This is a genomic window from Dyadobacter sp. SRI_021 (genome assembly GCF_057586235.1).
In genome coordinates, this window is the sequence record NZ_JBYCZM010000004.1 from 461,372 (window position 1) to 576,714 (window position 115,343).

The following is a 115,343-nucleotide window of genomic DNA, read 5'->3' on the forward strand; positions in this document are numbered from 1 at the left end:
TGTAGCGCTTTCGCTCACGCCGGCACTCTGCTCGATCATGCTGCGGCCTTCCAAAGGCGCCGATGAGAGCAAGAACGCGCTCGAAAAATTCTTCGACCGTTTCAACCGCTGGTTTGACAAAGTATCGCACTCTTACACAAGAGGCGTTTCCAAATGGATCAAAGCCACGCCGCTGGTGCTGGTGATGATGGTCTGTTTGTTTGTAGGCTTGTTCTTTCTTTTCAAAAACAAACCTTCGGGCTTTATTCCGGTAGAAGATGAAGGCCGCCTTTTTGTAACCTATGAAATGCAGGAAGCGACTTCGACAACCCGCAACGTGGCGATGATCAAAGACATTATGTCGCGCGTCTCCTCGATTCCGGAAGTGAAAGTAGTGGGTGGTCTTGCCGGATTGAACGTGATCAGCTTCTCGAACAAATCCAACGTGGGTACCATGTTCGTGAGCCTGCACCCGTGGGCCGACCGTAAAGGCGCAGAGCACCACGTACAGGCGGTGATCAAGGAAATCCAGAAGCGCACGGCCGATATCAAGGAAGCGCGCGTGCTTGCCATCGCCCCGCCTGCGATCCCGGGTCTGGGTGCGACTTCCGGTTTCACTTTCCAGCTGCAACAGTCTACCAGTACCGACAATATCCAGCAATTTGAAGCAGTAGCCCGCGAGTTTTTGGGAAGAGTTAATAAACGTCCTGAAATAGCGATGGCTTATACCTTCTTCAATGCAAGGACGCCAAGCTATCAGATCGATGTTGACCGGGATAAAACCAAGAAACTAGGTGTGCAGGTGAATGATGTGTTCAACTCGTTGTCGACACTTTTGGGTAGTTCCTACGTCAACGACTTCAACCTCTACGGCCGTAACTTCCGTGTAATGGTACAGGCCGACAGCAGTTTCCGTTCCTCGCTGGACAAAATCCAGAAGTTCTACGTGCGCAACAGGGCCGGCAATATGGTACCGCTCAGCGCGCTGGTCACTTCCCGCGTCGTAGAAAACCCTGCATTGATTTCGCACTACAATATCTACCGTTCTGTGGAGATCAATGGTACGCCTAAACCTGGTTTCAGTAGCGGTCAGGCGATCACCGCATTGCGTGAAGAGGCCGCCAAACTTCCTGCCGGTTACAGTTACGAATTTTCAGGTATGAGTAGTGAAGAGATTAAAGCCGGAGACAGCACAGTGACCATCTTCGCGATCTCGATTGTCTTTGTGTTTCTGTTCCTTGCTGCGCTTTACGAAAGCTGGTCGATTCCGTTCTCGGTACTTTTCGCCGTACCGATCGGCGCATTCGGCTCGATTTTAACGCTGACCTTCCTGCCGAATTTGTCCAACAACATTTACGCGCAGATCGGTCTGATCACCTTGATTGGTTTGGCGGCCAAGAACGCGATCCTGATCGTTGAATTCGCCAAAGAGCGGGTTGATAACGGAATGGAGCTCGTAAAAGCAACACTCGAAGCGGTGCAGCTGCGTTTGCGGCCGATCATTATGACCTCGCTCGCGTTTATTCTAGGGGTACTTCCGCTCGCGTTTGCAAGCGGGGCCGCTGCCGAATCACGGAAAACCATCGGCTGGACGGTATTCGGTGGTATGCTTGCCGCCACCTCCCTGGCGATTTTCGTGGTCCCTGTATTGTTTGTAGCCATCGAAAAGCTCGCAACTGGCAAAAAAGGCAATCAGCCAGTTAAGCCGGGCAATATCGCCGACGCTCCAGCACATTAACAGTATATTGTTTTTATTTCGAAAAGCGGATCATAGGTCTTACTATGGTCCGCTTTTTATATTTTGGCAAAGAACTTATTATGATCATATATGTACGTCAAAGAGGTCTTTTCGATCTGGCGCCTGCTCAAAGGCATTTGGGTGGGCGTCGTTGCGGTTACAGCTTACGCAACGCTGGTATTTTATCTTTTCAGTTATCAAAACTGGCATTTTCTCTCCTTCCCCATTTCGATCACTACCATTCTCGGTACGGCGCTCTCTCTGCTACTTGGTTTCAGGACTAACTCTGCCTACGACCGTTGGTGGGAAGCGCGCAAATCCTGGGGAGAGATCGTCAACGATAGTCGGACGCTCGTGCGACAGGCCGTAACATTCACCGAAGCGCCAGCGAACGAAAAGCGCGAACTGGTCGCCAATATCGCCCACTTGCAGATTGCCTGGTGCTATGCGCTGGCCAACTCGCTGCGCCGCACGCAGGTCCTCGTGTATGCCGACCTTCACCTGACCGCCGAAGAGCGCGAGTATGTAAGCACACAAGACAATATTCCCAACGCCATTCTGAATCTTATCCAGTTCAAAATTGCTGCATTACATGATTCCGGGCAGATCAAGACATTGCTCTACCAGAATATCGATGATACCCTTCGCAGACTTTGCGACGCGATGGGCAAATGCGAACGGATCAAGAATACGGTCTTCCCTACGCAATATGCCTTTTTTGTACATCTGGTGATATTTATTTTCACGCTGGTGTTGCCCATGGGCCTTGTCGAAAGCATCGGCCGAATTGCCATCCCGATCACTTTCACGATTTCTTTCCTGTTCTTTTATGTGGAATGGATTGCCTATATCATGCAAAACCCGTTCGAAAACGGACCTAACGATATTCCAATGACTTCGATGTCGCGCAATATCGAGATTAACCTGCTGCAACTGATCGGCGCTGAGAAGGTGCCTGAGAAGATCCTGCCCAAGAATGGGATAGTGATGTAAAAGCAAAAGGGGTAAGCGTTTTGCTTCCCCCTTTTGCCTATGCGTATTGAAAGTTACTATTTCGGCTTAACCTTCGTGTAATACAATTCGAGCTCAACGCCCTTCTCGGTCGTATTGCGCTGATCTCCTACCACCAGCCGGTCGACGCTCTGCGAGTACTCGCTGCCGGTTTCCCGGAAAAGCCCGCTTGCCTTGAATGGGCTGCTGCGGATGATAATCCCACCTACATCGCCGGTTTCGGAAACCATAAGTTCGGTTGCATATGAGCTGATATCAAAACGGTAATATTGTTCATTTTTGATCAGGTCATTCACCAGCGGGCTATATGCACCTCCCTGGCCACCCAGGATCGATACGGCCAATGGCGCGCCGTTCGCATCCGTATAAAACTGGTTATTTTTGTCAACGCGGTACAAATACAGCACAGGGGGAAGCGTGTATGCATTCGTAACTGTACCTCTCAACGGTTTGATCTTCAAAAATGCCTTGTTGATGGCAGTGTATTGCGCAAATCTGAAATTCCGGAGGTAGGGCAAATCTACGCGAAGCATAATCCCAGTTCCGGCCTGCATGAATGCCATATTGCCTGATTCCGTCGAAGGCAGCGCAATTCTTTTATTCGCAGGCAATTTGGCAAGCTGCGTTCCCGCAGGATCAGCTGTGACGTGATTGTAGCTCGCAGTAACCTGAAATACGGCTGAATCTTTTTTGTACTCGCTCACCGACGGCGTATGGTAATGCAGCTGCACAGAGGTGCTGAGGCTATCCCTGCGAAAAGCTATGATTGCGCTGTTATCCGTTGAACCAGGCACCAACACAAGTCCTTTCACCAGGTCGATCCAGTCGGCAGAGCTCAATTGATTGGCGCGGGCTTTTTCAAAAACCTGCTTTCCAAGAACGTCTGAAAGCCTGATCCGCAATACAGAAGAAGTTCTCGGACGTGGTGTGATTGTCACCTTTCCGATCGCCACCGGATCATAAGGAGTGAGATTGTGGTTCCAGTAAGCGGCATCAGCAGGAATATCGGTAATGTCTTTCAATAGCTTATGAACCGTCAGATTCATTGGCTTGGTGCTGTCGCCGTAGCTGTATTTGTTATCGTATCTGAGCGAAAGGATCAGCGAATCGTATTGCGCTTCCTGTGCAACGCTTTCCGAACCATTAATAGTGGGCTGAAAAAAGCCCATGGTCTTTACCCGGCCGAAGTAAGGGTCTTTATATGTGCCGTAAAGCAGGCGCAGCGTAGCTCCGGTTTGAAGTGAATCAGTACCAATCGTGGACAGATTAACAGTCACTGTATCGGCATTTAACACAGCGAAATCGTCCGGATCGGGTTGCGCCAGGGATTCGATCTCATCCCCCCACTCGCACGCAGCAAGCGAAAACGCAAATCCAATTATGATCAGAAGCTTAGAGACTATGGACGACTTCCCGAAGGAATAAGACTGAAATTTCATTTAGAGTAAGAACAGTAAAAAGTGCAAAAATATCAGTTGCATTCTTAATTACAACATGATTCAACGATTTCGGATAAATAAGAAAGTAAAATCCGGTTTGCAACAAAAAACAGGATGCATACGTAAGAGTTAAGCAAAGGCTTTTCAACCGTTACGCCGTAAGCACCGCAATAGTGGCAAACCCGGTAAGAAACGTAAAAGTGCAAGGACTATTTTAAACCTTTTGCGGTTGGAATGCATCCCACGACTTGCCGGCTGCCGTGCCACGGAGCAACATTGTAACCCGATACACGTTGAAAGTAACTGACAGATTAAAGTTTTGGACAAAAAATTTCTGATTATTTTACTTAGCAGTATCAAGATGTTATGTTTGCAAAAATTTAGATTACGGCTGAGCTGGTTGTATCGCGTACAGGCCGCCAGTCCATAAAAATTATCATTAAGTCTCATTACTCATTTGTAACAATTCGTCAAACAATAATTTCATGTTTAATACCTTAAAAAAGACTTCGTTAGCCCTTCTAGTCGCTTCAACCGCGTTGGTGCAGATAAGCTGCGGCGACAAGGATGAAGAAGAAAAACGCGGAAACTGGTTCAGAAAGGATCTGCCCAACTTCGGAGGATCGATCCGGACCAACGCAGTGAGTTTTGTAATTGGCAGCGTAGGTTACATTGGTACTGGTTATACAAATGAAACAGTTGCCCGGGTAAAGGACTTTTGGGCTTACAATGCCGAAAGACAGACCTGGACCCAAATAACTCCATTCCCCGGCACAGGCCGTAACAACGCCACTGCGTTCGTGCTGAAAGGCAAGGCTTATGTGGGTGGCGGATTCGACGACGTACGCACCGTCGACAACGGCTACAAAAAAGATTTCTACGAATACGATCCTGCTACTAACAAATGGGATGCTATTGCCGACTTCGGCGGCGGCCCTCGCCAGTTTGCAACTTCATTCGTTGTAAACGACAGAGCATATGTAGGTCTGGGCTTCAACGCCACCAACTACTATCAGGATTTTTACGAATACAACCCTGCTACCGACAAATGGACCGAAATGGCTACATTTAAAGGTGGTAAAAGAACCGGTGCTATTTCATTCACCATTGGTTCAAAGGCTTATGTTGGGTTCGGCAAAAGCAACTCTAACACGTCTTTCAAAGATATTTACAGCTTCGACCCTGCGGGTAACGGCGGCGCAGGTAACTGGACCCGCATCGACTTCGCTACCGGATTCGACCAGGATAAATTTCCTGCACGCGCATACGGCTCATCTTTTGTGATCGACGGCAAAGCTTATATTGTTGGCGGTGAAGGCAGATCTGATGTATGGGAATATGATCCGGGTGCCAACAGCTGGCTCGAAAGAGCTCCTTTCCCAACTCAAAGAGGATTTGCTGGCGCATTCACAATCGGTAAAATCGGTTACCTGGGAACAGGTAGTGCAGCCGGCTCAGGGGGAACAGACGACTTCTGGGGCTTCGATCCGAGCCAGCCAATTAACGACGACGACGATCTGTGATTCGCAAAAACCGCAGAGTCCTGATCATTGGAATACTGGCCACAGTGGCAACGGCCTTCGCAGCAGCGATTTACTTTCTGTTCTTTAAGGAACGGGGTGTAAATCAGGGCAGCGAAGGCCTTTCCCGTTTCAAGGTTGAAACGATAAAGGGCGAGCATGGCTGGGGTTACAATATCCGTCAGGATACCACACTGGTAATCGAGCAGAAGGTTATTCCGGGAGTGCCTGGCATGAATGGTTTTGCAACGGAGCAGGAGGCCGCTAAAACGGGGAAGCTGGTCAAGCATAAGCTCGACCAGGGTGTCTTCCCGCCGACTATCTCCACACACGAGCTAGACAGTCTCGGCATTAAATATCAGTAAAACAGGCTCTTCGGAGCCTGTTTTTTATTTGAAACGGTAAGTGCCCATGATCGGATAATGGTCCGAGTATGTTATTTTAGAATAAGTAGTGAAGTCAAGCAACGATAGTTTACGCTCATCAAAAAACTGATGATCTATCCTGATAAAATAAGGCAGGTGATTGTAAGAAAAGCCAAATCCTTGCCCCTTTTCTTCAAAGCTGTTTTTAAGTGATTTTCGCAGCTTTCCATAAATATAGCTGTAAGGCACTTCATTAAAATCCCCGCACACGAGCACCGGATAAGGCGATGCTTCGATCCAGTCCTGCAAAACGGTAAACTCTTCGGCTCTTTGCGTGAAGCCGTTTTTCATTTTCCGGAGTGTAATGCGCCCCTCAGCCTTCACACCATCCATTTCCTTTTGATGCACCAGCTTACTCAGGCCCAGCGTCATCGAATACAAATGCAGACCAATCACCCGCACGGTATCGCGACCAACCTTGATGTCGGCCTGGATCATACCGTTTTGTGCTGCAAAAACCGTGTCACGGGATGCTATGATAGGATATTTCGAAAGTATTACCAGCCCCCAATACGTTTTTCCGTATTTCCGCCGATAGAAATGGGCCGCATGTTTGTATCCCTTTTTTCGCAGGTAGTTTCCCGAATCGAAAATGCTGTCATCCTCATCGTAATACTCCGGCATACACAACACGTCTGCACCACTGTCCCCTATCCAGGCTTTCATTTCGCTGATTTCCTTACGCGCGCTTTCGGTCCGCCACTCTGAAAACTTTTGAAATACGTGCACATTGTAACTCATTACAGAGAACTTGCGTTTGTCGTTCTTTTCCGCAGGCGTATCCCGGGAACCACCGAACTGATACGTCCTGGAAAGAAATAAACCTGCGGCGACAAACATAATCAGTGGCAAAATGGCCTTTTTCTTCTCAACGATGAACCAAACGGGCACTGAAATCAAGTGAACAAGCACCACTACCGGAAAGGACATCATCATAAAACCGGCCACCCAGCCATCCAGCGGCACCCACAGTATCAGCATGTAAATCAGCAAGGTATAGCAAGCAAAGCATTGATATAAAAACCACAGTAACCTCTTGATCCCCTTCATTGATTCAGAATAGCATTTTTTTGCAAAAATAGGCGACGGAAATGGATTTGGAAGACATCCCCGAATGTTTGTAGAAATGATAAAATAATTTTATATTTGCATCCAATTCTATTTTGATCGATTGATTGAGGGGGTCTAAATCCCCTTTTTTATTTGTATAGCTTATACATGACCGTAAAGGAACATTTAGAAGTTTTGCTGGCCCCACTTCTGGTAGATGGCGATTGTTTTCTGGTAGACATCGTTATGAAACCTTCGAAGGCGAGCCAGAAAGTTACCATCCTTGTCGACAGCGACGAGGGCATTACAATTCAGCAATGCACCTCCATCAGCCGCAGGCTCGCCAAGCAGCTTGAAGAGCTGGAAATATTCACAGACGCGTACACGCTGGAAGTTTCTTCCCCCGGCCTGGACCAGCCGTTGGTGCTGCCGCGCCAGTACAAGAAAAATGTGGGCAGGAACCTCAAGATTACCTTGAAAACCGGTGAAGCCCTCCTTGGAAACCTGACCGACGCAGGTGATGAGAGCATTACCATCCAACTGCCCGCTCCGAAGAAAAAGCCGAAGACACCGGTCGACGAGGCGTCGCTGGTGCGGACGATCCGCCTGGATGAAATATCCAAGGCGTTGATCGAAATCTCGTTTAAATAGACTCACAAGGCCGGAATAGCATTTCCCGGTTGTGATCAATTATATAATATGTATAACTTAGTATCAGCAAATATTCATTAACATACCCATGGATAGCGGAATATTAATTGAGTCATTCGCGGAGTTCGCAAGCTCTAAGAACATCGATCGTCCTACGATGATCAGTGTTTTGGAAGAGGTATTTCGTACTATGATTCGTAAGAAATATGGCACCGACGATAACTTTGATGTAATCATCAACCCGGAAAGCGGTGACCTCGAAATGTGGCGTACCCGCGAAATCGTGGACGACAACTCCGAGGATATCTGGGAATATAACAAGATACCTCTTTCAGAAGCCCGCAAGATCCAGAGTGACTTTGAAGTGGGTGAAGAAGTAGCCGAAGAAGTGAAGCTGGTGGAATTCGGCCGTCGCCTTGTGCAAACCGCCCGTCAAACCCTGATCCAGAAGATCAAGGACATGGAGAAGGAGATCATGTATGAAAAATACAAGGATCAGGTGGGTGAAATGATCACCGGCGAGGTATACCAGACTTTGAGACACGAGGTAATCATCGTGGATTCGGAAGGTAATGAACTTTCGCTGCCGCGCACCGAGCAGATTTCGAAAGACCGTTTCCGCAAGGGGGAATCCGTAAAATCGGTGATCCATAAAGTGGAAATGAACAACGGATCGCCCAAGATCACATTATCAAGAACGTCACCGGTATTTCTGGAAAGATTGTTCGAAGTGGAAATTCCCGAGATCTACGATGGAATCATTTCGGTACGGAAAGTTGTTCGTGAACCAGGGGAACGTGCCAAAGTTGCCGTCGAATCATACGATGACCGGATCGATCCGGTGGGCGCATGCGTAGGTATGAAAGGCTCACGTATCCATTCCATTGTCCGTGAATTGGGTAACGAAAACATCGACGTTATCAACTACACTGACAACCTCGAACTACTCATCAGCCGCGCATTGAGCCCCGCGAAAGTAAGCTCGATGCAAATTGACCGCGACGCCAAACGCGTATCGGTTTTCCTCAAACCAGACCAGGTATCACTGGCAATCGGTAAAGGCGGACAGAATATCAAGCTGGCCGGCAAACTGGTGGGAATGGAAATCGACGTATTCCGCGATATCGAAGAACAAAATGATGAAGACGTTGATTTGACCGAATTCTCGGATGAAATCGACGAATGGATCATCGACGAATTGCACAAGATCGGTCTGGATACAGCCAAAAGCGTGCTGGCCCTGAGCAAGGAAGAGCTTGTAAGAAGAACCGACCTGGAAGAAGCGACCGTCGAAGACGTGCTCGATATTCTGCGGAAAGAATTTGAATAATATTAACCCGTGGGGCTGTGCAAAGCAGCCCTGCAATCAATGCAAAACCTTATTCTACTAAATTGCTAATATGGCAGAAGATAAAATGATGCGCCTTAGCCAAGTGGCACGGATCCTGAACGTGGGTATTACTACGATCGTGGATCATCTGTCTGCCAAGGGGTATAAGGTGGAAACTAATCCGAATACCAAAATTAATGCCGATCAAATTGAGTTTCTTGCGAAGGATTTCAAATCGAATGAACTGAGAACTTCTCTGAGCCAGAAACCGGCTGCTCCTGCTGTGGAAGCGCCGATTGAGGTGAAGGAAGACAAAGTAAAAAGCGATGTTGAGGGAATTCTTTATTTCCGAAATACACCGAAAGCAGAGGAAAAGCCAGTTGTCGAGGAAAAACCTGCTGCAACAGAGCCACAGCCTGCTTTTGAAAATAAACTTCCTGGTATAAAGGTAGTTGGCAAGATCGACCTGGATGCGAAACGACCGGTTGTACAACAACCTGTACCTGAGGAACAACCGAAGCCGGAAGCACCGAAAGAGGTAATTGCGGAAACGTCGAAACCTGCGCCGATTGAGAAAGAAGAAACCAAGCCTGTAGCCTCCCAGCCCGAGCCTGTGAAGGAAGCTCCGGCAGAAGCTCCTGTGAAAGAAACTCCCGCTGCACCAACAGCGCCGGCCGCGGAAACGCCAGTGAAGGAGGAGCCGCGCCCAACCCCACCTGCCGAAGCAAAGCCGGCACCTGCGCCAGTTGAGCCGAAAGAGTCAGCGCCAGTTGCTGAAAAACCAGCACCGGCTGCTCCGGAACCAGCCAATACAAGCGAAGAACAACCAGCGGGTGAATCTGAGCTGATCGAGGCGCGTGGCGAACAACTCAGAGGATTAAGGGTAGTTGGAAAAATCGAGCTCCCTACGAATAAAAAGAAAGATCCGGTTGCTTCCAGCGATAATGCCGCTGACAAGAAACGCCGTAGAAAAAGAAAAAGAATCCGCGACGGCGCAGCAGCGCCCGGCGAAAACCGGCCAGCCGATGCCAATCCAACCGCAGGCGCCAATACCAACACTGGTGGCACCGATGCTAACCGCAACCGTCCCAATACACCCGGCAACAATGCGCAGGGTGGTAACCAGCAAGGCGGCGGACAACGTCCGGCGCAAGGTGGCCAGGGCAACCGCGGAGGTAATAACGGCAACAACCGCAGAGGTGGTCGTCGCGAGGAGGTTTCCGACAAGGAAGTGGCTGACAATATTAAGGCTACAATGGCCCGTATGGGTGGTAGCACCACCAAAGGTACGGCCAGAGGAGGAAAAGGCCGTCGCCGCGACCGTGGAGATCAGAACGATCCGAATGGCTTCGGAGATGAAGAAACAAAGGTATTGCGCGTAACCGAGTTTGTTTCCGCAAACGATTTGGCGTCGCTGATGGACGTGACGGTGCAGGAAGTAATCTCAGTATGTATGAGCATGGGTATGTTCGTTTCGATCAACCAGCGCCTCGACGCAGAAGCCATTACTTTCATTGCCGATGAATTCGGGTTTGAAGTAGCCTTCATTTCAGCCGAAGAAGAAGTGCAAAATGATGTGCAGGAAGAAGTCGACGACGAGGACAGCCTGAAAGAAAGAGCACCGATTGTAACGATCATGGGTCACGTTGACCACGGTAAAACATCGCTCCTTGACTACATCCGTCAGGAAAACGTAGCAAGCGGCGAGGCCGGAGGTATTACCCAGCACATTGGTGCATACAGCGTAAAAACCAAAACCGGAAAACAGGTAACATTCCTCGACACACCTGGTCACGAGGCATTTACCGCGATGCGTGCCCGTGGAGCCAAGGTAACCGACGTGGTTATCATCGTTATCGCAGCGGACGACAGCGTCATGCCGCAAACCCGCGAGGCGATCAACCATGCCCAGGTAGCCGGCGTACCGATTGTATTTGCATTCAGCAAAGTGGATAAGCCAGGTGCCAACACCGAGAAGATCCGGGAGGAGCTGGCCAATATGAACCTTTTGGTCGAAGAATGGGGTGGTAAATACCAAACCCAGGAAATCTCTTCCAAATCAGGGTTGGGTATCGACGAACTGCTTGAAAAAGTATTGCTCGAAGCGGAATTGCTCGAACTGAAAGCCAATCCGGACCGCCGCGCGGCAGGAACCGTTGTAGAAGCATCGCTCGATAAGGGTCGCGGCTACGTGACGACGATCCTGGTGCAAACCGGTACTTTGAAAGTGGGAGACGTGGTATTGGCTGGTGCGCACTTCGGTAAAGTGAAAGCAATGACGGATTACCTTGGAAAAAGGCTCAAAACAGCGGGCCCATCCATGCCGGTACAGCTGCTCGGTCTGAACGGCGCACCGCAGGCAGGTGACCGTTTCAACGTCTTCGAAAACGAGCGTGATGCGCGTGACATTGCGACCAAACGTGAGCAAATCCAGCGCGAGCAGTCGATTCGGACGCGTAAGCATATTACACTGGAAGAAATCGGCCGCCGGAAAGCGATCGGAACATTCCGCGAGCTGAACCTGATTGTAAAAGGTGACGTGGACGGTTCCGTAGAGGCGCTTTCCGACTCATTGCTGCAACTTTCGACTTCCGAAGTTCAGGTAAATATCATTCACAAGGCGGTAGGTCAGATTTCCGAATCCGATGTCAACCTTGCGATTGCTTCCGATGCGATCATCGTCGGATTCCAGGTTCGTCCTTCTTCGAATGCGAAGAAAATGGCCGAGCAGGATCAGATCGAAATCCGCCACTACTCGGTAATTTACCAGGCGATCGAAGAGATCAAGGATGCGATGACTGGTATGTTGGCTCCAACGATCGAAGAAATCATCACCGGAAACATCGAAATCCGCGAAGTATTCAAGATCAGCCGTATCGGTACGATTGCAGGTTGCTACGTAACCGATGGCTATGTGAAACGCAACAACAAGATCCGCGTAATCCGCGACGGTATCGTACTTTATACAGGTGAGATCGACTCACTGAAACGCTACAAAGACGATGTTCAGGAGGTAAGAAACGGTTACGAATGTGGTTTGAGCATCAAAAACTACAACGACATCGAAATCGGCGATATCATTGAAAGCTTTGAGCTACGCGAAGTAAAACGGACGCTTTAATCAGCTACCGATCTAATGAAAGCCTGCTTCACGCAAAGAAGCAGGCTTTTTTAATGCCCGGTTGCAGCACATTAACTTGGGTTGATTCCCAGTTTTCTCTTAACCTCAGTCAGAAGCTGACAGCACGCCGCATAGAGACCGGGGTTTCCCATGTTGATCTTCCATAGATAACTATCCACCTCCCGCGCATAGACCCTCGCAAAACCCGGATCGTGCTCGGCCAATGAAAGCATATTATCGATAATATCGGCATACTTGACCGTCTGGGCGATGGGCCGCGATGTTACTATCCTCGCACTTTCCAGTTCCTTTCGTTGCGCCCTATTGAGGAAAGGGTACTTTTCGCTCGTGTATCTATCCGTAAGATCATCCACGCCGGCCAGGATCACTTCATCTTCTTCAATATTATAGCCAATACTCATCAGTTTATATGACAAATCGGCCAATGAGCACTCAGTATCTTCAATCAGATCATGGCAAAGCGCTATTTCGGTTTCATAACCATTCTGCACATATTCTTCGACACGATTGGCAACGCTGAGCAAATGCGTGTAATAAGGCGCACCCGTATATTTACGTTTCTGCCCGCCGTGCATTTCCTTCACATAGTCAAACAGCGCCCATTGGCGCTCAGTCAATTCCAGCATATTTTAATACATTCGAGAATTACAGGCACTTTCCAGCTTTGTCTTTTTAAAGTAATAATAAAACTCTGGTTATTGAAATTATTACTTGCACGGCGCAACTCATTTGTTCTGGATTTTTGTTTATGTACCCCTAAGCAATTCCTCTCTTCAAAATATCTGCCGACTTCCTCGATATGTTCGTGATCGGGCAACAATTATAGACAGCCAACAAGTATCCGGGATAATGCAACAAAGGCCTGGACATCAAAATGATATCCAGGCCTTTAAACTCGTAGGACGTAGCGGGTTCGAACCGCTGACCTCCGCCCTGTCAAGGCGGCGCTCTGAACCAGCTGAGCTAACATCCTGCTTTTTGGTGCCGCGATATTAAATCAATTTTTGTTACGATCCAATTCGAAGCCGTAAACTTTCCTGGAAGGAATGCGGTAGAGCAGCATCAGTCCGATCACGAAAATAATCAGCAGCGCCAGTATGCTGTTGCGCATGCTGCCGGTAATGTGCTCGACTGTGCCGTATATAAATGTGCCGATTACGATGGCCAGCTTTTCGGTCACATCGTAAAAGCTGAAATAAGAAGCCGTGTCGGTAATGTTCTCCGGGATCAGTTTGGAATATGTAGAACGGGAAAGTGACTGAATGCCTCCCATTACCATACCTACCGTGCAGGCGATCATGTAAAACTCCATGGCTTCGGTGGTGTAGTAGGCCCCGGTGCAGATACCGATCCAGATGGTCACGCCAATCATCAAAGCATAAATGTTGCCGATCTTGCCCGATAGCCAGGCAAATGTATAAGAGCCGGCAATCCCGACAAGCTGAATCAGCAGCACGGTAATGATCAGACTTTGTGAAGGTAATTTCAATTCGTTTGCTCCAAAGATCGTCGCCACATACATGACCGTACGCAAACCCATCGTATAGATGAAAAACGCGCTCAGGAACTTGGCCAGGTAAGGCTGCTCGCGCAGGCGGCCGTACACCTTTCTTAATTCCTTAAACCCGTGAAATATCCAGTTGCCGTTCTTTTCCTTATCCGCATTGCCCGACGGCAGGTAGTAAAAAGGAATCTGGGCAAATAATATCCACCACAATCCAACCGTGAAAAAAGATATACGTGCAGGAAGCGATTTCTGGGTAATGCCATAGAACTGCGGCGCAAGGATCATGCTCAAATTGAATAGCAACAACAACACACTACCCAGGTAACCCAGCGAAAAACCTCGTGCACTGTATTGGTCGAAACGGTCTTCGGTCGCGATTTCGGGCAGGTAGGAATCGTAAAAAACGATGCTTCCGCTCCATCCGATCAGGCTTAGACCGAAAAGAAACACCCCGGAAAGCATGGTTTCTTTGGTAAAAAAGTACAGTAGCATGCAGCTTACCGCTCCGGTGTAGCAAAAGAACTGCATAAAACGCTTTTTCTTGCCGGTAAAATCAGCGATGGCCGTGCAAATCGGGATCAGTAGTGCCGTGATCAGGAATGAAACAGAGACGGTGTAGGAAAAAAGTACAGAGCTTTTGATCTGCGCACCAAAAAAATTAACCTCGGGCGTTCCCGACGCACTTAATGCGGTAGCACTGAAATAGACGGGAAAAATGCTGGAAACGATCACCAATGCGTGTACCGAATTGGCCCAATCGTACATGCACCAGGCGTTGATGATGGAGGGTACGTTCTTTTTCATTCAAAAAAATTTGTACAAAATAAGAAAAGCGGCAGATTTTATCCGCCGCTTTCCACTATAAATTGTATATCGCATCACCAGTTATTTGATCACAGGCTGGAAGACCATGATCGCTTCCTGCTCTACCCCATTGATCGGCATTTTACTTTTTAATCTCATTTTGCTGTTGGTCAGTTCTTCCAGTCCGAATTCACCGGAGAATCCAACAATCTTAATATCCAGCGCTTTTTCTTCGTTGATCAGATACCAGGTGCCGCCATTAAGTACCTGACTTGATTTTTGGTCCAAAGCCCTGACCGTCGCGTTTTGCTGGAACTGAATGTCCATTTCCAGAATGAACTTTGTGTCACCGCTCAATTGAGTCTTAGGAATGTCTTTTCCTGACAAATCCGTCACGGCAGACATTCTCCATGGATAATTGACCAGTATTTTACTCTTTGCTGTCGGCTCAGGCGTTTCGTCCTTATCTTTGTCACCGCAGCTGATCACCAAAAGCGAGAAAAACAGGACTGGAACAAAAAGGAGTAATCGTTTCATGTTGATTGTATTTTACGTTTCAAGGCAATTTCTATTCTGATGAACTATCCCGCGTCTGGAGTACGTGTCCCGGACTGCGCGTCCTGAACTGCGCGTCCCGGAAAAATGAAATTGGCGACATTGCAAAAGTAACGAATTTGTCTGGTCAAATCTTATGACATACTATACAAACATCTATTCAAAGGCATTTTTCAGTGCATTTCTCAGTGTATTGCTCATTGTATCGAAAACGCATGCTCAGAATTGCCAGCCCGGTTATGTGCTAAACCCCGTCGCAACCAAGAATAACATCGAATGGAGCAAATTCCCCGAGTTTTCGCTTCCATTTAAAATCATTTACAGCGGGCCGCGCTTCGGAGACACGCAATCACAGCCATTGAAACACGGTTTCAGCCACATTTCCGCATTCAGCGGCCCGGAACCCGGGTCGCTGGCGCCGGACCAGCGCGCCGTGCTGTGGTATGGTGTGGCCACATCGAGTGGTAGTCAGCCGTGGGCCGATAATGCGCTGAAAAGCCCGTGGGGTAATGATACCGCCGCGTACCGGAGTTATTGGGATAATTATGCCAGCACCGTCACCAGTACCGACGTTGTGTGCCTGGACATCGAGCGCATGCAGCGTGAAGACCGCGATATCCTCGCATTGAAAACCAACGCCCAGATTCCCCAAAATTACCGTAACCTGTCCGACACCGATTTCCTGGCTACCTACAAGCGCGATATGCGCTGGTGGTACACCGAGGCCACCAACCGCCTGCGCGCGAAAGGTGTTAAGGCTTCACTGACCAGTTACAGTGATGTACCCATCCGCAATACCTGGCTGAATATCACCGCAAACAGCTGGCAGGACTGGACGACCAACCTCGCGCGCACGCATTACCTCATGCAAGACAACGCCGGCAAGGTCGGCGGCAGCTTTTACAATGCCATCGATTTCCTCGCGCCCTCACCTTATTACTATTACGGCTATGATCACCCCATTGGCAAGGATTACCTCTCCTATCTGCTATTCAGCATTGAAGCGAATGCAGCATGGAGCACCAAGCCGATTATCCCGTTCGTTTGGCTGCGCGTGCACGACAGTTACGACCCGAACATCCCGCTGATCACCGATTTTATGGCAGAAGCCACTGCGATTTTCCCATTCTTTTCCGGCGCAAAAGGCATCTGGCTTTGGGAAAACCCATTTTTATCTGCTGACAGGCAGGAAAATTATGCACCCTATGAGCATTTCATTTACGGACTGTACCGGCTCTCACAATTCAAGGATATGCTCGAAGGAAATTACCAACTGGTGATCCCGATGTCCGCACGGGACAATATGGAACAGCAAAACCCGGTTTGGCGGGGCATTGTAAAAGGACAAAATATTTTGATCGCCGCTCAAAATCCCTATGCAGCAGACAATGCCACAACTTCGATCACAGTTTCCTATCAGAACTGGGCGCGCAACATTACATTAAAAGGAAAGGAAGTTTTCCTCTGCAAATTCGATTTGAACGATTCTGTCAATGGTATTGAACCGTCGCTCGACCTGGTAAATGTTTATCCAAATCCCGCGGCGCAGGAGCTCAATGTTTCACTGGCGGGGATCAACGGTGTTACTGATGTCGAATTCGCGTTAACCAATACCAAAGGACAGATATTCCTGCAACAAAAACTGAAAGCATTCGCCGGCGAGACCAAGACGAAGATCACCTTGCCCAAACTATCGTCTGGCATGTATTTTGCCCGTTTCACTGCCAATAACCGAACAGTCATCAAAAAGGTAGTGATCCTGCAATAACCGCTGCCTGCACTCATATGAACCGACTCAGCCAAGAAACTAGCCCATATTTGCTTCAACACGCTCAGAACCCGGTGGATTGGTATCCCTGGGGCGAGGAAGCATTGTCCAAAGCGAAAAATGAAAACAAGCCTATCCTGGTCAGTATCGGCTATTCGGCTTGTCACTGGTGCCATGTGATGGAGCGCGAATGCTTTGAGAAAGAATCCATTGCCCAGGTAATGAACGAGTATTTCATATGCATTAAAGTCGACCGGGAAGAGCGCCCGGATGTGGACGCAGTATACATGGACGCTGTACAGGCGATGGGCGTGCGCGGGGGCTGGCCACTGAATGTATTCCTGCTGCCGGATACCAAACCATTTTATGGGGTTACCTATTTGCCTCCCCAAAACTGGGTGCAACTTTTAAAGAGCATTAACCAGGCATTCACTAATCATTACGACGAGCTGGCCAGTTCTGCAGAAGGGTTTGTCGAGAACATGGTAGCTTCCGAGAGCCAGAAATATGGCCTGGTGAATGGTCCCGTTCAGTTCAACACCAGCGATGCAGACCTGATGTTCGAGCAGATCCAGCGGCATTTCGACACGCAAAAAGGCGGCATGGACCGCGCGCCGAAGTTCATGATGCCCTCGATTTATAAATTTTTGCTGCGCTATTTCGATATTAGCCAGAATCCCGAAGCGCTCGCGCAGGTAGAGCTTTCATTGAACCGCATCGCTCTGGGTGGAATTTATGACCACGTCGGTGGCGGCTGGGCGCGTTATTCGGTAGATGAGGATTGGTTTATCCCGCATTTCGAGAAAATGCTTTATGATAACGCGCAATTACTGAGCATCTATGCAGAAGCCTATTCACTGACCCAAAATCCACTTTACGCAAACCGTATCCAACAAACCATCCATTGGCTTTCCAGTGAAATGCGCAGCCCGGACGGCGGTTTTTTCTCTGCATTGGATGCAGATAGCGAAGGCATCGAGGGCAAATTCTACATCTGGACCGAAGACGAGCTTAAAGCGGCACTGGGTGAGGATTTTAATTGGTTTTCAAAACTTTATAAAATATCCCGGCAGGGAAACTGGGAACACGGTTACAATCACCTGCATTTGACCGAACCTATTGAATTCGCGGCAAAAACCGCTGGCATTCAAGTAGATGACTTCCCTGCATTGTATGAAAATGCATTAGTCAAACTGGCCGAAAAACGCCGGTTGAAAGTCAGGCCGGGGCTCGACGACAAAATACTGGCTTCCTGGAACGGTTTGCTGATCAAAGGCTTAACAGATTCCTACCGCGCATTGGGGGATGAACAAATCCGCGATTTGGCTATCGCCACCGGGCATTTCATTGCCTCGAAAATGATGGCGGAAAACCGTCTGAAACACAGCTACAAGAACGGGATAGCCACTGTGACGGGCTTTCTGGAAGACTATGCCGCGGTGATTGAAGGGTATCTGGGGCTTTACCAGATCACATTTGAAGAAAACTGGCTGCAAAAAGCCCAAGCGCTGGCCGATTACGCAATAAGTAATTTCTTCGACCAGGCCGAGGGTTTCTTCCATTTCACAGACGCGTACGGTGAAACGCTCATTGCGCGCAAAAAAGAGCTCTTCGATAATGTAATACCAGCCTCCAACTCGATGATGGCCCATAACCTTTACACATTGGGTAAAATGCTGGATCGTGACGATTACCTGGAAATAGCCGATAACATGCTTTCCAAAATGACCAAGTTGCTGTTGGCGGATGTGCAATGGGTTACCAACTGGGCCGCATTATATTGCCAGCGTGCCGTGCCTACCGCCGAAATCGCGATCGTAGGCGGGGACGCGGACGCGATGCGCAAGGATTTTGACCGCTTTTTTATTCCCAACAAAATCGTGATGGGAACAAGCACCTCTTCCACGCTGCCGCTGCTGCAAAACCGGACCGAGATAAATGCCAAAACGGCCATTTACGTCTGTTACGATAAAGCCTGCCAATTACCGGTAAACAAAGTGGAAGAAGCGCTCGAACAGCTCGCAGGCGTTTAAAGCAATGGGAAATAGCGGTCACGGATCACATTCATGTGATGCACCGGATGCCCCAGGATCACAAAGCCCAAAGCAAGGGCAGTAATCTCAGTCTGATTGGCATTGCCTACGCGCGTCAGCATGGTCCTATCCATGTTTTTGAACAAGGTGATCGTGCTTCGGCGCAGCTCGTTCCATTCCTCCATCAGATCGGCGACGGTCCGGTGCCCGGCGATCGTGTTCGCTGCAAGAACCGCTTCGTCATAGCCCGGAAGCTGCGTCTTGTCATTTCTTGAAAAGCGTAGCGCCCGGTAGGACATGATCCTTTCGTTATCGATCACGTGCTGCAAAATGTCTTTGACGGTCCATTTGCCTTCCGCGTAAACGCGGTCCCCAAGCGCGGCCAGCTTTTCGGTTTGGCCAAAAACATGCTCCGGTGTCAGCTTTGAGAAACCATCGAAAAGGTCGATATCCTCTACTAGGTTAATGTATCTGTCAAAAAACTGGGGCATTGGCTGGATCTCTGAGCTTTTCATGGTGTTATGGATAGTTTAATGAATTCTGCGGTAAGGATAGTCGACTCTGCGCTGTTTGGACTGGACTTCGCCTTCGATATGCGCATAAAGCGAATCGTTTGACCTGAAATCGTACACAATCCGCCTGGGAAAATCGTGTTGCAGGTTCTCAAATACGAAACGGCTGCCTTCGATGCTTTTTAGTTTAAATAAAACCTCTTTATCATCATTTTGTCCAGCGGCCACCGGCGCGTACACAATCTGGTTTCCGTCAATATAGAGACGTACCTTTTCAAGAGGCGTGGTATCGCCAGCTGCGGCATCAGCGCCCTGGAGCGTATAACTCATCCCGGCAAACTCGGTTTCGCTCTTTCTTGTCCAGGTTTCGTAAATATCGCCCCGCGGACGTTTATTCAACCAGGTTCCCACGATCGGTTTCAGCTTTTCGAAATCCTTCCGGGTGAATATAGTTTCCGCGGTAAATGCGCATAACGCCAGAAACAGCATGAATATCGCGCTATCACAAAGCTCGGACAAAGACGGATAAGTTCTCATGGCGTTCAGGAAATATGATGGTCGCATCAAGATAGCAAATTTTGGCAGTCGTTGATCCAGGCCTTTCACGCATAGCTTTGAAATCCAAATAAATAACCTATTCATCCTACAATAAATAACCAGTAGTTACTACATTTAGCACTAAATGAGCCTGTTAATGATTTTGAGGGTCCTTTTTATATGTAGCTAAAATGATTACATTTGGGTATAAATCCTCTTTAAGAATTGAGAAGACTGGCGTCGATAGGGTTACTGGTATTGCTGCTCTACAATATGTTTGGGCTCAGTTTTGCTATTCTTTTCTTTGAAAAGGATTACCAAATCGCTGCTTCCGCTGAAACGGGACAGTCGCTGGTACGGAAAATGTACCTTCCCTCGCTACCCTATTCCAGTGATCTCGAAATCCCCGAAAATATCAACGGTCTGGTTCGTCAGGAGGGGCAGTTTTACAATCCAACCCAGGTGCTTCACCAAAATGACACGCTGTATGTGACGCTGCAATCCAATGAAGCGGCTCGCGACCATTTCTTTGAACTGGCCAACGCGATCCAGGTCCTCAATGACCCGCAGGCCGACATTCCGCAGAATCCATACGGCAAAGCCATTAAGCTGTTAGGCAACCTTCTGAAGATCTACATTCCCAATACACAGCAGTTTCCGGCCCATTCCGAAGCCATTGCCCGGGAAGCCCGTTTATCTGCCAATACGCATTATTTAGCGGCACGCTACCCGTCACGTCCAGCGTCGCTGGTATCCCCCCCGCCCGAACATTTCTAACATTTCTTCCTGATTCATAACACATTACCGCCACAAACCCTGGCTGGTAGTGTTATGTCATATTATTTGCACCCTTTCGGCGTGTACCATCATATTAATTCCTGATCTATGATAAGTTCTTTACATCAAAAGGGGCTGCGTCTGCTCGGCATATTGCTGACGATCGCCGGCCCGATATCCTCCGCCTATGCGCAGATGCCCAACGATGCAATTTACATGGGCAAAAAAACGGCCTGTCTGGCAGTATCCTATACGCACAGCTCGTGGGACCAATATTGGGAAAACACCTTGAAACGTGAAAACCTCAATATCGGCACTCATACTACACAAAGCGTCATGCCCATGCTCGCTGTCGGGATTACCAAAGATCTCAATGCCATCGTGGCATTGCCTTACGTGTGGACGCAGACCAGCGCTGGCAACCTCAAATGGCAGAAGGGCTTTCAGGATGCTTCCCTCTGGTTAAAATACCGTTTCCTGAATAAATCGGGATTTTCGCTGCATGCCATCGGGGGCGCATCGATTCCGACCTCCAACTATATTCCCGATTTTTTACCAATGTCCATCGGTTTGCAATGCAAAACAGCCACTGCGCGGTTGTTAGCCAGTTACCGGCATCAAAGCGGCATCTATCTGACCGCTTCCGGCTCCTATATTTTCAGAAGCAAGATCACCATCGACCGCGATTCTTACCAGGCCGACGACAGATTGTATAATACCAACAAGGTGTCCGTCCCCAATGCGTACGACGCTTCGGCAAGGCTGGGTTACCTCAAAAAAGCCATCCAGGCAGAAGGTTTTATCGAGTACGGAGCCTGTGATGGCGGCGACAACATCCGTCGTAACGACATGCCCTTCCCAAGCAATAATATGAAATCGACCGTGGTAGGAGTGTATGCCAAATTCCAGCCTAAAAATATCGGTGTGAATGCACGTGCATCGCACGTGATCTCAGGGCAGAACATGGGCCAAAGCACCGCCTTTTCCGTAGGCGTACTTTACCAGTTCCGCTACCTCAAAGAAGCTAAAAACTAATATTCAGACAGAAAACGATGAAAAACAAATATATCTCTTTTCGGCAGTCTATCACGCGCCTCGCCATACCTGCGATGGCAGCCGTGATGCTATGGTCATGTTCCAAGACCGTCGATGAACCCACAGCCGGCATCAACACCCCTTCCAGTCTGGACGAAAAAGCCGGCACCTGGAAGCCCTACGTACTGGCCTCATCGGGCGAAATCGCCGTTACCGAACCCAAAGAAGCAACTTCGGCTGACTACAAAGCTGAACTTCAAAAGCTGAAAACGGCAACTGAGGCTGTTACTCCGCAGCAACGTGAGCAAATCAACTACTGGGGAGCAGGTGCCGTCTACCGCTGGAACGAAATAGCACGGGAACTGGCCGCACGCTACAACAGCCCGCCGGCCTCGAACGCCGAAGGCAAATACCCCGTACCCGACGCGAGCAAACCCTTGCAAGACCCGAAATTTCCCTTCGCCAACCCGCCTTACACAGCACGCGCGCTTGCATACCTGAGCGTAGCGCAGTACGATGCGCTGGTCGCGGCCTGGAACTACAAATTCAAATACAACCGCAAAGCCCCTTCGAAAAACGACACTTCCATCAAGACTCTGCTACCAGTGAGCGACCTTCCCTCTTACCCTTCGGAAGATGCGGTGGTTGCCGAGGTTTCATGTGTTATTCTCAAAGCGATGTTCCCCGGGGAAGTACCATTCCTGGATGCTAAACTGGCCGAGCACAAACAAAGCAGAATATTAGCGGGAATGAACGTTGAAAGCGATATCCTGGTTGGCTCCGAATTGGGCAAAGCGGTGGGTGCCAAAATTATGGCACGCGCTAAAACCGACAAGATGAGCGGTGCTAATAACCAGGCCCAAACCGCCGCTATGATCGCGAATGCACGTAAAATTGGCGTTACCGAACCTTGGGTGAGCCAGGAATTTCCTCCCCGCCCGCCCATGCTTCCGACTTATGGCTTCGTCAAACCATGGAATTTCGATTCTGCGACGGTAGTAGCACTCCGCCCTGAAGCACCGCCAACTATCGGCAGCCCTGCATTTCAAAAAGATCTGAACGAATTGCTCGACATCGCCAAAAACCAGACCCGCGAGCAGGCACGTATTGCCAGCTTCTGGTCCGACGGCGTGGGCAGCTACACCCCTCCGGGCCACTGGCACAGAAAAGGTGCTGAATTGTGCCACGAGAACAAATACAGCGAAGTGCGTACCGCCCGTACGCTTGCCTTGCTGGGTACCACTATGCAGGACGCAGGAATCTGCTGCTGGGACGTCAAGTATTGGTACTACTATCCGCGGCCAAACCAAATGAGCAGCAAGATCAAAACGTCTGTGGGACTGCCTAACTTCCCATCCTACACGTCTGGTCACTCTACATTCTCGGGGGCTGCAGCCGAAGTATTGGCGCACATATTCCCTGATAAAAAGAAAGAAGTCGACGATATGGCCTCCGAAGCATCCGTGTCCCGCATTTACGGCTTGATCCACTACCGCTTCGACTGCGAAGTAGGCCTGGCAACCGGCCACAAGATCGGCGGCTATGCCGTTCAACGGGCTAAAACGGATGGCGCCGAATAAAGACTAAATACTATTTCAATAAACAAATCCCTATTCATTACGGTAGGGATTTGTTGTTTAATGCATTGCTTTAAATCGGCTGATCGCCCGTCAGCCGCTTGCCTTGCAATAGCATATCGATCATTTTGGCGATGCGGGCTACTTTCGTTTCGTCCTTCTTGGCAGAGTAGACCCAGTCGCGGTACTCTTTTTGGCCGCTTTCGGCAAGTTTCATAAAGTTGGCGTAGGCCTTGGGCTCATCTTTCAGGCAATCGATAAGCTCTTCCGGGATCGCTAATGCGGAACTATCAGCATAGAGCTCGACATTCACCCAGTCCCCCTCCTTTTTGCCGATCTTCTTGCGGATTTCCGCTTTCACCGGAAGGAACAATTGCCCGGTGCCCATTGGCATCAGGTTATAGCCCATCAGTTCATAATCGTCGATCCGTCCTTTGACTTTCACCATCCCGAACTTCCGTTTGACATGCTGCGGGATTTCGGGTAGGACCACATAAGTCCAGCCCCCTTTTCCGGGAAACTTTTCCAGCTGGTACCTTTGGTTAATCAACAATTCCTCCATTACTTCTTCTTTTTAGATGACTTGGCCACCTTATTGAACCCAAGGCATTTGGTCACCCATGATTCAAAGGCTTCCCGGGAGGCGTATCCTTCTGGATTTACGAATACATACCCCTTCATCGAGCGTCCATTGTGGATCATAGGTTCTACCCCATTGATTTCCAATGCGGCTTCGTATTCATCCGGGCCGATGCGGCATAAGAGCACGTCGTTACGGACGCAGATGCACATCTTGTCGTCGACCATAAAAGCCAGCCCCTGGAAAAGGGTCTTCTCCTCCACCAGGGGCTGGTCAGCCAATGCCTCACGAATGCGGTTGGCTACCCGTTCATCATAGGCCATCTTTTCAGGCAATATTGTTGATATCAAAAGGCAATTTTCTCAGGCGCTTGCCGGTTGCTGCGAATATCGCATTCCCCAGCGCCGGGGCGACCGGCGGAAGGCCCGGTTCTCCCACTCCACCGGGAACCGCGCCGCTATCAACAATATGGATTTCCATCGCAGGCGCCTCATTCATGCGCATTACATTGAACTGGTGATAGTTGGTCTGGTCGCAAATGCCGTTGGTGAATGTAATCCCGTCCTTGATCGCCGCCGTGATACCCATTACGATATTTCCCTCTGTCTGCGCCTTTACATTGTCGGGATTTACGTAGTAGCCACAGTCGATCACCGAGACAACCTTATCAATTTTCACCCCGCTATCCTTTTTGGAAACCGTAATGCAACAGGCCGAAATGCTACCAAATGATTTAAACACCGCAATTCCCTTACCGCTGCCCTGGGGTAGCTTCTCATTCCAATTCGCTTTTTTAGCCAGCGTTTCGAGTACTTTTTTAAAACGTTCGTCAGGCAGGATTTCAAGGCGCGCTTTCAAGGGGTCTTTTTGAGCCAGATGTGCCAGCTCATCAATGAAGCATTCCTGCCCCCAGCCAAAGTTGGAAGCATATACAGATCGCCACCAAACTACGGGAATGTCGGTTTTCACGTTCGTCCAGCTCACTTTCGAGGCCGTTCCGAAGTGATATTTGTTGTTGCCTGTGCTGATTTCCTCGCTCAGCCACGGGTCTGCCTCGTCGTCTTTCAGCCCTTTGAAAACCTGGCCCACAATGGATTCTCCGATTGCATGGTGGTGAAAACCGGTAATCTTGCCGTCTTCCACAAATCCCTGCATGTGGCTCAGCATACCCGGGCGGTACGGTCCCTGGGTAATGTCGTCTTCCCGCGTCCAGATCACTTTTACCGGCTTTTTCAGCTCCTTCGAGATATGACAGGCTTCGAGCAGAAAATCGTGGTATGCCTTGCGTCCGAATGCGCCGCCGAGCAATGTCACATTGATTTTTATCTGCTCGGGTTTTACTTTCAAGTAGCCACAAACGTCCCTTAATGCCCAGTCAGGTCCCTGGATCGGCGCCCATATCTCCACATTTCCGTCATCCTTCACATGTACGACCGCGTTCTCAGGCTCGATAGGCGCATGCGCCAGGAAGGGCGTTTCATAATGCGATTCCAGTTTATCCTTTGCGTTCGCATATTTCACGGCGAAATCGCCCTTTTCCTCAAAATTCACGCCCTCTTTTTTCGCGGCTTCATAAGTGGCCGCGAAATAGGTGGCAGTATCCACCGTTTTGGCATAATTACCATTATCCCAGCTCACCTTCAAAGCCCGCTTGCCCTTCAATGCGGCCCACCAGTTGGTGGCAACGACCGCAACGGCCTCCGAAGTGCGGTGCGGCATGGTGCGTTCGGTTTTCATCACCTGCAAAACGCCCTTCACCTTTTTGGTATCCGAGTCGTCGATAGAGGCCACTTTGCCATGGATCATCGGTGAGTGCACAATGGCAGCATACACCATGCCCGGCACGTCCACATCAAGGCCGTAAACAGCCTTTCCCGTCACACGCTCGGGCACATCCAGGCGCTTGTTATACTTCCCGATGATCTTGAAATCCTTCGGCTCTTTCAGCTTTGGCTCTTTGGGGATTTCCAGTTTGGAGGCATCGTCCGCCAGCTCGCCGTAGGTAAGACTCTTTCCGCTGGCCTTATGCCAGATTTTACCGTCCTCGGCCACGCATTCAGAGACGGGCAGGTTCCATCTCTTGGCGGCGGTAGTGGTCAGCATTTCCCGCGCTGCTGCGCCGGCTTTGCGGATCGGCATCCATAGCTCTCGCACAGAGCTGCTGCCTCCGGATGTCTGGCTGCCGTATTTGCCTTTGCCGTCACTTTGCACGATAAGCACTTTATCAAGGCTCACTTCCAGCTCTTCGGCGAGCAGCGAAGGCACTGCCTGAGTGGAACCCTGGCCCATGTCCGGGCGCGGGTTCACCAGGGTGATATTGCCGGTCGTGTCGATGATAATGAATGGGTTGATTTCCAGCTTCAATACCGCGGGCACGATCTTTTTCAGCGATGCGTCCCTGGTAAAGCCCGAAATACCGACAGCCAGTCCAAGTGATGTAAGTCCGGCGGCCTTCAAAAAGTCGCGCCGTGATGTTTGTATGTTTTCCAATGTTTTCTGTGGCTAAGGTTGATGAACTTGCATTAGCGTTGGCCGATCCCTTTTTCGGCAACTTTCATTTCGTCCGAGGCGCGGTGGATCGCCTTTCTGATCCTGTCGTAAGTGCCGCAACGGCACAAGTTGCCGCTCATCGCAGCGTCAATGTCGGCGTCGGTTGGTGACGGGTTGGATTTCAGCAGTGCTGCTGCCGACATGATTTGTCCCGACTGGCAATAACCGCACTGCGGGACCTGTTCTTCTATCCAGGCTTTCTGGATGATGCTCAGCTTGCCTTCACCGATGCCTTCGATCGTGGTGATCTTGTCGTTTTTGCCGACACTCGAAACCGGTGTCTGGCATGCCCTCGTGGGCTGACCGTTGAGGTGGATCGTGCAAGCGCCGCAAAGCGCCATTCCGCACCCGAATTTGGTCCCTTTCAAATCGGCAAAGTCGCGTATCACCCAAAGCAAAGGCATATCGGGTTCCACATCGACTTTCACCTTTTTACCATTTAATGATAGGTTGTATACAGCCATGGTGATGAGTGATGAAGATTTAGTGAGAGTGGTGAATAATGCTGTAAAATATTACAAAATCGCTGACTTTTACAACTGCCGGGAGGTGATGTCAGGCTTTTAAAAAAATAAGTTGCCCCAGGTGGTAAGCTTCATGATTAGTCCTGTTAATCAATATATTGAGCTTATTTCGGTGTGGTTCTCGCGCGAAATCTTCGTCTGATACCGCATTATGTTTGCGAAACCATTCGTCAGCGTCGAGCTCGGCGAAATAGCGGGTCAATACCGCATTGAGATTGGTCCATTTCTCTTTCAGCTCGGCCACGGTTGGGATCTGGTCGAATTTGCGGTCAGGATTTTTGACAAAAAGCTCGTCGAGCTCAGGATACAGGCGCTCACCCAATCCGAGTAATGCGATCATCCCATCGTTGACTGCCACTAAATGGCCAAGCAGGTAAACCGCCCGGTTTTTGCCTTGGGCAACGGGCTCCAACAAACGTTCGTCGGGCAATTGGGCCAGCCAGCCGTTCAGGCGCTGATTTTGCAGCTCCCAGTTGGAGACTACCATTTTAACAAACAACTCTTTGCTGCTTTTGAGCGCGGTGGCTTCGTTCTGTGTGCTCATGATGAAGGTTTCTTGATGATTGGTGGTTAAAAAACGGATTGGCTCCGTTTGGGACAACAACATCTGCCCCGCCAACGATCGCAATTGAGCGTATTTATTTTTTGTTAAGCTCAAATAAAGCGCATTCCGCTAGGGATTACGCCAGGAGATACCTATCAATTTATAGCCCTTGTCGGTTCGTAAAAACGAGTAATTCTCCTGGTAATCAAGGCGGCCGTTTTTGCCGGTGAAGTTGGATGTAACTTCGAATGCCGGATAACGCCCGGCATCGCCCGGAATGCATCCGTCAAAAAATGGTTCAAACGATGCTCCGGTATGAATGTAAGGGTTCAGGCCAAATGGAGTCAGGCCGGTAAAGATGCTGATCTTATGGTCACGGACCAGCTGTAACCGGGCTGCCAACCGGCTACCGCACTTTTGTATGAATTCATCCCCCGACATCCGCTGCCATTCCTGATATTCAGGTAAAGAACTAACCAGTGAATCGTGTGAAAACTCCCGCAGTTTGGCTAGGTCCGGCAGCGCCGCCAGGTATTCTTCACGGAACCACTTGTCGAATTCCTTCTGATAATCCACAAACACATACCATTTGCCGTTGACGCCCTTGACCGAGCAAAACAAGCTGGTATCTCCCCGCATGTCCTGAATTCGCAATGAATACCAATTGATCTGCCCGTCTACTTCGAAACTATCGACCAGCACCTGGTTCTGCGCATTGATCAGCATCATGCTACCGCCTTTCCACAGCCAATGCTCGCAGTCACTCTTTTCACAATCTTCGCCGTCCCATCCTACCCGCCTGGCATCTTTGATCACCATCGCCATGCCGTTTTGAAACCGGCTTGCGTCATTGTAAACAGCCGGCACTACTACCCTGCCATCGTTATCGAAAAAACCAACTTTGTCTGTCACCCGGTCTCGGAAACGGATCTTGCCGTCGCTTTCACAGTCGTCGGTTGCGTCGAATACATACACGCTGTCCTCTCCCAGCACACGGCCGTTGGCCAGCTTATAATAATGCCGCAATTTGCTTGAATCGGTTGTATCACGTACCACGGTAATGCCCGCGTTGACGTTTGTATCCGGATTTACCGGCTCATTTTGCTGCGCAATGGCGCCGGAAGCCAGATTTGCGGTCAGTATCAGCAGCAAGTATCTTTTTAGTGTTCCAAACATCTTCACCTGTCTTTAACCCTGATCACCAACTTCAAACCCGACCAGACCGCATCGATTGCGCATACTTTCACATCTACCAGGCCAATCGGCAATGCAAGATTCCGGATGACGTCCTCGGTGACATCGGTGGGAACCTTCGAGGCTTTTTTCGGCCAGGAAATCCAGATGGTCCCATTCGGTACGATCTGCCTTCTCAATGCGGGCAAATCCCTTTCCAGGCCGGCGGCTTGTTTGGTAAAATAATGGATGAAATCTAATTCGGGCACAGGTTCTTCTAAAACGATAATATCAGCAGGCAGCCCTTCCAGCAAGTCAAAGTAGTGCGTCGGCGGATCTACGAACCTGATTTTAAAGCCGGGCTTGATGCCCAGCTTTTTGACAAGACTTGTATTGGAATAACCTGCCTGAGCCGCCATAATATAAGTAAGTGATATATCGTAAGTAAGTTACAAATCCGCAATTTCAGACGCAAGTGCCCCGTGCAAAAGCTTTAAAAGAATGCATATCCGGCACTTTTCAGCTATTTTTAGCCATTCACTTTTCCCTTACCTGTAATTCTGACGCATGATTACCAACGACGCGGTCGTTCTCGGCCTGTTAATGCTGATACTGGCCGGCATTTTCTACACGGCCGCGCAGCCCGGCTGGAAACGGTTTTATACTGTTATACCTCCCCTGCTGCTCTGCTATTTCATACCGGGTTTGCTCAATTCATTCGGAGTAGTCAATGGCGCCACATCGCAGCTGTATCCGGTTGTTTCAAAATATTTTCTGCCGGCCTGTCTCGTACTTTTCACTGTTGGAATGGACTGGAAGTCGCTGGCCCGGCTTGGACCGAAGGCATTGGCGGCTATGCTGATCGGCACTGCCGGCATTATGCTGGGCGGACCGCTTGCATTATGGATTGTCGGCACCATCAGCCCGGCCACCGTTGCTGGCCAGGGCGCTGATGCCGTTTGGCGCGGGCTCGCCACGATCGCCGGAAGCTGGATAGGCGGCGGGGCCAACCAAACCGCATTGCGCGAGGTGTTCCATCCAAGCGATGTGCTTTTCTCCCAAATGGTGGCTGTCGATGTACTCGTTGCCGAGCTATGGATGGCCGCATTGATCTACGGGGCCGGCATTGCTTCGCGTGTGGATGCGCTGCTGGGCGCCGATAGCGGCGCGGTGCAGCAGGTGAAACAGCACCTGGATTCGGAGCAAAAAGCCAATGAACAAAACCCAACACTGCGCGAGTACATTTTCCTGGGGGCCGCTGGCTTCGGCGCAACCGGCGTCGCGCACGAACTGGCGGAGATGATCACCCCTTATCTGGCTGCAAATTACCCGGCGCTCGAAAAGTATAGCCTTACTTCCAACTTTTTCTGGGTCATCAGTATTGCTACCCTGATCGGCATCCTGCTCTCGCTTACGCCCGTGCGCAAGCTCGAATACTATGGCGCATCGCGATTAGGCTCAGTGTTCCTTTACGTGCTTGTAGCGACCATTGGGATGCAAATGGACCTGGGAGCGGTGGCAGGTAACCCCGGCCTGTTCGCCATCGGGCTGATCTGGATTTCAATTCACGGTATTATCCTGGTTATCGCATGCAAATGGCTTAAAATTCCTTTCTTTTTCCTCGCTGTCGGAAGCCAGGCCAATGTGGGCGGCTCAGCTTCGGCTTCGGTTGTGGCGGCGGCATTTCACCCGTCGCTGGCACCCGTGGGTGTGCTGCTGGCAATTTTGGGATACGCCATCGGAACTTATGGAGGGTATTTAACTGCTTTAATGATGCAATGGATCAGCACCTAAACATCAACTGAGATGGAGGAATACAGCAAACTTGATAAAATCGTCGAAGCACGGATGAAGCTCAAAGCCCGCTTTGAAGAGCAAATGGCCCAAACGCCCTCCGTGTCCGATACCCGTCCCATGGGAAGCGGCGCGCCCAACCGTCATGGAATGCCCCAATTACCTATCGGCCAGACCAAAACAACCAAATGGCCCGTGCTGGATCTGGGCTTCAAGCCGGACATCCCGCTCAACAAATGGAAACTCATCGTCGACGGTGAAGTGGAATCGCCCCTCACACTGACGTGGGACGACTTCATGGCATTGCCCCAGACCAACGACGTAAGCGATTTTCACTGCGTAACCACCTGGTCGCGCATGGATGTGCCCTGGGTGGGCGTACGCCTGGCCGATATTGCGGCGCTGGTCATGCCCAAACCGACCGCTACACACGTGCTGTGTCATGGTTACGATCAATACACAACTAATCTTTCGCTGGAAGAAGCATTGAAAGAGGACGTGCTGCTCGTCCACACTGCCGATGGCAAGCCGCTCGAACGTGACCACGGCGGTCCGGTGCGTATGATCACCCCTCAGCTTTATGCGTGGAAAGGCAGCAAATGGATCAGCCGCATTCAGTTTTTACCTAAAAACCAGCTTGGCTTCTGGGAGCTGAGAGGCTATTCCAACACCGCTTATCCCTGGCGCAACGACCGGTACAGCTAAGCTGAATATTTTTACATATCCAGCACCAGCCCGTCGTACGCCAGATGCACGTGCGGGGGAAGTTCGCTTTCGATGACAGCATGCAGACCCAGTTTATGGCTCATATGCGTCAGGTAGGCCTGCGGCACATTCAGTTTATCGATCAGATCGAGCGCCTGCGAAAGTGTGAAATGCGAGAGGTGCGGCTCTTTTTGCAACGTATCGAGCACAAGCACCTGCGAGCCTTTGATTTTTTCCTGCTCCTGTTCGGAAATGTAATTGGCGTCGGTAATGTAGGTAAAATCGCCGATACGGTAGCCGAAAACGGGCAGCTTATGGTGCATTACTTCAATGGGAATTACCTTCACCCCTTCTATTTCAAACGGCTCTTTTTCAATCGGATGCAATGAGAAATGCGGAACGCCGGGGTATCGTTTCTCTGCAAATGCGTAAGCGAACTCGGTTTTAATCTGGTTCAAAACCTCCTGCCTGCCGTAGAGCGGAATATCCATTTGCTGGCGGTGGTTGAACGCCCGGATGTCGTCCAGCCCCGCAGTATGGTCCTTGTGTTGGTGGGTGAAAATAGCCGCGTCCAGGTCCTTCACATGGGCACGCAGCATTTGCTGGCGGAAATCGGGGCCGGTGTCGATGACGAACGACTTGCCGTGGGCCTGAATCCACACGGAAGTCCGTAAACGCTTGTCATGCTGGTCATTAGAACGGCAAACGACACAGTCGCAGGCAATAACCGGTATTCCCTGCGATGTGCCGGTTCCTAAAAATGTAATCCTCATCAGGTGTTTATTCTGTCAAATGCGCCACCACTTCAACCAGGCGGTCGAAATTCAACGGCTTCATCAGCGCATCGTCAAATCCTGCTTCTTTGAAATCTTCGTCTGAATAATTTTTGGCATTGCCCGTGATCGCAACGATCGGCGTTTTGGCCTTCTTCTCGTCAGGCAATTTACGGATGCTTCTTGCACATTCCATTCCATCCATCACAGGCATATTGATATCCAAAAGAATGATATCAAAATCCTCTTTTTCAAGCAATTGCAGCACCTGCTCGCCGTTTTTCACGGAAGTGATTTCATAATGCTGAAATTCCAGAATCTTCCTTGCCAGGTTTTGAATAACTGAACTGTCTTCGGCAATGAGTACTCGTTTTGTGTATGACATACAATGGGGCAGGTATTGTGTTTAAAGTTTTTTCCCAGGTCAATTTAGATATATTTCAACCAACATCGCAAACCCGATGGTCGCGAAGTTTCAAAATTATTCCAAAAAAGTAAATAAACCTTCCATACTTTTTCAAAGCGCGCGATCGGGTGTAAGTTTGCAGTCCGATTACCCTATAATCCTTATTATGTTCAAAAATAAAGTGATCCGATACAGCACGATCGCCATGTTCATTGCGATCCTTGCGTACTTCATTATTGAAAACATGGGCGGCGCCAGCAGCTCCGACGATGCCATCGCGGCCAACCCGGCGGCTTATAAGACCAAGATCCTCGAAGAACGTGCCGCCAAGGACGAGCAGTTCAAATCCGGCGACGACTCCCCTATCAAGGATAAAGAAAGCTTTCATGGCCTGCATTACTTCGAACCGAGCCTCGCATTCCGGGTGAAAGCCAATATCTCTCCGTACATGCTAGACGATAAGGAGGTAATCGTGAAATATACTGACGGTACTACCGAGAAATACGAAAAATACGGTTATGCCAATTTCAGTATCGAAGGTCAGCCGCAAAAACTGCTGCTTTTGAAGAATGAAGGCACCATTTCGGTGCTTTTCCGTGATGCTACCAGCGGGAAGCAGACCTACGGTGGCGGCCGCTACCTGGATTATCCGGTGGATCAGATCAAGAACAACACCATTGTACTCGACTTCAACAAGGCGTATAATCCGTATTGTGCCTACCAGGAAAGCTATGCCTGCCCGGTACCGCCTGCCGAAAACACGTTGACAGTCGCCATTCACGCAGGCGAAGTGACGGAGGAAGCGACGCACGAATAACCGGCGGCATTATAAAAAACAAGCACGCGGCACAAAATGCCCGAATGCCGTTCAAACTAAATCATTAATTTTGCAAACAGGCCGCATTTTCTGCGCCAGAGTTTTTATTGTTATTAAAGCATTCTAGATGAAGATCTCTTATAAGTGGCTTAAAGATTTAATTGAAATTACTGAAACACCCGAGGAAATCGACCGTTTGCTAACGGGCACCGGGCTGGAAGTCGAAGGTATTGAAGAGATCGAATCGATAAAAGGCGGCTTGCAGGGCGTGGTGATCGGTGAAGTACTGACCCGTGAGAAACACCCGGAAGCCGACCGTTTGAGCCTGACGACCGTGGACGTGGGCGGTGAAACACCGCTTTCGATCGTTTGCGGCGCGCCGAATGTGGCTGCGGGGCAGAAAGTGATCGTGGCGACCGTGGGCGCTACACTATATCCGACCGGCAGCGACCAGCCGCTGGTTTTGAAAAAATCCAAAATCCGGGGAGCGCTTTCCGAAGGGATGATCTGCGCCGAAGACGAGCTGGGCGTGGGTACTTCACACGACGGCATTCTCGTGCTTGATACCCAGCTACCCAACGGCACGCCTGCCGCTGAATATTTCGGCATTTCATCGGATTACCTGATCGAGATCGGCCTTACGCCCAACCGCGCGGACGCGGCCTCGCATTATGGCGTCGCGCGTGATTTGAAAGCGGTTTTGAAGCGTGAGATCACATTGCCTTCGGTGGAGGCATTTAAAGTAGATAACCAAAATCTGCCGATTCCGGTAGAAGTTCGCAATACCGAGGCATGCCCCCGCTATACCGGCCTCACGATTTCGGGCATTACCGTGGCCGAATCGCCGGAATGGCTGAAACAACGCCTGCAAACGATCGGTATCCGGGCGATCAATAATATCGTCGACATTACCAATTACGTTTGCCACGAACTCGGCCAGCCGATGCACGCATTTGATGCGGATAAGATTTTGGGTAAAAAAGTGATTGTGACCACCGTTGCCGGAAACACGCCATTCGTGACTTTGGATGGTGTTGAGCGCAAAATATCTGCCAACGACCTGATGATTTGCAATGAAGGCATCGATGGCAATCCCGAGCCTATGTGCATTGCCGGGGTTTTCGGCGGGCTTACTTCCGGCGTGACCGACGGTACTACTTCTATTTTCCTCGAATCAGCCTATTTCTCGCCCGTATGGGTGCGCAGAACCGCGCAGCGTTTCGCGCTGAAAACCGATTCATCATTCCGTTTCGAGCGCGGTACTGATCCGAATATGCCGCTTTTCGCCTTGAAACGCGCTGCATTACTGATCCAGGAAATAGCTGGTGGAAGCATTTCATCCGAGGTTATCGACATTTACCCTGAGCCTATTGAAGATTTCAAGGTAAATATCAAATACAAAAACATCGACCGGTTGATCGGCAAGTCTTTGGGTAAAGAGCTGATTAAGGACATTCTCGAATCGCTTGATATCCGTATTACCGACGAAACAGAGGCTGGTTTCACGGCGATTGTGCCGCCATACCGTGTGGATGTGCAGCGTGAGGCGGATGTAATCGAGGAAATTCTGAGGATTTATGGGTTCGGTCAGGTGGAACTTTCGGATGCATTGAGCTCGGATTACCTGTCGGATTTCCCGGTTAATGATCCTGAAAAGCTGAAACTGCGCGTGGCGGAACTGCTGGTAGGCAATGGTTTCAATGAAATGATCAACAATTCATTGACAAAGCCTGAATATCAGGCCATTCTAGGCGAAAGTCTTCCGGGTAATCCTGTAAAAATCCTGAATTATCTCAGCGAAGACCTCTCGGTAATGCGCCAGACGCTACTTTTCTCCGGGCTTGAAGTGATCGCTTACAACAGCAACCGCCGTCAAAAGGATCTGAAAGTGTTTGAATTTGGCAAAACCTACCATGAAACGGATGGTAAATACACAGAGAAAGAGCGTCTTTCTGTTTTCGTAACGGGTAATATCAGTCAGGAAAGCTGGTTTGAGAAGTCGCGCGAAGTGGTTTTCCATGATCTGGCCGCATTTGTGAACCAGGTTCTGACTTCAATGAAAATCCGTGATGTGCAGAAACAAGAAGCGGACAATGCCGTATTCAAAAGCGGATTGACCTTGCTGGCCAATAAAAAACCGGTGGTATCCTTCGGTCTGCTGAATGCAGCCATTGCCAAAAAACTCGACATTAAAGCAGCGGTGTATTATGCCGATTTCGATTGGGAGTACCTGCTGCGCCAGTACAATGCTGCGGTTGAATATGTGGAGGTACCCAAATTCCCCGAAGTACGCCGCGATCTTTCGGTGGTTCTGAACAAGAAAGTGACCTTCGAAGAGCTGCGCCAGGCTGCCTATAAAACCGAGCGCAACCTCCTGCGCGCAATTAACGTGTTCGACGTGTACGAGGGCGCGAACCTGGAAGGCAAAAAATCGTATTCGATCAGCTTCATTTTGCAGGACGAGCAGCAAACGCTTACCGACAAGGTGATAGACAAAACGATGCAGCGCCTGATTGCAACCTACGAAAGGGAATTTGAAGCGGTGATCAGAAAGTAAACCACAGTTTTTTCATTGTCGGATTTTTTCAGTTGAGGAAAATGGAGAGGACTACCGAACGTATTATCGAACACAAACTGTCCGACGTCGAGAAAAAACTCGAAATCCTGATCAATCACAAAGAGAAACTAACCTGGTCGATCTCAGAGCTCCAGCGTGAAAACGCGGAGCTCCGGGCCGCCAATGCGAGACTCACGGAAGAATCGAAAGAAATAAGGAAAAAATACACCTCTTTAGAAAAAGACTTTAATAAGTCTAAAAGTTTCGCTAAACTTGTCACTAGTAAACTGACACCAACAGGCGCAATTGCCGAGCTGAAAGAATCAGTTGAAAGATATATCCAGGAGATCGATAAGTGCATCGAATTGCTTGAAGATACCTTATGAAAAAAAATAGCATACCTAATCCAGACGTTTCTGTCTTTATAAAACTGCTGGACAGAGGTTTCAAACTGAGCGTTCCGGCGGATCAGGAGAAATTCTACAGGGATGGGTATGAGGTGTTCATGCAGCGTGTGCAACAGCATAAATTAAAAGGGAAAGTATACGGTGATATAGAGGCTATTGCATTGACCTCTATTGAATGCCTGGTGGCATTACAACGGAACCAGGAAGAAATGGACGACCTGGTGGCGGCTTTTAAAAGCAGAGTGGAAAAACTGGACGAGACAATCGCCAGTGCTATCGAAAGCTGACACCCATACCTGACCCTTTGATTTTTTACAGTATCTGCAAAAATATACTTTCAATTTCTTCCATTTTCGGCATTTCAACGCGGGTGTAGTCGGTAAAACCAACTATATATAACCATTATTGAAATGTCTAATTCATTGTTCTTCATCGTCATCCTGTCCGATATCATCGCCGTTGGGGTGGGTATTTTTGCAGGTAAGTACATTTTTCAGCGATCATTCGACGCCAAGGAAAAAGAGGCCCAGGAACGTGCAGCTGAAATTCTGCGAAATGCAGAAGTAGCGGCCGAAAATATCAAAAAAGACCGCATTCTCGAAGCGAAAGAAAAGTACCTCCGTTTGAAATCGGAATTCGAAGAAGACGCCAATAAAAAGCGCAGCATCCTGCAAAGCAATGAGCAGAAGCTCAAACAACGCGAACAGAGCCTGAATCAGAGCCTGGAACAAACCAAGCGCAAGGAAAACGAGCTCGATAACCTCAAAAATAACCTCAACCAGCAACTGGAAGCGGCTACTAAACGCCGCGAGGAGGCCGAAAAATCCCTCCAGCAACAGGTTGCCCAGCTTGAAAAAATCGCCAACCTCACCGCCGAACAGGCGCGCGAGCAATTGGTGGACGCATTGAAAGCCGAAGCCGAAACGCGCGCGGGATCCTATATCAAAAGCGCCATGGAAGAAGCGCGTCTTACAGCCACCAAAGAGGCGAAAAAGATCGTCATCGAAACCATTCAGCGCACCGCCGCCGAACACGCAATCGAGAACTGTGTATCGGTATTCAACATTGAAAATGACGACATCAAAGGTAAAATCATCGGTCGTGAAGGACGTAACATTCGTGCCCTGGAAGCGGCAACTGGTGTGGAAATTATCGTAGACGACACCCCGGAAGCCATTGTTATCTCCGGTTTCGACCCGGTAAGAAGGGAGATCGCACGCCTTTCGCTGCACCGTTTAGTGCAAGACGGACGTATCCACCCTGCCCGTATTGAGGAGGTAGTTGCCAAAACCCGCAAAAACATTGAGGACGAAATCGTCGAAATCGGAGAAAGAACTGTGATCGACATGGGTATACACGGGTTGCACCCCGAGCTGGTAAAAATGATCGGCCGGATGCGCTTCCGCTCTTCGTATGGACAAAACCTGCTGCAACACTCCCGGGAGGTGGCCAAATTGTGTGCTACAATGGCGGCCGAACTTGGCTTGAACACCAAACTGGCCAAACGCGCCGGTCTGCTTCACGATATTGGTAAAGTGTGGCCGGAAGAATCGGATCTGCCCCACGCAATCCTGGGTATGGAACTGGCCAAGAAATACAAAGAGAATCCTGAGGTATGCAATGCGATCGGAGCACACCATGACGAGATCGAAATGACCTCCATCCTGTCGCCGATCATCCAGGTTTGCGACGCCATTTCAGGCTCACGTCCGGGCGCACGCCGCGAAATGATGGAATCGTACATCCAGCGCCTGCGCGACCTGGAAAACCTCGCGCTGTCATTCGATGGCGTAGAGAAATGCTACGCGATCCAGGCAGGACGCGAGCTGCGCGTGATCATCGATGCCGACAATGTTTCCGATGAAAAAGCGGGCTTGCTATCGTTCGATATCTCGCAAAAAATTGAAAAAGAAATGCAGTACCCGGGCCAGATCAAGATTACGGTGATCCGTGAAATGCGCTCCGTGGCTTACGCGCGTTAATCCACTATTTCATACATGACTTACTCAAAGCTTACAAGCACAGAACTACTGGGAATCCGAACACTCGGAGAACTAAAAAAAGCAGGTTATCAGTCGCGTTCTATCAAGCAGGAGCTGAGAGATAACCTGATTGAAAAGATCAGGAACAAGGAGAATGTCTTCCCGGGAATCTGGGGTTATGAGGAAACGGTTATTCCCGATGTGGAAAGGGCCATTCTATCCATGCATAACATCAATTTCCTGGGCCTTCGCGGGCAAGCCAAGACGCGTATTGCGCGCATGATGGTCAGCCTGCTCGACGAATATATTCCTTATATTAAAAATTCGGAACTGCACGACGATCCTTTGGCGCCGCTCTCGCGCTATGCCAAGGATGTGCTCGCCGAGCAAGGCGATCATGCCGAAATAGCCTGGCTTCACCGCGACGAGCGTTACACCGAGAAACTGGCAACGCCCGATGTTTCAGTAGCGGATTTGATCGGCGATGTCGACCCTATCAAGGCGGCGACATTGAAACTCCCCTATTCCGACGAGCGTGTAATCCATTTCGGATTGATCCCCCGTTCCCACCGGGGCATTTTTGTGATTAATGAATTGCCCGATTTGCAGGCGCGGATTCAGGTCGCGTTGTTCAATATTTTGCAGGAAGGCGATATTCAGATCCGTGGTTTCAAACTGCGGTTACCACTGGATATTCAGTTCGTATTCACGGCTAATCCCGAGGATTACACCAACCGCGGAAGCATTGTAACACCGCTCAAAGACCGGATCGAAAGCCAGATTGTGACGCATTATCCTAAAACGATCGAGACCGGTAAACGCATTACCGAGCAGGAAGCAGTCGTGAAACCGGAGCAAAAAGGCGTTGTACGCGTCAATGAATTAATCAAGACGCTCATCGAGCAGATTGCATTTGAAGCGCGTGAGAGTGAATATGTAGATAGCAAAAGCGGTGTTTCGGCGCGTCTGACAATCTCCGCTTATGAAAGCCTCTTGAGCACTGCTGAAAGAAGAGCGCTCATCAATGGTGAAAACTCGACTTACGTGCGCATTTCGGACCTTTACGGCGTCGTTTCCGCGATTTGCGGCAAGGTAGAATTGGTTTACGAAGGCGAAGTCGAAGGTCCGGTGATCGTGGCGCAGAATCTGATCGGCAAAGCGATCCGCACGCAATTCCTGAATTTCTTCCCTGATCCTGAAAAAAGCAAGAAAAGCAAGATCAATCCATACGCAAAAGTGGTAGAATGGTTCGGCGCCGGCAATGAAATGGAAATGCCTGCCGACATGACCGACCGTGAGTACATTGCACGGTTGAAAACCATCGACGGCCTGGACGATTTTGTAGATATGCTCTCAGCCTACGGCGATGCTGAAGAGAAACTGTTTATGATGGAATTCGCATTGCACGGCATGGCTGAATTCTCGCTTGTAGGCAAGCAAGCACTCGATCAGGGCATGAAGTTCCAGGATCTGGTGAGCAGCATGTTCTCCGGCCCGGGAGAAGACGATTACGATTTCGAAGATGATGACGATGATGACCGTAAACCTTTTTAAGCGGCCTTATCATTTCAAACAATACCAAACAAAAATGCCCTGCTACAAACAGGGCATTTTTATGAATTGTTGTGAATGCTTATTCTGGAGAACCGTCGTCAGCGATGTTAGGCTCGCTTGTGTCGATCAGTGAATCGGGATCGTTGTTTACCTGGCCGCGGATTTTGCCTTCCAGCTCTTCCATCAGCTCAGGATTGTCTTTGATCAGCGCTTTCACAGCGTCACGGCCTTGTCCGAGGCGGTTGCCTTCGTAGCTAAACCATGAGCCCGATTTCTTCACGATATCCAACTCCACAGCAAGGTCGATGATCTCCCCCACTTTGGAAACGCCTTCACCATACATGATATCGAATTCTACCACTTTGAATGGCGGTGCTACTTTATTTTTAACCACTTTTACACGGGTACGGTTACCCAGGATCGCATCAGCGCTTTCCTTGATCTGACCTACACGACGGATATCCAGGCGCACTGATGCGTAATATTTCAATGCATTACCACCGGTGGTCGTCTCAGGGTTACCAAACATCACGCCGATTTTTTCGCGAAGTTGGTTGATGAAGATGCAGCAGCATCCTGTTTTATTGATCACCCCGGTAAGTTTACGCAGCGCTTGTGACATCAAACGTGCCTGCAAACCCATTTTGCTGTCGCCCATTTCGCCTTCGAGCTCGGCGCGCGGCACTAATGCCGCCACAGAGTCGATTACGATAATGTCCACCGCACCGGAGCTGATCAAGTGCTCGGCGATCTCGAGTGCCTGCTCTCCGCTATCTGGTTGCGAAATAAGGAGGTTGCTGGTATCGATACCCAGCTTCTCCGCGTAAGTTCTGTCAAATGCATGTTCCGCATCGATGAACGCCGCCAGACCGCCTTTCTTTTGAGCCTCGGCAATGCAGTGCATCGACAACGTGGTTTTACCGGATGATTCAGGTCCGTAAATCTCCACGATACGGCCACGGGGAACACCGCCTACGCCCAACGCGAGGTCAAGACCCAGTGAGCCGGTCGAAATCACCGGAATATCTAATACTTTGGTGTCGCTCAGACGCATTACAGTACCTTTTCCGTAAGTCTTGTCGAGCTTTTCGAGCGTGGTCTGTAACGCTTTTAGTTTGTTGTCTTTATCTGTTGTTGCTTGTGCCATAGAAATGGTAACAGTAATTTGGTTGGTACATAAAAAAGCGGCTTTTGCAGGACAAAAACCGCTCGTAAATGGGTCTTTATTGTTTTGTAAAAATAGCTAATTCCCACTAAAACAACAACCCGAGTTTTGCCTTAAAACTTAATTTTTCCCGAAATTTTCGCATTTTACAGCGTTTGTAGGGATAGAATAAAAATGGCGATATGCAAGTGGAGATAACAGATTATCAAACGGTGAAGAAGCCGGACTCCCGGTCTTTAAATGTCTGCCAATTGGCTATTTTTGCAAACAATAACCGCGTGCCCCGGCAAGCCATTTCCGGTGGCGGCTCCGCGTAGGCCGTACCACGGCCTACCGTAATCATTTTAACATTGAAATTGTGATCAGGAAAATATTGCTTGCCCTGCTGGCTGTGGCGGTTTTGCTCGGCATTTGGCAGAGAGATGTGCTTACATACGCTTTTTTACAGGCCAAAGGACAAATTGGCATATTGATGCACGTGCAGCAGGTCGATGAGGTCCTGGCCGATAAAACGTTTCCGGATTCACTCAAGGCGAGGATCCGCCTCATTCGGGAGATCAAGCAATTCGGTGTGGACTCGCTGGGGCTTACGCCTTCTGATAATTACACGACGTTCTATAATCAACACGGCCGGCCGCTGATATGGCTCATTACGGCCTCTCAACGCTATAAAATAGAACCGTATCAATGGCATTTCCCGATCGTCGGTACGTTCCCCTACAAAGGCTATTTCGATTCGACCCGTGCTGCTGCCGAGGAAAAGATCCTGATCGACAATGGATTAGATACCGATATTGGCGAAGTTTCAGCCTGGTCGACGCTCGGTTATCTGAAAGACCCCATCCTTTCCAGCATGCTCCTCCGCCGCGTTGGCAGCCTGACCAATCTGATCTTGCATGAGCTTACACATGGTACGCTTTTTGTGAAAAACAACCTGGAACTCAATGAAAACCTGGCCAGTTTTGTAGGTGATCAGGGCACTATCCGTTTTTTGAAATACAAATACGGCGCGGATTCGGAACAAATGCGCCAGTACGAATATTCCAAACGGTATAATGATGCCTATTCACGGCATATGCTTAGGGGTGCGGGCCGTTTGGACAGTCTTTATAAAACATTTGGAACGGATCCAACGCCGAGCGCTGAAAAGGACTCATTGAAAATGAAATTGATCACTGATATCGTCAGCGATACGGATACACTTCTTTCCGGCAAGCGCACGTTAACAAACAAAAGCCGCTGGCCCGACGGAAAACTTCCCAATAATGCTTACTTTATCAGCTACCTGACCTATAAGTCGAAACAGGACAGTTTCAGGCAGGAATTTGAAAAGAAGTTTGGAGGGGATTTGAAAAAATACCTGAACCATTTAAAGGGCAAATACCCTTCCCTGTAATGTTATCATGAGCATGAAAAGATCGTACGTACTATTATTAGCCATAGCGACATTTGCATTGCTGTTCTCGTTCCGCCAGTATGAGGAGAGCGCCGAAATGGACCGTGTGGTTCATAACAAGAGCTTCGGTACCGGCGAGAGGGTCGAGTACCGCGTGCATTACGGCTTTATCAATGCCGCCGAAGCCAAAGTGGAGGTGGGCAAGGCGGTTTCGATGATCAACAACCGGCCTTGCTACCGGGTCAATGTCATTGGGCGCACAGTGGGTGCATTCGACCTGATTTCCCGCGTGCGCGACACGTGGCGTTCATACATAGACACCACCGCCATTCTCCCTCACATGTTCGAACGGCAAATCCAGGAAAACAAATACCGCAAGGAAGAGACCGTTTTCTTCAATCACAGCAAAGACCAGGCGGTGTCCAACGTGAAGGACGAGAGCAAGACCTACAATGTGCCCAACAACATTCACGACATCATCAGCGGCTATTTTTTCCTTCGTACCATCAATTTCGACAAGGTTCGCGAGGGCGAGATCATCGAAGTACCTACTTTCTTTGACGGCGAGGTGTACAAGCTCCGTGTCCGCTATGTAGGCAGAGATGTGATTAAAACCAAGTTTGGCAAAAGCAAGGTACTGCGCCTTTCACCGCAAATCCCGGCTAACAAGTTCTTCAAAGGCGAGGAGCCTATGGCGCTCTGGGTGTCCGACGATTCGAATAAGATTCCGTTGAAAGCCGAGGTCGATCTTAAAATCGGCTCTTTGGAAATGGATTTAAAGTCCTACAAAGGCCTCCGCAAAGACATCAACTGGTTTTGACCAGAAGCCATTTCCGAAGCTCTTGTATTTGCCTGAGTGGGAAAGGCAATGCATTTCTCTTAATGCAGTAAAAGGGCATTTCAATAGCGCCAAAGCCTGCATAATATCCTGCAATCGATTCTTTCGCCGGACTTTCAAAGTCAAAGACCAGCTCCGTACCTGCATTATCGCGAAAGTAAGCGTCCAGCATTAGTGCCCTTGCATTTCCTTTCCGACCTGCATGGTCCGCTGCATTAAAGAGGTAGACCGTTCGCCCGCGATAGTGTGCGAGCACTACCCCTGCATGCACGCGTGTGCCCGAGCGCGCGTACGTGAGGCGCCCGCTGGCATTTTTGATGAGCTCCACACCGACCTTTTTTAATGTTTGGTAAGCGTCGGCTTTGATTTTGCCTATGCCCGGTGCATGGTTTGCAGCAAATAGCGCTAATAGCGGCTCAAAATCGTCTGATTCAACGGTTTCCCATTCCATTCGTCGCCCACGTTTCACATTTGCTCTCCGATCTTTAGAATAGCCGGTATAAAGCTCGGCGTAGGGTTGATCCAAATGCAGCCAATGTGTTTGCAATACCTCCATTTCAAAGCCATTCAGCCACAGGCTTTCGATTACCGCAAAGTTTTCCGGATTGAATGCATAACTGGAAATGTAAGGAAAACGCCCTTCCAAAGCTTCGAGGAATGCCTCGCATAGCGCCGTAGTCAGATCATGTTTTGAAAAAATACCCAGATACTGGCAGAACAAAGGCTGATATAGAATGCGCCGGCCAAATCTCCGTCGGACAGGCAGCGGCATTATAACCGAAAAATCATTGGCAGAAGGCCATACGAGCGCCTCCCATTGCTCGCACACAATATCGAGGTACCAGCTCAATGCGTAAACCACGCATTGCCGGCTATGTTGAATGTGGTCATCCCAGATTGGAGCATCGATCTCCTCCCGGGAAAGAAGAATAGGCTTTGGCATCATGTTGTTCAGAAGTTTTCCTGAACATTGATACGTCAAAACCTATTTAAAGTAACTACGAAGCTTCTGCAAAGTTTCTTCCACGTCGGGTGTCTCGTCCATGAGCAGGTTAATACTCTGGATGGAGTGTATTACCGTACTGTGGTCACGGCCGCCGAAATGGTAACCAATGGATTTGAGCGGCAGGTCGGTGTATTCTTTCGCCAAATACATCGCCAGCTGTCGTGGGTAGACGACCTCCTTTTTACGGCTCTTGCTTTTCAAATCGGCAATGGAAACCTGAAAGTAATCGGCTATGATTTCCTGAATCGTATCGATCGTCACCTCCTTATCCTCATTCATAACGATGTTACGAAGCGTATTCTTGGCCAGTTCCACATCGATATTGCGGCGGGTAAGCGAGGCCTGCGCCATCAGCGAGACGATCACGCCTTCCAGCTCCCTTACGTTAGAATTCACACTGTGCGCAATGTACTCGATCACATCATAGTCGATCGAAATGCCTTCCGACTGGATCTTTTTCTGGATGATTGCTATACGCGTTTCGAAATCCGGTGCCTGCAAATCGGCCGTAAGGCCCCATTTGAAGCGGGATAGCAAACGGTCCTGCAACCCTTGTAGCTCACGCGGCGGGCGGTCGCTGGTCATGATAATCTGCTTGCCGAGCTGGTGCAGGTGGTTGAAAATGTGGAAGAAAGTATCCTGCGTTTTTTCCTTGCCCGACAAAAACTGCACGTCGTCGATCGCAAGCACATCCACTTTCATGTAAAAATCCGTGAATTCCTGCAGGGTGTTATTACGGATCGAGTTGATGAACTGGTTGGTAAATTTCTCCGAAGAAACGTAAAGTACCAGTTTGTTTTCGTAATGGTTGGTAATGTAGTTTCCGATCGCCTGCACCAGGTGCGTCTTACCCAATCCTACCCCGCCGTACATCATCAGCGGGTTGAACGACGTGAGTCCCGGACGCTGCGCCACCGCAAAACCTGCCGAGCGGGCAAGCCTGTTACAATCTCCCTCGATGAAGTTATCAAACGAATAATTGGGGTTCAAATACGTATCGAGCGTCAGTGAATCCTGATCTTTCTCCTTCACACTCGCCCCCATGCGCGGGTCGGTCGAAAAGTTATCCGGCTTGGAATAATTTGGAGATTTCTGGGTTGAGACGTTCATCGTCAACGGCTGGTGCTTCTCGTTACCGGTGTCGACAATAATGGAATATTCCAATAAACCGTCGCGGCCTATGGCGTAATCCAGCGCCTTTCTCAACAGATTGACATAATTATCTTCCAGCCATTCGTAGAAAAACTGGCTGGGAACCTGCACGGTAAGTACTTTGCCATAGAGCTTTAGAGGACGAATGGGTTCAAACCACGTCTTAAAACTCTGCTCGGGAATGTGCTGCTGAATAATCCTCAGGCAAGCATCCCAAACCTGGTCTACCTCTCTATTTGTGCTGATTCTTTCCAATGTATAATTTACCAAACTCTGAGTATCATAGTTCAAAAGGACGGCAAAGATATAAAAATACCTGATCTCTCCAGATGAAACGGATATTCAATTTAATCGTCACAAAGTGTATCTGCAAACCCGAAACTAAAATTGGGAGCGTAATCGTGTCCAGAAGGTTACAGGAGCGGTTTTGATATTTCAACGCCCGTATTTGCGTCCCAAAATTTGTAGTTTTGCTAATAGCACTTTTCCGTACACCATTCATCAATCCATCAGCCCATGTCAGCAAACCTCTTTTCTGAATTTCTCCCGTCGGACAAAAGCACTTGGGAAAAGCTCGTAGCGAAAGAGGTGAAGGGGCGCGCCGGGTTGCTGGACGCGTGGGAAGTTGCCCCTGGTTTGCATTTCAAACCCTATGTTACTGCCGCAGAGCTCGACTGGGAAGCAGTTCTTAAAATTCAGAATGCCCAAAAGTCAACTGCTGGATGGATTAATGTGAATGCAGAGCCTCTAAGCGAATCCCGGCCGTTCCAGGTCGAACTGGAAGGCCCGGACCCGGTAACACAACTAGCATCAGCCCTGGCTTCTTTTTCGGGTGAGTATTCCAATAGCCAATCGCCTGATCTCTTATTCAATCAAACCACGTTCTCGGTTTCGATTGGTCCTCAATACCTTACTGAAATTGCCAAATTGAGGGCGTTAAGGTACCTGTTAAAAAAAACAGCGCGCGCATTCGGGTTGCCGGAAACACAAAGTATACCCTTCATTCAAGCGACGACGTTCACCAATTACAAAAACAATGAGCCGGACTATACCAATCTCGTAAGAGCTGCTGCTGAGGCTATGAGCGCAGTAATAGGCGGCTGCGATGCGCTCACCGTGCTCCCGTTCGATAGTGCGGATAATGCGATGGCTCAGCGATTGGCTACGCATGTATCGTACATCCTGGAACACGAAAGCCATTTTACCAAAGTAGCTGATCCGGCGGCGGGAGCATTCGCGCTGGAAGACATGACATTGAAACTGGCGAATGCAGCCTGGGGACGTTTCCTGAAAACGACAGATATCGACATTTTCAGCAATATTTCTGATAACATCCAAAATCACAACCAGCACAGCAGCCAACCGGCAATATTCCAAACCGCCGAAGGCATTTCAGTCAAAACCAAATTCACTGAAAGCGACCTCGCAAGCGCGCAACACCTCGCATTCGGTGCGGGTACACCCCCATTTCTTCGCGGACCTTATGCCAGTATGTACCTCGAGCGCCCCTGGACAATCCGGCAATATGCAGGTTTCTCGACTGCATCTGAATCCAATGCATTCTACCGCCGGAACCTGGCGGCCGGGCAAAAAGGTTTGTCGGTAGCGTTTGATCTGGCAACGCACCGCGGCTACGACTCCAACCACCCCCGTGTGACCGGTGATGTGGGCAAGGCCGGCGTGGCCATCGATTCAGTAGAGGACATGAAAATACTGTTCGATCAGATCCCGCTGGATCAGATGTCGGTGTCAATGACGATGAACGGCGCGGTGATACCTGTAATGGCCTTTTTTATCGTCGCTGCCGAAGAACAGGGCGTTCGGCCGGATCAACTTACCGGGACGATCCAGAACGACATTCTGAAAGAGTTTATGGTCCGCAACACCTACATTTACCCACCAGGACCATCCATGCGCATTGTGGGCGATATTTTCGCCTATGCCTCGCAGTATATGCCGCGTTTCAACTCGATCAGTATCAGCGGCTACCACATGCATGAGGCGGGCGCGCCCGCGCACATCGAACTCGCCTACACGCTCGCGGATGGGCTCGAATACATCCGTACAGGCCTGGCGGCCGGCATTCCCATCGATGATTTTGCGCCGCGCCTGTCGTTCTTCTGGGGAATTGGCATGAACCACTTTATGGAAATTGCCAAAATGCGGGCCGGGCGAATGCTTTGGGCCAAGATTGTAAAGCAGTTCAACCCGCAGAACGAAAAATCGCTCATGCTTCGCACACATTGTCAGACGAGCGGTTACAGCCTCACCGAGCAGGAGCCGTTCAACAACATCACCCGCACGACCATCGAAGCCATGGCGGCGGTCATGGGCCACACACAGTCGCTGCACACCAATTCGTTTGACGAGGCCATTGCATTACCCACCGATTTCTCGGCCCGCATTGCGCGGGACACACAGCTTTTTATTCAAAACGAGACCGACCTCTGCAAGGCTGTGGACCCGTGGGGCGGATCTTACTACGTAGAGTACCTGACCATGCAACTCGCAGAAAAGGCATGGGCACTAATTGAGGAAGTGGAAGCATTGGGCGGCATGACCAAGGCCATTGAAACCGGCTTGCCCAAAATGCGCATCGAAGAGGCTGCCGCCCGAAAACAGGCACGAATCGACGCGGGTAAGGACGTAATAGTGGGGGTTAACCGGTACAAAACCGACCAGAAGCAATCTTTTGAAATCCTTGAAATTGATAATCAGGCGGTCAGAAATGCGCAAATCGCGCAGCTTGAAGCTATTCGTGCAAACCGGAACGAAACCAAGGTACGCCATGCACTCGACCGCATTACACAGGCTTGCAGGGAAACCGGCGGGAAAGATATGCCTTCAAATCTCCTGGCACTCGCTGTCGATGCAGCGCGCAAAAGAGCTACATTAGGAGAAATTTCAGAGGCTATGGAGAAGCAGTTCGGCAGATACCAATCCACGATCCGGCCCGTTTCGGGTATTTACAGGGCGGAAGTTTCGGATGATGAGAACTTCCGGCGCACGCGTGCAATGTCCGACGAATTTGCCAAACTGGAAGGCCGCAGGCCACGCATCATGGTTGTCAAAATGGGTCAGGATGGCCACGACCGGGGCGCAAAAGTAATCGCGACCAGTTTCGCCGACTTAGGTTTCGACGTCGACATTGCCCCGTTGTTTCAGACACCCCAGGAAGTGGCCAAGCAGGCCATTGAAAACGATGTGCATGTCATAGGTGCATCGAGCCTTGCTGCGGGGCACAAAACGCTTATCCCCGAGTTGATCAGCGAATTAAATAAGCTGGGAAGGGGCGATATTATGGTCATTGCCGGCGGCGTGATTCCCGCGCGGGACTACCAGTTTCTGTACGATGCAGGCGTGAAGGGAATTTTCGGTCCGGGAACAGTCATTTCAGTGGCCGCACAGGAGATTTTGACCATGCTGATACAGGAAAGTTGATCATTCCTCAGGAATCCCTGCCAATAGGCTATGATCCATACCTCAAGATCACGTCAAAGCAAAATACGCAGCTTTTTATCCCAAATTTCTACGTATCGCTTCTTCCAATCCTGCGGCAGGAACGAAGACTCTATCACTTCCTTCACTTTCCCGCCCGCACCCGCAAACTTCGCGTAAATATTAAGAACCGCCCTTTCCGGCAAGTTGAGCCCCGTGGCGAAATTGTCAAAATCTGCTTTAGCGATTTTTCTCTTTCTGCCATTCAAAGTGAGCGCCAACTCGTCTGCGTCATCTGGAAATACCAGATTTACATTAACCAGGTCATAAGCTGGTGAAAGAGAAATAGTGTGATCCGTATTATGAGTCAAGGAAAAGTTCATAGCGTGATCGGACTCAAGATAATCCTCGTCGTAGGTAAACGTATAACCTTCGTCTGTTTCTTCAAGGTAACCTGCCAGGCTTTCCCTGTAATAAACGTACGCTTGCTTGACCATGACTTTAAGAGTTGAAATCAACCACCCCTACTTCTTTACCAAATAATGACAGTACTTGGTTAACCTTATCCAACCGAAGTGTTTTCTTACCTTGTTCTAAATCACGGATAAAGCGTAAACCAACTCCGGCTTTGGAAGCGAGCTCCTCTTGCGTCAATCCGACAGCCTTTCGCCTTTCTTTCAGAAATATTGAGAAATTAGACATTTTATACCCTTTATGATATAAAAATAATAAATATTGAGATATTATACCATATCGGGTACAAAACTTATTTTTGTTAATTATTTTATACCCGATCGGGATTTAATGTCAAGCTTAAATAAATGGGCTGTGTAACGTCACGGCCGTCGTCTGTTTCAGGTCTATTAAGTGGATTAATAATTGATAAGATCCCCGCACGAAAAAATTATTCAGGGCTACCTGTTTGGCTTATAAATGCCAATATCTAGTTTACACCCGCAAAAACCAGCGAAGTGCAATTACCCCCAAAACCGAAGGAGTTTGAAAGTACGTAATTCAAATTGTAGTTGCCTTTCCATGCAGAAACAGGCGCAGTGTTCGTACCACTAATAGGCTCACTGACATTCAAACTTGGAAACAATTCCGAATGGATAATACTCAAAATGCTGAAAATAGCCTCAACTGCACCCGCTGCACCCAGCGTATGCCCTGTAAATGATTTCGTGGAGCTGTAAGGGGGCATTGGGTCAAACAGCGCCCCCATTCCGAAGAATTCGACCTGATCGTTGTTCTGTGTACCGGTTCCATGGGCATTAACGTACCCAATTTGAGAAGGAGCAATCCCCGCCGACCGTATCGCTTCGTGCATGCAGCGGATCGCTCCGGTCGCTTCATCAGACATTGCCGAAGGATGATGCGCATCATTCGCATTACCGAAACCTGCCACTTCCGCATATGCCTTCTTCCCTGCCGCCAGTTCTTCGGCTTCCAGTACCAGATAAGCTGCACCTTCGCCCAGGTTCAGGCCGTCGCGGTTCACATCGAATGGCTTACAAGGCGATTCAGACAATATTTTTAATGCATTGAAACCGTTGACCGTGTATTTGGCCAGACTATCCACGCCGCCTACGATCGCCCTCTTCACCCTGCCCGAACGGATCAGCCGCGCGCCTAGCATAATCGCATTGGCGGACGAGGAACAGGCCGTGTTAATGGTATCGGTAAAACCTTTGATACGGTACCGTTTGATGAGCTTCAGCGTATGTGCCGAGCATCCGTAAGATTCCAGGTATTCAGAGCCTTCCGATTTATGGTTGGCATCCTCGTAAAGCTGGTCGGTGAGGCACATGCCGCCTACGGTACTGGCGGAAATCAATGCCGTGTCAAGCGAAGAAAGCTGTCCCGGCGTCAATGCGGCATCGGCAATAGCTTCGCTGAAAGCTTTGTCGGCCAGCAGGCACGTGCGCGTGTAACCGTTAGAAGTTTCGAGTTGCTGTAATGTTTTGAGCTCCCCGTTGCTGAGCTTGACCTCGCCAAAAGGCAGCTGTGAAGCGTACAAGGATTCGAAAAAAGCAACCTTACCGATCCCCGAACGCCCACCGCGCAAGCTCTCATGATTCTCCGCTACATTGTTGCCAATGGCCGAAATCATGCCCATACCAGTCACCAACACCCTTCCCATTGAAAATTAAGCGGCTTTTGTGTGCGCGAGAATATACTCGGCCATGTGGTTTACATCGACCAGGATCTTGCGCCCCTCGGCCGGGTTATTGATTTTGATACCATATTCTCTTTCGAGCAGCACCACCAGCTCGAGAGAGTCGATCGAGTCCAGGCCCAGATCGCCGCCAAAAAGCGGTTCGTCGTCTTTGATATCGGCAGGATTGATGTCGAGCAGGTTCAGGTATTGTACAATTTGCCCTTTCAGAATGGGCTTCAAGCTTTCTATGTCCATATTGATTTGTTAATCTCTTCTAGTAATCACCGGTTACAGCCTGCGAACCGGCCCGGGGAATTTCAAACTTAAATAATTCTTTCTAACCGCAGCTTAAAATATGTGCCCAATTGGCAAAACACTATAAAAATGCCCAGAAAAGCGAACACCGTCCGCAGGTCCTGCCAGCTGCCGCCTTTGAGAAACAATACATAAAAGCCTTCCAGGCACCAGTGCAACGGTGAAAAGTTGCTGAAAAACTGCATGAAACCCGGCATCACGAACCTTGGCACCAGTATCCCTCCTATCGCCCCGAAAATTATAATAGATATGGCGCCAAACCCATTAGCCTGCTGCTCGGTTCTGGCAAATGCTCCGATCATTAAAGCGTAACTCACGGCCGCCATACTGCTGATGAAAATCACCGCGATAGTCGCGATAATATTATCCGGCACGCTGAGTTTGGGCAAACCTAATTTGGGTAAAATCCATACGCCCATGGAGAATGTGAGCGCGACCTGCAATGCGGCTACGATCACGTAAATGGCCATTTTACTAAACATCACCACCATGAATGTAGTCGGCATGGTTTTCAACCTGAGAAAACTGCCGTTAATGCGCTCTTTCACAATGTTACTGCCCAAAGAGACTACCATGAAAAACATGGCAAAAATGGTCCAGGCAGGCACATTATGCTGGGTGGAATTGGGAATGGCAGTGGAATTATTGTTACGCGCGACGATCTGGTCGATGCCCACGCGGTTGGAAATCATCTTATCTTTCAGCTTAGCAGATCTTTCGGCAATATCCATGTTGGCATACATGCGGTCGATCATCAGCGAGTTTTCGATCACGCTCATATAGGACTGGATCACGCTCATGACCGAGTAGCTGTAATTTTCCTGCAAAACCGGGTCGTTATAAAAGGAAAGCCTGGGCATTGACACCTTCTCCCGGGCCGTCGTGTCGCGTTCAAGGCCCAGATCGTCCATCAAAATGGTACTTACATCTTCCGCATTGCTTTCTAGCCCGGCCGAAAACGTAGCAGGAATGTACAATGCGATCATTTTCCCCCTGGACAATAATTCCGACTTCAACGATTCCTGCGGGATCGCATCCTGCGAATCGATCTTGAACAGCCCGGATTTTGTCAGCAACTCGACCAGTTTCTTTCCCTCTTTGCCATCGTCATGGTTGACCACCAGAAGCGGAATCTGGTTCTCATTCACCATTTTATAAGCACTATCCTGAATGATGGTGATGATAAAAACGAGCAGTAAAGGCATCAGAAACATCAAAGCCAGCCCTACCTTGTCATTGATAAGCAGTAGCAGTTCTTTGCGTAATGATGCGTATAACTTAAACATAGGCTTTAATCGCGGTATGCCTCGCCAGTCAGATTAATGAACAATGTTTGCAGGTTGGGTACCTCGTGCGCGGTTTTCAAATGCTGCAAGCCTCCTGTCGCAATGACCTTTCCATGGTCGATCAGCGCGATATTCTTGCAAAACTCTTCTGCTTCCGACATATGGTGCGAAGTATAGATGATGGTCGTCCCAGCGTGGTTGATCTGCTGTAAATAACGGATAATCGCATTCCGGCTCTGCACGTCCACACCTACCGTCGGCTCGTCGAGAAAAAGGATATCCGGCTCATGAAAAATGCCGATCGCCAGGTTCACACGCCGTTTCATGCCGCCAGAGAATGTCCCGACCTTCTTATCGGCCGCTTTTTCAAGGCCTAATACTTGCAGCAAATGCTCGCGGCGCACTTCCAGTTTCCTTTTGGGAAGATTATACATTGCGCCGAAGTAATCGAGGTTCTGGCGCGGGGTCAGTTCCTGGTAAAATGCATATTCCTGAGGCACGAAACCGATCCTGCTCTTTCTCTCAGCATCGGAATATGGCCTGCCGTTGTTTAGAAACTGCACTTGGCCGGAGGAAACGGGGATAATGCCACAAAGAATGGAGATCAGCGTCGTCTTACCGGCTCCATTCGGGCCCAGTAAACCAAATACGTCCGATTGCATGATGTCCAGCGAAACGTCGGACAAGCTATCCTCCTGGGCGGATTTATAACGCTTATACACGCCCCTGATCGCAATACACACCTGACCCGCCATACCCATCCGCACTATTTACCCAGTTTCAGACTGGAAAGCTTCTGAAATGCCTCCTTCTCCACCAGACGGATTTCCAGCATCATATCGGCAATTTCTTCGAAGTCTTTCTGTTCGGTCAGGCGGCCTTTGTACACGCCCGCCATTTTAATGGCACTTGCACGCCACATATCGCCGGCCTTGGTAAAATCTTCCGAAACATTGGCCACGCGGTCGTCCTGCAAGTAGGCTGCGGCCTCTTCCAGGAATGCACCGTAAAGGAAACGAAAGCCTCCGCCGCCTGTACCGATTTCCTCCTGCATGCGTACGATCTGGCCTAAGTAAAGGCTCGCTTTACGTAAACCGAGCTTGTCGCGCCATTTACGGACGTGGTTGGAAGTGTGCCTGATCCCGTTCACCCCCGCGAAATTGCCGGGAATGCTCAGCATATCCCGCACATTACGGCGAATCCCGGTCACGATGCCTTTGCGGATCATGTCCTGGGTAATGGGTTTTATTTTCTCCGGAAAGTAAATATGTCCCTTGGGCGCGAGCGGGCCCTGCGCAAAACGTACACGCGAGAGTTCTTCTTTGGAAAGAGAGGTCACATCTTCCATAACCGGGTCGCTGACCAGGTAGCGGCCATTTTCTTCGCCGAAAACAATGAGGTTATGTGCGTTGAAATGGAAGCGGTATTCTTTAGGAAAGTAAGTCAGGTGAAAAACGCCCACCTGACAGCCAACCGGCACGCCTTCCTTTACTTTCTTATCCAGAAACGCCTCGGCCGCCGCAGGATTTGAGAATTTCTTGCGGGTTACCTCTACGCCAAGCGACTTGCAGGTGCGTTTGAAGATCGCCCCGGGCATGGTTCGAAATGAGATGGCCGGGCCGTTATTGACCGTCAGGAAAGGTATTTGTATATAAAACAAGCCCGAGCCCATACCGAACGCCAACGGCTCGGTCATGAAATCCAGGCCATGATACCTCAGCAATGCCGTGGTAACCCCGTTTTCGCAATGAGCTGTCTGGACGTGATGGAACTCATCCGTTTGACTGTCAATATTCACTGGTTCAACCTTTAAAATTTTTCAACTCGTCCACAGTGATATCGAAAGCCCTGGCATATTTTTCCAGTTTTCGCTCGCTGAGACCTTTAAAAACGGATGGTTTGAAATGCCGTTTGATAAAAAAGGGGAAGATCCCCGTGTAACCCGACAGAACCGGCAAATCCATCAGGCGAAGTTCCATAAAATAGTATACCGGGCTTTTTTCACCGTTGGCTACTGCCCTGCGCGCCTCTTCCACCCGCTCGTTCACCTCTTCCCACGCGCTGTCGAGCGCCTGTTTTTTCACATCCCATCCTTTACTCAACGCGGTTTCGTACTTACCGTCCTCATTTTTGACGTAGCATACTTCCCGGGTAAATTTGTCGAGCGCGCCGGGGTCTTGCGGCAGGTCTTCCTTTTTCATGGTATGGGCAGCTTTTGTATGGTTTCAGCACACAGTGAGCAGGCAGAACATGTACGAAAAGCGCGAACTTTCCGGCACTGCCAGCAATATTTTCTCGCCCTTTTTCAAAGCCCCGCTGTTGAACACCTCTTCGAGCATCATATAAATGGAGGCCGCGCCTACATTGCCTTTGGTGACGAGGTTGGTGTACCATTTTTCTTTGGCCACCGGCATACCGTTCTCTTTGAAAAATTCGTCGATTTTGCTTTCGAAGAAATAGCTTGACAAATGCGGCAGGAAATAGCTCACATCGTCCATAGTTATTCCTTTTTTAACCAGAATATCTTTGAGCTTGGCGAAACCTAATTTAACAATTTTTTCACCTAAAAGCTTCACATCCTGCTTGATACTGAATATAGATTGCTCCTTGATTTCCTCGGCAGTGTAATCCTTATAGCTTTTCAAAGTGCCGTCTTCGAGCTTCTCGGCACCCATATACATACAGGCCTCGATCTCGTTGGCATAAGAGCAACCTTCAATCCAATCGATTTTCAGGGAGATTCCTTCTTTATTCGGGGTCGGCTCTACGAGGAATGCACCCGCACCGTCGGAGAGCATCCAGCGCAAAAAGTCCTTTTCAAATGCGAGGTAAGGGTTCTTTTCGAGCTTTACCAACTGCTGCACTTCGTCTTCGAACTGGTCGGCGCGAAGCACCGTCGAAAGCCGTTCCGAAGCACAGGAAACCGCTTTTTGTTTTTCGCCCAGCTTCACCGCCATGTACGCGTATTTGAATGCATGCATCCCTGCGCAGCAAACGCCCGAGGGCGATACTACTTCTATGGATGCCGCTTCGGGCAGGTTACCGTGTACCATCGAGCCGTGCGAAGGCATCAGTTGGTCGGGGCTGGACGTGGCGCAGCTTAGCAAATCCATCTGGCCGATCTCGCCCGGATTATTCCTGAACAGGTCTTTAATGGCAAGGGCCGCCATTTCCGCATTGGTGTGCGTAGGCGTTCCGTCTTTGCGCAATGCATAATACCGGTTTTTAATACCGTTATTGCGCAAAACAATGGCTTTTGATTTGGAAGGTTTTCCGTTGATGTATCCTAAGTATTCTTCCATTTCCTCATTGGAAACGGACTCATTCGGTAAAAACTTGGCAATCCTTGTAATATATGCTTCTGACATTATGATTTGGTTTCTACACCACAAAAGTATTCTTTTTTCTTCTTAATCGCATTGGCGGTGAACGGGGCGATCAGTAACCGGTAAACCGTGACCAGCACCGGCGCTACCATAAAAAGCGCAACGAGCAGGTAATATTTGAAAAAACCAACCAGCCTTTTCCGCTTTTCAGGCGTGGTCCCCTTCGTTTTGATCAACTTTGCCCAGATCCTGAACAGCTTCTTGGCCCGCCCCTCGATAAACAGAATATCCGTGGGTATGTTAATAAGGCCTGTGGCCATGATTTCTTTCTGTAAACCGGCATACTCCCGGTTGTCGTATGCCTTTTTGACGATCGCTCCGAAACGGGAGGCGCCTTGTATGTCCTCATCGCTCACGCCCGGTTTGGGGAAAATGCCCCACTTGCGGTCTTTCCGGCCGGTAAGCATCCAGTGCAAAATGGTTACCGCGCTGACAAGGTTCGAAACACGGTCCATCAGCGGAATATTCCCTACCAGCTTCCCGCCCGCGTCGGCGATCAGCTGCTTAATGCTTTCCTGCGAGTTGAGCCACATATTCCGCCCACCTATCACCGTCACGATGGGCGTGTCCCTGACCCTGGCTTTAAAGCCGGGGTCGTGCAGCAACGATGTTATTGGCAGCGACGGCGACAGGAACCACGGCTGGTAACCCAACACGATTAAATCGTAACGCTCGGCACCGAAATGAAGCGGTTGGAGCTCGATCGGGTCTTCTTGCACGCATTCCGGCATTTTGTCGAAAAACTCGTCTGAAGTCCAGGGGAATACAAAGGGTTTGGCCGGGAAAATCTCTAATCGCTCTACTGTTTCAGGCTCGAACGGTTTCAGGAACTGTTCGATAATTTCATTCAACTGACCTGACTGAGAGTAGTTTACAACTAGTATATTTTTCATTGATCGGCAAAAATCCTGTTAATGCATTCCTATTTGAGATCCGATTCTTTCAACACCTTCGAATCCTTCGCATAATCGGCGATGACGTTTTTAAGGTCGGTATCGAGCTTGTCGTAGCCCGAAACGACGGCCTGTTTATCTGCATCTATTTCCTTATTATATTTCAAAATCCCGGGCGCATGCTCCTGTACCGCCAGGCGCAGGAAACGGAACTCGGTATTGCCAGGATTGCTTTTGATCTCGTCTTCGAGCAAACTGGCCCCTTTTTTGAAGGTCTTCACCTTGCCTCCTACCCCTTTTACGAAACCGGCCTTTTTCATCGTCAATGCCCCTTTGTAAGCATTCACCTTTGACGACGACTTTTCACCTTCCAGCTTCGCGAGTACCTTATCGATGGACGCTTCCTCTCCGCTGGACAATGCTTTGTAATAAACTCCCTTGTCGATCTGCGCATGGGCTGTAACAGCCGCAAGCAAAACAAGGCAAACCGCTACCATTCGCTTCATAACAATCGATATTTACGCATTCGGGATCTAAAACGATCGGGCATCAGGCCTTTTTCCTGCATTCCAGAATCGTGTGATAACTGTCGCCAATCAGCGGATAAGTATTAACAACTTCAAACCCAGCCTGGCATACCAGCTCCTTCATCACACCGATCCTGTACATCTTGCTATTTCCATTGGCCATGATGGTGAAATACAAAGATGTCGCCACCAGGCTATAATGTGCAGCAGGATAATTCTGGTTATCAAAAAATGGTTCCAGAATATACACGGTGGTGTTTTCAGAAGCTGCCTGAAAGGCGTTCTCCAATATCGCCACGATCTGTTCTTTTGAAAAGCAATCGAGAAACTGGCTCATCCAAATCACATCGGCTCCTTGCGGTATTTTTTGCGTGGTATCCAGCAGGTTGATCGCATGGAAATCGATCCGGTCGAGCAGGCCGCGCTCGGCGGCGTTCGCGCGCGCCACATTGAGCTGCACCGGCAGATCGAGTATTTTAATCCTCACATCCGCATCATGGTCACAGCATGCAAACGACCATTTCCCCGTGTTGCCGCCGATATCGAAAAGCATTTTAGGCTTTTTGGCGAAGACGATTTTCAGCGCGTCGGGAAATGCATTGTCGGAATAATAATGGTCGAACTCGAACCATGAAGTTTTAGCGGGCTCGGGCAATATCGAGAGTCCTTCGTAGATCGTCGGCCAGTTACCAAGCTCTTTAAGGCCTTCGGGCTTGCCGTTGACGATGCTTTCGGTCATGTGGCTCGCGCCCAGGTAGCACACGTCTTTCATGAAATTCATGTTGACGCGCGTCATTTCGTCCTTCAAAAGGAAGAAACCTATTTTGCTGATCCTGACAACATCATTCTCTATTTCCACCACGCCCAGAATTTCCGCCGCTTCCAGCAAGAGGGTCACACCGTATTCCGAGACATTCACATTTTCGATAATGTTGGCAATGCTTACTCCCTTGCGGTTTTCGCTGACGTACTGCAAAATGCCCAGGTCCCTGAGGGCGACCACCGACTGGAAGTACATCGGGCCAAACGCGATCTTCTGTGCTTCATACTTGGCTTCAATAGCCGACAATTCTTTTTTCATTGTACGCTTTAATTGTTCCCTGATTGTTCGGAAGAGGGTATCATCCGATCCTTGTATCTCCTTCTGTATTTTGCTTTTTTCAGATCCTCTTCATGCCACACAATGTACTTGCCCATCGTACCGCGGAAGCGTTTGAAAAAACCTTCCTTATCCGATAGTTTCACAAAGCCTTCCTTCATGATTGCATTGCTATGGTCGGCCTTGGGCTCGTATACATTTAAAGTTTTGACCGTATCGATCACCGTCGGCAGCAGGCCTATCGGAAGCTCATACTTTTTGATGAACTTTCTCATATAACTCGTCTGGATGGGATCGGTGGAAAGCGCAATTTTCGAAAAGCCCAAGTCTTTTGCAAGGCGGTAGGAATAATATACATTTTCCGTGCTGTGCTCTGCCTTTTCTTCGGTAAACAGATGCTCGCGGGGAACGCCCAGCGCTTCGGCGTAGTTGACCATTACACGGGCCTCGATATAAGGAGTAGCCACGGCGCCGCCCGAAAAGATGATATTTTTGGTATAACCTTTCGAATATAGATAGTGGGCCCAGTGAATGCGAAGTTGCAGCACCATGTCCCACTTCTCGCCATTGTAGGGAAAACCCGGAACGATAATCGCATCATAGGGAGCTTCCTTGGCCCCTTTCGTGAAAGCTTTTGCCGCCGAACGGTAGAGCATTTTACCGCAGCTTGTAAACAGCAGACATAGGAGCACCAGGAAAAACGAGTTGGCTATGCGCACGATAAGGGGTTGACGGTTTTTAAACAGTAAGCTGTGAACGTTCACCAGACTCAGGTAAACAGATCACAGCTTACAAAAGATATGATATGGTATCGGTAATTAATCTGAGCTCTAAAAATAAACAAATCTATTCACTTTTTAAGCCTTGAACGACTTGCTCCACTTTTTGTAAAGGCTCTTATCGATCTCCTGATTAATCTTGTAAACACCGCCGGCCCAGTAATTACGGAAACCGAACCCCCCTGCCTTACCTTCGACTTTTTCGGTGTGGATCACCTTCTTAGTGGCCAGGTCGATGAATGTAACCCAAGCCACCAGTTTCTCTGCGTTTTTATTGAGGCTTTCCACAACATAAACTATACCAACGCCATCCTTTTCGCTCAACGAATATTTGGCAACGGATTTTTTTACCTGATCTTCGGTGATGCTGTACTCGTCGTCGGTAATGTTCTTCTCTACGTTCACTGATTTGTTCAACGCGACCATATCCTCCACTTTCGATTTATACTGGTCGTCCTTCAGATTGAATGCTTTCTGCAGGGAAAATTTCTTAGGTTCAAGCTCGATCAGGTTGTTCCAGCTTACAATATGCTGGTTCTGAATCGCCTGCGCGTCCATGAAACCTGCTTTACCGATGTATTTGGCTTGCGTAAAATCAAGGCCCAGGAAAACCAGTTTGGTTTTACCAGCGAAGAGGTCAGCCATGGTGTTATCCGCTTTGGCAACAGCGGCATTGAACAACACGAATGCGATCAGTAATAACTTTTTCATAACTCTGAGTAATTGGGAACGGTTAGTTTATTTCAGTTTTTTATCCAGAAATGCCGCCAGGGACTTGCCTGCTTTCGCATAAGATTCAGCAATGCGGACGCCGGTATCGAAGTCAAAACCACCGAACTGGCCGCCCGGAACATTTCTCATTCCAATTTCAGCAACTTTATTGGATTTGTTGGCTGATTCGACCAGGTCTATTTCAAAATCGACATAGGCATTCTTGCGCATCACACCTACGTTGAAACCGGGCTCCACAAATTTGGTTTTTACAATGAGGGTGTACTGTGCGTCCGGGCGGGCGGTAACAGCCGTCAGACCTTTGTCTGCCATGCCTTTGTTGAACAACTCCTCGAACTTGGGCTCGTAACGTGCCTTGCGGTCTTCGACCCAGGCCTTTTTCCAGGCATCGCCTTTACCGGCTTCCTTAGCATTGTACTCGGCTGATTTTTTATCAAGGTACTCCTGCTCAGTGGCGAATTTACCTACTCCAAACTCCGAATAATCGTACTCTACATTGACGGTTTTCTGGCCCGACAACACGCTTACATCACCGGAACGGAGATCGACGCGCTGGGCGAGGGCTGCGTCCCCTGCGAGGAACGAAATCGCTATGGCTGACGCATAAATGAACTTTTTCATAGTAGTAACTTTATCTTTAATGGTAACAGAGGGGTCAAATATAGATCAATTTTTCAGGTTTGCGTTTCTCCTGTTTGTAGATCCGGAAAGTTAGTTCTTCAGCGGTTACGAAAGTTAATGCGGGCGATACGCGGAGCCTGGATTTGAACAACGAATGCATGGTTTCCTTGAATGCGGACGTCTGCAACTGCATCGGAAGCACCACGGTAATCTCGTCGTTCCCGAACTCGTTTTTAGATACGACCACCTGGTACAAATCGATTTCTTTCACCGCATCCAGCACGTCAAACAATGCCGGCGGGAATATGGTCGTACCCTTGAACTTGATCATCTGCTGCTTGCGCCCGACCACCGGACCCAGGCGCGGGCTTGTGCGCCCACACGCGCAAGGCTCATAATAGACATTACAAAGATCGCCGGTTTTGTAACGCAGCAGTGGCATACCCTCCACACCCAGCGTCGTCACGACCACCTCACCAAGCTCGCCGTTTTCCACTGCATTGCCTTCCTCGTCGACCACCTCCAGGATCAGCAGGTCCGGGTTCAAATGCCCGCCTTTGCCTTCACCGCATTCGGTAAACGCAGCGCCCATCTCCGTGGAAGCGTAGGTTGAATACAGTTTCACATCCCACTGCGAGGTAATGCGCTTGCCCAGTTCATTCAAAGAAAAATCCGGGTTACGGATCGGTTCTCCAATGCAGATAATGGATTTAATGCTCGATGCGGCATAGTCAATATCATTGGCTACGGCGTAGTCGATCAGGCGGGGAATAAATGAAGGGATAGCGATGATTACCGTCGGCGAAAACCGCTGGATCGACTCCCATTGCAGAAATGGCGCCCCCGGCCCTACGCGGATCATTCCCGCGCCCATTTTGCGCGCGCCCATCCAGTAGGCAAGCCCGGCCATAAAACGGCGGTCGATGGTCGTCATCAGCTGGTAAATATCGTTTTCCGTGCCACCAGCGCAACGGAATGACTCTGACTCGTTGGTCGCCAGCCTTTCCACGTCCGAATCGGTCAGGTAGAATGCCACCGGGTCGCTGAGCGTGCCCGAAGTAGTCACAAAATCGGTAATGCGGCTTTTGGGCACACACAGGAAGTCGTCGTTATATTGTGCGAGATCGTCTTTGGTCGTAAACGGCAGCCGCGCCAGGTCGGCCACTGTTCTGATCTCGTCGACATTGATATTCTGCTCGAGAAACAGGCGCTTATAGTAGTTCGAATAGTTGGACACGTGCAACAAAAGCTGCTGCAATGCGGGCTGCTGTGTTTCGGGACTCATGGCAATCAAAGGTTGGTATGGAAAATCTGAATCAGGCATTAACGCTTGCCCAGCTTGCTTTCGGCTATCCGCTCCCGGATCGATTTCTCCTCGTTCAAGGACGAAACTTCGTGTTTCAAAGCCTGCTCGTAATAACCGATCGCTTTGCTGAAATCACCTTTCTTCTGATGGTACTCGCCCAGGAAAAAATACGGAAGGTAACTCTGCGCATTATTCGCGATGAAATTCTTCTCGTCCTGCGGCGTCAAAGAAAGCGGCGTATCCAGCATCACATATTTAGTGATTTTCTGTCTCACTGATTTAAATGCCTCAAACTTTTTATAGTCCGCCGATTCCAGGAACGGATCGCGGTCGATATCCAGCGAATCAAACGATTGAAAACGACCTTTTTGCGCAAAAATGCGGTTCAAATCATATCCGACGAACTCCCCTAGCTGGTAAGGCGGCGCCGAAATCCAGAATTCCTTTCTGGCAGGTTTGAAAACAATCCCGTGGTGCGCGATGAGCTGATTCAGTAACTTGGAATTACCATAACCGATAAATTTGTCATCGACACCCTTCTGGTCACGCAGAATGGCAGCAGCCTGGTTAACGTCCATCGGATACGAACGGTCCATGAGCTGCGTCATCCTGTCGAAACGTGCTTTCGAATCCGTATCGCGGATATTGTTGATATTCACCGAATCCTTGATAAATGCATTGCTCTGGTAGTGGTTTGCACAAACCAGCGCGTCCTTACCCGAATCGTACACGTCCATCTTCTGCGGCGACTTTTCGATGATCACCGCCTTATCGTCCGCCGCTGAGCCGATCAACAGTGATTCGGAAACGAAAGTCTCGCTTTTCGAAGCGATTTTGCGGGCCTCTTCAATGCTGCCGGCATATTGCAGGATTTCCCTCGCCAGAATAGATATGGGCTCTTTCGCAGCAAATGGGATATCCGATTTGGAAGCATTTAAAGTAACCGTGATGCCTTTCTCATTAATACCCGAAACCACGCCCGTAAGCCCCGCCCATGCGTAGGAAGCAAATTTGTAGCCCTTGTCAGGGTTCATGAAAACAATGAGCTTATCCTCGGCAAATGCATCGCCCATATAAAAGTCGAAATTACGGGCAATGAGCAGCGTAGAATCCTTGGTAAGCGAATGGTTGACAGCGAACGACGTGCAGCCTACCATATTCAAGTCGGTAAGCGCGTGGCCGATATCGTGCGCGGCATGGTAGTTGAGAATCCGGTAATATTTGGGACCAATGTAGTTGAACTGGTCTGAAAATGACTGAGAGACACCGTAGATCTCCTGCTGGTTTTCCAGAGGAATGTATTTGTAAATATCGCGGTTGAACCAACCGACAAAACCTTTCAGCACTTGCAGGAACATTGTGCTCGGGATCATCTCCTTGATCTGCCCCACAAAATGTACCTCCTGTTTTTCCATCAGCTCTTCGGCCAGGATGCCGTAAATAAGCCCGCGTTCATACGGAGCGCCTTCCAGGTACATTTCCCAAATGCCGTGCTCGTTCTTCCGTAACCAGTTGTTACCCACCCGGTAGTGGTTCTCGCCCACTTTCTCACGCTTGTAACTTTCGACAGTTTTAGTACTTTCAAGCTCCGGCTTCGGGACACGGATACGCCAGATGAATAATCCGAATAGTATTCCGATGATCAGAAGAAAGATGGAGAATGCTTTGAGCGCCGAACGCAGGACTTTGTTTTTAGGCCACATAAAATCAGCAGACGGGCGCATACTGTGGCACCGCATCTGATGTCAAAATTAGCAATAAATGGGTATCGTTTCTATAAAAACCATTTCACCGGTATCGAAACTGGGGCTTTGGCGCATGGCGGAACCGTGGGAAGATTTGCTGGCCATGCTCAATCTACCCGCTTCCGAAATGGCCGTACTGGAAGGCATTTCGAAAGAGAAACGAAAACTGGAATGGCTGGCTTGCAGGGTGTTGGTGAAGCAAATGCTGGGGGTTAATGCGGTAATAGGCTACGACCAGGAACGCAAGCCGCACATTGTTGGATCGGAAATTGAAATTTCCATGTCGCATTCGGGCGAGTACGTATGCGTATACCTGCGAGAGGGTCCACCGGTCGGAGTTGATATCCAGCAATTGAAGCCGTCTATTTCAAAAGGCGCATTCTACTTTTTAAATGATGTGGAGCTGCAATGGGCCAATCTGGAAGATAATGTGCAAATGCATTTGATCTGGTCGGCCAAGGAAGCGGTATTCAAGTACGCAGGCGATGCTTCCGTCGACCTGAAAAAACATATCATCATTCCGGCGTTTTCCGGCAACCAAAACGGCCGATTTGAAGTTAATCTGCAAAAAGATAATCTGTCGAAAGCGATACAGATTCAATTTGATACATTTGAGGATTATGTACTGACCTGGACCCTTTAACCAGCCCAAATCAACCACCTTAACCCGTTATGCATCGTTTCTTTACGCTCGTACTTGTACTGTTGGCCACCCGGCTTTTCGCGCAGACACCCGCCCTGTCGTCCAGCGAAATCTTTCAAAACATTAAAAAACTCGATGTGTTGGGCTCTGTGCTCCACATTGCGGCCCACCCCGACGATGAGAACACGCTCATGCTCTCCTATTTATCCAAGGATCAGCTCGTGCGCACGGGCTATCTCTCGCTTACCCGCGGCGATGGCGGCCAGAACTTGATCGGCTCCGAGCAGGGCTACAATATCGGCGTGATCCGCACACAGGAATTGCTGGCAGCCCGCCGCGTCGATGGCGCGCAGCAGTTCTTTTCCAGGGCATACGACTTTGGTTTTTCCAAAACGCGGGATGAAACGCTCAACTTCTGGGACCGGGACAAAGTGCTTGGAGATGTGGTATGGATGATCCGTAAATTCCAGCCCGATGTAATCATAACCCGCTTCCCGCCCGATCCGCGTGCGGGTCATGGTCACCATCAGACCTCGGCATACCTGGCCGAAGAAGGTTTCAATCTCGCCGCCGATCCAAAAGCCTATCCCGATCAGCTAAAATTTGTCAAAACCTGGCAAACCAAACGCTTGGTTTGGAATACTTTCACGCCCGGCTTTACCAACAAAGCACCGAGCGACGAGAAGAACCCGTTCATTTCCATTGAAATCGGCGGCTATAACCCGGTTTTAGGCAAATCGTATACGGAAATAGCCGCATTGAGCCGCAGCCAGCACCGCAGCCAGGGTTTCGGAAGCGCCCCGCAGCGGGGCGATCGCGTCGATTACTTCCTTCATAAAGTGGGTACACCTGCTCAAAAGAGCCTTTTTGACGGTATTGATGTGAGCTGGAAACGGGTGAAAGGAAGCGAGAAAGTGCATGCGCTGATTGTCGCTGCGATTAAGAATTATTCGGTAAATAAACCATCAGCCTCTGTTCCGGAGCTTTTGAAAATCAACGCAGAGCTGGACAAACTGGATACGGACAATATCTATGTCAAAACCAAAAAAGAGGAAGTAAAAGACCTGATCCAGCAATGCGTCGGGCTTTGGTTTGAAACAAATCCGAATGACTTTTCAGGAGTTGCAGGCGATGAAGCGCGCATTAATATTGGCATCGTAAAACGGTCGGATTACCCTGTGAAACTGGTTTCACTGCGTTGGACGGGTAAATCGGCCGACAGCGTTTTGAACCTGGCTTTGGGAAGTAACGATATGAATACATTTCCCAAAAAGACATTACTCCCAGCCAACTTAAAAATCAGCCAGCCCTACTGGCTCGAAAAGCCGATCGAACGCGGCATCTTCCAGATCGACAACCAGCAGGATATCGGCTACCCCGAAAACAGGCCGGAAACGAAAACGAGCTACAAATTCGAAATCGGCGGACAGGAATTTGTATATGAAAGGCCATGGGTTTACAAATCGGTCGATCCGGCGGAAGGCGAGATTTACCGGCCGTTTGAAATCCGGCCGCTCGTGACGACCACCATTACCGAACCTGTTTTCATATTCCCTTCCATGGAGGCCAAAACGGTGAATATCGTTGTGGAAGCGCAGCGCAACAATGTAAAAGGTACCCTGAAACCCGAAATTCCGGCAGGCTGGAAAGCCGTTCCAGAATCGGTTGAATTCAACCTGACCAACAAATACCAGCAGCAGTATTTCTCGTTCGTCGTCACGCCGCCGGCCGGTGACCAGGAAGCGGTGATCAAAGCAGTGGCAATTGTGGATGGCAAGAATTATGATAAATCAGTTAAAACCATCGCCTACCAGCACATTCCGAGCCAGACACTATTTCCGGAGTCAGCAGCCAAGCTGGCGAAAATCGATGTTAAAATCACGGCTAAAAACATAGGCTACATTGCCGGTGCGGGCGACGACGTTCCCACCGCATTACGGCAGATGGATTGCCAGGTAACCATGCTCAACGAGGCCGGTCTGGCGAAAGATCTGAACGCATACGATGCGATTGTCGTAGGCGTGCGTGCATACAACACCGAGGCATATCTGAACAATTATCAAGCAAAACTGATGGATTATGTCAAAAATGGCGGAACGATGGTCGTTCAGTACACCATCCCGGGCGGACAGAAGGTGAAGCAAATCGGCCCTTACAATATTGAATTAGGGCGCGAGCGAGTGACCGAGGAGGATGCGGAAATGCAGTTTCTGCAACCGGAAAATCCCATTTTGAATCATCCCAATAAAATCACCCAAAAGGACTTCGATGGCTGGATCCAGGAGCGCGGGCTCTATTTCGCGCAGGATTGGGATAAGAAGAATTACGTGGCGCTTTTTTCAGCCCACGATAAGGACGAACCTGCCCGCGAAGGCAGCACGCTTTACGCACAATACGGCAAGGGCCACTACATCTACACCGGCCTCTCCTTCTTCAGGGAGCTTCCGGCGGGCGTAACCGGCGCATACCGTCTGTTCGCGAATATGATTTCAGTTGGCAGCACCAGGTAATGAACGTCGTTGGTTAAGAGTTGTCAAGTGTGGTCAGGATTAGTCAAGTGTAGTCAGGTATTGTCAAGAAATTGTCAGGGGTTGTGAGAAAGAGTATTTCTCCAATGCCTACACCTGACAATACTTGGCTACACCTGACCACACTTGACCACATCTGACTACACATGACAATAAATGACTACACATGACAATTTCAACCCCGTCAGTTACTTGACATTCTTTCGTCTGTTCCGCTGGAAATCTTCCAGTACAAAGCCCCCTAGCCCCTGCAAATTGCTGTAATAGGCCCGGCCGTTATTGACCTGGGTGAAATTCTGCACGAATTGTTTCAGGTAGGGGTCGGTCGCGATCATAAATGTCGTTACAGGAATGTCGAGCCGGCGACATTGCGCGGCTAATGTGAGCGTTTTATTGATGATCTTGCGGTCCAGGCCAAAGCTGTTTTTGTAATAGCGGATACCTTCTTTCAGGCACGTCGGCTTACCGTCGGTGATCATGAATATCTGCTTGTTGCGCGTCTTTTTGCGGCGCAGAATGTCCATGGCCAGCTCCAAACCGGCTACCGTATTGGTGTGGTAAGGCCCTACTTCCAGGTACGGCAGGTCTTTGAGTTGGATTTGCCAGGCATCATTTCCAAAAACGATAATATCGAGTGAGTCCTTGGGATATTTGGTCCGGATCAGTTCTGCCAATGCCAATGCTACCTTTTTGGCAGGGGTAATGCGGTCCTCGCCATAAAGGATCATCGAATGGCTAATGTCGATCATGACCACCGTTGCAGTAGTAGTTTTCTGCTCGCGCTCCACTACTTCCAGGTCGTTTTCCATCAGCATGAAGTCACCGATCCCGTGATTGACCTGCGCGTTTTTGATGGATTCGGTCATCGAAATCTGGTCGAGCGTATCGCCGAACTGGAAATCGCGGATATCGCTGGTGAGCTCGTCGCCCGCGCCCAGGTGAGGCGTATGGTGGTTACCGCCGGATTTTGACCTTTTCAGCTTACCGAAAATTTCGTCTAGTGCGCTCTTGCGAATGCTTTTCTCGGCCTTCGGCGTCATAATAAGCCTGCCCTCGCCTTCCTGCTTTTCTTCGGTCACATAGCCTTTCTTTTTCAGGTCTTCGAAAAAGTCGCCGATGCCATACGAATCGTTGGTAAGGTTATACTGGCGATCGAGCTGGCTCAGCCACGACATGGCCTCGGAAACATCACCCGAAGTCATCAGCAGCAGCTGTTGAAATATATCAAACAACTGATCGAACTTGCTGTTGGGCCCTTGCTCGGGCGGAATGTATTTCGTGAAACGGTGTCCTCGCATATCGGCAGGTATTGAAAACAGACGGCTACTTTCAAATGTAATCGAAAGTAGCCGTCAAGTCGGTGAAAAAAATCGAATTATGCCTCTTCTGTGCAGAATTCTTCAAAAGCCATTTTCAGGTGTTCAGCGATCATCTGCGCCGAGCGGCCTTCGATGTGGTGACGCTCCACGAAGTGGATCAGTTCACCGTCTTTGAACAGCGCTACGGCTGGCGAAGATGGCGGATAAGGCAAAGTGTACTCACGCATTTTAGCGGTAGCTTCCAGGTCAGCTCCTGCAAATACCGTTGCCAGGTGATCAGGCTTCACGTCACTGCTGGCCAGCGCTGCCCGTACACCCGGACGTGCAGCACCTGCCGCACAGCCACATACCGAATTGATCACTACCAAAGCAGTTCCTTTGGTATTTTGCATGAAGTTATCGACTTCCTCAGCGGTTGTCAGATCCTGAAAACCGACATTTACCAGTTCGGCTTTCATCGGAGCCACTAATTGTGGTGGATACATATATATTAATGTTTAAAAGTTGTTGTTACTGTTTTGTACTTCGGCTTTCGGCAATCGGCCGTCGGCTTTTGGTGTTACATCGGCTGTCGGCTTTCGGTAGTCAGCTATCAGCTCTAAAATATTGATAACCGAAGTTTATCATAAAAGAGCCGACGGCCGATAGCCGACCGCCGAGGTCTTACATAAACCCCAGTTCAAGTTTCGCCTCTTCTGACATCATTTCGGTCGAATACGGCGGATCGAAGGTCAGCTCCACGCTCACATCGTTCACGCCTTCCACTTCGCGGATCTTCTGCTCCACTTCCCCGGGAAGCGTTCCTGCCGAAGGGCAGGAAGGCGACGTCAGCGTCATCGACACAAATACATTATTGATCGGAAACACTTTCAGATCATATATCAATCCCAGCTCATAAACGTCGACCGGGATTTCCGGGTCGTAAACCGTTTTAATGGCGCGGATCACTTCTTCTTTCAAATCTGCCTCTGACATCGCAAGGTCTATATTAAATGTTATGCATTCACTGATTTGGCTTGGAAAGCAAAGCCGTACGCTTTCATTTGTTTGAGCATTGCCGCCAGTCCGTTGGACCGGGTTTGTGCCAAATGCTGATGCAAACCGACTTTTTCCATAAAATACACATCGGCTTTGGCGATCTCCTCGGGAGTGTGTCCCGAAAGCACCTTCACCAGCATGCTTACCAGCCCGCGCACGATAATTGCGTCGCTATCCGCCTCAAATTTCAAAAGATCGCCATCCATGTAAGCATTCAGCCACACCCGCGACTGACATCCTTTGATAATATTATCCTCGGTTTTGTACTGCTCTTCCAACGGCGGGAACTGCTTTCCGAGATCGATAATGAACTCGTATTTACTCTCCCAGTCATCAAACAATTCAAAATCCGAAATTAGTTCGTCCTGTATTTCGTTTATGGTCATTGTGTAATTCTTTTTTTAAGCCGCTGCCGTGCGGGTTTCAACCCAGTTGATGAGTTCTTCGGCTTCCTCCAATCCTTCTTTTGAGACAACTACATTTCGTTCACCATCGTAGGCCATCGACAGGTGCAGAATGTTATAGATGCTATTAAATGCATCCAGGGCCTTTCGATCTATTTTACGAAGATTCTCCTGATACCATTCGGCACTCTTCCTTCCCTTCTTTCCTCCGATAAGAACATCTAATGCGATCAGGACACCGGAATATGCCGCATGTCCAGCCAGCTTAACATACTTCTTATCCTGGTAATATTTCCCCTCCTTCTTAGCCTTATCCCTGAGTAATTCTTTTGCATTATCAAGGTATCTTCTGGCTTCCTGCAAATTATCTTCCATAATGTGTACATAGTCTTAAAGGGATTAATGCCAGTAATTTAAAAAATTATCCCAACATCCGCTTCACCTTATGCAGCCCCTGAATGAGCTTATCAATTTCCTCGGTCGTGTTATAAACAGCAAACGACGCACGTGAGGTTCCGGTAATGCCGAAGCGGTTCATCAATGGCTGGGTGCAGTGGTGACCCGTGCGAACGGCGATGCCCTGCTGATCAAGCAAGACGCCGATATCCTGGTGGTGAATGCCGTCGATGACAAACGATAACACGCTTACTTTGTCCTTCGCCTGGCCAATAATGCGCAATCCTTCGATCTCTTTCACTGCTTCGGTGGCATAGGCTAACAATTCGTTCTCGTAAGCTGCAATATTCGGCTTACCCAAAGTATCTACATAGTCCAATGCAAACTTAGCAGCCACCACATCTGCGATGTTAGGAGTACCGGCTTCGAACTTGTAAGGCAGCTCATTATAGGTCGTTTTGGCGAAAGTCACTTCTTTGATCATCTCCCCGCCCCCGCGGTACGGAGGCATCGCATTCAGCAAATCGCGCTTGCCGTAAAGGATACCCATGCCGGTTGGCCCGTATATTTTATGCAGGGAAAGCGAATAGAAGTCGCAATCCAGGTCCTGCACGTCAATTTCAATATGTGAGCTCGCCTGCGCGCCGTCGATAAGCACTTTCGCACCTACCGCGTGGGCTTTGGCGATAATCTCCTTGATCGGGTTGATGGTACCCAATGCATTGGAGACATGGACGACCGAAACGAATTTGGTTCTTTCCGTGAGCAGCTTCTCATATTCGTCCATCAAAAGCTCGCCCTGATCGTTGATCGGAATCACTTTCAGAATGCAGCCTTTCTCTTCGCAGAGCATTTGCCAGGGCACGATGTTGGAATGGTGCTCCATGGTTGAAATGATGATTTCGTCGCCTTCTTTCAGAAATTTCCGGCCGTAGGACGATGCCACCAGGTTAATACCGTCGGTTGTACCATAGGTAAAAATGATTTCCTCCGGATATGCTGCGTTCAAAAACGCCTGCAAACGCTTCCGCGACTGCTCGAATGCCGATGTCGCTTTTTCGGCCAGATGGTGAATCCCGCGGTGTATATTGGCATTGTAATGCTCATAGTAACCCGACAGCGCGTCCAACACCAACCTAGGCTTCTGGGTCGTTGCAGCGTTATCGAAATAGACGAGTTGTTTGCCATTGACGACTTCGTTCAGGATCGGGAAGTCGTTGCGGATGGATGCGATATTGAGATTGTGGCTCATTGTGATTCGTCATTTAAGAAAAATACCCAACCCCAAAAATGGCGGTTGGGTACCAGGAAATGTATTAATCGGGGCCATAAGGCCCGTAAAAGCTATTTCGAAGCCAGCTTCTGCGTGATCACGTTTTCGAGGTATTCGCGAACCGAGTCGATCTTGATCTGCTGAACCACGTCGGCACAGAATGCGAACATCAAAAGCGACATCGCTTCCGATTGCGAAATCCCGCGCGAACGCATGTAGAACAATGCCTCCTCGTCTATTTGCCCGGTAGTCGTACCGTGCGAGCATTTCACATCGTCGGCAAAGATTTCCAGCTGCGGCTTGGTGTTCATCGTCGCGTCGGGCGACAATACAATGTTCTTACAAGACTGGAATGCATTGGTTTTCTGTGCATCCGGGCGAACGAAGATCTTTCCATTAAAAACACCTTTCGATTTATCGCGCAAAATACCTTTATATAGCTCGTTGCTTTCCGAATTTGGCTTCTGGTGGTCGGCAACAGTGTGGTTATCCACGTGCTGGGTGCCATCCGGGAAGTACAAACCGTACATATGCGCATCGCAATGCTCGCCGTCCAGAACGATGTTCAGGTTATTGCGTGTGAATTTGCCGTTCAGCGTTACAGTACCTGCATAAAAATGCGAGCGGTCGAGCATGCGCACTTGCGTGGTACCGATGTGATAGGCATTCTCGCTCTCGTTCTGTACTTTATAATATTGTACGTTAGCCTCTTCTGCCACATGAATTTCAGTCACCGAATTGGTGAACGAGCGCTGGTCGCCCAATGTACGGAACGCCTCAGCCAGCTTGACATGCGCGTTTTTACCTACCGAAATGATATTGCGCGGCTGGCTGCCCACATTCTTCTCGCGCGCATCGCTCACGAAGCGCAGAATAATCGGGTGCTCCACCGACTGGTTATCCGGAATATGGATAAACACGCCGTCCTGCGCAAATGCGGTATTCAATGCCGTAAATGCATCGATGGCGTCTTTGGTAAGCTCGTTGAAGTACGACGCCACTTTCGCGGGATCGTTTTTGTAGGCATCTGCCAAGGAACTGATCGTGATCTGGCCAACTGGTGAAATGATTGCCGATAGTTCCGCATTGTAGCGGCCATTCACAAAGTACAGGATATTAGCCTCCTGCTTGGGAACTTTGAGATCTTCCAATTCCGCAAGGCCGATGGAGCTTTCTGCATTGAAATCGTAAGAAACGCTGATCAGGTCTCTTACATTACTATATTTCCACTCCTCGTGCTTGATCGTCGGGAAGCCTAATTGCTCAAAAAGGGCCAGTCCTGCGCGCTTTTTCTGGTGAAATTCAGAAGACGCCTCACCATTCATCACCGCCTCACGGGCATGGAAATCAGTGATCAGTCTGGTTTTTAAATCTATGGTCTCGTTACTCATCGATAATGGGGTATGGTGCTGTATGGGGTTAAGTTTTGTCAGACAATGCGCCTTTTACTTAACCAACCGCTTCAACTTCCGCTTTGATCCAATCGTAACCTTTTTCTTCCAGTTCAAGGGCGAGCTCCTTCGGTCCGGATTTCACGATGCGGCCTTTGTACAATACGTGTACATAATCAGGCACGATGTAATCCAACAGACGCTGGTAGTGCGTCACGACGATCGTCGAGCGTTCAGGAGAGCGAAGCGAGTTCACGCCCTCGGCCACGATACGAAGTGCGTCGATATCCAGGCCCGAATCTGTTTCATCCAGAATCGCCAGTTTCGGTTCAAGCACCGCCATCTGGAACACCTCATTACGTTTTTTCTCACCGCCAGAGAAACCTTCATTCAATGCGCGTTTCAACAGGGAGTCGTTCATACTCACCAGCTTCGCCTTTTCACGCACCATTTTCAGAAACTGGGCAGCGTCCAGCGGGCTTTCGCCTTTATATTTACGGATTTCGTTAACAGCCGTTTTCAGAAAGTTGATGGTCGTAACACCCGGAATTTCCACCGGATATTGGAATGCGAGGAAAATACCTTCGGCGGCTCTTTCCTCAGGGGCCATTTCAAGGATATCTTTTCCATCAAAAACTACATTTCCGCCAGTAACCTCGTACTCTTCCCTTCCTGCCAACACCGAAGCCAAAGTACTCTTACCGGAACCATTGGGCCCCATAATCGCATGCACTTCACCCGGCTTGACTTCCAGATTGATGCCTTTTAATATTTCCTTACCTTCAATGGAGGCACGCAAGTCATTAATAGAGAGCATAACTGATTTATACTTAAAAGATAGTTCGTGGTAATTTCCCGCAAAAGTAATACGCATTAGCCGTAAATGAAAATGAGCGTCAATGTCTTAAACTGCGGGACACTCATTTTGTACAACCTTTTTAAGGAGCAGGATGTTCCCGCGGTGCAGATATTTATACCTTAAACGGTCAGAGAATAAACGGGTTGAAGAAAGGCCGGTTTTTAATTCCCGAAGAAACATTTACTTTGCGCCCCCAGCGTTCCAAACACTTCATTTATGGCTATTAATCCGATATCCGGGTTTCCCGTCGGTGTATCCTCCGAAACCGGCACTCTCAAAAGGCTCCTGATCCACAGTCCCGACCGTGGCCTGGGCAAAGTAGTACCCAGCAAGGCGCAGGACTGGCTTTTCGAGGACATCGTGCATCTGGATACCATGCGCAAGAAGGAGTATGATTATTATGTAAAGCTGCTTCTATACTTTCTGGACCCCGAAAAGATTAAAGGCAAGCTTGCCGAAATCAACGACGACCCTACCCGCTCGTTCTTCATTCCGGGAACTGAGAAATATTTCGCTTCCGACCACGTGGTGGACATTCAGCGGCTGCTCGGGGACATTTTGGAAGATCCCAGTATCCGCATTAAACTCACCGCCGCCATTTGCGGGATCGAGCGCTGCTCCTACCAGACCCAGGAAGAGCTGCACCGCTTCGATGCGCACGAGCTGGCGCGTATTTTTATCTCAGGGTATTGTTCGGATAAAAGAATGCTTTTCGCGCCGCTGCCGAACCTGATTTTCACGCGGGACATCGGCATTGTAATCAACGACCACATCCTGCTCAACAAACCGGCCAAAGCGGCCCGCACGAGAGAATCGATACTGGCGCAGTTCGTATTCTTCTACCATCCGATGTTTGCCCATTTAAAACAAAACATCATTGAAATACCTGAAAACGAGCGGCATTTCCTGCTGCCTGACGATGAAAAGGCGAGCGACTACCACCGCTGCACGCTCGAAGGCGGCGATGTGATGATGGTCGCGCCGGGGCATTTACTGATCGGTTGCAGCGAACGGACGTCCATTTACGCCGCGCAGCAGGTGATGAAGATATTGTTCGACAAAAATGTGGTTGAGAAAATTACCATTATTAAAATCCCCAAGAAGCGGGATTACATGCATATCGACACCATTTTTACGCAGGTCAAAAAAGATACCTGGGTGCTGCTGAGCTCGCTCGCACGCGTAGGCGACGAGGCGCGAAAGAAGGATGTGCTGCATTTTTTCGCGCCGGTGGATGTGAATAAGGAGTTCAGGATACTACAATTTGTGAAGGGCAATGAGCAGCAGCCGCGTGAGATCGAAAACCTGGAAGATCTGCTGGCCGAAATCAGCCGCGACGACCTGGGCGTCAATGGAAAAGTACGTTTTATTTACTCGGGCGGAAATGAATTTCCGTATGGCGAGCGCGAGCAATGGACCGACTCCTGCAATCTGCTCGCATTACGCGACGGCGTGGTGATCGGCTACGACCGCAACGACAAGACCTTGGAGGCATTCAAGAAAGAAGGTTTCAAGGTGATAACCGCCAAAAGACTGCTCGAAAAATTTGAACACAACGAGCTGGTACCGGAAGATTTAACCGACACGTTCATCACGCTGCCTTCGGCCGAACTCTCCCGCGCGCGCGGCGGCTCACATTGCATGAGCATGCCGCTGTTACGTGGCTAGTCCCACTGAATTTTAGACTTGTAATCGAGCCGCCAGAATCGTAAATTGCATTAAGGACAATACCTGACAATACATGACATTTTGTTACGAATTACATTTCCAATAACCACCCTATACTCCTATGCGCGTCATCACTTCATCCGCTCAAATCCAGCCGCAATCTACCTGCCGCATCATGATGATCAGGCCCGTGCGGTTCGGTTTCAATGAGGAAACCGCCGGAAGCAACGAGTTTCAGCAGGAGTCGTTCGCGCAGCAGACCAAAGGCACAGCCCAGCAGGCGGCCCGCGAAGAATTCGACCTGATGATCGACCAGCTTCAAAAGGCTGGCCTGGAACTGCATATTTTTGATGATACCGACGAGGTAGACCGCCCCGACGCCGTATTCTCCAACAACTGGGTCTCCTTTCACCAGAGCGGCAAAGTGGTACTCTACCCGATGATGGCCGAGAACCGTCGCCGGGAACGCCGCCGGGACATTATCGAATCGCTTGCAAATGATTTCAAGGTTGAAGAAGTGATTGACCTAACCCATTTCGAAGCAGAAGGCAAATTTCTGGAAGGTACTGGCAGCATGGTGTTCGACCGCCGCTACAAAATCGCCTATGCCTGCCTGTCCCCGCGTACGCACAAGGAAGTGCTCGACGCATTCGCGGACGCTTTGGGTTATGAAATCATCACATTCTCGGCATCCGACGAACACGACAAACCTATTTACCACACCAACGTACTTATGTGCGTCGGCGATATTTTCGCGGTAGTGTGCCTGGAAGCGATCAAAGATCCCGATGAGCGGTTGATGGTCAGGTCCGTATTGGAAGAAACCCACAAGGAGGTGATCGAGATATCCCTGGAACAAATGCGGCATTTCGCCGGCAATATGCTGATGGTGCGGAACGGGAAAGGCGACAAATTCCTGGTCATGTCGACCCAAGCCTACGATTCGCTTACCCCCCGGCAAAGGGACCGGCTTGACGACTACGCGCTGCTGCTGCACACCGACCTTTCGGTGATTGAGGGGAACGGAGGCGGCTCGGCCCGATGTATGATGACAGAAATTCATTTGCCGGTCAAATAACAAAAATGCTCCGGTTCTGCGGAGCATTTTTGTTATTCTATAATCCTCATCAATTTATTAGTCCTTCAAATCGGCCTTTACCTTATCAATTTTTTCTTTGGTATTGGCCTTGAACTCGTCCCACTTGTCGGCGGTCTCATTCTGAGCGCGTTTCCAGGAAGCCTGCAACTCCTCTTTTTCAGCATTCAGTTCCTTTTTGCGTTCCTGCCATTTGGCTTTTTCCTTGTCTGCCGCCTTGTCGATTTTGGCGTCGGCTTCTTCTATTTTACGGTCGAGCTTGCCAATGGCATCGTCGATCTCTTTCTTCAAATCGTCTTTATCCTGCTTCACTTTGGCCTCAAAATCATCCCCTGCTTCCTTGATATCGGCTTTGGCTTCGGCCACGTTTTCGTCCATATCGTTTTTAGCTTCCTCCACCGTCTCTTTGGCGGAGTCCTTTGTTTTGTCTGAACAGCTCGTCAATGAAAGTGAACCGGCGAGCAGCAGAGAAGCGACAATCCAGGTGATCTTTTTCATGTTTTTGGGTATTAAAGTTGATTTCAGTTACTGTGCAAATGCTATTGTGTGAGCAAAAATCTTACCAGCCCGCAAGGCGTATAGTCACGCAATTTTTGTAGAAAATTCTTCTCAGACGGCCGGAAGTCGTTGAACTTCGCACCAGACTGCGCGGTTAAGCGAAAGGTGAAGTATTGAAACTATTGGCATTTATGATCAGCTTTGCATTTTTATTAATATACTCCTAAACCTATATGCTCAAAATCTCTATTACCGGCGCTCTTGCTGCTCTCCTCATTTTTCACGATTCCGGGCAGGCATTGGCCCAAAGTGATTCGCTGCAAGCGCGGGATCTTCGTGAGGTAACTGTGCACGCATTTGAATCCGAAAAAGATCCGCTCACCACTACTGCAACCGTAGGAATGCTTACACCCCGCTCGCTAGGCCGGTTTTCAAATTATACCTGGGCCAATGCTGTCAACACGATCCCGGGTGTGCGCATGGAAGAACGTTCGCCAGGCAGCTACCGGTTTTCGGTACGCGGAAGTCTGATACGCTCCCCGTTTGGTGTACGCAATGTAAAGTTTTACTGGAATGGCATCCCGTTCACCGATGCGAGTGGCAATACGCCCTTGAACTCGATCGATTATGGCGCTATTCAAAGTATGGAGGTGATCAAAGGGCCGGGTAGCAGCATTTATGGCGCGGGTACCGGAGGCGTGGTACTCATGCAAAGCCGCCCCGACAACGAATTCCAGAACCGTGTGGAGCAGAGTATGAGCTTTGGGAAATATGGCTTCCAAAGCCGCAATTCAACCTTGCAGATCGGTGATATTTCCGTTCAATATGGCCATAGCGAGCAGGACGGCTACCGCAACCACAGCGGCATGGCACGTGACGCGATCCGGTTTACATCCAGTTCGAGCATTGGTGAAAAGGGTACCCTTTCATTGCTGGGAATGTATTCAGATCTGTATTACCAGACTCCCGGAGGCATTAACCTTGCCCAATATCAGACAGACCCCAAACTCGCCCGCCAGTCGACGGCAACAGTGCCCGGCAGCGAGGTCCAAAAAGCGGCTATTTATACCAGACTCGCATTGCTGGGCGGCAATTATGTATTGCCGCTGTCGGACAAATGGACGCAGTCGACCGCATTGTACCTGACCTTCACCGATTTTGCCAATCCGTTCATTTCCAACTTCGAGAAAAGGGATGAAAACGGGATTGGAGGGCGGAATATCTGGCAAAACAAATCAGAATGGGGCAATGTGAAGACTAACTGGACCAGCGGTTTCGAATGGCAGTATGGCAAATCGGCGCAGCGCAACTACGACAACAAAGGCGGCGTTGCCGACAAACAGCAAACCGTAGAGGATATTCGTACTGCCAACCTTTCGGTGTTCAGCCAGCTGGAAGCAACTTTGCTCACCGACCTGACCCTGAGCGCAGGTTTAAGCTACAATACTTCGAAATACAAATACGAACGCTATTTTCCGCTCCCATTCGGCAAAGATCAAAAGACTTTCGACGGCATATTCATTCCGCGCTTTGCGGCTAACAAGGTCATTGCCGGCAACTGGTCGGTTACCGCGTCATACAGCGGCGGGTTCTCGCCTCCTACTTTGCAGGAAGTACGTCCGTCGGCAGGTGGTTTCCGCAAGGACCTGGAAGCTGAAAAAGGCAGTAACACCGAAATAGGCATCCGCAAAGTCGGAAAAGTCATTTCAGGAGAAATCAGTCTGTACCATTTCGGCCTGCGCAATGCGATCGTGCGCCGGCTTGACGAAGCGGGGGCCGAATATTTTGTTAATGCAGGAAAAACCAAACAGAATGGCGTGGAATGGAGCGTCAATTGGGACGTCCTTTCCGATCCAAAACTGCCGGTTATGCTGAAACTCTGGAATACGGGCACTTACACCAAATATACCTATGAAGAATTCCGGCAGGCCGACACAGATCTGAGCGGGAAACTCATCCCTGGTATTCCGCGTTTCTCGCAGTCGACGGGCCTGGACGTGCTGCTCAAATACGGCATTTCGGCGTTCCTGACTTACCAGCATGGCGATTCGTTTTACCTGAATGACGCGAACACGGTCAAAAACACGGCTTACAACCAATGGATGGCGCGCGTGAGCTGGAAGAAAAGCTGGGGACAGCATTTTTACAGCGAATTATCGGCATCCGCAGAAAAGGTCAATGCCGGTATTTACAGCCTTGGTTACGACCTGAATGCATTCGGAAACCGTTATTACAACGGCGCGCCGAAAAATAACCTATGGGCCGGCGTGAAGATTGGCTGGGAGTGGCAGAAAAACTCAAAGTAATGCATTTATACACCCATATCCCTTTTTGCAAACAGGCTTGCCACTATTGCGACTTCCATTTCAGTACCAACACCACCCACAAACGTGCCGTAGTGGAGGCCATTGCACGGGAAATTGTTTTGAGGCGGTCGTATTTGCCTGACGGGGATATGGAGACCATTTACTTTGGCGGAGGCACGCCGTCGATGCTCAGTGAAGCGGAGCTGAATTTTCTGCTTGAAACCATTCACCGGCAATTTCGGGTGGCGCCCCATGCTGAGATCACCCTGGAAGCCAACCCGGATGACCTGAATGCGTCCAGCTTGCAAATGTTTGCCAAGGCGGGTATTAACCGCCTCAGTATCGGCGTTCAATCATTTCATGAGCCGCATTTGCGTTTTATGAACCGTGCGCATTCCGCGGTGGAAGCCGAGCAATGCGTAGGACTGGCGCAGCAGGCTGGTATCGACAATATCTCCATCGACCTCATTTACGCGATCCCCGCCGAGCATCACGATATATTGCTCAGTGATTTATCCAAAGCCTTTACACTGAATGTCCCGCATATTTCAGCTTACTGCCTCACCATCGAACCACAAACAGCATTTGGCAGCTGGCTAAAAAAGAAAAAGATCAAACCGATCGAGGAAGAATATGCGGCGCAGCAATTTGAAATACTCGTCAGTTCCCTGCGTGAAAATGGTTACGAGCAGTACGAAATCTCCAATTTTGCCCGAAACGGCCTTTACAGCAACCATAACAGCTCTTACTGGAAACAGCATCCCTACCTGGGCGTAGGTCCGAGCGCGCACTCCTACAATGGCGCAAGCCGCGAGTACAATGTTTCCAACAATGCCAAATATCTGGAAGCGCTTCAAAAAGACATCATTCCCACGACTATTGAAACACTTTCTGCTGCCGACCAGACCAATGAATACCTACTAACGGGCCTGCGTACCAAATGGGGTGTTGAACTACAAAAACTGGAAACGCTTTCGGCGGGAGCATTCGGAGTACAAGCCAAAGATGCGTTAGAACGAATGACCCGCAAAGGCTGGATCAGGGAGGATTCGGGGATATTGGTACTTACCCAGGCCGGCAAGCTCTTCGCCGACCGCATTGCAAGCGATCTGTTTATTGACTAAAAAAATCGCCACGCTGCAAGCAGCATGGCGACTTCCGACCGATTGTCGAACAATAACAGCTTATACCAACTCTGCATTCAATGTGATTTCCGCATTGAGCAATTGGGAAATAGGGCATTCCTTTTTCGCTTTGTCGGCAACCTGTGCGAACTGCTCCGCGCTGATACCCGGAACCTGTGCTTTCAGGTCAATTGCGCTTTTGACAACCTGACCTTTCGCGGGGTCCAGCGAAACGGTAGCGGTAGCATTCAGCTCGTCGGCAGTGAAACCGGCAGCATTCAGTTCGAAGCTCAGCTTCATGGCAAAACATCCGGCGTGTGCGGCGGCAATCAGCTCTTCGGGGTTTGTGCCCTTACCATCCGCGAAGCGGGTATTGAAAGAGTACTGGGTGTTTTCCAGAACTGTGCTCTGCGTGCTGATCGTACCTGTACCTTCTTTGCCGGTACCTTTCCAAATGGCTGTTGCTTTACGGTTAATCATCGTTGTTCCTTTTAATGTTGATCCTAAATCGTTGTTTCCGGGAAAAGTAGCACGCAAACGATATCTACGCAAACAATCCCTGCATTAAAAACACAATAATTACTTACCGTCCTCTGTTCCAGTATGTGCCTCCCTGTGGTGCATGGTACGGCGTTTTTTAGTTAATAAAGGTTAATGCCCGTCCGGGATTTAAACTTTATAATTGCATCATCATCTAATCACAAATTTTTAACAGATTTTCCATTTTCTCAACTCACAAGTCATGAACAGAAAACTCTTGCCCCTGCTACTGCTCGCTGTCCTTGCATTATTCCAAAGTTGTACTGGTCCGAAAGGAGATCCAGGGCCCCAAGGTGTTCCAGGGGATTCTTACGTGGGACAAACTTTCGATATTGTTAAAGTTGACTTTACCTCTGCCAACAAATATTCCTATACTTTGAATTTTAAGCAGCAGAATATTAAAGTAGTGCCAACGGATGCCGTGCTTGTATATGTGTATTGGAACGATGCAGGTGGCTTGAAAGCTTATCGCCCGCTCCCGCAGACAGCCTATCTTACTAATCCGAATGGCATCATTACTTATAGTTTCGATAGAACTGACGAGGATATGATGATCTTCATGGACGGCAATGTAAACTTGGGGAGTTTGGCAACCGACTGGACCCGCAATTTCGAGTTCCGTGTAATAGTCATTCCTTCCGACCCGCTCAAACGTGCCAATGCCGAAGTGGATCTGAACAACTACGAAGCGGTTGTGAAAGCGTTCAACATCGACGAATCGAAAGCGAAGAAAATTTCAGCCCAATAAGGAAAAAGTTCCCGCATTTTTGGGTTTCTGGAATAATTTTTATAAAATCCGGTAAAAATTACCGGATTTCTTTTTTCCCTAACGTATGAAAGTTGTTTTTAGCACACTGTTTACAGTTCTGGTCGCGGCGTTTGGATCACAAGCACAAACTTTTACCGAAGAGACTAATCAGTACAGAAATCATTACAAAGAGGAGTTCCTGCACTCGGAAAACTCACCGCTCAAAGCAGCGGATTTATCGTATTTGCAGTTCTATGAGCCCGATTCCACCTACCGCGTGGTGGCCCATTTTGAGAAAGCGAAAGGCAAATCCTTCGAAATGCCGACTTACAGCGGAATGAACAAGACCTACGTTAAGTACGGGGTACTGAAATTCAAGGTAAATGGCCGCAGACAAAAACTGACAGTGTACCGCAGCCTCAGCCTGCAACAACTTGCCAAATACAAGGATTATCTTTTTGTCCCTTTCAAAGACAAAACCAACGGCTCTGAAACTTACGGCGGCGGCCGCTACCTCGACCTGAAAACAACTGATCTGAAAGACGGAACCTGTGTGCTCGACTTCAACAAAGCATACAACCCTTATTGTGCATACAGTACCGGCTACAACTGCCCGATCCCACCGCTGAACAATCACCTGGCCATCGCGGTCACAGCCGGGGAAAAGAATTTCACCAAGCATCACCAGGAGGCGAGCATTAAATAGCCGCTCACAAAAAAGGCCCGACTTTTCAGCCGGGCCTTTTTTGTGAATGCCTTCGATCAGGCTTTCAATATTTCCTTTTGCTTCAAAATCCGCTCGAAAACCTTGATATCGTGCTCGGAAGTGAAAATATTAAACGGCAAATGCAGGAATTGTCCTTTTGAGATAACCAGTACATAGGCATCCTTGTCCTTGTAACCATCCAGGATCTGCTCCCATTTCATTACACTTCCCTCTTTCTGGTTAAGTTTCATGAGAATCTGGCGGTTGTCGATCTCATAAGAAAACTTCTCGAACATCGGCTTATACTGTGCGAGCTGGGTGATGCCGGTGAACTGGATCAGCCAGAACAGCACATAAAGGATAGAAGCAACCACAACGGTGATATAAATCCACAAATTAGGATAAATGCCTGTGAGGCTGATCACCGCATTGATCAGGATCAGGGCCACAGGTACGAGTACCCATTTAAGCTGCGTCTTGAAAAAATAACGCATGGCCAGGGAAATGTATTTTTGGGTAGGTAAGGCGTACTTCTTGGTACGAACCGCAGCCGGGTTCGTAGGCATTTGATAGACGGGCTGGTGTTTGTTTACCGAAACTTTGGCCATAACTCTGTTTAAATTAACGATCTTCTTCTTTGCGACGGCCGCTCAAAAACGTGGTCCGGGCAAAATGAAGTGCAAAGTTAGAAAAAAGCTCCCGAGATATGAGAAAGGTCTTCAAATAAAAAACTGTTATGAAAATTTGGTGTAATTTGTCTTTACTAACTGCGTTGAACATTTGAAAACTGCCGTTTTGAAGCCATATTCGGCAACTGATCATTGATAAAAGACTATCCTAAGCTACATGAGTTTCCTTTTTCCGTCCTTCCTGTGGGGTTTGCTGGCGATATCGGTTCCGATTGCCGTACACATTTTCAATTTCAGGCGGACAAAAAGGGTGTACTTTACCAATGTCGCATTTCTGAAAGCGGTTGAAACGCAGACCAAATCCATCCGCCAGATCAAGCACTGGCTCGTGATGGCCGCGCGGATACTGGCCATTGCCTGCCTTGCGTTCGCTTTCTCACAGCCATTCATTCCCGCCGAAAGCGATGTGGCGGTCGACAAGCGCGGTATTACCAGCTTGTATCTGGACAATTCGCTCAGCATGGAAAGCGAGCTGAACAACAAGCGCTACCTGGACATCGCCACCGGCCGGTTAGGTGATCTTTTAGGGCTTTTCAAAAACGCGACCTCGCTGCAACTGGTAACTAACGATTTTTCGGCTCAGGAACAGGGCCTGTACCCTGCCGAAAAGCTGCGCGACCGCCTTACAACCATCGGGCTATCGGGCACACCGCGCACGCTCGAACAGGTATACAAGCGCCAGGAAAATCTTATGGCGCGCCATTCCCAAACGGGTAAAAACCAGCTTTTCTGGTTCTCGGACTTTCAGAAAAGCACCGCTGGGGACCTTTCGGCAATTCAAACCGATTCGACTAACCAGATCTTCCTTGTGCCGGTGCAGGCAGAAGCTGAAAAGAATGTATTTGTTGACTCCGCCTGGCTGAACACACCGTTTATCCGCGAGCTTCAAAACAATATACTATTCGTAAAAGTAAGTAACTCCGGCAACCGAGAGGCGCGGAACGTAGTACTCAGGCTGAGCCTGGATAATACCCAGGCGTCGACGGCGTCTGTCAATGTACCGGCAAACGGCAGCGCGACGGCCAAGTTCAACTTCAATCTGAAAGGAAAGGGCTACAAAAAAGGGCAGATCACGTTCGACGACTTCCCCGTTACTTTTGATAACGACTATTATTTTGTCCTGAACGCCTCACCGCTGATTCGCGTGCTGCATGTGTACGGGCAAAAGCCGGAAGGGAACTACATCGAGAACGTTTACGCGAACGATAGCCTTTTTACACTCCAAAGTTACAGCGCGCAGAATGTGGATCCGGGCCTGATCAAAAATTCGGATCTGGTGGTACTGGAAGGAGTAACCCAGCTCTCGGGTACCCTGCCGCAGGATTTGCAGGATTTCGTGCGGCAAGGCGGCAGTCTTGCGATCATCCCTCCCGCTGCACCGGCGGCGGACAGTTATGGACGTTTCCTAAGTGCATTGGGCATTAACGGAATTACTTCGGAAAAAGCCCTGGCTCCGCTCACACTCGCCGTGCCCGACCGCAACAACCCGTTTTTCAGCGATGTTTTCGAAGAATCGATGCGCCAGGAAATGAACCTTAACCTGCCCAATGCGTTGCCTGTTTGGAGCTGGGCGAGCGCGGGACAACAGTTACTTACCCTGCGCAATGGACAGACTTATCTTAACCAAGTATTGACGGGCTCCGGCAAAACCTACCTATTCGCGGCGCCTTTTAACCAGGAAAACGGGAATGTGGCCCAGCATGCTATATTTGTGCCGGTGATGTACAAAATCGCCGCCTCGAGCGTAAGGCAGCAGCGCACCTCTTTTACTTTTGATGAAAATCCGATCAGTCTCACAGTCGATAAACCAAAGCCCAACTCTGTTTATAAATTAAGACGGAATAAAACCGAGATTATCCCCGTGCAGCGCGTGGCCGGCAACCAGCTTTTGCTCGAAATCCCCCAGGGTGACCAGGCGGCCGACGGGCTCACGGCTGGCTACTTCGAACTGGTGCTCGACAACAAAATCGAACAGATCATCGCCCTGAACCACAACCATGCAGAATCCAAGCTGCAATACTACTCCCCCGACGAGCTGCGGGCTGCCTTTTCCGGAAAAAAGAACATCCAGGTCTTCGACCGTATCGACGACGATGCCTTCTCCACCGCGTTCCAGCAGCAGAATATGGGGACTAATCTTTGGAAGTTCTTCCTTTACGCTGCATTGTTCTTTCTGCTTGTGGAAATCGGGTTGATCAGATTTATGAAATAGTAATTATCGTGTGACGATTTAGCGGTTTTTACCTCCGCGGGGCAATGTGTAAATTTGGGGAATCAAAAGCGCACCACTATGAAAACACCTTCTCAAAACAAATCCGTCAGAAAACACGGCAATTTCGTTGAGTCTTCTTATCCTGATCTTGAAGAAACATCGGTTCGCCAATTCAACGAACCCGGTTTCACTTATGCCCGTCTTGACCCCTCTAAACACGGGCGTGTGATTTGTGAGGACCTTACGCCTGAAGAAGAGGCCATGGCCAATGATCCCGATATAAAGCCCTTTTCATACGTTTCGGATTCCGTGGAATATGTAAGAAGAATCCGCCGCGATTTCAGATGCTAGGATGCTTTTACTGGATACGAATATCCTCATTGATTATCTGAGGGGAAAGCAGCCCGCTATCGAATTCATTGATTGTACAGGTAAGCCACGCTTGGCCGTCAATACGGTTGTCGTGCTGGAACTTTATAATGGCTGTCTCAACAAAGCGGAGCTTGCAAAAATCAAGCGTCTGCTGAATGGCTTCAATCATCTTGAAGTCATTGCGCAGGCAGCTATGTACATCGGTCAAAGTTTTGCATTGTCTCACTCGGTAACTGCTTCGGATGCATTAATCGCTGCGACGGCACTCGTTTACAATCTCGAACTGCGCACGGCAAACCTGAAAGATTTCAGAATGATTCCAGGCCTAAAAGTGTCGAACGCGTTACAGTAATGGCACTTTTAAAAAGTCGATACCCGACCTTCTGACTATTGCTGACGGAGATTTAACAACATCCCTTTCATCTCACAGGTTTTTAAACCAATTTTGCGGGAAAATATCATTTCATAAATGCTTTCATCCCGAATAGGAATCCTTGGTGGCGGGCAGCTGGGGCTTATGCTGCTCCAAGCCGCTGTGGACTGGAACCTCGATATTCATGTACTCGACCCGGACGCTGAAGCACCGTGCCGGAAAATAGCGCCTCATTTCACGCAGGGATCGCTACAAGACTTTGATACGGTATATAACTTTGGCAAAAACCTCGACGTCATTACCATTGAAATAGAAAAGGTAAATGTGGAGGCGCTCGAGGTGCTGGAAAAAGAAGGAAAAAAGGTCTATCCGCAGCCTTCCGTGATCCGCCAGATACAAGACAAACGCATTCAAAAGCAGTTTTACGCAGAAAAACTGCTTCCTACCGCGGAATTTATACTGACAGAAAACCGCGACGATGTTTCCAACTACATTTCATTTCTTCCTGCATTTCATAAACTCGGGAAAGACGGCTACGATGGCCGCGGAGTGCAGCGCCTGACGTCGGCCAGCGACCTCGACAAGGCATTCGACAAGCCAGGGTTGTTGGAAAAAGCGGTCCCGTTTGAAAAAGAACTGGCAGTGATTGTAGCGCGTAATGCCAATGGGGAAGTAGAAACATTCCCGACCGTGGAAATGGTATTCCATCCCGAGCATAACCTGGTAGAATACCTTTTTGCACCAGCAGAAATTAGTGACGAAGTAAATGCCAAGGCGCAGGAAATTGCCCGCAAAACGGCCGAAGCGTTCCAGATTGTGGGATTGCTGGCAGTAGAGCTATTTCTTACACCCGACGGTGAAGTACTGATCAACGAAGTGGCCCCGCGGCCACACAACAGTGGTCACCATACGATACGCGCCAATGCGACTTCGCAATACGAGCAACATTGGCGGGCGGTCCTCAATCTGCCGCTCGGCAGCACGCATGCCTACGGGCCGTCAGCAATGGTGAACTTGCTGGGCGAGGATGGCTATGAAGGGCCGGCAGTGTACGAAGGAATGGAGAAGTTGTTGGCCACGCCCCAGGTGTTTCCGTTCCTTTACTGGAAAGCGATCACCAAGCCATTCCGCAAAATGGGTCATATCACGATTATGGACACGAATATCGCTTCGCTGAAAGCCAAAGCGGATTTTGTCAGAAACAATATTAAAGTAATCAGTCACAAAACGAAGTAAGACAGACCAATGGTAGGGATTATCATGGGCAGCCTTTCGGATAGAAAGGTAATGCAACTTGCCGCAGACGCATTGGCGGAACTCGGTATTTCATTTGAAATGGAAATCGTATCGGCGCACCGCACGCCTGAGCGCATGCTCGAATACGCAGCATCGGCGCGTAGCCGGGGATTGCGGGTGATCATCGCAGGCGCAGGCGGGGCCGCTCATTTGCCAGGGATGGTAGCTTCCCTGACATCCCTTCCGGTTATCGGCGTCCCGGTCTTGTCGAGTAACTCGATAGATGGTTGGGATTCGGTGCTTTCCATTCTGCAAATGCCAGCTGGTGTTCCGGTTGCGACAGTAGCACTGGACGGTGCGAGAAATGCCGGAATCCTCGCTGCGCAGATCATCGGAGCGAGCGATGCCGAGGTCGCAAAAAGGCTTGATGTATTCAAAGAGAGCCTGAAAGAGAAAGTTGCGGTGATGAACGAGGAATTGAAAAATCAACTTGGAAACTAGGTTGTCTTTATTATTTTCGTAGAAAATTAACTCCACTAAAAAATAGAATCCGGCCAGGTTATGGAAGACGAATTCCCGAAAAAAAGAAATATACGTCCCACTGAAAAGTCGAATCTGCCCATTGTCACATTGCTCGTGTTGGTGTTGCTGGTACTAGCGATGCTCTACGTTGGCTACGAATATATTTCTGACAGCTCTTCCAGCTCCGAAGAACTTACGTCGGTGGTCGTCGATTCGACGCTCGAAGAAAGTGCCACCGAACCGGTAAGCGACGAACCGGTACCTGCCGACGAGTCTGTTGAAAACACCAAGCCTGAATCGGGTAAGGAAAAGACCGAAGAACCTAAAAAGGAAGAGAAACCTTCCATTTCGGCTTCATCCATCGGTGGAGAGCAAATCACACATACCGTTCAGAGTGGTGAAACATTTTCGAGCATTGCCTCTCGCTACAACCTCAAAACGGAAACCTTACAAGGCCTTAATTCTTCCGTCTCTGAAGTAAAAGCAGGTGTTACCAAATTGAAAGTACAGGTAAAAGCGGTTCATACCGTCGGTCCTGGCGATGTACTTCGCGTGGTGGCCAACAAATATGGCATTACCAAGGAAGCGCTGATGAAAGCCAATGGTAAAACCCGCGACTTCTCCGAAAGAGGGGAAAAACTGATCATCCCTTTCCCGGATAAAAAATAAGATTTCAATATTGCAAAAACAAAGAATCCCGGAGCTGACTGCCCCGGGATTTTCTTTGCACTGAATTGAAGGGTTTAATGCTAGTTGTTGAAGCCCCGACCGCCACCCCCGCCGGGACCACGACCTCCACCCGGGTAGCCCATTCCTCCGTCGAAATCACGTCTTCTGAAATTACCGTCGTTGTTAGAAGGCATCTTGCCGAAGTTTCTCAAAGTATAAGTGAATGTGAGCATAGCGTATTGTGTGAGCACGCGGTTGGTAACGTCCTGCACGTAAGTCTCGGTAACATTACGGGTAATGCTGTTGTTCTGTTTCAAAATATCGAAAACCGTCAGTTTCAGCTCCCCTGCATTGTTTTTAAGAAATTTCTTGCCGATGCTGGCGTTCCAGAGCGTAAAATTCTGATTATAGCCTGCACCCAACCCCCGGTATGACTGATTGTTGATATCACTTTGCAAGACAAATCCTTTTCCAAAAATCCAGTTGACGCGGCCAGTGATGCCCTGCGTGTAATAGTTGTTATTCAGATTAGGCTGGATACTGTTGCGCACCACATTATAATTACCTGAATAGGACACTGTAAAGTCGAGCTTGTCGCTGATATTGCTGCTCACCACCAGGCCTTGCGAAATCGCGTAAGTATTAGAATAGTTAGGCACATTGTTGATCATACCTGGTGACCGCACATAGTTGAAACCTGTCGTCACGTTCAAATTCAGCTTCAATGGGGCGATCGGCTTTCCGTAGGCGAAGAACGAGCGTGCGTTCCAGCTCCCATCCACGTTGATCGGCGCGGTAAATTTGGCGCCTCTTTCCAGGAACAGGCCATTGGGTAATGTCTCAGGTTTCTGCGCGATGTAAGTCGAATTAACAATCGCATTGTTGGTCTGCGTTACGAAAATCATCGCATTAAGGCTGTAAGGTCTCTTCGCGCCTGCCAGCGAGTAGCGAACGTTGATCATATTGCGGTATTCCTGTTTCAGGTCGGGATTCCCGGCTGTGAGCGACAACGGGTTGCTGTTATCGACCACATTCTGCAACTGTGAAATCGACGGCTGACTGGTCGAGCTTCGGAAAAATGCCCGGAATTGTGCGCCTTCTTTCGAACGGTAGTTCACCATAAAATTGGGCAGAATATTGGTAAATGACTGATCGACTTTGTTGTTAACCGGCGCCATTTGCTGGCTGTACAAGCCGGTATTCTGAAAATCAAGCCCCAGATTGGCCGACCAGCTGTTTTTTCGGTAACGGTATCCCAAGCCGGCGCGATTGGTAATGTAGCGGTTATCAAAATTGTTAGTCAAAAGCGAATCCAGATCGGAATATGTGCCATCGTCATAGCTCATATTATAAGTATCCTTATTCGAATTGCTATTCTGTATTGTGAGTCCATAGTTGAACTGCAACTGGCCCGTGGTGCTGATCGGCTCGGTATACACCAGGTTTCCGCCTAATGTAATACCATCCGAATGCGTGAAACTACGCTGATCGATCGTATCGCCCCGCATAACGGTGTCCCCCAATGCCAGGTTATCAAAATAGGTATTTCTCGAATACAGGTCACGACGGCCGTTCTTATCGTTCACTTGTGTATTGAAATTGAATGAAACCGTGCGGCCCTTTTTCTCAAATGCATGACGGAACAGAATGTCGTTCGAGAAGTTGTAACCCTTGTTGGCATTGCCCTGGCTGTTATCCGAGCTGTTGACATTGCTGCCGTCGGAAGCCAATGTTGTGAGCCCGGCTTTCACACTTCCGGAATGATTATCCTGGAAACTCAATCGCGGCGTGATAATGAGCGAATTTTTAGGATCAATATTGTACTCGATCCGGAAGTTCAGCCGGTGATTGGAATTGGTGGTATTGGTCCGGCTGTTTTCATTGTAAAACTGGTTGCCGGCTCCGCCTTGCAGAAAATACTCCTGCGAAAGGCCCTGCACATTGCTATTACTTGTTCTGTTAAAGAAATAGCTGCCGCTAACGTCGAGTTTCTTGCCTATTTTATTGGAATAGTTCAAACCGAACGAGTTGGTACCGGTGATACCGCTCTGGTTGCCCACCAGGAAATTACCGGCTGAGCCTCCACCACCACGGTTACCTCCACCTCCGCCGCCGGACACACCCAGCAGATCCTGGCTGGAAAAATTCTGATTGTTGATGTTATTGCTCAGCCCGATGAGGGATATACGCTGGTTACCCTTGAAAAAGCTTACGTTTCCACCGGCTTGATAGCGGTCGTCGAGACCGTATCCGGCGAAAACTTTGCCAAACTGCCCCATCCGTTTATCGGCCTTGGTGACGATATTGATCGTTTTCTGCGCATTTCCATCGTCGAAGCCGGTAAATTGCGCCTGGTCGCTGAGCTTATCGAATACCTCGATTTTATCTACAACTTCTGCGGGAAGGTTTTTCAGGGTTAATGCGGCATCGTCTCCGAAGAATGGCTTTCCATCCACCAAAACTTTATTAACCGTCTCTCCATGAGCCGTTACAGTTCCATTTGTGACGGTAATACCAGGCATTTTCTGGATAAGGTCTTCGGTCGTAGCATCTGGATTGGTTTTAAATGCAGCCGCATTGAATTGCGTGGTATCACCTTTCTGTTCCATGGCAGTCACCTGCCCTATCACTTTCACCTCTTTCAGGTTTGCAACCGCTTCGGTAAGGGTAATAATCCCCAGATTTTCGACATCCTTGGTAACCGTTATGGTCCGGGAGAAATCTTTATAACTTAAATAGGAAACCTTCACCAGATAAGAAACTTGTTTGGCAAGTCCGGTAAAAGTGAATTTCCCGTTTACATCCGTCGTCACATATTCCGGCTTGGCATCGGGGGTGTTGCGGCTCACGGCCACATAAGCGCCTACCACTGCTTCACGCGTCACGCTATCGACAACGCTGCCGGTAATCTGTGCATTCTGTGCGAAAGCCGGGGCAGCAAAACCGGCGAGCAAAAGGACGATGAATGTAAATCTGTTCATGACTTGTAAAGGTTTATTGCTGGTTAGAGCTCCCTTTGCTACCAAAGTTTAATGCATTCCGGCAATAAACCTTTACAATCGACAGTATTGGATATTTTAATAGACCAACGGGTATTTTTCGCCGACGAAAAGGCTGTCGGTTATCGGCCGTCGGCGGTCAACTATTTCAACCACTCTCCCAACAAACCCTTATAGCTCGCCAAAAACCGCTCATAAGCCTTTTCCAGCGCGGGTAGCGCCTCTGCAAGCGTACTCGTATCGTCCGATTTGAGCCGCCATTCGGCATCTCGTGCAATTTCCGCGACCTGTGAAACGCCTACCGTGCCTCCGCTTCCCTTTAATGTGTGCAGGTTACTTTTCACGGTTTTGATATCTCCGGCTTTATAAGCCTCCAGAGCACCTGCCACGAGTTCATTGGATTCACTGACAAAATCCTCGAACACCGACCACACCAGATCGGCACCGCCGATACCGGCAAGCTGGTCAATGATTTCCTTGTCGAGCACCGGCACCATTGCCTCTTGTGCAATTTCCTTCTGCTTTTGTTCGAGTTTACGGTTTTCCATATTGCCCATCAACTCCTTCACCTTCTGCACGAGCGTCTGCGCACGTATGGGTTTGGCAATGTAGTCGTCCATACCCTGGCTCATAAACCGGTCGCGGTCCTCTTTCATAGAGTAGGCCGTCATGGCAACAATCGGCGGCAAACCTTTTGAGAAGCGCTTTTTCAGTTCCTGGGTCGTTTCTACCCCGTCCATATCCGGCATTTGAATATCCATAAAAATGATATCGTAGCCCTTCCCGTCGGAATGGTACCGTTTCTCCACCATTTCGATAGCCTTGAACCCGCTTTCGGCCAGATCGGTTTCGCAGCCCGATTTTTTAAGGATTTCATTCGCCACTTTCCTGTTCACCGCATTGTCATCAACAAGCAGGATCAGCGGGTGGTAATCGGTAAACACATCTTCGATCGGTGTTTCTTCCTGCTGCGTGATGGTGCTCACCTGGGCGATCGAGGTTTCCTTGGTTTCGAAAGTAAACCAGAATGTGCTTCCCTCTCCCAGGGTCGACTCCACGCCGATTTCCCCGTTCATCAGTGCGCAAAGCTGTTTGGAAATAGCCAGGCCAAGCCCGGTACCGCCAAACGATTTGCGCGAGGAGTTGTCCAGCTGGGTAAATGAAGTAAACAGAATCTGCTTGTCGGTTGCACTGATACCGATCCCTGAATCCTGCACTTCCACTTTGATTTTGTGGAATAGGCCTTCTTTTTTCTCTAATGTGAGCAGCACCTTCACAGATCCGTTCTCCGTGAATTTCAATGCATTAGAGGTGAGATTGGACATAATCTGCAATAGCCTGGTCTGATCTGCGATGATGAATTTCGGAATGTCGGGCCCGATATGATAGGTGAGCGTATTGCCCTTGCTTTTGGCGGTTTGCCCAAAAAGTGAAACCAGTTTGAGCAGTAATTCTTCCACCGCAATGGGTGCCTCGTGCAGCTCCATTTTGCCCGCTTCAATTTTCGAAAGGTCGAGAATATCGTTCAGGATGTTCAGCAGCGTTTCCGACGACCGTTTGATGGTCAGGACATAATCCTTTTGCTCGGCATTCAGCGGCGTCTCACCCAACAGGTCGATCATCCCGATCACCCCATTCATTGGCGTTCGGATTTCATGGCTCATATTGGCCAAAAAACCTTCTTTCACCTTCAAGGAGCGCTCGGCATGTTCTTTGGCTTTCAATAGTTCGAGCTCGTTTCGTTTCAGCTCGGTAATGTCTCGGGCGAGCACAGCCACCTCGGTCGGTTTGCCTTTGTCGTTGGTAAACATCAGCATGTTGATCATAAACTGACGCTCCGTGCCGTCCTTTCGGTACATTGTAATTTCAAAATTCCGGAGGCTTTTCGTCTTCCGGAGCCGGATCAATGCAGAATGAATGCGCTTTTTATCCGCGAAAAACTCGGTAACCTTGTGCCCGATCACTTCCTCAGGCAAGTACCCCAGTCGTTTAAGCACCGACTGGCTGATCATCGTGATTTCGCCCAGGCGGTTGATACGGCAATAAATATCCTGCAAGTTTTCGAAAATGCCCCTGAAAAGCTCCTCACTATGCCTCAGCGAAAGCTCGGCTTCCTTTCTACGCGTAATGTCGCGGGCGATACCGGACACCTCCTCGATCACGCCGTCGGCATAATGGATCGGGTTCAGGTAAAATTCCAGCCACATTTCGCCGGCATCTTTCCGGTCGATTTTGAATTCGAAATACTGCGGCTCGCCGCGTAGCGCCTGCCGGTACTTGGTTTCCAGCGTCCGGCGGTTACTGTTGCCGACCATCCGCCACCCGAACTTCTCCGCACTGGATTGGAGCGACGGCCTCACACCCAGCTGATTATGAATCAGATCGGCATAATTCCGGTTAAAGGAGGTCAGTTGCAGTGATTTATTCACCGACCAAATCAAATGTGAACTGCTATCGAAAATCGCATTCAGGCGCGCGAGGTACTTGCTCAGCTCTTCTTCACTTTGCTTGCGCGCGATCGCCATCGCTACCTGCCCGGAAATGAATTCCAGCAATTCGAGGTCGCGTGTATCGAACATATTAGGATCATCGTAGGATTTCACCCCGATAATCCCGGTCACCCGGTCGCCTATACGCAGGGGGACGCACAGGAGAACTTTCGGCGTGACGCCGTACAGATACAAGCTGTTCGTCTTGGCCAGCTTCTCAATATCTTTATCGGAAAGGAATAATGGCTTGTTGGAAGCAATCGCATACTCTGTAAGACCATTACCTAGCTTCCGTTTGGTAAACCGGACATTCCCTTTGAAATACTGATCTACATAATACGGGAAGTAAATATAGCTTTTGCTGGGGTCGTACAGCGCGATGAAGAAATTCCGCACGTCGATGATCTTGCCTAGTTCATCGTGAATGCCATGGTAAAATTCATCGAGATTCTGGGTATTGACCGTCCAGTTGGCAATACTGTAATACAGGTTTTGCGCCTTTTCTGCCCTGATTTTCTCTGTAAAATCATTTAGAATACAACGGAATGCGGTCGGTTTACCATTGTCGAAACGGCAGTTCACGCTACCGGCAACAAATACCTTTTTCCCATCCCGATTCATGAAAACCGCTTCGAAACTCGGGTTGGCAATTCCTTGTTCGATCAGTTTCAACTGTTCGAGCGCCTCTTCCCTGTGCTGGGGGTGTAAAATATCCTCCATCCGCATGGAAGCGATTTCGTCCAGTCCGTAACCCAGTACTTCGCGCCAGGCTTTGTTGACAAATATGAATTTACCATCGATCGCTACCAATTGGATCAGATCGCTGGTGTTATCCACCAGATCCTGCAATTGCGAATTGGATTTGGCAATGGCCGATTCCATTCTCCTGCGACGGGTGATGTCATCGCCGACGAGCGTAATGCATTCTACCTCTTCATTTTCCTGATGCATCAGCACCGAATTGATCGAGAAGGTACGCAGCGTCCCTTTCTGAGCGAGGAACGGTACTTCCCGCTGTTCAAGTTTGCGTTTTCCCTGAATTCCCTCTTCGAGCATTTGCCTTACCTCGTGCTCCTCTTCCTTCGGGATCAGCTTATCGAATATACTGAAACCAACGAGGTCAGACTCATGCCAGCCGGTTTTCATCAGGGCATGCGGGCTTACACTACGAATCGTAAAATCAGGTGAAAAGGTAATTCCGATCAGGTTTAAATGCTGAAGTGTGTGGTGAATAGTCTGCCAGTCGGTCTGGGATAAAATCAGTTCCATGGGTCCCGGTACAATCGCACTTTTAAGTTTCCTTCCAATTCTTTATTCGATAAATCTACGAATTAAGACGTAATTTTGGCTTGTGAAAATGAATTATAAAAAACCGGATGATTCCAAAGTGCGGGCTAAAAAGCATCTGGGCCAGCACTTTTTGAAAGATTTGAATATTGCCCAACGCATCGTCGACGGACTCTCTGGCCACGGTGGCTATGATCGTGTCCTGGAAATCGGGCCAGGAATGGGCGTTCTTACCCAATTTCTTTTACCCAAAACCAGCTTTATTACCCATGTTATCGAGATCGACACCGAATCGGTCGCTTATCTTGAAAAGCATTATCCGGAACTCTCGCCACGCATTATCGCAGGTGATTTCCTGAAATTCAACCCGGGCGACTACTTTACCGACAAGTTCGCAATCATCGGAAATTTCCCTTACAACATTTCGTCCCAGATATTTTTCCGTGCCCTGGAAATCCGCGACCGTATTCCGGAGATTGTTTGTATGCTGCAAAAGGAAGTCGCCCAGCGGATTGCATCACCTCCAGGAAACAAGGACTACGGTATTCTGAGCGTGCTCCTGCAAGCTTTTTATGACATCGACTACCTCGTGTCGGTACCTCCCGGCGCGTTCGATCCCCCTCCGAAAGTGCAATCGGGAGTAATAAGGCTCCGCCGGAACGCAGTAGCGGCACTCGAATGCGATGAAAAGCTGTTTTTCAGGATGGTGAAAACGGCGTTCAACCAGCGGCGCAAAACTTTGCGCAATGCACTGAAACCGGTAGGCGAAATACCGGACCATCCGTTGCTCAACAAGCGGGCCGAACAGTTGAGTGTTCAGGACTTCGTTACGTTGACGTTACTTGCCCAGAATACACAGGCGACGAACTAAACCTTCTCTGAGATAGTATATTCAATAAGCTAAAAGCATTTCGCCAATCGCTAAAAGCTCATTACCATGACGTTCGAATTAACCCAGCAATACGTAGACCACATTCAGGAACTGATTGAAAAAGAGGACTCTGCGGCCATCCGGTCGGAAATGGAAAACCTCTTTGCTGCGGATATTACCAGCTTGTTGTCCGAGCTGGAAACGGAAAGCGCGAAATTCCTGGTTAATCAGCTGAACGTCGAAACCGGTGCGGCGATCCTTGCTGATATGGACCGGGGCGAGCGCAGGGACTTTCTGAAAGCCTTTACCTCGGAGGAAATATCCAAATTCGTCAACCTGTTCGACTCCGACGACGCCGTGGATTTGCTTAACGAGCAGCCCATTCGCGTCCGTGAAGAAGTGATCGCGTTGCTCGAAGACCGCGAACAAGCCCGGTTTATCCTCGACCTGCTGCATTACGATGAAGATGTGGCCGGTGGTCTGATGCAGAAGGAGCTTGTAAAAGCGAACGAAAACTGGACGGTAAACCAATGTATTGAAGAGCTGCGCACACAGGCCGAGGACGTAGAGAAGGTATATGCGGTGTATGTGGTGGATGATTTTGGCAAGCTGCTGGGCATTCTTTCCCTGAAAAGGATCGTGCTGGCGCACAAGAATACCAAAATCGAGAGCCTGTATGACAAAGACGTTATTTTCGTCGAAACCTACCGCCCCGCCGAGGAAGTGGCCGAACTCATGCGGCGCTATGACCTCGACGCATTGCCGGTTGTGAATGTCCAGGGAAAACTGCTCGGCCGCATAACGATTGATGATATTGTCGATGTGATTACCGACCAGGCGAGTTCGGATACCCTGGCTATGGCAGGTATTACCGGAGATGTGGAGGAAGACGACAGCATCTGGCAGCAAACCAAGGCACGTTTACCATGGCTGCTCGTGGGTATGATGGGGGGAATCCTTGCCGCGAAATTTATCAGCTTTTTTGAAGGCGACCTCAAAATCATTCCTGCTATGGCCGCATTTATTCCTATCATCGGTTCGACCGGCGGAAATGTGGGGATACAGACTTCCTCGATCATTCTACAAGGACTTGCAGATAAAACCGGTATTGATACCACATTAGGTCAGCGTCTGATCAGAATGTTCGCCGTAGCTTTTATTAATGGGCTCATAATCAGCGCTATCGTTTTCGGATTTAATATGCTGATTGGAAATGATGTGCAGCTGGCATTAGTCGTTTCAACCGCGTTGATGTCGGTGGTGTTTCTTGCCTCCTTTATGGGAACATTAACACCGATTCTACTTGAAAAGATAGGGATTAATCCGGCAGTAGCATCCGGACCGTTCATCACCACAGCCAATGACCTGATCGGTTACGGTGTGTATTTTGGTCTAGCCCATTTACTGCTGAAACTATAATCTGAACGCCATTAGCATTCACTTAGACTGATCGGGATATTCACCGCAAGTCCGCCTTCGGATGTTTCCTTGTATCGGTTATTCATGTCCAATGCGGTCTGCCACATGGTTTTGACCACATTGTCCAGAGAAACTTTCGCATTTCCCGGATTGCTTTGCAATGCGAGCTGAGAAGCCGTAATTGCCTTGATCGCTCCCATAGTGTTCCGTTCGATGCAAGGGATTTGAACCAATCCAGCCACCGGATCGCACGTGAGCCCGAGGTGGTGTTCCATCGCAATTTCCGCTGCCATCAGGCATTGCTCCACAGTTCCGCCGGAAACCTGCGCAAGCCCGGCCGCAGCCATTGCCGACGATACGCCGATCTCAGCCTGGCACCCGCCCATCGCCGCCGAAATTGTCGCCCCTTTTTTGAAAATACTCCCGATTTCCCCCGCTGTAAGCAGGAACCTGAAAATATCCTCTTCCGTACCACCACAGAATGTGACATGAAATTGCAGTACAGCCGGTATAACCCCCGCCGCACCATTCGTGGGAGCCGTAACCACACGGCTGTAAGAAGCATTTTGCTCATTTACGGCCAACGCGAAGCAACTTACCCAATCGAGCGTATAATTGAAACCCGAACCGTTGCTGCGGATCTGTTCTATCCATTCGTCACAACTCGTGCAGGCATAGCCTTTTAATAATTTTTGGTTCAATTCGGCAGCTCTGCGCTGTACATTCAGACCACCTGGCAACACACCTCTGTGCTGACAACCCAGGAAAATACTGTCCTGCATTACACGCCAGATATTCAGCAGATCTTTCCGGATAGTCGCGTCATTCCGCCAGACTCGCTCGTTGTCCAGCACCAGTTCCCAGATCGCCTTGCCGGTAACGCGGTGCCATTCCAGCAAATCCGACGCGTCATCGACCGGGTAGGGAATTTCCGATAGTACCGCTCCACCTGCTGCCTCCCTGCCCTCCTGGATCACAAAACCACCGCCTATCGAATAATAGGTTTCCTCCAATATCTGCCCATCGGTACAAACAGCTGTGAAAGCTACCCCATTAGGATGAAACGGAAGCGATTCTGTTTTATGAAACACCACGTCCGTTTTGGGATTGAAATGAATTTGCATTTCGCCATGCAGCCGGATCGACTCGCTGGCTGCTATATCCGCGAGAATACGGTCAATCGAACTCGTTTCGATCGTAACAGGATCGTAGCCGCTCAACCCAAGGATAACTGCAATGTCGGTACCATGCCCCTTGCCTGTTTTAGCCAACGAGCCATACAAATGCACGGTCACGTTCTTAACACTTCGCAGCAAACCTTTCTCTTTCACGACCTCCAAAAACTGCTGCGCCGCCCGCCACGGGCCTAATGTATGAGAACTCGACGGGCCTATGCCTATCTTGAAAATGTCAAAAACGGAAATGCGTTCTGATGTCATGAAGTGGGGATATTCGAAAAAGAGACTACTTCTTAACCTGTCGGTTTTGAAGTTTAGGTGGAAGTGGCGCTTTACTGAGCATTTTTTTCGCCTTGGCAGCTTTTTCGGGAAATAAATCGATATCCACATACTTGTCTAATTCCGGATTGTATCTGCCCGTATAAGTGTCAGACGATGTGTCCATCTCTGTTAATATTCGTCTCACCATCTTAACAATTTCCATAACTTCAAAAGAGTTTTGATACAAGAAATGCTTCGTAATTTACATTTTTTTCGAACGGACACCAAGCTCCACGACAATATCCCCACACCTCATAATTTTGGCTTATCGTTTCGAGGTTGTTACTAATAATGACTCTGTATAACCTATTTCTAGTCGCTGTGCTTCCATTAATATACACAGAAACATCCGGATTCTTCGAAAGAAACGTTACCGTGATTTTGATAACCGTAGCCAAGACTGTTTCCATATCTCCATTGTCAGTTATAACAAGGTCATCAAAGTCGAAGCCGTCGTCTTTGCTATCGCCAAAACCTAAATTCGCTATATTGTTCCGGATCATTTGAAATTTAACCATTTTCGTCACATTCCCATGCTTTCCCTTGCTGACGAACAGGTAAACCTCGCGAGGGATGGCATATTCAAATTCATAATGCGGGCGTTCCATAAAAGATGAAGTGTGTATGTCAACTTTTATATCTAAGCGCCTAACACTTCGATTTACTCCGCTAAAAACACAACAGGTCACACATCCGTTGACCCATCGGCTTTTACCAGTCGTTGCAATCCATTTTCAAAGATTACGCAGTATTTTTGCGACCATTCGAAAGAAACCAATACATAAATTTATGATTGCAGTAATCCAGCGTGTGAGCAGCGCTTCGGTCACCATTGAAGGAGAAGTAAAAGGTGAAATCAAAACGGGCTTTATGGTGCTGCTCGGCATTACACATTCCGATCTGCCGGAGGATATTGAGTGGTTGGGGAAGAAGATCGTCGGGCTGCGGGTATTCAATGACGAAGAAGGGAAGATGAACCTGGATTTGAAAACCGTAAAAGGCGACATTCTGCTGATCAGCCAGTTTACATTACATGCAAGTACAAAAAAAGGTAACCGGCCATCCTTCATCGAAGCGGCAAAGCCTGATATCGCCATCCCGATGTATGAAAAAATGATTGCGTTCCTGGAAGCAGAACTGGGCAAACCTATTCAGACCGGCGAATTTGGTGCGGATATGAAGGTCTCACTGCTCAATGACGGCCCGGTAACAATAGTAATAGATTCAAAAAACAGAATCTGAAAGTATCCATATAGGCGCCATTGCCCCATTCAATCATTCAGTTATTCAGTCATTCAAAATTAAACATGACCATCCAGGAAGCACAGGAACAAGTCGATCAATGGATCAAAACTTACGGCGTAAGGTATTTTTCGGAACTGACCAACATGGCAATCCTGACTGAGGAAGTGGGCGAGCTCGCGCGCATCATGGCGCGTACGTACGGCGACCAGTCGTTCAAGAAATCGGATTTGGGAAAAGACCTCGGCGATGAGATGGCTGATGTGCTATGGGTGCTGATCTGCCTTGCCAATCAGACCGGCATTAACCTCACCGAGGCATTCGAAAAGAACCTGGTCAAGAAAACCGACCGTGACAAGGACCGCCACAAGCAGAACGAGAAACTACAATAGGCTGTAAACAGAACAAGCCCGGAAATCCGGGCCTGCTCTGTTATCTATTTTTCCGAAATGATAATATTACATATCCAGTAACAGACGCATCGGATCTTCGAGCAACTGCTTCACGCGAACCAGGAAGCTTACCGAATCCTTACCGTCTATCGTGCGGTGGTCGTACGACAACGCTACATACATGATCGGGCGAACCACGATCTGACCATCTACCACTACCGGGCGCTCAACGATATTGTGCATACCGAGGATCGCAGATTGCGGTGCATTGATGATCGGCGTCGAAAGCATCGATCCGAATGTACCGCCGTTAGTGATTGTGAAAGTACCGCCCGACATTTCGTCAAGGCCTAGTTTACCGTCACGTGCACGAACCGCCAAACGAACGATTTCCTTTTCGATCGCGGCAAATGAAAGTGTTTCAGCATTGCGGATAACCGGTACCACAAGTCCACGCGGTGTCGAAACAGCCACCGAGATATCTGCGAAATCGTTGTAAACCAGCTCTTCGCCATCGATTTGGGCATTGATAACCGGGAAGTCTTTCAACGCAACGGTTACCGCCTTCACGAAGAACGACATAAAGCCAAGGCCCACCTCGTGTTTTTCTTTGAATTTATCCTTGAATTTAGCACGCAAATCCATCACCGGCTTCATATCCACTTCATTGAAAGTGGTCAGCATGGCCGTTTCATTTTTCACCGCTACAAGGCGGCGAGCAATTGTCTTGCGCAATGATGACATCTTCTCGCGACGCGATGCACGTGCGCCCGCGGGAGCAGGAGCTGGTGCAGCGGCAGGGGCCGGAGCAGCAGGTTTAGTCGCGGCAGGAGCGGCAGCAGGAGCAGCTTTTTCAGCTTTCAATGCATCGTCTTTCATGATTTTGCCTCCTGAACCGGAACCGTTCACGTCTTTCGGATCGATTCCCTTTTCCGCCAGGATTTTCGCAGCTACGGGAGAAGCGTGTTTCTCGCTGTAAGCCTTGTCAGCAGGAGCGGCGGCAGCCGGTGCCGATGTTTGCGGAGCTGCCGGAGCCGCGGAAGGAGCGCCCGCTGTCTGGGCGATCGTGCAGATCACCGCACCAATCGGCAGCGTCTCACCTTCTTTCCCTACAATCGTCAATATACCAGCAGCCTCAGCGGGAAGCTCAAATGTTGCTTTGTCCGATTCCAGTTCGCACAGGATTTCATCCACAGCCACATAGTCACCATCTTTTTTGCTCCAAGAAGCAATGGTTACTTCGCTGATAGACTCTCCTACCGCAGGAACTTTCATTTCATAAACCTGGCCGGTTGCCGCAGCAGGCACCGCTGCCGGAGCTTCGGCTTTCGCAGGTTCAGCTGCCGGAGCTGGCGCAGCAGGAGCCGCAGCTGCCGGAGCCGTTTCTTTCGGAGCGGCGCCATTAGCCGCTTCGATGGTCGCAATCAGGTCGCCGATATTGAGCGTATCTCCTTCCTGCGCTTTAATATGCAATATTCCTTCTGCTTCCGCGGTAAGTTCAAATGTTGCTTTATCCGAATCCAGCCCGCAGATCACCTCGTCCATCTTCACAAAATCGCCATCATTTTTGAACCAGTTTCCTATCGTAACCTCAGTAATCGACTCGCCAACGGGCGGTACTTTTATTTCAATTTCAGCCATTTTATGTGCAATCTTGTTATCGAATTAAGTCAAAAATTATAGGAATATCATTCAAAAGCTCTGTTGATGATCTCCGCTTGTTCCTTCGTATGGATTTTCGAGAACCCTGTCGAAGGTGAAGCACTCGGCTCGCGGGCAATTACCTGCAATGGCTTCACTCCTTTGTACATACGGAGCATGAATGTCCAGCCACCCATGTTGAAGGGCTCTTCCTGAACCCAGTAAACACTTGCGTTTTCGTACTGAGCAAGATGGGCGTCGATCTGCGTTTGCGGGAACGGATGCATTTGTTCCAGACGAATGATTGCCACGTCGTCGCGCTTATCGGCTTGCTGCTTTTCGTACAGTTCATAATACAGCTTACCGGTACAAAGCAGTACTTTCTTCACTTTTTTCGGATCTGCATAAGTATCACCAATGGTTTCCTGGAATGAACCACTTACGAGGCTATCGATCGGCGAAACGCACAGCGGGTGACGCAGCATTGATTTCGGTGACATCACGATCAGCGGTTTCCGGAATGGGAACTTCAACTGCCTGCGGAGCAAGTGGAAGAAGTTAGCAGGTGTCGTTACGTTCGCTACGATGATGTTATAGTTTGCCGAAAGTTGCAGGTAACGCTCCGGACGCGCATTGGAATGCTCCGGTCCCTGGCCTTCGTAGCCATGTGGCAGCAACATCACCAAACCCGTCCAACGGTCCCATTTGGTTTCGCTTGATGTCACGAACTGGTCGATAATCACCTGCGCGCCGTTAGCGAAATCTCCAAACTGTGCTTCCCAGATCACCAATGCATTCGGGTTCGCCATAGAATACCCGAATTCAAAACCCAATACGCCGTACTCGGAGAGCAGCGAGTTATAGATCATGAACTGGCCCTGGCCGTCCTGAATATGCTGCAAGCTATTGTAGGACGCGTTGGTTTCCACATCACGCAATACCGCGTGACGGTGCGAGAATGTACCGCGCTGCACGTCCTGGCCGCTCAAACGAACGATATTGCCTTCCACAAGGATCGAACCGTATGCGAGCAACTCGGCCGTAGCCCAGTTTACTTCTTTTTTATCGAAGATCATTTGCTCCCGATCTTTGAGCAATTTGTCGATCTGCTTCAATCTGTTAAAGCTTTCCGGAGTAGTGATCAGCGCTTTACCGATTTTTTCCAGCACGTCCAGTGCTACACCTGTTTCCGGTGATTTCTCAAAGTCTTCCGGTTTCGATTTACGCAAGGTATGCCATTCCTGTTCCAGTTTCGGCATCGTGTATGGCAATGCTTTCTGCTTCACCATATCAAGGCGTTCTTGCAGCAATTGCTTGAACTCCTTGTCCATATTTGCCGCCAGCTGTGCATCCACATCGCCACGTTCTACCAACGTTCTTTGGTAGATTTCACGCGGATTCTGGTGGTTCTCGATGGACTTGTAAAGAACCGGCTGCGTGAATTTCGGTTCGTCCGCCTCATTGTGTCCATGACGGCGGTAACAAACCATATCAATGAAAATATCCTTATTGAATTTCTGACGGTACTCTACTGCAAGGCGCATGCAAAATACGACTGCCTCAGGATCGTCACCATTCACGTGCAATACAGGTGCATCCACGATCTTGGCAATATCCGTACAGTAGATAGCCGAGCGCGCGTCGGTGAAGTCGGTCGTGAAACCAACCTGGTTGTTGATCACAAAGTGGATGGTACCACCGGTGTAGTAGCCGTTCAGTGCCGACATCTGGGTTACTTCGTAAACGATACCCTGGCCTGCCACCGCAGCATCACCATGGATCAATACCGGCAGCACGCGATCGTAATCGCTGTCGTACATGCCATCGGCCCGGGCGCGGATGTAACCTTCCACTACCGGGTTCACCGCTTCGAGGTGAGACGGGTTCGGCGCGAGTTTCAGGTGTACATTGTTACCGTCTTTGGTGGTGATCTGGCTCGCAAAACCCATGTGGTATTTCACGTCGCCATCACCCCAAACCTGGTCGGGCAGGTTACCTTCAAATTCGTTGAATATCTGTCCGTAAGTTTTCTGCATGATATTCGCCAGCACATTCAGACGGCCACGGTGCGCCATACCGATCATCACTTCCACTACGCCCATTTCAGCGGCTTTGTTAATCATCGCATCAAGCGCCGGGATCGTCGTTTCGCCACCTTCCAGTGAAAAGCGTTTCTGGCCGAGGTATTTGGTATGCAGGAAGTTTTCAAAAACAACCGCTTCGTTGAGTTTTGAAAGAATGTGTTTTTTCTCATCGATCGAGAAAGTCATCGTCAACGCTTCCTTCTCGATTTTCTTGCGCAACCAGCTCTTTTGCTCGCGGTCGCGTATGTAGAGGTATTCGAAACCGATATTTCTTGCATAGATCGTTTGCAACGCATCTACGATCTCTCGCAAGGTGGCCGGACGATCAAAGACCTCAACACCAGCTTCAAAAACGGTATCGAGGTCTTCGGGTCCTAGATTAAAGTCAGCAATGTCCAATTGCGGGCGACGATCTTTCCTTTTCTGGATCGGATTCGTAGTCGCCAGAAGGTGTCCCCTCGACCTATAGCCACGGATCAAATGCACCACCTCCATTTCCTTGCGGATACGTGCAGGATCCGTCTTCCCAACTACCGCAGCCTCCTTGCCGTTAGCGGCACCATTGGTGTGTCCGTTACCGGTAGCAGGGAATTTTTGATAAAAATCATAACCTTCAAAAAACTTCTGCCAGCCTTCGTCTACGGAAGCTGGATCTTGCTTATAGGAATTGTACAATTCATCGATATAAGCGGCGTCGGAATTTGCTATATAAGTGTATTTATCCATCACAAAAGTGAGTATTTCATTTACGGCACAAAGGTACGAGACTTATGTAAAGATTACGAATAAAAATATCCTTTTAACTTAACGCGAAAGACGGTCAAGAGTGGTACTTGCAACTAGAATTTCTGAAATCCTTTGGGATTCGGGATAAATTTCAGCATGAGCTCGTGAATACCCTTTGGTCCGGAATAGGAAGCGTAGATCTGTTCTACCTGTCGCGTGCTGTAAAAATATCCCAGTCGCACATTTCTTCCCAACTTGACCTCAGCGGTTAACTGTAAATAATCCACTTTTGCCGAAAAGGAATTGTACCCGCCGCCTACCCGGTAGGACGCGCCTAACCCGACCTTCTCCCTGAACCAGAACCGGGATCCGAAATCAACTCTCAGTTTATGATCTTTTTCCTGGACAAACAGCACATGCGGCAGCATCATGACATCCTCGCTCAACGCATGACTTCCGCCTGCGGTAATGTAAAGCGGGCGGCGGTAAAAGGTCCCCACGATCTGGTCACCGAACTTTTGTGAAAGTACTTCCGGTTTAGAAATACCGAAATACAACCTATCTGAACGCAACCAGGCACCCAGCCCGAAACTCCCCAACGCGCGGTTGTTGCCTACAGAGGTCCCATCCGAAACGGGTAGCACGTTGATCCCGCCCTGAACGCCAAGCCCCAGTTTCCAGGTGTCGGATAAGCCGAGATGAAATGCAAACGAGCCTACAAAGCCGGTGGTGGTGAAATAGCTCGTCTGGTCATTCAATGCCTGAAAGCCTATCCCGAACTTGCCGTCAGCAACGGTTCCGTCCGCGGCGAAGGTCTGGCTGGTAGGCGAATTGGGAATATTGAACCATTTCCTGCGAAAAATAGCAGTCATATTAAAGTCCTCGCGCACGCCCGTAAAGCCGGGGTTGATCGACATCGGGTTCTGGACATATTGCTCATAAAGAACCTCCCGCTGCGCCTTAGCTACGCCAAGGCTAGCTACCAATAATGTCCCGGCCAGAAAAATCTCTCTCGAATAGTGATGTGTGTTCTTCAAAAACATCGCACTGAAATAGGTTATTTTAAACAAAAATGGCAGGAGAGTAAGTCCCTGCCATCTTATAACTCTTGAACATTACTTTTTTACTGCCGGGATCAGATCAAAAATCATAACCCAATGTTACATAAGGAATTGGTTTGTTAGTGTAACCGTTGTCAACTCCCCAGGCGTAATCAAATTTGGCATAGAAACCAAACAATGTCGTTCTTACACCAGCGCCGTAACCCATCAGGTAAGGGTTTTTATAATTGGTAACCGTCGCCCGGAATGTCTCATTTTCATCCCCAATAATCTGGGTATTCAAGCTGTTGTTCTCGCTGAAAGGTCCTTTGCCGGTCCAGGCCGTACCAATATCACCGAAGCCGACGATCTGGAAGTTACGCAGGAAGCTTGATGTAATCGCGCCGCGGTAAAGGTATTTCACCAGGGGAATTCTCAATTCGGCATTGAGCAACATATAACTTGTACCTGACAGCCTGTTGAGTTTGAACCCACGCAGGTTGGTAGCAAAATCCGCGAAGAAAATGTCGCGGTTATCGCGTTGAAAATTCAGTGGATTATCGCCGCTGCGGTTTTCTTTCCGGTTACCGAGCCAGTTTTCCATACCACCAAGAATATTCTGCTTAGGCGCCCGTCCACCGGAATGGCTTGCCGCTGCACGCACAGCGAGGATCAGGTCTCGGTGGATTTTCTGATAATGGCGGAAGTCGAGGCTCACGCGGTTGAAGCTTTCCTTTCCACTAGTCAATCCCTGGTAAAGGTCGTAACGCAGTTTGAAACGCGTCCCTTCCATCATATTCATGCCATTCACCCTGGTGTTATCGAATACAAATTCGCTGCGCACCCCTCCGTAATTCGAAGACAGGTCCGGATTAGGCAGCAGCACATCGATCATTCTCGTAGATGTGAACATCGGCGATACCGAGAAACGGCTCGTAGTCGAAAATGGATATGATGCCGTGAACATCAACTGGTTGAACCGGTATTTCTGGATCAGGCCTTCCGAGTCGTTATATAATGTCTTTCTGTCGACACGCAAGCCAAAGTCGATGCGATAGGTATTATTGTTGTATTCTGCGAACAAATCGCTGTTTCGAAAGTTAGACGAAATGAAAAGGCCGGCCTTAATGACGTGGTTTTCGAGCAGATCGTTCATCGAAATGGATTGTGCATAGCCAAATCCACGGATGGGATCAATGCGCCAGTCGGAACTTGCGTCATTGGTAATAAACAGACCTTTATAGTTGTATGGCCCTTTGATCGCGATATTTTCACGAACCGCTTTCGTACGCGAGGCTACACCAGGCGTAGTAGGGAAGTTTCCACGGTTTCTTCTCGATTCGAATGATTTCAAAACATCCTCGTCGAACTCGTAATTATCTGTATCTACCTCGCCTTCTTTCAAAGCCAGCTTTTTGGGTTGATCGGTTTGCGCCGCTTTCGTAGCAGAATCCGCTTTTACGGGACTAACAGTACCGTTGCCCGAATTTCCGGCACTGGCAACGCTCAACGATGGCGGATTAACCGTCGCATTGATATCGAATCCGTTTTTGAATGCAGCCGTATAGTAACCATCATTCAAATAAGTGTAAGCCAACGCCCCGCCCGGTGCTTTCAGGTTCACATCAGCATTGCGGATGTTCTGAATATAGTTGGTCAGCTGCGAGCTGGTCTGTGAAGCGCGGTTGTATTTATAAAGATTATTTACACCTTTCCCATTGGAAAGATAAACCACGTCGTTCTCGTCGGCATACACCGGTGTTAACTTGGTCTTTCCGTCCGATTCTACCAACTTGACGATGTTTTCTGATCGCGGCGTTCCATCGTGCTCAAAAAGTGTATAAGAAGGTGCAATGGATTTGAAGTTCCCTTTGTCACCCCGCCCCAGCGAATCCACGGGTCTGTTGGAAGAGAAAACTACCCGTCGCGAAGACCCCTGGATAAAACGGGGAGAAAGGTCATCGTAAAGGTCGCTGGTGAGCGGCAATGCCGAAGCCCGCGCCACACTGATGAGGAATATATCGTTTTGGCCGGCCTTGTCTGCACTCACAGCGAGCATTGAGCCGTCGTGCGACACGTCCATGTCCACGATCTGATCCAGCCCGCGGATATTGCGTTTTGTTTTAATCTTGATCTTTTTAGTACCTACATTTTCATACCGGTACAGGTTCTTTTTGTCGTTTTCGTTAGCCAGAATTGTCAGCTCATTGTTTCTCGACCAGCCCAGAAGCGGCGGCTGCGTTTTCATGCGGCCTCCGATAATATCTAATTTACCCTGGCGAACCACTTTCTTCGAGCCAGTCTCACTATCAAACAAATACACGCGGTAGCGCCCGTTTTTAATCTCACTCACAGCAGTAAATTTCTTATCCGGCGACACCTTGATTACCGCACTGGCATCGGTCACATTGAACTCGTTCAGCTTATACTTCCAGGTCGGATTGGGATCCGTATAGAACTGCTCGGCATTCTTGGTCTGGTTCAGGTAATAGGCCCGCCAGTCGCGCAGGAAACGGTTGTAGGATTGCACGCCAAGCGTGCTGGTGATACTGGTCTGCTCGGTGCGGATAATGCGGGTAAGGTTGAGAATGTCGGAGATCTTGTCTTTTCCATAGCGCTCGGCGATGTAGTTCCAGATCGAATGCCCGATCAGCGTCGCATCGTCGCCCGTCATGAGCGTCGGCTTACGGATGTTGCGGTTTTTGAAGAAATCACGCATATAGTCGTTCAGTTCCGGTGACCAGCCCTCGGCGATGTAAGCTGCCGTACCCGACATGAACCACTCCGGCAATGTAAGCAGCAAAGAACTTTGCAGCGCTTCTTTCATATTGCCCCCATACAGCATGTCATATACAAAAAGAAGACTGATATCCCGCACCAGCTTTTTACGGAAACCGATCTGATCGCCCGTATAGGCTACCTCCACGCGCGATTGCGAGAGATTGAGCTTCTGGTCCGAAAGGTTATCCAGCACCGACAGTCCCATATTGCTCTGTTCGAGCTCAGCAGGCGAGTTATACAGGAATATTTTTACACGGTTATAAGGTGTCCAGCCGAGAATGTCGGTAATTTTATCGAATTCGCTTTCCGCATATTGCGCCGTCAGCCTGGCTAGATTGGTACCGCCCTGGTAGTGATAGATTTCAAAATTAGTGGTTCGGAAGATCTTCCAGTTGAACTTCTTATACTGGACCCGGTTCTTTCCAAAAGTCTCCTGTGAAGGATAGCGCTGTGCTATTGAGTCGTTGAATAATCCAAAAACTGCTAAAAGACCGATCGAAAAGGTTAATGTGTAAATATATCTTTTGCTCATATTGCTTAGGCTGACGTCAACGGAAATATAACGAAAAATACCTTTTTATATTCACTAGCGGGTTCAATTCTTTGCCGTAAATCAGGTGGTTACAAAACGCATTTGCCAGAAAAGGAGCGAGCGTTACGCCCTTTGTGCCTAACCCATTGAAAATAGACACGTTAGGAAACTCAGGATGAATCCCTATTAATGGCCGGCGGTCGCGCACAGATGGGCGTATACCCGCCTGAGCGCCCGTTAATGTGTAACCGGTTCTTAGCAGGCCCTGCAATTTGGCCTCCAGTTCCTCCGTCGCGGCGTCTGTAATTTCCCAGTCGAGCGGGTTCCAGGAATAGGTAGCCCCTACTTTCATCCTATTTTCAGTCAACGGCAATGCGAAGATGCCCTGATTAATGATATACGACTTCAATATAGCCTCTGTGGCTATTTCCAGGATTTGTCCTTTTACGGGTGTAAACGGTAACCAATTGAACCAGCTGTTTTCCAACGCAAAAAAACCCTGACAAAAAATGACCGTTCGGAACCGCTTACCCTGCCACTCAACGCCGTCATCGGTTCTCGAAAGATCATCGGTGCCGAAAGCGGCTTCCACATACAAATGCCGTTCCTGGAAATACGAGCGACTCGCATCCAGCAATACCGGCAGATCGATCCAGCCCGATTGGACCACTTCTAAACCACCAAAATCCGCATTTACATAAGGCATTTCTTCTCCGGGGTCAGGAGAATTGGCCACGTAGGGACTAATCCCGGGATCGGCCGTCTGCGCGAGGTAGGTATTTTGCTCTTCGATCGACCGGAAAGGCCGGTAAATCGGAGTGACGTGCATGAATTTACAACCTAGTTTCGTTTCCAGGTTTCCGTAAAAAACTCTGGCATAAGGGAAAAGATCATCGGCCAGCCAGGTCTTGACCAGCTTTTTGCCCGTCAGCGGATTAAAAATCCCTGCTGCGACGCGTGAGGAAGAAGGCATTGAAGAATCGCCGACGATTTGGAAACTCTTTCCCAAATCGTGAAGATGCCAGGCTACTGAAGTGCCGCCTATGCCCTGCCCTATGATGAGATATTCGTAGTCAAAATGCTGCATATCAAGCATTATCGGCAGCGCGACGTCTGAGTGACAACCCGATTTGCTCGTCGGCCAGGCGCACCACCACTTCCACCTGCTCGTCGAGGGTCATGAATGAGTTATCAATATAAATGGCGTCCTCGGCCTGCCGGAGCGGGCTTTCGGCGCGGGTCGTGTCGATGTAATCGCGTGTCTTGAGATTTTCCAGGATTTCGGCCAGATCCACGATCTCACCTTTTTCCATCAGTTCCAGCTGGCGGCGGTGCGCGCGGATCATGGGGTCGGCGGTCATGAAAATTTTCAGTTCGGCCTGCGGAAATACGACGGTACCGATGTCCCGGCCATCCATGACAATGCCCTTGGTCTTACCCATTCGCTGCTGCTGCGCCACCAATGCATGCCGCACCTCAGCGATCGCACTTACTTCGCTCACCCGCTCGGAAACATACATTTTCCGGATCTCGTCCTCCACATTCAGACCGTTCAAATAGGTATCGTTGCGGCCGAGTTCGGGATGCCTGCGGAAGGAAATATGCACTTTTGACAGGGCATTTTCTACTTCCTTCGGGTTGGTAAGACTTATATGATTTTGGATAAAATACAGTGTAACAGCCCTGTACATCGCGCCGGTGTCGATGTAAGGGTAATTCAATTGCTTGGCAACCAGTTTCGCCGTTGTGGATTTCCCGCAACTCGAATAACCGTCGATCGCAACGATAATCTTGGGCATATTGGAAAGTGTAATTTTACAGAGCGTAAAAATACATTTTTAAAGCTCATTCCCCGGCCAGCTTTACAAACAAATGTTCGTCGAGTACCTGGTCGTTTTTAATAATGGCCTTGCGGTGAATCGCTTCGAGTTTGTAACCGGCTTTTTCCAGAACGCGCATCGAGGCAGGGTTGGTTTCGAAAACGCCCGCGAAAAGCCTTGTAATGGTGGTATTGGCAAAAATCCAGTCTGTCATTTGCACAACGGCGGCTGTGGTAATGTTGAGTCCCCAGTAAGGCTCACCGAGCCAGTAGCCGATCTCAGCATTGTTGCGATGAATGTCCTCCTGGCGCAGTACGCCTATTCCGCCCACAAATTCATCCTTATAGTAGATCGCGCGGTGGAAGCTTTCGCCGCTATGCCGCCCGTTACAGAAGTCGATCCAATAATGGGCGTCGGAAAGTGTGTAAGGTGAGGGAAAATTATCCCTTACCTGCGCTACCACATTTTTGTTGTTCGCGAGTTGCGCCAGCCTTTCGGCAATATTTCTGGTGAACGGTCTGAGAGTTACCTGTTGGTCCATACAATGCTACTCGCCTTCAAGCAGGAAGACCACCATGCTGCGCGCCCCGTGCGCGCCGATGACCAGCGATTGCTCAATATCCGCAGTTTTTGACGGACCTGCAATAAAACAGCCCCATCCCAGCGTGTCCCGCAAGCGCACATATGCGTCATGCATATTGTCCACGAGCGCATTACGCGGGATCACGAACGCGAGATTTTGGGTAATAAAAGGCAGCACCCGATGCGGCAAATACTGGTCCGAAATCCAGACTGCCCCATTTTCGGCCACGCCAAACTCGGCTTGCACAATGGCTATTTCCACGGTTTCCAGTTCGTGCGGGTCTGAAACATTGAGGCTGAAATCGGCCCAGGCGCTTAACGCAGGAATGGTAGTAGCCCGATTTACCACGTCTTTGTAGAGCTCTTCCGCTTTTGCCGCAAGCTCTTCCAGGTTTTTCACCACGATTACTTCGGTATAAATCGCAGCGAGCATTTCGCGGAATTTGTCTTCGGTATTTTCAAAATGGCTGACAAACGTGGTTATCGGCGGCAGCGCTACCTCCTCAGGTTTGGTCTGCCTGATTTGACTTAAAATTCTATCTCGTGAGCTCATAATCAATTCTTTCTGTTACGGACATACCAGTCGCGGAAGCTTTCCTTCGGCGGCTCGGGCATGTCGCGTTGTTTGTACCAGGGATTCAATGCATTGTTGACCATGAAAGGCATGGCGCGCATCACTGTCCGCCCCAGCCTGCCCGACCATTGGTAAAACCGTGGTGCAGCCAGCACCGTCGACATGGCCCGGATACCGATTTCCTTACTTTTATGCACGTGTCCCTCCTTCGCCAGCACCTGCCGCCATTTATACAACTGATCATGAATATCGATTTTCACCGGGCATACATTCGAGCAGCTGCCGCATAACGTGCTTGCAAACGGCAGATCCGCATTCTTGGTCATATCCAGGTTCGGCGCGAGAATGGAGCCGATTGGTCCGGCCACTGCATTGTGGTAGCTATGCCCGCCGCTTCTTCGATAAACCGGGCAAGTGTTCATACAAGCCCCGCAGCGAATGCATTTCAAGGAATTTCTGAAATCCTTCCGTCCTAATTGCGTGCTCCGACCATTATCTACAATCACAATATGCATTTCCTGCCCCTCGCGCGGCTTTTTGAAATGGCTGCTGTAAGTGGTAATCGGCTGGCCCGTGGCGCTTCGTGCGAGCAGGCGCAGGAATACGCCGAGGTGTTCCTGTTTGGGGATAATCTTTTCAAAACCCATACAGGCAATGTGAATATCGGCCAGATGCGCGCCCATATCGGCATTACCTTCATTCGTAGAGACAACAAAACCGCCGGTTTCGGCGATGGCAAAATTTACACCTGTCAACGCAGCTCTGCGCGTCAGAAACTTATCGCGCAAATGCTGGCGGGCGGCTTCGGTGAGGTATTGCGGGTCGGTGGCGCCGGCTTCCGTGCCCAAATGTTCGTGAAAAAGATCGCCGATATCCTTCTTTTTCAAGTGGATAGCCGGTAATACAATATGGCTCGGCGGCTCGTTGCGGAGCTGCACAATGCGTTCGCCCAGATCGGTGTCGATCACCTCAATGCCGTTCTTTTGCAGGAATTCGTTCATATGACATTCCTCGGTGAGCATCGACTTGCTTTTCACCATCTTGTCGATCTTATGTTTCTTCAAAAGCCCGAGAACGATCTCGTTATGCTCAGCCGCATTGGCCGCCCAATGCACCTGCACGCCGTTTTCCTTCGCTTTTTGTTCAAAGGCGATCAGTAGCTCGTCAAGATGAGAGAGCACATAATGCTTGATACCCGACGCGGCTTCGCGAAGCTGCTCCCACTCGGGCAATTGTTTGGATGATTTATCGCGTTTCTGACGGACGAACCATAGCGTTTCGTCGTGCCAGTTTACGTAAGATTCGTCTCTGTTGAACACTTCGGAGGCGTCCGCGTGCTCCATGACTGTTTTGGACATAGCTGCCTTAACAATTTGATAATGGTATTTAAAGAAGAATAAGAATTGTACTTTTCACATTCATTGCATTATTCCAAGTTTGCAGTTTGTTTAATAAACAACTTTTTACAAATCGAAAAAATGCTATTTTCTTGTATTGCAATATCTTATACTTTTGAATCAACAAAGTTTTTCGATCGGGGCATCGGAGTCTGAACTAAGTTCAGTTTAACTTTTTTTAGACATTAAATTATTACTCCTATGAAAACCAAAAACACTCTTATTATCGCAGCCATCACGGGCTTGCTTCTATCAGGATCGGCATTCGCTGTAAATGCCCAGGACAACTTCGCTACCGCAGATAAAACTGAAAACGCTTCAACCAAGCTGACCGTTCTGCAGGTTAAACCATTGCAATTCCGCGTTTCTTATAATAATCCAATTTCAAAAAATGTAGTTGTGCGTATTCTGGACAACGAAAAGAATGTGCTTTTCTCAGAAAACCGCAAAGTTGAAAACAACTACCTGAAATACTTCGATTTATCAACGCTGATGGACGGCACTTACACGTTCGAAATCACGGATGGTAAAGAGAAGACTGCACAATCGTTTGATATTTTGACTACAACCAGCCGCGTTGTTTCTTCAATCAACTAATAGCGGGGCGCTTCTCAGATTCCATCCCAGCGCATAAACTTTGTATACACCGGGGCTCAATATGCGGGCTCCGGTTTTTGTTTTTTGATCCCTGCATTCAGGATCTCAGCGATATGCATCACCTGCACATTCGAATTGCCCCGTTTGAGAATACCTCCCAAATGCATCAGGCAGCTCATATCCGAACCGGTAATGAATTCCGCATTGTGCCGGATGTGGTCCGCCACGCGGTCCTTACCCATTTTCACGGATACAGCCTCCTCGCTCACGCAAAACGTCCCGCCAAAACCGCAGCATTCGTCGGTGCGATCCAGGTCGATTAGCTCGATGCCTTTCACTTGTTTCAAAAGCGATACCGGCTTCGAAAATGGCGCCGCATTCAACTCCGACATTTGAGACAAATGCAATCCGCGTTGCCCGTGGCATCCCTGGTGCAAGCCCACACGATGCGGGAACTCGGCTTCGATAGTCTCTATTTTCAAAACGTCGGTCAGAAATTCGACTAATTCATATACTTTCTTTCTGAGTACTTTTGATTCGTCAGCCTTGTTATCGGCCTTCAAATGGTCTTTAATATGCAGCACGCAGCTCCCCGATGGCGATACCACGTAATCGCAATCTTTGAAAAGATCATAAAAAAGATTGTCGCACGGGCGCGACAAGTGTTCGAATCCGGAATTGGCCATCGGCTGGCCGCAGCACGTCTGATTCAACGGAAATATTACTGTACAGCCGAGTTTTTCAAGCAATTCGAGCGTTGCGATCCCCACTTGCGGATAAAACTGATCGACATAGCAGGGGATAAATAATCCGATCTTCCAATTTGAGTAATTCATTTTCTACCAAAATTCGATGGTGGCCTGAATGGGATAGTGATCAGAAACGTCCGGATAATTTCGGATCACCTTGTAGTTTTTAATGCGGACCTTGTTGTTGAGCAAGGCAAAAATGTAATCGAGCCGGTCGCCCGGTAAACCTTCGTTCCAGGTCTGCAACTGCGACCCGCGGGCAGCGTCCTGCCAGTTCCTGCGGAACGAAAAGTAAGGCTGCTCATTCGGTCTGGCGCCCATATCCATACCCAAAAGTACGGGCTGGACGCTGTTGACGAGCATTTGATTAATGTAAGCGGCCTGCAATGCCCGGTCCATGACAGAAGCATATTC

The 115,343-nt window shown here is 49.2% G+C and carries 105 protein-coding genes, 1 tRNA gene and 1 pseudogene (2 of these 107 running past the window's edge); 43 read left to right on the forward strand and 64 right to left on the reverse strand.

Going from position 1 to position 115,343, the window contains the following annotated elements; all coding sequences use genetic code 11:
• Together AC2YIT_RS14840 and AC2YIT_RS14845 are read left to right on the forward strand one after the other, a co-directional pair.
• Positions 1 to 1,717, forward strand: the 3' portion of a protein-coding gene (locus AC2YIT_RS14840; RefSeq protein WP_430845613.1) for an efflux RND transporter permease subunit. 1,454 nt of this gene lie to the left of the window's left edge; 1,717 of the gene's 3,171 nt are visible here — the last part of the coding sequence; its start codon lies beyond the left edge, outside the window; the stop codon is at positions 1,715 to 1,717.
• Positions 1,718 to 1,807: 90 nt separating this feature from the next.
• Positions 1,808 to 2,710: a bestrophin family protein gene (locus AC2YIT_RS14845; protein WP_487279675.1), complete on the forward strand. Its 903-nt coding sequence runs from the start codon at positions 1,808 to 1,810 to the stop codon at positions 2,708 to 2,710.
• A 56-nt stretch (positions 2,711 to 2,766) separates the two neighbouring features.
• Here AC2YIT_RS14845 and AC2YIT_RS14850 read toward each other — a convergent pair whose 3' ends face one another.
• A complete protein-coding gene (locus tag AC2YIT_RS14850; protein WP_487279676.1) occupies positions 2,767 to 4,167 on the reverse strand; it encodes a DUF4270 family protein in 1,401 nt (466 codons plus the stop codon).
• A 485-nt stretch (positions 4,168 to 4,652) separates the two neighbouring features.
• Between AC2YIT_RS14850 and AC2YIT_RS14855 the strand changes: the two genes are divergently transcribed.
• Together AC2YIT_RS14855 and AC2YIT_RS14860 are read left to right on the forward strand one after the other, a co-directional pair.
• Positions 4,653 to 5,690, forward strand: a complete 1,038-nt coding sequence (locus AC2YIT_RS14855) for a Kelch repeat-containing protein (protein ID WP_487279677.1) — start codon at positions 4,653 to 4,655, stop codon at positions 5,688 to 5,690.
• Complete coding sequence (locus AC2YIT_RS14860; protein ID WP_487279678.1) at positions 5,687 to 6,052, forward strand: DUF4907 domain-containing protein; 366 nt, start codon at positions 5,687 to 5,689, stop codon at positions 6,050 to 6,052. The genes AC2YIT_RS14855 and AC2YIT_RS14860 overlap by 4 nt, the downstream gene beginning before the upstream one ends.
• A 24-nt stretch (positions 6,053 to 6,076) precedes the next feature.
• On the opposite strand, the gene AC2YIT_RS14865 is transcribed toward AC2YIT_RS14860, so the two are convergent.
• Entirely contained in the window at positions 6,077 to 7,162 is a 1,086-nt protein-coding gene (locus AC2YIT_RS14865; protein WP_487279679.1) for an endonuclease/exonuclease/phosphatase family protein, read from the reverse strand.
• 168 nt (positions 7,163 to 7,330) lie between these two features.
• Between AC2YIT_RS14865 and AC2YIT_RS14870 the strand changes: the two genes are divergently transcribed.
• The 3 genes from AC2YIT_RS14870 to infB all read left to right on the forward strand — a co-directional run bounded on the left by AC2YIT_RS14870 (position 7,331) and on the right by infB (position 12,264).
• A complete protein-coding gene (locus AC2YIT_RS14870) occupies positions 7,331 to 7,813 on the forward strand; it encodes a ribosome maturation factor RimP (RefSeq protein ID WP_430845607.1) in 483 nt (160 codons plus the stop codon).
• 88 nt (positions 7,814 to 7,901) lie between these two features.
• Entirely contained in the window at positions 7,902 to 9,143 is a 1,242-nt protein-coding gene (nusA, locus tag AC2YIT_RS14875) for a transcription termination factor NusA (RefSeq protein WP_430845606.1), read from the forward strand.
• Positions 9,144 to 9,213: 70 nt separating this feature from the next.
• Positions 9,214 to 12,264 carry a translation initiation factor IF-2 gene (gene infB, locus AC2YIT_RS14880; RefSeq protein ID WP_487279680.1) on the forward strand — a complete coding sequence of 1,017 codons (3,051 nt, stop codon included), beginning with the start codon at positions 9,214 to 9,216 and terminating at the stop codon, positions 12,262 to 12,264.
• A gap of 71 nt (positions 12,265 to 12,335) precedes the next feature.
• On the opposite strand, the gene AC2YIT_RS14885 is transcribed toward infB, so the two are convergent.
• The 4 genes from AC2YIT_RS14885 to AC2YIT_RS14900 all read right to left on the reverse strand — a co-directional run bounded on the left by AC2YIT_RS14885 (position 12,336) and on the right by AC2YIT_RS14900 (position 15,133).
• On the reverse strand, positions 12,336 to 12,911 hold the full coding sequence (locus AC2YIT_RS14885; protein ID WP_430845604.1) for an HD domain-containing protein: 576 nt from the start codon (positions 12,909 to 12,911) through the stop codon (positions 12,336 to 12,338).
• Positions 12,912 to 13,183: 272 nt separating this feature from the next.
• A tRNA-Val gene (locus AC2YIT_RS14890) sits at positions 13,184 to 13,258 on the reverse strand.
• 24 nt (positions 13,259 to 13,282) lie between these two features.
• A complete protein-coding gene (locus AC2YIT_RS14895; RefSeq protein WP_487279681.1) occupies positions 13,283 to 14,596 on the reverse strand; it encodes an MFS transporter in 1,314 nt (437 codons plus the stop codon).
• A gap of 81 nt (positions 14,597 to 14,677) precedes the next feature.
• Positions 14,678 to 15,133, reverse strand: a complete 456-nt coding sequence (locus AC2YIT_RS14900) for a hypothetical protein (protein ID WP_487279682.1) — start codon at positions 15,131 to 15,133, stop codon at positions 14,678 to 14,680.
• A 154-nt stretch (positions 15,134 to 15,287) separates the two neighbouring features.
• On the opposite strand from AC2YIT_RS14900, the gene AC2YIT_RS14905 reads away from it, so the two are divergent.
• Together AC2YIT_RS14905 and AC2YIT_RS14910 are read left to right on the forward strand one after the other, a co-directional pair.
• Positions 15,288 to 16,919, forward strand: coding sequence for a T9SS type A sorting domain-containing protein (locus AC2YIT_RS14905; protein ID WP_487279683.1), 1,632 nt, complete (start codon positions 15,288 to 15,290; stop codon positions 16,917 to 16,919).
• A gap of 17 nt (positions 16,920 to 16,936) precedes the next feature.
• Complete coding sequence (locus AC2YIT_RS14910; RefSeq protein ID WP_487279684.1) at positions 16,937 to 18,952, forward strand: thioredoxin domain-containing protein; 2,016 nt, start codon at positions 16,937 to 16,939, stop codon at positions 18,950 to 18,952.
• On the opposite strand, the gene AC2YIT_RS14915 is transcribed toward AC2YIT_RS14910, so the two are convergent.
• Together AC2YIT_RS14915 and AC2YIT_RS14920 are read right to left on the reverse strand one after the other, a co-directional pair.
• On the reverse strand, positions 18,949 to 19,467 hold the full coding sequence (locus AC2YIT_RS14915) for a DinB family protein (protein WP_430845599.1): 519 nt from the start codon (positions 19,465 to 19,467) through the stop codon (positions 18,949 to 18,951). The genes AC2YIT_RS14910 and AC2YIT_RS14915 overlap by 4 nt on opposite strands.
• A 15-nt stretch (positions 19,468 to 19,482) precedes the next feature.
• On the reverse strand, positions 19,483 to 20,028 hold the full coding sequence (locus tag AC2YIT_RS14920; protein WP_430845598.1) for a DUF6265 family protein: 546 nt from the start codon (positions 20,026 to 20,028) through the stop codon (positions 19,483 to 19,485).
• Positions 20,029 to 20,226: 198 nt separating this feature from the next.
• Between AC2YIT_RS14920 and AC2YIT_RS14925 the strand changes: the two genes are divergently transcribed.
• The 3 genes from AC2YIT_RS14925 (at position 20,227) to AC2YIT_RS14935 (ending at position 23,393) form a co-directional block, all read left to right on the forward strand.
• Positions 20,227 to 20,778 (forward strand): hypothetical protein, encoded by a 552-nt coding sequence (locus AC2YIT_RS14925; RefSeq protein ID WP_430845597.1) that lies wholly within the window; start codon positions 20,227 to 20,229, stop codon positions 20,776 to 20,778.
• Positions 20,779 to 20,886: 108 nt separating this feature from the next.
• Entirely contained in the window at positions 20,887 to 21,813 is a 927-nt protein-coding gene (locus AC2YIT_RS14930) for a hypothetical protein (RefSeq protein WP_430845596.1), read from the forward strand.
• Positions 21,814 to 21,830: 17 nt separating this feature from the next.
• Positions 21,831 to 23,393: a vanadium-dependent haloperoxidase gene (locus AC2YIT_RS14935; protein ID WP_487279685.1), complete on the forward strand. Its 1,563-nt coding sequence runs from the start codon at positions 21,831 to 21,833 to the stop codon at positions 23,391 to 23,393.
• A gap of 70 nt (positions 23,394 to 23,463) precedes the next feature.
• Here the strand turns inward: AC2YIT_RS14935 and AC2YIT_RS14940 are convergent, their stop codons facing one another.
• The 7 genes from AC2YIT_RS14940 to AC2YIT_RS14970 all read right to left on the reverse strand — a co-directional run bounded on the left by AC2YIT_RS14940 (position 23,464) and on the right by AC2YIT_RS14970 (position 29,180).
• A complete protein-coding gene (locus AC2YIT_RS14940; protein WP_430845594.1) occupies positions 23,464 to 23,952 on the reverse strand; it encodes a DUF1905 domain-containing protein in 489 nt (162 codons plus the stop codon).
• Complete coding sequence (locus tag AC2YIT_RS14945) at positions 23,952 to 24,293, reverse strand: TfoX/Sxy family protein (RefSeq protein ID WP_430845593.1); 342 nt, start codon at positions 24,291 to 24,293, stop codon at positions 23,952 to 23,954. Before AC2YIT_RS14945 ends, AC2YIT_RS14940 begins: the two co-directional genes overlap by 1 nt.
• Before the next feature lie 4 nt (positions 24,294 to 24,297).
• Positions 24,298 to 26,460: a xanthine dehydrogenase family protein molybdopterin-binding subunit gene (locus tag AC2YIT_RS14950; protein ID WP_487279686.1), complete on the reverse strand. Its 2,163-nt coding sequence runs from the start codon at positions 26,458 to 26,460 to the stop codon at positions 24,298 to 24,300.
• Between the two features lie 32 nt (positions 26,461 to 26,492).
• Entirely contained in the window at positions 26,493 to 26,984 is a 492-nt protein-coding gene (locus AC2YIT_RS14955) for a (2Fe-2S)-binding protein (protein ID WP_487279687.1), read from the reverse strand.
• Between the two features lie 91 nt (positions 26,985 to 27,075).
• The gene (locus AC2YIT_RS14960) at positions 27,076 to 27,588 is read right to left on the reverse strand and encodes a DinB family protein (RefSeq protein WP_430845591.1); all 513 of its coding nucleotides are present in this window, start codon (positions 27,586 to 27,588) and stop codon (positions 27,076 to 27,078) included.
• 129 nt (positions 27,589 to 27,717) lie between these two features.
• A complete protein-coding gene (locus AC2YIT_RS14965) occupies positions 27,718 to 28,764 on the reverse strand; it encodes a WG repeat-containing protein (protein WP_487279688.1) in 1,047 nt (348 codons plus the stop codon).
• Positions 28,765 to 28,766: 2 nt separating this feature from the next.
• A complete protein-coding gene (locus tag AC2YIT_RS14970; protein ID WP_430845589.1) occupies positions 28,767 to 29,180 on the reverse strand; it encodes a DUF3052 domain-containing protein in 414 nt (137 codons plus the stop codon).
• Positions 29,181 to 29,328: 148 nt separating this feature from the next.
• Here AC2YIT_RS14970 and AC2YIT_RS14975 point away from each other — a divergent pair, with 148 nt between their 5' ends.
• Positions 29,329 to 30,555: a DUF819 family protein gene (locus AC2YIT_RS14975; protein ID WP_487279689.1), complete on the forward strand. Its 1,227-nt coding sequence runs from the start codon at positions 29,329 to 29,331 to the stop codon at positions 30,553 to 30,555.
• 12 nt (positions 30,556 to 30,567) lie between these two features.
• The gene (locus AC2YIT_RS14980) at positions 30,568 to 31,260 is read left to right on the forward strand and encodes a sulfite oxidase-like oxidoreductase (protein WP_487279690.1); all 693 of its coding nucleotides are present in this window, start codon (positions 30,568 to 30,570) and stop codon (positions 31,258 to 31,260) included.
• Positions 31,261 to 31,271: 11 nt separating this feature from the next.
• Here the strand turns inward: AC2YIT_RS14980 and AC2YIT_RS14985 are convergent, their stop codons facing one another.
• Both AC2YIT_RS14985 and AC2YIT_RS14990 read right to left on the reverse strand, forming a co-directional pair.
• Positions 31,272 to 32,033 carry an MBL fold metallo-hydrolase gene (locus AC2YIT_RS14985; RefSeq protein WP_487279691.1) on the reverse strand — a complete coding sequence of 254 codons (762 nt, stop codon included), beginning with the start codon at positions 32,031 to 32,033 and terminating at the stop codon, positions 31,272 to 31,274.
• Positions 32,034 to 32,040: 7 nt separating this feature from the next.
• Entirely contained in the window at positions 32,041 to 32,418 is a 378-nt protein-coding gene (locus AC2YIT_RS14990; protein WP_019944287.1) for a response regulator, read from the reverse strand.
• Between the two features lie 187 nt (positions 32,419 to 32,605).
• On the opposite strand from AC2YIT_RS14990, the gene AC2YIT_RS14995 reads away from it, so the two are divergent.
• From AC2YIT_RS14995 to AC2YIT_RS15020, 6 genes are all read left to right on the forward strand, one after another.
• On the forward strand, positions 32,606 to 33,256 hold the full coding sequence (locus tag AC2YIT_RS14995; RefSeq protein ID WP_487279692.1) for a DUF1684 domain-containing protein: 651 nt from the start codon (positions 32,606 to 32,608) through the stop codon (positions 33,254 to 33,256).
• Positions 33,257 to 33,383: 127 nt separating this feature from the next.
• Complete coding sequence (gene pheT, locus AC2YIT_RS15000; protein ID WP_487279693.1) at positions 33,384 to 35,813, forward strand: phenylalanine--tRNA ligase subunit beta; 2,430 nt, start codon at positions 33,384 to 33,386, stop codon at positions 35,811 to 35,813.
• 41 nt (positions 35,814 to 35,854) lie between these two features.
• Positions 35,855 to 36,199, forward strand: a complete 345-nt coding sequence (locus AC2YIT_RS15005; RefSeq protein ID WP_106598075.1) for a hypothetical protein — start codon at positions 35,855 to 35,857, stop codon at positions 36,197 to 36,199.
• On the forward strand, positions 36,196 to 36,507 hold the full coding sequence (gene zapA / locus AC2YIT_RS15010) for a cell division protein ZapA (protein ID WP_106598074.1): 312 nt from the start codon (positions 36,196 to 36,198) through the stop codon (positions 36,505 to 36,507). The genes AC2YIT_RS15005 and zapA overlap by 4 nt, the downstream gene beginning before the upstream one ends.
• 123 nt (positions 36,508 to 36,630) lie before the next feature.
• Positions 36,631 to 38,202 carry a ribonuclease Y gene (gene rny / locus AC2YIT_RS15015; RefSeq protein ID WP_430845583.1) on the forward strand — a complete coding sequence of 524 codons (1,572 nt, stop codon included), beginning with the start codon at positions 36,631 to 36,633 and terminating at the stop codon, positions 38,200 to 38,202.
• Between the two features lie 15 nt (positions 38,203 to 38,217).
• A complete protein-coding gene (locus tag AC2YIT_RS15020; protein ID WP_487279694.1) occupies positions 38,218 to 39,756 on the forward strand; it encodes a P-loop NTPase family protein in 1,539 nt (512 codons plus the stop codon).
• 79 nt (positions 39,757 to 39,835) lie between these two features.
• On the opposite strand, the gene recA is transcribed toward AC2YIT_RS15020, so the two are convergent.
• Positions 39,836 to 40,903: a recombinase RecA gene (gene recA, locus AC2YIT_RS15025; RefSeq protein WP_430845581.1), complete on the reverse strand. Its 1,068-nt coding sequence runs from the start codon at positions 40,901 to 40,903 to the stop codon at positions 39,836 to 39,838.
• Positions 40,904 to 41,279: 376 nt separating this feature from the next.
• Here recA and AC2YIT_RS15030 point away from each other — a divergent pair, with 376 nt between their 5' ends.
• Positions 41,280 to 42,317: an aminopeptidase gene (locus AC2YIT_RS15030; RefSeq protein ID WP_487279695.1), complete on the forward strand. Its 1,038-nt coding sequence runs from the start codon at positions 41,280 to 41,282 to the stop codon at positions 42,315 to 42,317.
• Between the two features lie 13 nt (positions 42,318 to 42,330).
• Positions 42,331 to 43,137, forward strand: coding sequence for a DUF3108 domain-containing protein (locus AC2YIT_RS15035; protein WP_430845579.1), 807 nt, complete (start codon positions 42,331 to 42,333; stop codon positions 43,135 to 43,137).
• Here AC2YIT_RS15035 and AC2YIT_RS15040 read toward each other — a convergent pair.
• Together AC2YIT_RS15040 and dnaA are read right to left on the reverse strand one after the other, a co-directional pair.
• Positions 43,124 to 44,101 carry a GNAT family N-acetyltransferase gene (locus tag AC2YIT_RS15040; protein ID WP_487279696.1) on the reverse strand — a complete coding sequence of 326 codons (978 nt, stop codon included), beginning with the start codon at positions 44,099 to 44,101 and terminating at the stop codon, positions 43,124 to 43,126. The genes AC2YIT_RS15035 and AC2YIT_RS15040 overlap by 14 nt on opposite strands.
• A 39-nt stretch (positions 44,102 to 44,140) precedes the next feature.
• Complete coding sequence (gene dnaA, locus AC2YIT_RS15045; RefSeq protein ID WP_223400454.1) at positions 44,141 to 45,568, reverse strand: chromosomal replication initiator protein DnaA; 1,428 nt, start codon at positions 45,566 to 45,568, stop codon at positions 44,141 to 44,143.
• 261 nt (positions 45,569 to 45,829) lie between these two features.
• Here dnaA and AC2YIT_RS15050 point away from each other — a divergent pair.
• Both AC2YIT_RS15050 and scpA read left to right on the forward strand, forming a co-directional pair.
• Positions 45,830 to 46,540 (forward strand): annotated as a pseudogene (locus AC2YIT_RS15050) (methylmalonyl-CoA mutase family protein); the annotation flags it as partial.
• Between the two features lie 93 nt (positions 46,541 to 46,633).
• Complete coding sequence (gene scpA, locus AC2YIT_RS15055) at positions 46,634 to 48,754, forward strand: methylmalonyl-CoA mutase (protein WP_487279819.1); 2,121 nt, start codon at positions 46,634 to 46,636, stop codon at positions 48,752 to 48,754.
• A gap of 53 nt (positions 48,755 to 48,807) precedes the next feature.
• On the opposite strand, the gene AC2YIT_RS15060 is transcribed toward scpA, so the two are convergent.
• From AC2YIT_RS15060 to AC2YIT_RS15140, 17 genes are all read right to left on the reverse strand, one after another.
• Positions 48,808 to 49,248 carry a HipA domain-containing protein gene (locus tag AC2YIT_RS15060; protein WP_487279697.1) on the reverse strand — a complete coding sequence of 147 codons (441 nt, stop codon included), beginning with the start codon at positions 49,246 to 49,248 and terminating at the stop codon, positions 48,808 to 48,810.
• A 4-nt stretch (positions 49,249 to 49,252) separates the two neighbouring features.
• Positions 49,253 to 49,453 carry a helix-turn-helix transcriptional regulator gene (locus tag AC2YIT_RS15065; RefSeq protein ID WP_430845576.1) on the reverse strand — a complete coding sequence of 67 codons (201 nt, stop codon included), beginning with the start codon at positions 49,451 to 49,453 and terminating at the stop codon, positions 49,253 to 49,255.
• Between the two features lie 241 nt (positions 49,454 to 49,694).
• Positions 49,695 to 50,891 carry a beta-ketoacyl-[acyl-carrier-protein] synthase family protein gene (locus tag AC2YIT_RS15070; protein ID WP_487279698.1) on the reverse strand — a complete coding sequence of 399 codons (1,197 nt, stop codon included), beginning with the start codon at positions 50,889 to 50,891 and terminating at the stop codon, positions 49,695 to 49,697.
• A gap of 6 nt (positions 50,892 to 50,897) precedes the next feature.
• The gene (locus AC2YIT_RS15075; protein WP_106598059.1) at positions 50,898 to 51,164 is read right to left on the reverse strand and encodes a phosphopantetheine-binding protein; all 267 of its coding nucleotides are present in this window, start codon (positions 51,162 to 51,164) and stop codon (positions 50,898 to 50,900) included.
• A gap of 68 nt (positions 51,165 to 51,232) precedes the next feature.
• Positions 51,233 to 52,510: an ABC transporter permease gene (locus AC2YIT_RS15080; protein WP_487279699.1), complete on the reverse strand. Its 1,278-nt coding sequence runs from the start codon at positions 52,508 to 52,510 to the stop codon at positions 51,233 to 51,235.
• Positions 52,511 to 52,515: 5 nt separating this feature from the next.
• A complete protein-coding gene (locus tag AC2YIT_RS15085) occupies positions 52,516 to 53,265 on the reverse strand; it encodes an ABC transporter ATP-binding protein (RefSeq protein ID WP_487279700.1) in 750 nt (249 codons plus the stop codon).
• Between the two features lie 11 nt (positions 53,266 to 53,276).
• The gene (gene darH / locus AC2YIT_RS15090; RefSeq protein WP_430845572.1) at positions 53,277 to 54,308 is read right to left on the reverse strand and encodes a BtrH-related acyltransferase DarH; all 1,032 of its coding nucleotides are present in this window, start codon (positions 54,306 to 54,308) and stop codon (positions 53,277 to 53,279) included.
• Between the two features lie 4 nt (positions 54,309 to 54,312).
• On the reverse strand, positions 54,313 to 54,711 hold the full coding sequence (DarG, locus tag AC2YIT_RS15095) for a flexirubin biosynthesis protein DarG (protein ID WP_430845571.1): 399 nt from the start codon (positions 54,709 to 54,711) through the stop codon (positions 54,313 to 54,315).
• A gap of 24 nt (positions 54,712 to 54,735) precedes the next feature.
• Positions 54,736 to 55,878, reverse strand: a complete 1,143-nt coding sequence (gene darB, locus AC2YIT_RS15100) for a dialkylresorcinol biosynthesis protein DarB (RefSeq protein ID WP_430845570.1) — start codon at positions 55,876 to 55,878, stop codon at positions 54,736 to 54,738.
• A complete protein-coding gene (locus AC2YIT_RS15105; protein ID WP_430845569.1) occupies positions 55,878 to 56,789 on the reverse strand; it encodes a hypothetical protein in 912 nt (303 codons plus the stop codon). Before AC2YIT_RS15105 ends, darB begins: the two co-directional genes overlap by 1 nt.
• Positions 56,790 to 56,818: 29 nt before the next feature.
• Positions 56,819 to 57,295 (reverse strand): hypothetical protein, encoded by a 477-nt coding sequence (locus AC2YIT_RS15110; protein WP_430845568.1) that lies wholly within the window; start codon positions 57,293 to 57,295, stop codon positions 56,819 to 56,821.
• A 43-nt stretch (positions 57,296 to 57,338) separates the two neighbouring features.
• Positions 57,339 to 58,397: a methyltransferase gene (locus AC2YIT_RS15115; protein ID WP_487279701.1), complete on the reverse strand. Its 1,059-nt coding sequence runs from the start codon at positions 58,395 to 58,397 to the stop codon at positions 57,339 to 57,341.
• Between the two features lie 8 nt (positions 58,398 to 58,405).
• Positions 58,406 to 59,134 carry a YdcF family protein gene (locus tag AC2YIT_RS15120; RefSeq protein WP_487279702.1) on the reverse strand — a complete coding sequence of 243 codons (729 nt, stop codon included), beginning with the start codon at positions 59,132 to 59,134 and terminating at the stop codon, positions 58,406 to 58,408.
• A gap of 138 nt (positions 59,135 to 59,272) precedes the next feature.
• The gene (locus AC2YIT_RS15125) at positions 59,273 to 59,905 is read right to left on the reverse strand and encodes a hypothetical protein (protein ID WP_487279703.1); all 633 of its coding nucleotides are present in this window, start codon (positions 59,903 to 59,905) and stop codon (positions 59,273 to 59,275) included.
• Between the two features lie 27 nt (positions 59,906 to 59,932).
• Positions 59,933 to 60,547, reverse strand: a complete 615-nt coding sequence (locus tag AC2YIT_RS15130; protein ID WP_430845564.1) for a hypothetical protein — start codon at positions 60,545 to 60,547, stop codon at positions 59,933 to 59,935.
• A gap of 34 nt (positions 60,548 to 60,581) precedes the next feature.
• Positions 60,582 to 61,832 carry a flexirubin biosynthesis putative acyl-CoA ligase FlxY gene (gene flxY, locus AC2YIT_RS15135; protein WP_487279704.1) on the reverse strand — a complete coding sequence of 417 codons (1,251 nt, stop codon included), beginning with the start codon at positions 61,830 to 61,832 and terminating at the stop codon, positions 60,582 to 60,584.
• A gap of 38 nt (positions 61,833 to 61,870) precedes the next feature.
• Positions 61,871 to 63,592 (reverse strand): C45 family autoproteolytic acyltransferase/hydrolase, encoded by a 1,722-nt coding sequence (locus AC2YIT_RS15140; protein WP_487279705.1) that lies wholly within the window; start codon positions 63,590 to 63,592, stop codon positions 61,871 to 61,873.
• A 22-nt stretch (positions 63,593 to 63,614) separates the two neighbouring features.
• Between AC2YIT_RS15140 and AC2YIT_RS15145 the strand changes: the two genes are divergently transcribed.
• Complete coding sequence (locus tag AC2YIT_RS15145) at positions 63,615 to 64,241, forward strand: 4'-phosphopantetheinyl transferase family protein (RefSeq protein ID WP_487279706.1); 627 nt, start codon at positions 63,615 to 63,617, stop codon at positions 64,239 to 64,241.
• Between the two features lie 29 nt (positions 64,242 to 64,270).
• Positions 64,271 to 66,751, forward strand: coding sequence for a PIG-L family deacetylase (locus AC2YIT_RS15150; protein WP_487279707.1), 2,481 nt, complete (start codon positions 64,271 to 64,273; stop codon positions 66,749 to 66,751).
• A 206-nt stretch (positions 66,752 to 66,957) separates the two neighbouring features.
• Here the strand turns inward: AC2YIT_RS15150 and AC2YIT_RS15155 are convergent, their stop codons facing one another.
• The 8 genes from AC2YIT_RS15155 to sufC all read right to left on the reverse strand — a co-directional run bounded on the left by AC2YIT_RS15155 (position 66,958) and on the right by sufC (position 73,407).
• Positions 66,958 to 68,067, reverse strand: a complete 1,110-nt coding sequence (locus AC2YIT_RS15155; protein ID WP_106598044.1) for a vWA domain-containing protein — start codon at positions 68,065 to 68,067, stop codon at positions 66,958 to 66,960.
• 77 nt (positions 68,068 to 68,144) lie between these two features.
• On the reverse strand, positions 68,145 to 68,573 hold the full coding sequence (locus tag AC2YIT_RS15160; protein ID WP_430845559.1) for a BrxA/BrxB family bacilliredoxin: 429 nt from the start codon (positions 68,571 to 68,573) through the stop codon (positions 68,145 to 68,147).
• Between the two features lie 178 nt (positions 68,574 to 68,751).
• Positions 68,752 to 69,063 (reverse strand): SUF system Fe-S cluster assembly protein, encoded by a 312-nt coding sequence (locus AC2YIT_RS15165; protein WP_430845558.1) that lies wholly within the window; start codon positions 69,061 to 69,063, stop codon positions 68,752 to 68,754.
• A gap of 20 nt (positions 69,064 to 69,083) precedes the next feature.
• Positions 69,084 to 69,512, reverse strand: a complete 429-nt coding sequence (locus AC2YIT_RS15170; RefSeq protein WP_430845557.1) for a SufE family protein — start codon at positions 69,510 to 69,512, stop codon at positions 69,084 to 69,086.
• A 15-nt stretch (positions 69,513 to 69,527) separates the two neighbouring features.
• A complete protein-coding gene (locus AC2YIT_RS15175; RefSeq protein ID WP_430845556.1) occupies positions 69,528 to 69,905 on the reverse strand; it encodes a DUF5618 family protein in 378 nt (125 codons plus the stop codon).
• A 46-nt stretch (positions 69,906 to 69,951) separates the two neighbouring features.
• Positions 69,952 to 71,178 (reverse strand): SufS family cysteine desulfurase, encoded by a 1,227-nt coding sequence (locus AC2YIT_RS15180; RefSeq protein ID WP_430845555.1) that lies wholly within the window; start codon positions 71,176 to 71,178, stop codon positions 69,952 to 69,954.
• A gap of 92 nt (positions 71,179 to 71,270) precedes the next feature.
• The gene (sufD, locus tag AC2YIT_RS15185) at positions 71,271 to 72,590 is read right to left on the reverse strand and encodes a Fe-S cluster assembly protein SufD (protein WP_487279708.1); all 1,320 of its coding nucleotides are present in this window, start codon (positions 72,588 to 72,590) and stop codon (positions 71,271 to 71,273) included.
• Positions 72,591 to 72,648: 58 nt separating this feature from the next.
• Positions 72,649 to 73,407: a Fe-S cluster assembly ATPase SufC gene (sufC, locus tag AC2YIT_RS15190; protein ID WP_223400430.1), complete on the reverse strand. Its 759-nt coding sequence runs from the start codon at positions 73,405 to 73,407 to the stop codon at positions 72,649 to 72,651.
• Positions 73,408 to 73,665: 258 nt separating this feature from the next.
• Here sufC and AC2YIT_RS15195 point away from each other — a divergent pair, with 258 nt between their 5' ends.
• Together AC2YIT_RS15195 and ctlX are read left to right on the forward strand one after the other, a co-directional pair.
• On the forward strand, positions 73,666 to 75,117 hold the full coding sequence (locus AC2YIT_RS15195) for an arginine deiminase family protein (protein ID WP_487279709.1): 1,452 nt from the start codon (positions 73,666 to 73,668) through the stop codon (positions 75,115 to 75,117).
• A gap of 121 nt (positions 75,118 to 75,238) precedes the next feature.
• Positions 75,239 to 76,195 carry a citrulline utilization hydrolase CtlX gene (ctlX, locus tag AC2YIT_RS15200; protein ID WP_487279710.1) on the forward strand — a complete coding sequence of 319 codons (957 nt, stop codon included), beginning with the start codon at positions 75,239 to 75,241 and terminating at the stop codon, positions 76,193 to 76,195.
• Between the two features lie 57 nt (positions 76,196 to 76,252).
• On the opposite strand, the gene AC2YIT_RS15205 is transcribed toward ctlX, so the two are convergent.
• The gene (locus AC2YIT_RS15205; RefSeq protein ID WP_430845551.1) at positions 76,253 to 76,711 is read right to left on the reverse strand and encodes a hypothetical protein; all 459 of its coding nucleotides are present in this window, start codon (positions 76,709 to 76,711) and stop codon (positions 76,253 to 76,255) included.
• A 233-nt stretch (positions 76,712 to 76,944) separates the two neighbouring features.
• Between AC2YIT_RS15205 and AC2YIT_RS15210 the strand changes: the two genes are divergently transcribed.
• Entirely contained in the window at positions 76,945 to 79,017 is a 2,073-nt protein-coding gene (locus AC2YIT_RS15210) for a TonB-dependent receptor (protein WP_487279711.1), read from the forward strand.
• The gene (hemW, locus tag AC2YIT_RS15215) at positions 79,017 to 80,141 is read left to right on the forward strand and encodes a radical SAM family heme chaperone HemW (RefSeq protein WP_487279712.1); all 1,125 of its coding nucleotides are present in this window, start codon (positions 79,017 to 79,019) and stop codon (positions 80,139 to 80,141) included. Before AC2YIT_RS15210 ends, hemW begins: the two co-directional genes overlap by 1 nt.
• A gap of 60 nt (positions 80,142 to 80,201) precedes the next feature.
• Here hemW and AC2YIT_RS15220 read toward each other — a convergent pair whose 3' ends face one another.
• A complete protein-coding gene (locus AC2YIT_RS15220) occupies positions 80,202 to 80,621 on the reverse strand; it encodes an OsmC family protein (protein ID WP_430845548.1) in 420 nt (139 codons plus the stop codon).
• Positions 80,622 to 80,883: 262 nt separating this feature from the next.
• On the opposite strand from AC2YIT_RS15220, the gene AC2YIT_RS15225 reads away from it, so the two are divergent.
• Together AC2YIT_RS15225 and AC2YIT_RS15230 are read left to right on the forward strand one after the other, a co-directional pair.
• Positions 80,884 to 81,429, forward strand: a complete 546-nt coding sequence (locus AC2YIT_RS15225) for a hypothetical protein (RefSeq protein ID WP_487279713.1) — start codon at positions 80,884 to 80,886, stop codon at positions 81,427 to 81,429.
• Between the two features lie 85 nt (positions 81,430 to 81,514).
• Positions 81,515 to 82,135, forward strand: a complete 621-nt coding sequence (locus tag AC2YIT_RS15230; protein ID WP_430845546.1) for a DUF1684 domain-containing protein — start codon at positions 81,515 to 81,517, stop codon at positions 82,133 to 82,135.
• Positions 82,136 to 82,191: 56 nt separating this feature from the next.
• Here the strand turns inward: AC2YIT_RS15230 and AC2YIT_RS15235 are convergent, their stop codons facing one another.
• A complete protein-coding gene (locus AC2YIT_RS15235; protein ID WP_430845545.1) occupies positions 82,192 to 82,743 on the reverse strand; it encodes a YcxB family protein in 552 nt (183 codons plus the stop codon).
• A gap of 238 nt (positions 82,744 to 82,981) precedes the next feature.
• On the opposite strand from AC2YIT_RS15235, the gene AC2YIT_RS15240 reads away from it, so the two are divergent.
• The 6 genes from AC2YIT_RS15240 (at position 82,982) to AC2YIT_RS15265 (ending at position 88,208) form a co-directional block, all read left to right on the forward strand.
• Complete coding sequence (locus tag AC2YIT_RS15240; RefSeq protein WP_487279714.1) at positions 82,982 to 85,036, forward strand: BatA domain-containing protein; 2,055 nt, start codon at positions 82,982 to 82,984, stop codon at positions 85,034 to 85,036.
• Between the two features lie 78 nt (positions 85,037 to 85,114).
• The gene (locus AC2YIT_RS15245; protein ID WP_487279715.1) at positions 85,115 to 85,387 is read left to right on the forward strand and encodes a hypothetical protein; all 273 of its coding nucleotides are present in this window, start codon (positions 85,115 to 85,117) and stop codon (positions 85,385 to 85,387) included.
• Between the two features lies 1 nt (position 85,388).
• Positions 85,389 to 85,760, forward strand: a complete 372-nt coding sequence (locus AC2YIT_RS15250; protein WP_487279716.1) for a PIN domain-containing protein — start codon at positions 85,389 to 85,391, stop codon at positions 85,758 to 85,760.
• A 117-nt stretch (positions 85,761 to 85,877) separates the two neighbouring features.
• Positions 85,878 to 87,017 (forward strand): 5-(carboxyamino)imidazole ribonucleotide synthase, encoded by a 1,140-nt coding sequence (locus AC2YIT_RS15255; RefSeq protein WP_487279717.1) that lies wholly within the window; start codon positions 85,878 to 85,880, stop codon positions 87,015 to 87,017.
• A gap of 9 nt (positions 87,018 to 87,026) precedes the next feature.
• On the forward strand, positions 87,027 to 87,518 hold the full coding sequence (purE, locus tag AC2YIT_RS15260; protein ID WP_430845540.1) for a 5-(carboxyamino)imidazole ribonucleotide mutase: 492 nt from the start codon (positions 87,027 to 87,029) through the stop codon (positions 87,516 to 87,518).
• A 60-nt stretch (positions 87,519 to 87,578) separates the two neighbouring features.
• Positions 87,579 to 88,208 carry a LysM peptidoglycan-binding domain-containing protein gene (locus tag AC2YIT_RS15265; RefSeq protein ID WP_487279718.1) on the forward strand — a complete coding sequence of 210 codons (630 nt, stop codon included), beginning with the start codon at positions 87,579 to 87,581 and terminating at the stop codon, positions 88,206 to 88,208.
• 80 nt (positions 88,209 to 88,288) lie between these two features.
• On the opposite strand, the gene AC2YIT_RS15270 is transcribed toward AC2YIT_RS15265, so the two are convergent.
• Together AC2YIT_RS15270 and AC2YIT_RS15275 are read right to left on the reverse strand one after the other, a co-directional pair.
• Positions 88,289 to 91,189 (reverse strand): TonB-dependent receptor domain-containing protein, encoded by a 2,901-nt coding sequence (locus tag AC2YIT_RS15270; RefSeq protein ID WP_487279719.1) that lies wholly within the window; start codon positions 91,187 to 91,189, stop codon positions 88,289 to 88,291.
• A gap of 161 nt (positions 91,190 to 91,350) precedes the next feature.
• The gene (locus AC2YIT_RS15275; RefSeq protein ID WP_430845537.1) at positions 91,351 to 94,965 is read right to left on the reverse strand and encodes a PAS domain S-box protein; all 3,615 of its coding nucleotides are present in this window, start codon (positions 94,963 to 94,965) and stop codon (positions 91,351 to 91,353) included.
• 88 nt (positions 94,966 to 95,053) lie between these two features.
• On the opposite strand from AC2YIT_RS15275, the gene rsmA reads away from it, so the two are divergent.
• Together rsmA and mgtE are read left to right on the forward strand one after the other, a co-directional pair.
• Complete coding sequence (gene rsmA, locus AC2YIT_RS15280; RefSeq protein WP_430845536.1) at positions 95,054 to 95,854, forward strand: 16S rRNA (adenine(1518)-N(6)/adenine(1519)-N(6))-dimethyltransferase RsmA; 801 nt, start codon at positions 95,054 to 95,056, stop codon at positions 95,852 to 95,854.
• Positions 95,855 to 95,920: 66 nt separating this feature from the next.
• Positions 95,921 to 97,273: a magnesium transporter gene (gene mgtE / locus AC2YIT_RS15285; RefSeq protein ID WP_430845535.1), complete on the forward strand. Its 1,353-nt coding sequence runs from the start codon at positions 95,921 to 95,923 to the stop codon at positions 97,271 to 97,273.
• Positions 97,274 to 97,284: 11 nt separating this feature from the next.
• On the opposite strand, the gene AC2YIT_RS15290 is transcribed toward mgtE, so the two are convergent.
• From AC2YIT_RS15290 to AC2YIT_RS15300, 3 genes are read right to left on the reverse strand one after another with little or no spacing between them, the layout of a single operon-like run.
• Complete coding sequence (locus AC2YIT_RS15290) at positions 97,285 to 98,712, reverse strand: L-serine ammonia-lyase (protein ID WP_487279720.1); 1,428 nt, start codon at positions 98,710 to 98,712, stop codon at positions 97,285 to 97,287.
• 25 nt (positions 98,713 to 98,737) lie between these two features.
• Positions 98,738 to 98,935, reverse strand: coding sequence for a hypothetical protein (locus tag AC2YIT_RS15295; RefSeq protein ID WP_487279721.1), 198 nt, complete (start codon positions 98,933 to 98,935; stop codon positions 98,738 to 98,740).
• Between the two features lie 4 nt (positions 98,936 to 98,939).
• Positions 98,940 to 99,380, reverse strand: a complete 441-nt coding sequence (locus AC2YIT_RS15300) for a DUF6934 family protein (protein ID WP_487279722.1) — start codon at positions 99,378 to 99,380, stop codon at positions 98,940 to 98,942.
• Positions 99,381 to 99,561: 181 nt separating this feature from the next.
• Here AC2YIT_RS15300 and dtd point away from each other — a divergent pair, with 181 nt between their 5' ends.
• Both dtd and AC2YIT_RS15310 read left to right on the forward strand, forming a co-directional pair.
• Positions 99,562 to 100,014 carry a D-aminoacyl-tRNA deacylase gene (gene dtd, locus AC2YIT_RS15305; RefSeq protein WP_487279723.1) on the forward strand — a complete coding sequence of 151 codons (453 nt, stop codon included), beginning with the start codon at positions 99,562 to 99,564 and terminating at the stop codon, positions 100,012 to 100,014.
• Between the two features lie 65 nt (positions 100,015 to 100,079).
• Positions 100,080 to 100,406 (forward strand): nucleotide pyrophosphohydrolase, encoded by a 327-nt coding sequence (locus AC2YIT_RS15310; RefSeq protein WP_487279724.1) that lies wholly within the window; start codon positions 100,080 to 100,082, stop codon positions 100,404 to 100,406.
• A gap of 66 nt (positions 100,407 to 100,472) precedes the next feature.
• On the opposite strand, the gene odhB is transcribed toward AC2YIT_RS15310, so the two are convergent.
• The 9 genes from odhB to AC2YIT_RS15355 all read right to left on the reverse strand — a co-directional run bounded on the left by odhB (position 100,473) and on the right by AC2YIT_RS15355 (position 113,544).
• Positions 100,473 to 102,047 (reverse strand): 2-oxoglutarate dehydrogenase complex dihydrolipoyllysine-residue succinyltransferase, encoded by a 1,575-nt coding sequence (gene odhB, locus AC2YIT_RS15315; protein WP_487279725.1) that lies wholly within the window; start codon positions 102,045 to 102,047, stop codon positions 100,473 to 100,475.
• Between the two features lie 47 nt (positions 102,048 to 102,094).
• Positions 102,095 to 104,857, reverse strand: coding sequence for a 2-oxoglutarate dehydrogenase E1 component (locus tag AC2YIT_RS15320; protein ID WP_430845528.1), 2,763 nt, complete (start codon positions 104,855 to 104,857; stop codon positions 102,095 to 102,097).
• A gap of 113 nt (positions 104,858 to 104,970) precedes the next feature.
• Positions 104,971 to 105,900 (reverse strand): PorP/SprF family type IX secretion system membrane protein, encoded by a 930-nt coding sequence (locus AC2YIT_RS15325; RefSeq protein ID WP_487279726.1) that lies wholly within the window; start codon positions 105,898 to 105,900, stop codon positions 104,971 to 104,973.
• 97 nt (positions 105,901 to 105,997) lie between these two features.
• Positions 105,998 to 109,210: a hypothetical protein gene (locus AC2YIT_RS15330; protein WP_430845526.1), complete on the reverse strand. Its 3,213-nt coding sequence runs from the start codon at positions 109,208 to 109,210 to the stop codon at positions 105,998 to 106,000.
• 16 nt (positions 109,211 to 109,226) lie between these two features.
• Positions 109,227 to 110,297, reverse strand: coding sequence for an NAD(P)/FAD-dependent oxidoreductase (locus AC2YIT_RS15335; RefSeq protein ID WP_430845525.1), 1,071 nt, complete (start codon positions 110,295 to 110,297; stop codon positions 109,227 to 109,229).
• 1 nt (position 110,298) lies between these two features.
• Positions 110,299 to 111,009 (reverse strand): (d)CMP kinase, encoded by a 711-nt coding sequence (gene cmk, locus AC2YIT_RS15340; protein WP_487279727.1) that lies wholly within the window; start codon positions 111,007 to 111,009, stop codon positions 110,299 to 110,301.
• A gap of 46 nt (positions 111,010 to 111,055) precedes the next feature.
• Positions 111,056 to 111,571: a GNAT family N-acetyltransferase gene (locus tag AC2YIT_RS15345; protein ID WP_430845523.1), complete on the reverse strand. Its 516-nt coding sequence runs from the start codon at positions 111,569 to 111,571 to the stop codon at positions 111,056 to 111,058.
• A 6-nt stretch (positions 111,572 to 111,577) separates the two neighbouring features.
• A complete protein-coding gene (locus AC2YIT_RS15350; protein ID WP_487279728.1) occupies positions 111,578 to 112,165 on the reverse strand; it encodes a LutC/YkgG family protein in 588 nt (195 codons plus the stop codon).
• Between the two features lie 2 nt (positions 112,166 to 112,167).
• Positions 112,168 to 113,544, reverse strand: coding sequence for a lactate utilization protein B (locus AC2YIT_RS15355; RefSeq protein WP_430845521.1), 1,377 nt, complete (start codon positions 113,542 to 113,544; stop codon positions 112,168 to 112,170).
• Positions 113,545 to 113,784: 240 nt separating this feature from the next.
• Here AC2YIT_RS15355 and AC2YIT_RS15360 point away from each other — a divergent pair, with 240 nt between their 5' ends.
• Positions 113,785 to 114,180, forward strand: coding sequence for a T9SS type A sorting domain-containing protein (locus AC2YIT_RS15360; protein WP_430845520.1), 396 nt, complete (start codon positions 113,785 to 113,787; stop codon positions 114,178 to 114,180).
• 56 nt (positions 114,181 to 114,236) lie between these two features.
• On the opposite strand, the gene AC2YIT_RS15365 is transcribed toward AC2YIT_RS15360, so the two are convergent.
• Both AC2YIT_RS15365 and AC2YIT_RS15370 read right to left on the reverse strand, forming a co-directional pair.
• Positions 114,237 to 115,016 carry a (Fe-S)-binding protein gene (locus AC2YIT_RS15365; protein WP_487279729.1) on the reverse strand — a complete coding sequence of 260 codons (780 nt, stop codon included), beginning with the start codon at positions 115,014 to 115,016 and terminating at the stop codon, positions 114,237 to 114,239.
• Between the two features lie 3 nt (positions 115,017 to 115,019).
• Positions 115,020 to 115,343: the 3' portion of an endonuclease/exonuclease/phosphatase family protein gene (locus AC2YIT_RS15370; protein ID WP_430845518.1), read on the reverse strand. Its footprint extends 459 nt past the window's final position; 324 of the gene's 783 nt are visible here — the last part of the coding sequence; its start codon lies beyond the right edge, outside the window; its stop codon occupies positions 115,020 to 115,022.

Excerpts from the sequence above, each read along its gene's own strand:
- AC2YIT_RS15265 (WP_487279718.1), top strand. The coding sequence starts at position 87,579 with ATGGAAGACGAATTCCCGAAAAAAAGAAATATACGTCCCACTGAAAAG.
- AC2YIT_RS15130 (WP_430845564.1), bottom strand. The coding sequence starts at position 60,547 with ATGAAAAAGTTCATTTATGCGTCAGCCATAGCGATTTCGTTCCTCGCA.
- AC2YIT_RS15320 (WP_430845528.1), bottom strand. The coding sequence starts at position 104,857 with ATGGATAAATACACTTATATAGCAAATTCCGACGCCGCTTATATCGAT.
- AC2YIT_RS15230 (WP_430845546.1), top strand. The coding sequence starts at position 81,515 with ATGAAAGTTGTTTTTAGCACACTGTTTACAGTTCTGGTCGCGGCGTTT.
- AC2YIT_RS14895 (WP_487279681.1), bottom strand. The coding sequence starts at position 14,596 with ATGAAAAAGAACGTACCCTCCATCATCAACGCCTGGTGCATGTACGAT.
- AC2YIT_RS15180 (WP_430845555.1), bottom strand. The coding sequence starts at position 71,178 with ATGAGCCACAATCTCAATATCGCATCCATCCGCAACGACTTCCCGATC.
- AC2YIT_RS15085 (WP_487279700.1), bottom strand. The coding sequence starts at position 53,265 with ATGGCGGGTCAGGTGTGTATTGCGATCAGGGGCGTGTATAAGCGTTAT.
- AC2YIT_RS15070 (WP_487279698.1), bottom strand. The coding sequence starts at position 50,891 with ATGGGAAGGGTGTTGGTGACTGGTATGGGCATGATTTCGGCCATTGGC.
- AC2YIT_RS15355 (WP_430845521.1), bottom strand. The coding sequence starts at position 113,544 with ATGTCCAAAACAGTCATGGAGCACGCGGACGCCTCCGAAGTGTTCAAC.
- AC2YIT_RS15310 (WP_487279724.1), top strand. The coding sequence starts at position 100,080 with ATGACCATCCAGGAAGCACAGGAACAAGTCGATCAATGGATCAAAACT.
- AC2YIT_RS14855 (WP_487279677.1), top strand. The coding sequence starts at position 4,653 with ATGTTTAATACCTTAAAAAAGACTTCGTTAGCCCTTCTAGTCGCTTCA.
- AC2YIT_RS15295 (WP_487279721.1), bottom strand. The coding sequence starts at position 98,935 with ATGGAAATTGTTAAGATGGTGAGACGAATATTAACAGAGATGGACACA.
- AC2YIT_RS15325 (WP_487279726.1), bottom strand. The coding sequence starts at position 105,900 with ATGTTTTTGAAGAACACACATCACTATTCGAGAGAGATTTTTCTGGCC.
- AC2YIT_RS15110 (WP_430845568.1), bottom strand. The coding sequence starts at position 57,295 with ATGAAGCGAATGGTAGCGGTTTGCCTTGTTTTGCTTGCGGCTGTTACA.
- ctlX (WP_487279710.1), top strand. The coding sequence starts at position 75,239 with ATGCGCGTCATCACTTCATCCGCTCAAATCCAGCCGCAATCTACCTGC.
- odhB (WP_487279725.1), bottom strand. The coding sequence starts at position 102,047 with ATGGCTGAAATTGAAATAAAAGTACCGCCCGTTGGCGAGTCGATTACT.
- sufC (WP_223400430.1), bottom strand. The coding sequence starts at position 73,407 with ATGCTCTCTATTAATGACTTGCGTGCCTCCATTGAAGGTAAGGAAATA.
- dtd (WP_487279723.1), top strand. The coding sequence starts at position 99,562 with ATGATTGCAGTAATCCAGCGTGTGAGCAGCGCTTCGGTCACCATTGAA.
- AC2YIT_RS14970 (WP_430845589.1), bottom strand. The coding sequence starts at position 29,180 with ATGGCGGCTCAGGCAGGTTATTCCAATACAAGTCTTGTCAAAAAGCTG.
- sufD (WP_487279708.1), bottom strand. The coding sequence starts at position 72,590 with ATGAGTAACGAGACCATAGATTTAAAAACCAGACTGATCACTGATTTC.
- AC2YIT_RS15060 (WP_487279697.1), bottom strand. The coding sequence starts at position 49,248 with ATGGTCAAGCAAGCGTACGTTTATTACAGGGAAAGCCTGGCAGGTTAC.
- AC2YIT_RS15115 (WP_487279701.1), bottom strand. The coding sequence starts at position 58,397 with ATGAAAAAAGAATTGTCGGCTATTGAAGCCAAGTATGAAGCACAGAAG.
- AC2YIT_RS15065 (WP_430845576.1), bottom strand. The coding sequence starts at position 49,453 with ATGTCTAATTTCTCAATATTTCTGAAAGAAAGGCGAAAGGCTGTCGGA.
- AC2YIT_RS15250 (WP_487279716.1), top strand. The coding sequence starts at position 85,389 with ATGCTTTTACTGGATACGAATATCCTCATTGATTATCTGAGGGGAAAG.
- pheT (WP_487279693.1), top strand. The coding sequence starts at position 33,384 with ATGAAGATCTCTTATAAGTGGCTTAAAGATTTAATTGAAATTACTGAA.
- AC2YIT_RS15205 (WP_430845551.1), bottom strand. The coding sequence starts at position 76,711 with ATGAAAAAGATCACCTGGATTGTCGCTTCTCTGCTGCTCGCCGGTTCA.
- infB (WP_487279680.1), top strand. The coding sequence starts at position 9,214 with ATGGCAGAAGATAAAATGATGCGCCTTAGCCAAGTGGCACGGATCCTG.
- AC2YIT_RS14975 (WP_487279689.1), top strand. The coding sequence starts at position 29,329 with ATGATTACCAACGACGCGGTCGTTCTCGGCCTGTTAATGCTGATACTG.
- darB (WP_430845570.1), bottom strand. The coding sequence starts at position 55,878 with ATGTCAGAAGCATATATTACAAGGATTGCCAAGTTTTTACCGAATGAG.
- AC2YIT_RS14870 (WP_430845607.1), top strand. The coding sequence starts at position 7,331 with ATGACCGTAAAGGAACATTTAGAAGTTTTGCTGGCCCCACTTCTGGTA.
- AC2YIT_RS14940 (WP_430845594.1), bottom strand. The coding sequence starts at position 23,952 with ATGGAGGAATTGTTGATTAACCAAAGGTACCAGCTGGAAAAGTTTCCC.
- AC2YIT_RS14955 (WP_487279687.1), bottom strand. The coding sequence starts at position 26,984 with ATGGCTGTATACAACCTATCATTAAATGGTAAAAAGGTGAAAGTCGAT.
- AC2YIT_RS15170 (WP_430845557.1), bottom strand. The coding sequence starts at position 69,512 with ATGACCATAAACGAAATACAGGACGAACTAATTTCGGATTTTGAATTG.
- AC2YIT_RS14910 (WP_487279684.1), top strand. The coding sequence starts at position 16,937 with ATGAACCGACTCAGCCAAGAAACTAGCCCATATTTGCTTCAACACGCT.
- AC2YIT_RS14885 (WP_430845604.1), bottom strand. The coding sequence starts at position 12,911 with ATGCTGGAATTGACTGAGCGCCAATGGGCGCTGTTTGACTATGTGAAG.
- AC2YIT_RS15165 (WP_430845558.1), bottom strand. The coding sequence starts at position 69,063 with ATGTCAGAGGCAGATTTGAAAGAAGAAGTGATCCGCGCCATTAAAACG.
- AC2YIT_RS14845 (WP_487279675.1), top strand. The coding sequence starts at position 1,808 with ATGTACGTCAAAGAGGTCTTTTCGATCTGGCGCCTGCTCAAAGGCATT.
- AC2YIT_RS15035 (WP_430845579.1), top strand. The coding sequence starts at position 42,331 with ATGAAAAGATCGTACGTACTATTATTAGCCATAGCGACATTTGCATTG.
- AC2YIT_RS14905 (WP_487279683.1), top strand. The coding sequence starts at position 15,288 with ATGACATACTATACAAACATCTATTCAAAGGCATTTTTCAGTGCATTT.
- AC2YIT_RS15335 (WP_430845525.1), bottom strand. The coding sequence starts at position 110,297 with ATGCAGCATTTTGACTACGAATATCTCATCATAGGGCAGGGCATAGGC.
- AC2YIT_RS15245 (WP_487279715.1), top strand. The coding sequence starts at position 85,115 with ATGAAAACACCTTCTCAAAACAAATCCGTCAGAAAACACGGCAATTTC.
- AC2YIT_RS14920 (WP_430845598.1), bottom strand. The coding sequence starts at position 20,028 with ATGCGACCATCATATTTCCTGAACGCCATGAGAACTTATCCGTCTTTG.
- AC2YIT_RS15075 (WP_106598059.1), bottom strand. The coding sequence starts at position 51,164 with ATGGACATAGAAAGCTTGAAGCCCATTCTGAAAGGGCAAATTGTACAA.
- AC2YIT_RS15220 (WP_430845548.1), bottom strand. The coding sequence starts at position 80,621 with ATGATTAACCGTAAAGCAACAGCCATTTGGAAAGGTACCGGCAAAGAA.
- cmk (WP_487279727.1), bottom strand. The coding sequence starts at position 111,009 with ATGCCCAAGATTATCGTTGCGATCGACGGTTATTCGAGTTGCGGGAAA.
- AC2YIT_RS14900 (WP_487279682.1), bottom strand. The coding sequence starts at position 15,133 with ATGAAACGATTACTCCTTTTTGTTCCAGTCCTGTTTTTCTCGCTTTTG.
- AC2YIT_RS14960 (WP_430845591.1), bottom strand. The coding sequence starts at position 27,588 with ATGAGCACACAGAACGAAGCCACCGCGCTCAAAAGCAGCAAAGAGTTG.
- AC2YIT_RS15255 (WP_487279717.1), top strand. The coding sequence starts at position 85,878 with ATGCTTTCATCCCGAATAGGAATCCTTGGTGGCGGGCAGCTGGGGCTT.
- AC2YIT_RS15175 (WP_430845556.1), bottom strand. The coding sequence starts at position 69,905 with ATGGAAGATAATTTGCAGGAAGCCAGAAGATACCTTGATAATGCAAAA.
- AC2YIT_RS15040 (WP_487279696.1), bottom strand. The coding sequence starts at position 44,101 with ATGATGCCAAAGCCTATTCTTCTTTCCCGGGAGGAGATCGATGCTCCA.
- nusA (WP_430845606.1), top strand. The coding sequence starts at position 7,902 with ATGGATAGCGGAATATTAATTGAGTCATTCGCGGAGTTCGCAAGCTCT.
- AC2YIT_RS14935 (WP_487279685.1), top strand. The coding sequence starts at position 21,831 with ATGAAAAACAAATATATCTCTTTTCGGCAGTCTATCACGCGCCTCGCC.
- recA (WP_430845581.1), bottom strand. The coding sequence starts at position 40,903 with ATGGCACAAGCAACAACAGATAAAGACAACAAACTAAAAGCGTTACAG.
- AC2YIT_RS14980 (WP_487279690.1), top strand. The coding sequence starts at position 30,568 with ATGGAGGAATACAGCAAACTTGATAAAATCGTCGAAGCACGGATGAAG.
- DarG (WP_430845571.1), bottom strand. The coding sequence starts at position 54,711 with ATGAAAAAGGAAGACCTGCCGCAAGACCCCGGCGCGCTCGACAAATTT.
- flxY (WP_487279704.1), bottom strand. The coding sequence starts at position 61,832 with ATGAGTCCCGAAACACAGCAGCCCGCATTGCAGCAGCTTTTGTTGCAC.
- AC2YIT_RS15360 (WP_430845520.1), top strand. The coding sequence starts at position 113,785 with ATGAAAACCAAAAACACTCTTATTATCGCAGCCATCACGGGCTTGCTT.
- AC2YIT_RS15105 (WP_430845569.1), bottom strand. The coding sequence starts at position 56,789 with ATGAAAAATATACTAGTTGTAAACTACTCTCAGTCAGGTCAGTTGAAT.
- AC2YIT_RS15020 (WP_487279694.1), top strand. The coding sequence starts at position 38,218 with ATGACTTACTCAAAGCTTACAAGCACAGAACTACTGGGAATCCGAACA.
- AC2YIT_RS14965 (WP_487279688.1), bottom strand. The coding sequence starts at position 28,764 with ATGTTTGGAACACTAAAAAGATACTTGCTGCTGATACTGACCGCAAAT.
- AC2YIT_RS15140 (WP_487279705.1), bottom strand. The coding sequence starts at position 63,592 with ATGCGGTGCCACAGTATGCGCCCGTCTGCTGATTTTATGTGGCCTAAA.
- AC2YIT_RS15225 (WP_487279713.1), top strand. The coding sequence starts at position 80,884 with ATGAACAGAAAACTCTTGCCCCTGCTACTGCTCGCTGTCCTTGCATTA.
- zapA (WP_106598074.1), top strand. The coding sequence starts at position 36,196 with ATGAAAAAAAATAGCATACCTAATCCAGACGTTTCTGTCTTTATAAAA.
- AC2YIT_RS15145 (WP_487279706.1), top strand. The coding sequence starts at position 63,615 with ATGGGTATCGTTTCTATAAAAACCATTTCACCGGTATCGAAACTGGGG.
- AC2YIT_RS15270 (WP_487279719.1), bottom strand. The coding sequence starts at position 91,189 with ATGAACAGATTTACATTCATCGTCCTTTTGCTCGCCGGTTTTGCTGCC.
- AC2YIT_RS15125 (WP_487279703.1), bottom strand. The coding sequence starts at position 59,905 with ATGAAAAAGTTATTACTGATCGCATTCGTGTTGTTCAATGCCGCTGTT.
- rny (WP_430845583.1), top strand. The coding sequence starts at position 36,631 with ATGTCTAATTCATTGTTCTTCATCGTCATCCTGTCCGATATCATCGCC.
- AC2YIT_RS14865 (WP_487279679.1), bottom strand. The coding sequence starts at position 7,162 with ATGAAGGGGATCAAGAGGTTACTGTGGTTTTTATATCAATGCTTTGCT.
- AC2YIT_RS15210 (WP_487279711.1), top strand. The coding sequence starts at position 76,945 with ATGCTCAAAATCTCTATTACCGGCGCTCTTGCTGCTCTCCTCATTTTT.
- AC2YIT_RS14850 (WP_487279676.1), bottom strand. The coding sequence starts at position 4,167 with ATGAAATTTCAGTCTTATTCCTTCGGGAAGTCGTCCATAGTCTCTAAG.
- AC2YIT_RS15290 (WP_487279720.1), bottom strand. The coding sequence starts at position 98,712 with ATGACATCAGAACGCATTTCCGTTTTTGACATTTTCAAGATAGGCATA.
- AC2YIT_RS15155 (WP_106598044.1), bottom strand. The coding sequence starts at position 68,067 with ATGCGAGGACACCGTTTCACGAAATACATTCCGCCCGAGCAAGGGCCC.
- AC2YIT_RS14995 (WP_487279692.1), top strand. The coding sequence starts at position 32,606 with ATGTTCAAAAATAAAGTGATCCGATACAGCACGATCGCCATGTTCATT.
- hemW (WP_487279712.1), top strand. The coding sequence starts at position 79,017 with ATGCATTTATACACCCATATCCCTTTTTGCAAACAGGCTTGCCACTAT.
- AC2YIT_RS14990 (WP_019944287.1), bottom strand. The coding sequence starts at position 32,418 with ATGTCATACACAAAACGAGTACTCATTGCCGAAGACAGTTCAGTTATT.
- AC2YIT_RS15235 (WP_430845545.1), bottom strand. The coding sequence starts at position 82,743 with ATGGCCAAAGTTTCGGTAAACAAACACCAGCCCGTCTATCAAATGCCT.
- AC2YIT_RS14930 (WP_430845596.1), top strand. The coding sequence starts at position 20,887 with ATGATAAGTTCTTTACATCAAAAGGGGCTGCGTCTGCTCGGCATATTG.
- AC2YIT_RS15195 (WP_487279709.1), top strand. The coding sequence starts at position 73,666 with ATGGCTATTAATCCGATATCCGGGTTTCCCGTCGGTGTATCCTCCGAA.
- AC2YIT_RS15005 (WP_106598075.1), top strand. The coding sequence starts at position 35,855 with ATGGAGAGGACTACCGAACGTATTATCGAACACAAACTGTCCGACGTC.
- rsmA (WP_430845536.1), top strand. The coding sequence starts at position 95,054 with ATGAATTATAAAAAACCGGATGATTCCAAAGTGCGGGCTAAAAAGCAT.
- AC2YIT_RS15160 (WP_430845559.1), bottom strand. The coding sequence starts at position 68,573 with ATGTATCCACCACAATTAGTGGCTCCGATGAAAGCCGAACTGGTAAAT.
- AC2YIT_RS14945 (WP_430845593.1), bottom strand. The coding sequence starts at position 24,293 with ATGGCCTATGATGAACGGGTAGCCAACCGCATTCGTGAGGCATTGGCT.
- AC2YIT_RS15345 (WP_430845523.1), bottom strand. The coding sequence starts at position 111,571 with ATGGACCAACAGGTAACTCTCAGACCGTTCACCAGAAATATTGCCGAA.
- AC2YIT_RS14985 (WP_487279691.1), bottom strand. The coding sequence starts at position 32,033 with ATGAGGATTACATTTTTAGGAACCGGCACATCGCAGGGAATACCGGTT.
- AC2YIT_RS15275 (WP_430845537.1), bottom strand. The coding sequence starts at position 94,965 with ATGGAACTGATTTTATCCCAGACCGACTGGCAGACTATTCACCACACA.
- mgtE (WP_430845535.1), top strand. The coding sequence starts at position 95,921 with ATGACGTTCGAATTAACCCAGCAATACGTAGACCACATTCAGGAACTG.
- AC2YIT_RS15240 (WP_487279714.1), top strand. The coding sequence starts at position 82,982 with ATGAGTTTCCTTTTTCCGTCCTTCCTGTGGGGTTTGCTGGCGATATCG.
- AC2YIT_RS15300 (WP_487279722.1), bottom strand. The coding sequence starts at position 99,380 with ATGGAACGCCCGCATTATGAATTTGAATATGCCATCCCTCGCGAGGTT.
- AC2YIT_RS15365 (WP_487279729.1), bottom strand. The coding sequence starts at position 115,016 with ATGAATTACTCAAATTGGAAGATCGGATTATTTATCCCCTGCTATGTC.
- purE (WP_430845540.1), top strand. The coding sequence starts at position 87,027 with ATGGTAGGGATTATCATGGGCAGCCTTTCGGATAGAAAGGTAATGCAA.
- AC2YIT_RS15150 (WP_487279707.1), top strand. The coding sequence starts at position 64,271 with ATGCATCGTTTCTTTACGCTCGTACTTGTACTGTTGGCCACCCGGCTT.
- AC2YIT_RS15330 (WP_430845526.1), bottom strand. The coding sequence starts at position 109,210 with ATGAGCAAAAGATATATTTACACATTAACCTTTTCGATCGGTCTTTTA.
- AC2YIT_RS14915 (WP_430845599.1), bottom strand. The coding sequence starts at position 19,467 with ATGAAAAGCTCAGAGATCCAGCCAATGCCCCAGTTTTTTGACAGATAC.
- AC2YIT_RS15080 (WP_487279699.1), bottom strand. The coding sequence starts at position 52,510 with ATGTTTAAGTTATACGCATCATTACGCAAAGAACTGCTACTGCTTATC.
- AC2YIT_RS15350 (WP_487279728.1), bottom strand. The coding sequence starts at position 112,165 with ATGAGCTCACGAGATAGAATTTTAAGTCAAATCAGGCAGACCAAACCT.